The sequence below is a fragment of the Kutzneria buriramensis genome, assembly GCF_003387475.1.
Classification (GTDB): Bacteria; Actinomycetota; Actinomycetes; order Mycobacteriales; family Pseudonocardiaceae; genus Kutzneria; species Kutzneria buriramensis.
Map to the genome: position 1 here is coordinate 227,092 of NZ_QUNO01000004.1, position 112,947 is coordinate 340,038.

General features: G+C 70.4%; 110 protein-coding genes, 3 tRNA genes and 1 pseudogene (2 of these 114 cut by a window edge). 69 read left to right on the forward strand and 45 right to left on the reverse strand.

The window, feature by feature from the left end; all coding sequences use genetic code 11:
• On the forward strand, positions 1–407 hold the 3' portion of the coding sequence (locus BCF44_RS13060; RefSeq protein WP_116174505.1) for an Fpg/Nei family DNA glycosylase. The gene continues 457 nt to the left of window position 1, outside the view; the window shows 407 of its 864 coding nt (coding positions 458–864); the start codon falls outside the window, past its left edge; its stop codon occupies positions 405–407.
• A gap of 85 nt (positions 408–492) precedes the next feature.
• Here BCF44_RS13060 and BCF44_RS13065 read toward each other — a convergent pair whose 3' ends face one another.
• Genes BCF44_RS13065 through BCF44_RS13075 form a run of 3 tightly spaced genes read right to left on the reverse strand, consistent with a single transcriptional unit; the run spans position 493 to position 3,234 of the window.
• Positions 493–1,107 carry a LutC/YkgG family protein gene (locus BCF44_RS13065; RefSeq protein ID WP_116174506.1) on the reverse strand — a complete coding sequence of 205 codons (615 nt, stop codon included), beginning with the start codon at positions 1,105–1,107 and terminating at the stop codon, positions 493–495.
• Positions 1,100–2,521: a LutB/LldF family L-lactate oxidation iron-sulfur protein gene (locus BCF44_RS13070; RefSeq protein ID WP_116174507.1), complete on the reverse strand. Its 1,422-nt coding sequence runs from the start codon at positions 2,519–2,521 to the stop codon at positions 1,100–1,102. Before BCF44_RS13070 ends, BCF44_RS13065 begins: the two co-directional genes overlap by 8 nt.
• The gene (locus tag BCF44_RS13075) at positions 2,503–3,234 is read right to left on the reverse strand and encodes a (Fe-S)-binding protein (RefSeq protein ID WP_116174508.1); all 732 of its coding nucleotides are present in this window, start codon (positions 3,232–3,234) and stop codon (positions 2,503–2,505) included. The genes BCF44_RS13070 and BCF44_RS13075 overlap by 19 nt, the downstream gene beginning before the upstream one ends.
• 131 nt (positions 3,235–3,365) lie before the next feature.
• Here BCF44_RS13075 and BCF44_RS13080 point away from each other — a divergent pair, with 131 nt between their 5' ends.
• From BCF44_RS13080 to BCF44_RS13120, 9 genes are all read left to right on the forward strand, one after another.
• Positions 3,366–4,637 (forward strand): sensor histidine kinase, encoded by a 1,272-nt coding sequence (locus BCF44_RS13080; RefSeq protein WP_116174509.1) that lies wholly within the window; start codon positions 3,366–3,368, stop codon positions 4,635–4,637.
• A gap of 53 nt (positions 4,638–4,690) precedes the next feature.
• Positions 4,691–5,575, forward strand: coding sequence for a S49 family peptidase (locus BCF44_RS13085; RefSeq protein ID WP_116174510.1), 885 nt, complete (start codon positions 4,691–4,693; stop codon positions 5,573–5,575).
• Positions 5,576–5,714: 139 nt separating this feature from the next.
• Positions 5,715–6,569, forward strand: a complete 855-nt coding sequence (locus BCF44_RS13090) for a LytR/AlgR family response regulator transcription factor (protein WP_170217539.1) — start codon at positions 5,715–5,717, stop codon at positions 6,567–6,569.
• Positions 6,566–6,994, forward strand: a complete 429-nt coding sequence (locus BCF44_RS13095; RefSeq protein ID WP_116174512.1) for a DUF485 domain-containing protein — start codon at positions 6,566–6,568, stop codon at positions 6,992–6,994. Before BCF44_RS13090 ends, BCF44_RS13095 begins: the two co-directional genes overlap by 4 nt.
• 1 nt (position 6,995) lies before the next feature.
• Positions 6,996–8,819 carry a sodium/solute symporter gene (locus BCF44_RS13100; protein ID WP_116174513.1) on the forward strand — a complete coding sequence of 608 codons (1,824 nt, stop codon included), beginning with the start codon at positions 6,996–6,998 and terminating at the stop codon, positions 8,817–8,819.
• A 35-nt stretch (positions 8,820–8,854) separates the two neighbouring features.
• Positions 8,855–9,361: a SigE family RNA polymerase sigma factor gene (locus BCF44_RS13105; protein ID WP_116174514.1), complete on the forward strand. Its 507-nt coding sequence runs from the start codon at positions 8,855–8,857 to the stop codon at positions 9,359–9,361.
• 5 nt (positions 9,362–9,366) lie between these two features.
• On the forward strand, positions 9,367–10,266 hold the full coding sequence (locus tag BCF44_RS13110; protein WP_147328479.1) for a hypothetical protein: 900 nt from the start codon (positions 9,367–9,369) through the stop codon (positions 10,264–10,266).
• A gap of 48 nt (positions 10,267–10,314) precedes the next feature.
• Positions 10,315–10,647: a rhodanese-like domain-containing protein gene (locus BCF44_RS13115; protein ID WP_116174516.1), complete on the forward strand. Its 333-nt coding sequence runs from the start codon at positions 10,315–10,317 to the stop codon at positions 10,645–10,647.
• A gap of 2 nt (positions 10,648–10,649) precedes the next feature.
• Positions 10,650–11,543 (forward strand): DUF4328 domain-containing protein, encoded by an 894-nt coding sequence (locus tag BCF44_RS13120; protein WP_116174517.1) that lies wholly within the window; start codon positions 10,650–10,652, stop codon positions 11,541–11,543.
• On the opposite strand, the gene BCF44_RS13125 is transcribed toward BCF44_RS13120, so the two are convergent.
• On the reverse strand, positions 11,540–12,727 hold the full coding sequence (locus BCF44_RS13125) for a cytochrome P450 (protein ID WP_116174518.1): 1,188 nt from the start codon (positions 12,725–12,727) through the stop codon (positions 11,540–11,542). The two genes, BCF44_RS13120 and BCF44_RS13125, sit on opposite strands and share 4 nt — an antisense overlap.
• Positions 12,728–12,815: 88 nt before the next feature.
• Between BCF44_RS13125 and BCF44_RS13130 the strand changes: the two genes are divergently transcribed.
• From BCF44_RS13130 to BCF44_RS13150, 5 genes are all read left to right on the forward strand, one after another.
• Positions 12,816–13,667 (forward strand): glycerophosphodiester phosphodiesterase family protein, encoded by an 852-nt coding sequence (locus tag BCF44_RS13130; protein WP_379796468.1) that lies wholly within the window; start codon positions 12,816–12,818, stop codon positions 13,665–13,667.
• A gap of 27 nt (positions 13,668–13,694) precedes the next feature.
• Positions 13,695–14,651, forward strand: a complete 957-nt coding sequence (locus tag BCF44_RS13135) for a DUF5926 family protein (protein ID WP_116174519.1) — start codon at positions 13,695–13,697, stop codon at positions 14,649–14,651.
• Between the two features lie 73 nt (positions 14,652–14,724).
• The gene (locus BCF44_RS13140) at positions 14,725–15,078 is read left to right on the forward strand and encodes a DUF952 domain-containing protein (RefSeq protein WP_116174520.1); all 354 of its coding nucleotides are present in this window, start codon (positions 14,725–14,727) and stop codon (positions 15,076–15,078) included.
• A gap of 73 nt (positions 15,079–15,151) precedes the next feature.
• Positions 15,152–15,715, forward strand: a complete 564-nt coding sequence (locus BCF44_RS13145) for a SigE family RNA polymerase sigma factor (protein ID WP_116174521.1) — start codon at positions 15,152–15,154, stop codon at positions 15,713–15,715.
• Positions 15,716–15,718: 3 nt separating this feature from the next.
• Positions 15,719–16,546 (forward strand): hypothetical protein, encoded by an 828-nt coding sequence (locus BCF44_RS13150; protein ID WP_116174522.1) that lies wholly within the window; start codon positions 15,719–15,721, stop codon positions 16,544–16,546.
• 4 nt (positions 16,547–16,550) lie between these two features.
• On the opposite strand, the gene BCF44_RS13155 is transcribed toward BCF44_RS13150, so the two are convergent.
• The 3 genes from BCF44_RS13155 to BCF44_RS13165 form a co-directional block, all read right to left on the reverse strand.
• Positions 16,551–17,090 (reverse strand): ferritin, encoded by a 540-nt coding sequence (locus BCF44_RS13155; protein WP_116174523.1) that lies wholly within the window; start codon positions 17,088–17,090, stop codon positions 16,551–16,553.
• A gap of 226 nt (positions 17,091–17,316) precedes the next feature.
• A complete protein-coding gene (locus BCF44_RS13160; RefSeq protein ID WP_116174524.1) occupies positions 17,317–17,859 on the reverse strand; it encodes a hypothetical protein in 543 nt (180 codons plus the stop codon).
• A 195-nt stretch (positions 17,860–18,054) separates the two neighbouring features.
• Positions 18,055–18,306 (reverse strand): hypothetical protein, encoded by a 252-nt coding sequence (locus BCF44_RS13165; protein WP_147328480.1) that lies wholly within the window; start codon positions 18,304–18,306, stop codon positions 18,055–18,057.
• Positions 18,307–18,411: 105 nt separating this feature from the next.
• Here BCF44_RS13165 and BCF44_RS13170 point away from each other — a divergent pair, with 105 nt between their 5' ends.
• The 3 genes from BCF44_RS13170 (at position 18,412) to BCF44_RS13180 (ending at position 20,536) form a co-directional block, all read left to right on the forward strand.
• Positions 18,412–18,855, forward strand: a complete 444-nt coding sequence (locus BCF44_RS13170; protein ID WP_379796475.1) for a MarR family winged helix-turn-helix transcriptional regulator — start codon at positions 18,412–18,414, stop codon at positions 18,853–18,855.
• Entirely contained in the window at positions 18,852–19,658 is an 807-nt protein-coding gene (locus BCF44_RS13175; protein ID WP_116174526.1) for an ABC transporter ATP-binding protein, read from the forward strand. The genes BCF44_RS13170 and BCF44_RS13175 overlap by 4 nt, the downstream gene beginning before the upstream one ends.
• A 77-nt stretch (positions 19,659–19,735) precedes the next feature.
• Entirely contained in the window at positions 19,736–20,536 is an 801-nt protein-coding gene (locus BCF44_RS13180; RefSeq protein WP_116174527.1) for an ABC transporter permease, read from the forward strand.
• A 24-nt stretch (positions 20,537–20,560) separates the two neighbouring features.
• Here the strand turns inward: BCF44_RS13180 and BCF44_RS13185 are convergent, their stop codons facing one another.
• The 9 genes from BCF44_RS13185 to BCF44_RS13225 all read right to left on the reverse strand — a co-directional run bounded on the left by BCF44_RS13185 (position 20,561) and on the right by BCF44_RS13225 (position 31,803).
• On the reverse strand, positions 20,561–21,607 hold the full coding sequence (locus BCF44_RS13185) for an aldo/keto reductase (RefSeq protein ID WP_116174528.1): 1,047 nt from the start codon (positions 21,605–21,607) through the stop codon (positions 20,561–20,563).
• A 75-nt stretch (positions 21,608–21,682) separates the two neighbouring features.
• Positions 21,683–22,915, reverse strand: a complete 1,233-nt coding sequence (locus BCF44_RS13190) for an arginine deiminase (RefSeq protein ID WP_211353012.1) — start codon at positions 22,913–22,915, stop codon at positions 21,683–21,685.
• A gap of 132 nt (positions 22,916–23,047) precedes the next feature.
• Positions 23,048–23,866: a CPBP family intramembrane glutamic endopeptidase gene (locus BCF44_RS13195; RefSeq protein WP_116174529.1), complete on the reverse strand. Its 819-nt coding sequence runs from the start codon at positions 23,864–23,866 to the stop codon at positions 23,048–23,050.
• 18 nt (positions 23,867–23,884) lie between these two features.
• Positions 23,885–24,673 carry a DUF2470 domain-containing protein gene (locus tag BCF44_RS13200; protein WP_116174530.1) on the reverse strand — a complete coding sequence of 263 codons (789 nt, stop codon included), beginning with the start codon at positions 24,671–24,673 and terminating at the stop codon, positions 23,885–23,887.
• Between the two features lie 90 nt (positions 24,674–24,763).
• Positions 24,764–25,921, reverse strand: coding sequence for a vWA domain-containing protein (locus BCF44_RS13205; protein ID WP_116174531.1), 1,158 nt, complete (start codon positions 25,919–25,921; stop codon positions 24,764–24,766).
• The gene (locus BCF44_RS13210; protein WP_116174532.1) at positions 25,918–28,101 is read right to left on the reverse strand and encodes a DUF5682 family protein; all 2,184 of its coding nucleotides are present in this window, start codon (positions 28,099–28,101) and stop codon (positions 25,918–25,920) included. The genes BCF44_RS13205 and BCF44_RS13210 overlap by 4 nt, the downstream gene beginning before the upstream one ends.
• A complete protein-coding gene (locus BCF44_RS13215; RefSeq protein WP_211353013.1) occupies positions 28,101–29,198 on the reverse strand; it encodes an ATP-binding protein in 1,098 nt (365 codons plus the stop codon). Before BCF44_RS13215 ends, BCF44_RS13210 begins: the two co-directional genes overlap by 1 nt.
• Entirely contained in the window at positions 29,195–30,562 is a 1,368-nt protein-coding gene (locus tag BCF44_RS13220) for a DUF5691 domain-containing protein (protein WP_116174533.1), read from the reverse strand. Before BCF44_RS13220 ends, BCF44_RS13215 begins: the two co-directional genes overlap by 4 nt.
• Positions 30,563–30,564: 2 nt before the next feature.
• Positions 30,565–31,803 carry an SWIM zinc finger family protein gene (locus tag BCF44_RS13225; protein ID WP_116174534.1) on the reverse strand — a complete coding sequence of 413 codons (1,239 nt, stop codon included), beginning with the start codon at positions 31,801–31,803 and terminating at the stop codon, positions 30,565–30,567.
• 329 nt (positions 31,804–32,132) lie between these two features.
• Between BCF44_RS13225 and BCF44_RS13230 the strand changes: the two genes are divergently transcribed.
• From BCF44_RS13230 to BCF44_RS13240, 3 genes are read left to right on the forward strand one after another with little or no spacing between them, the layout of a single operon-like run.
• On the forward strand, positions 32,133–33,083 hold the full coding sequence (locus BCF44_RS13230) for a hypothetical protein (protein WP_147328482.1): 951 nt from the start codon (positions 32,133–32,135) through the stop codon (positions 33,081–33,083).
• 17 nt (positions 33,084–33,100) lie between these two features.
• On the forward strand, positions 33,101–34,156 hold the full coding sequence (locus BCF44_RS13235) for a hypothetical protein (RefSeq protein WP_116174536.1): 1,056 nt from the start codon (positions 33,101–33,103) through the stop codon (positions 34,154–34,156).
• The gene (locus BCF44_RS13240) at positions 34,153–35,169 is read left to right on the forward strand and encodes a hypothetical protein (protein WP_116174537.1); all 1,017 of its coding nucleotides are present in this window, start codon (positions 34,153–34,155) and stop codon (positions 35,167–35,169) included. The genes BCF44_RS13235 and BCF44_RS13240 overlap by 4 nt, the downstream gene beginning before the upstream one ends.
• Here BCF44_RS13240 and BCF44_RS13245 read toward each other — a convergent pair.
• A complete protein-coding gene (locus BCF44_RS13245; protein WP_116174538.1) occupies positions 35,166–36,338 on the reverse strand; it encodes a homogentisate 1,2-dioxygenase in 1,173 nt (390 codons plus the stop codon). The two genes, BCF44_RS13240 and BCF44_RS13245, sit on opposite strands and share 4 nt — an antisense overlap.
• Before the next feature lie 69 nt (positions 36,339–36,407).
• On the opposite strand from BCF44_RS13245, the gene BCF44_RS13250 reads away from it, so the two are divergent.
• From BCF44_RS13250 to BCF44_RS13260, 3 genes are read left to right on the forward strand one after another with little or no spacing between them, the layout of a single operon-like run.
• Positions 36,408–37,274, forward strand: coding sequence for a hypothetical protein (locus BCF44_RS13250; RefSeq protein WP_116174539.1), 867 nt, complete (start codon positions 36,408–36,410; stop codon positions 37,272–37,274).
• Positions 37,271–38,446: a fumarylacetoacetase gene (gene fahA / locus BCF44_RS13255; RefSeq protein ID WP_116174540.1), complete on the forward strand. Its 1,176-nt coding sequence runs from the start codon at positions 37,271–37,273 to the stop codon at positions 38,444–38,446. The genes BCF44_RS13250 and fahA overlap by 4 nt, the downstream gene beginning before the upstream one ends.
• Position 38,447: 1 nt before the next feature.
• The gene (locus tag BCF44_RS13260; RefSeq protein ID WP_116174541.1) at positions 38,448–39,089 is read left to right on the forward strand and encodes an IclR family transcriptional regulator; all 642 of its coding nucleotides are present in this window, start codon (positions 38,448–38,450) and stop codon (positions 39,087–39,089) included.
• A gap of 4 nt (positions 39,090–39,093) precedes the next feature.
• Here the strand turns inward: BCF44_RS13260 and BCF44_RS13265 are convergent, their stop codons facing one another.
• Positions 39,094–39,684, reverse strand: coding sequence for a TMEM165/GDT1 family protein (locus BCF44_RS13265; RefSeq protein WP_116174911.1), 591 nt, complete (start codon positions 39,682–39,684; stop codon positions 39,094–39,096).
• A 349-nt stretch (positions 39,685–40,033) separates the two neighbouring features.
• Between BCF44_RS13265 and BCF44_RS13270 the strand changes: the two genes are divergently transcribed.
• The 4 genes from BCF44_RS13270 to BCF44_RS13285 are packed head-to-tail and all read left to right on the forward strand — an operon-like array spanning position 40,034 to position 46,900.
• On the forward strand, positions 40,034–41,563 hold the full coding sequence (locus BCF44_RS13270; RefSeq protein WP_116174542.1) for a cytochrome ubiquinol oxidase subunit I: 1,530 nt from the start codon (positions 40,034–40,036) through the stop codon (positions 41,561–41,563).
• A 10-nt stretch (positions 41,564–41,573) separates the two neighbouring features.
• A complete protein-coding gene (gene cydB / locus BCF44_RS13275) occupies positions 41,574–42,581 on the forward strand; it encodes a cytochrome d ubiquinol oxidase subunit II (protein ID WP_116174543.1) in 1,008 nt (335 codons plus the stop codon).
• Positions 42,578–45,766: a thiol reductant ABC exporter subunit CydD gene (gene cydD / locus BCF44_RS13280; RefSeq protein ID WP_246014999.1), complete on the forward strand. Its 3,189-nt coding sequence runs from the start codon at positions 42,578–42,580 to the stop codon at positions 45,764–45,766. The genes cydB and cydD overlap by 4 nt, the downstream gene beginning before the upstream one ends.
• Before the next feature lie 15 nt (positions 45,767–45,781).
• Complete coding sequence (locus tag BCF44_RS13285) at positions 45,782–46,900, forward strand: GAF domain-containing sensor histidine kinase (protein WP_116174913.1); 1,119 nt, start codon at positions 45,782–45,784, stop codon at positions 46,898–46,900.
• On the opposite strand, the gene BCF44_RS13290 is transcribed toward BCF44_RS13285, so the two are convergent.
• Positions 46,897–47,529 (reverse strand): response regulator, encoded by a 633-nt coding sequence (locus BCF44_RS13290; protein WP_116174544.1) that lies wholly within the window; start codon positions 47,527–47,529, stop codon positions 46,897–46,899. The two genes, BCF44_RS13285 and BCF44_RS13290, sit on opposite strands and share 4 nt — an antisense overlap.
• A gap of 47 nt (positions 47,530–47,576) precedes the next feature.
• Here BCF44_RS13290 and BCF44_RS13295 point away from each other — a divergent pair, with 47 nt between their 5' ends.
• Positions 47,577–48,074: a GNAT family N-acetyltransferase gene (locus BCF44_RS13295; RefSeq protein ID WP_246015000.1), complete on the forward strand. Its 498-nt coding sequence runs from the start codon at positions 47,577–47,579 to the stop codon at positions 48,072–48,074.
• Here BCF44_RS13295 and BCF44_RS13300 read toward each other — a convergent pair whose 3' ends face one another.
• Positions 48,075–48,671, reverse strand: a complete 597-nt coding sequence (locus BCF44_RS13300; RefSeq protein ID WP_116174545.1) for a macro domain-containing protein — start codon at positions 48,669–48,671, stop codon at positions 48,075–48,077.
• Positions 48,672–48,784: 113 nt separating this feature from the next.
• Between BCF44_RS13300 and pheA the strand changes: the two genes are divergently transcribed.
• The gene (pheA, locus tag BCF44_RS13305) at positions 48,785–49,705 is read left to right on the forward strand and encodes a prephenate dehydratase (protein WP_116174546.1); all 921 of its coding nucleotides are present in this window, start codon (positions 48,785–48,787) and stop codon (positions 49,703–49,705) included.
• Positions 49,706–49,787: 82 nt separating this feature from the next.
• A pseudogene (locus BCF44_RS58945) lies at positions 49,788–50,189 on the forward strand (histidine phosphatase family protein); the annotation flags it as partial.
• A 212-nt stretch (positions 50,190–50,401) separates the two neighbouring features.
• On the opposite strand, the gene BCF44_RS13315 reads toward BCF44_RS58945, so the two are convergent.
• Positions 50,402–50,752 (reverse strand): metallopeptidase family protein, encoded by a 351-nt coding sequence (locus tag BCF44_RS13315; protein WP_116174547.1) that lies wholly within the window; start codon positions 50,750–50,752, stop codon positions 50,402–50,404.
• Positions 50,752–51,705, reverse strand: a complete 954-nt coding sequence (locus BCF44_RS13320) for a septum formation family protein (RefSeq protein ID WP_116174548.1) — start codon at positions 51,703–51,705, stop codon at positions 50,752–50,754. The genes BCF44_RS13315 and BCF44_RS13320 overlap by 1 nt, the downstream gene beginning before the upstream one ends.
• Positions 51,706–51,772: 67 nt before the next feature.
• On the opposite strand from BCF44_RS13320, the gene BCF44_RS13325 reads away from it, so the two are divergent.
• The 4 genes from BCF44_RS13325 to serS are packed head-to-tail and all read left to right on the forward strand — an operon-like array spanning position 51,773 to position 55,328.
• Complete coding sequence (locus tag BCF44_RS13325) at positions 51,773–52,411, forward strand: hypothetical protein (RefSeq protein WP_211353014.1); 639 nt, start codon at positions 51,773–51,775, stop codon at positions 52,409–52,411.
• A gap of 3 nt (positions 52,412–52,414) precedes the next feature.
• The gene (locus BCF44_RS13330) at positions 52,415–53,581 is read left to right on the forward strand and encodes a glutathionylspermidine synthase family protein (RefSeq protein WP_116174549.1); all 1,167 of its coding nucleotides are present in this window, start codon (positions 52,415–52,417) and stop codon (positions 53,579–53,581) included.
• Positions 53,582–53,594: 13 nt separating this feature from the next.
• Complete coding sequence (locus BCF44_RS13335; protein ID WP_116174550.1) at positions 53,595–54,020, forward strand: DUF350 domain-containing protein; 426 nt, start codon at positions 53,595–53,597, stop codon at positions 54,018–54,020.
• Between the two features lie 48 nt (positions 54,021–54,068).
• Positions 54,069–55,328: a serine--tRNA ligase gene (gene serS / locus BCF44_RS13340; RefSeq protein WP_116174551.1), complete on the forward strand. Its 1,260-nt coding sequence runs from the start codon at positions 54,069–54,071 to the stop codon at positions 55,326–55,328.
• Between the two features lie 186 nt (positions 55,329–55,514).
• Here the strand turns inward: serS and BCF44_RS13345 are convergent, their stop codons facing one another.
• Complete coding sequence (locus BCF44_RS13345) at positions 55,515–56,399, reverse strand: LLM class flavin-dependent oxidoreductase (protein WP_116174552.1); 885 nt, start codon at positions 56,397–56,399, stop codon at positions 55,515–55,517.
• A gap of 54 nt (positions 56,400–56,453) precedes the next feature.
• Between BCF44_RS13345 and BCF44_RS13350 the strand changes: the two genes are divergently transcribed.
• The 3 genes from BCF44_RS13350 to BCF44_RS13360 are packed head-to-tail and all read left to right on the forward strand — an operon-like array spanning position 56,454 to position 59,447.
• Positions 56,454–57,266: an HAD family hydrolase gene (locus tag BCF44_RS13350; protein WP_116174553.1), complete on the forward strand. Its 813-nt coding sequence runs from the start codon at positions 56,454–56,456 to the stop codon at positions 57,264–57,266.
• Positions 57,267–57,286: 20 nt separating this feature from the next.
• Complete coding sequence (lhgO, locus tag BCF44_RS13355; protein ID WP_116174554.1) at positions 57,287–58,486, forward strand: L-2-hydroxyglutarate oxidase; 1,200 nt, start codon at positions 57,287–57,289, stop codon at positions 58,484–58,486.
• 10 nt (positions 58,487–58,496) lie between these two features.
• The gene (locus tag BCF44_RS13360; protein ID WP_116174555.1) at positions 58,497–59,447 is read left to right on the forward strand and encodes an NAD-dependent epimerase/dehydratase family protein; all 951 of its coding nucleotides are present in this window, start codon (positions 58,497–58,499) and stop codon (positions 59,445–59,447) included.
• Here BCF44_RS13360 and BCF44_RS13365 read toward each other — a convergent pair.
• Positions 59,402–60,304, reverse strand: coding sequence for a glycosyltransferase (locus BCF44_RS13365; protein WP_147328483.1), 903 nt, complete (start codon positions 60,302–60,304; stop codon positions 59,402–59,404). The genes BCF44_RS13360 and BCF44_RS13365 overlap by 46 nt on opposite strands.
• Before the next feature lie 112 nt (positions 60,305–60,416).
• Here BCF44_RS13365 and BCF44_RS13370 point away from each other — a divergent pair, with 112 nt between their 5' ends.
• The 3 genes from BCF44_RS13370 to BCF44_RS13380 are packed head-to-tail and all read left to right on the forward strand — an operon-like array spanning position 60,417 to position 62,445.
• Positions 60,417–61,175, forward strand: coding sequence for a glycosyltransferase family 2 protein (locus BCF44_RS13370; RefSeq protein ID WP_246015001.1), 759 nt, complete (start codon positions 60,417–60,419; stop codon positions 61,173–61,175).
• Complete coding sequence (locus tag BCF44_RS13375; protein ID WP_116174558.1) at positions 61,172–61,534, forward strand: DUF2304 domain-containing protein; 363 nt, start codon at positions 61,172–61,174, stop codon at positions 61,532–61,534. Before BCF44_RS13370 ends, BCF44_RS13375 begins: the two co-directional genes overlap by 4 nt.
• Before the next feature lie 5 nt (positions 61,535–61,539).
• A complete protein-coding gene (locus BCF44_RS13380) occupies positions 61,540–62,445 on the forward strand; it encodes a glycosyltransferase family 2 protein (RefSeq protein WP_116174559.1) in 906 nt (301 codons plus the stop codon).
• Here the strand turns inward: BCF44_RS13380 and BCF44_RS13385 are convergent.
• Positions 62,442–62,867: a helix-turn-helix domain-containing protein gene (locus BCF44_RS13385; RefSeq protein ID WP_116174916.1), complete on the reverse strand. Its 426-nt coding sequence runs from the start codon at positions 62,865–62,867 to the stop codon at positions 62,442–62,444. The genes BCF44_RS13380 and BCF44_RS13385 overlap by 4 nt on opposite strands.
• A 265-nt stretch (positions 62,868–63,132) precedes the next feature.
• A complete protein-coding gene (locus tag BCF44_RS13390) occupies positions 63,133–65,124 on the reverse strand; it encodes a DUF6541 family protein (RefSeq protein WP_116174560.1) in 1,992 nt (663 codons plus the stop codon).
• Between the two features lie 137 nt (positions 65,125–65,261).
• On the opposite strand from BCF44_RS13390, the gene glf reads away from it, so the two are divergent.
• Together glf and BCF44_RS13400 are read left to right on the forward strand one after the other, a co-directional pair.
• Positions 65,262–66,449, forward strand: coding sequence for a UDP-galactopyranose mutase (gene glf, locus BCF44_RS13395; RefSeq protein WP_211353015.1), 1,188 nt, complete (start codon positions 65,262–65,264; stop codon positions 66,447–66,449).
• A gap of 7 nt (positions 66,450–66,456) precedes the next feature.
• A complete protein-coding gene (locus tag BCF44_RS13400; RefSeq protein WP_116174562.1) occupies positions 66,457–68,397 on the forward strand; it encodes a glycosyltransferase in 1,941 nt (646 codons plus the stop codon).
• A gap of 57 nt (positions 68,398–68,454) precedes the next feature.
• Here BCF44_RS13400 and BCF44_RS13405 read toward each other — a convergent pair whose 3' ends face one another.
• Positions 68,455–69,783: an MATE family efflux transporter gene (locus tag BCF44_RS13405; protein ID WP_116174563.1), complete on the reverse strand. Its 1,329-nt coding sequence runs from the start codon at positions 69,781–69,783 to the stop codon at positions 68,455–68,457.
• A gap of 65 nt (positions 69,784–69,848) precedes the next feature.
• On the opposite strand from BCF44_RS13405, the gene BCF44_RS13410 reads away from it, so the two are divergent.
• Both BCF44_RS13410 and BCF44_RS13415 read left to right on the forward strand, forming a co-directional pair.
• Positions 69,849–70,721: a glycosyltransferase family 2 protein gene (locus tag BCF44_RS13410; RefSeq protein WP_170217521.1), complete on the forward strand. Its 873-nt coding sequence runs from the start codon at positions 69,849–69,851 to the stop codon at positions 70,719–70,721.
• Positions 70,722–70,754: 33 nt separating this feature from the next.
• Positions 70,755–71,654 carry a glycosyltransferase family 2 protein gene (locus tag BCF44_RS13415; protein WP_116174565.1) on the forward strand — a complete coding sequence of 300 codons (900 nt, stop codon included), beginning with the start codon at positions 70,755–70,757 and terminating at the stop codon, positions 71,652–71,654.
• On the opposite strand, the gene BCF44_RS13420 is transcribed toward BCF44_RS13415, so the two are convergent.
• The 10 genes from BCF44_RS13420 to BCF44_RS13470 form a co-directional block, all read right to left on the reverse strand.
• Positions 71,651–74,671: an AfsR/SARP family transcriptional regulator gene (locus BCF44_RS13420; RefSeq protein ID WP_246015002.1), complete on the reverse strand. Its 3,021-nt coding sequence runs from the start codon at positions 74,669–74,671 to the stop codon at positions 71,651–71,653. The two genes, BCF44_RS13415 and BCF44_RS13420, sit on opposite strands and share 4 nt — an antisense overlap.
• Positions 74,672–74,909: 238 nt before the next feature.
• Positions 74,910–76,352 (reverse strand): CHAP domain-containing protein, encoded by a 1,443-nt coding sequence (locus tag BCF44_RS13425; protein ID WP_116174567.1) that lies wholly within the window; start codon positions 76,350–76,352, stop codon positions 74,910–74,912.
• A gap of 42 nt (positions 76,353–76,394) precedes the next feature.
• Entirely contained in the window at positions 76,395–77,915 is a 1,521-nt protein-coding gene (locus BCF44_RS55445; protein ID WP_170217522.1) for a SpoIID/LytB domain-containing protein, read from the reverse strand.
• 171 nt (positions 77,916–78,086) lie between these two features.
• Positions 78,087–78,497, reverse strand: a complete 411-nt coding sequence (locus BCF44_RS13440; RefSeq protein WP_116174568.1) for a hypothetical protein — start codon at positions 78,495–78,497, stop codon at positions 78,087–78,089.
• Between the two features lie 29 nt (positions 78,498–78,526).
• Positions 78,527–81,355 (reverse strand): alpha-L-rhamnosidase-related protein, encoded by a 2,829-nt coding sequence (locus tag BCF44_RS13445; protein ID WP_147328484.1) that lies wholly within the window; start codon positions 81,353–81,355, stop codon positions 78,527–78,529.
• A gap of 144 nt (positions 81,356–81,499) precedes the next feature.
• Positions 81,500–83,410 carry an alpha-L-rhamnosidase-related protein gene (locus BCF44_RS13450; protein ID WP_116174570.1) on the reverse strand — a complete coding sequence of 637 codons (1,911 nt, stop codon included), beginning with the start codon at positions 83,408–83,410 and terminating at the stop codon, positions 81,500–81,502.
• 157 nt (positions 83,411–83,567) lie between these two features.
• Positions 83,568–84,470: a galactofuranosyltransferase GlfT1 gene (gene glfT1 / locus BCF44_RS13455; protein WP_116174571.1), complete on the reverse strand. Its 903-nt coding sequence runs from the start codon at positions 84,468–84,470 to the stop codon at positions 83,568–83,570.
• Complete coding sequence (gene wzt / locus BCF44_RS13460) at positions 84,467–85,288, reverse strand: galactan export ABC transporter ATP-binding subunit Wzt/RfbE (RefSeq protein WP_116174917.1); 822 nt, start codon at positions 85,286–85,288, stop codon at positions 84,467–84,469. Before wzt ends, glfT1 begins: the two co-directional genes overlap by 4 nt.
• Before the next feature lie 17 nt (positions 85,289–85,305).
• The gene (wzm, locus tag BCF44_RS13465) at positions 85,306–86,211 is read right to left on the reverse strand and encodes a galactan export ABC transporter permease subunit Wzm/RfbD (protein ID WP_116174918.1); all 906 of its coding nucleotides are present in this window, start codon (positions 86,209–86,211) and stop codon (positions 85,306–85,308) included.
• Between the two features lie 80 nt (positions 86,212–86,291).
• A complete protein-coding gene (locus tag BCF44_RS13470; protein ID WP_116174572.1) occupies positions 86,292–86,849 on the reverse strand; it encodes a bacterial proteasome activator family protein in 558 nt (185 codons plus the stop codon).
• Between the two features lie 59 nt (positions 86,850–86,908).
• Between BCF44_RS13470 and BCF44_RS13475 the strand changes: the two genes are divergently transcribed.
• Positions 86,909–88,108: a cysteine desulfurase-like protein gene (locus BCF44_RS13475; protein WP_116174573.1), complete on the forward strand. Its 1,200-nt coding sequence runs from the start codon at positions 86,909–86,911 to the stop codon at positions 88,106–88,108.
• Complete coding sequence (locus BCF44_RS13480) at positions 88,101–88,730, forward strand: class I SAM-dependent methyltransferase (protein WP_116174574.1); 630 nt, start codon at positions 88,101–88,103, stop codon at positions 88,728–88,730. The genes BCF44_RS13475 and BCF44_RS13480 overlap by 8 nt, the downstream gene beginning before the upstream one ends.
• On the opposite strand, the gene BCF44_RS13485 is transcribed toward BCF44_RS13480, so the two are convergent.
• The gene (locus BCF44_RS13485) at positions 88,720–89,706 is read right to left on the reverse strand and encodes an NAD(P)H-quinone oxidoreductase (protein WP_116174575.1); all 987 of its coding nucleotides are present in this window, start codon (positions 89,704–89,706) and stop codon (positions 88,720–88,722) included. The two genes, BCF44_RS13480 and BCF44_RS13485, sit on opposite strands and share 11 nt — an antisense overlap.
• A gap of 54 nt (positions 89,707–89,760) precedes the next feature.
• Here BCF44_RS13485 and BCF44_RS13490 point away from each other — a divergent pair, with 54 nt between their 5' ends.
• Positions 89,761–90,399, forward strand: coding sequence for a GNAT family N-acetyltransferase (locus BCF44_RS13490; protein ID WP_116174576.1), 639 nt, complete (start codon positions 89,761–89,763; stop codon positions 90,397–90,399).
• A 146-nt stretch (positions 90,400–90,545) separates the two neighbouring features.
• Here BCF44_RS13490 and ypfJ read toward each other — a convergent pair whose 3' ends face one another.
• Together ypfJ and BCF44_RS13500 are read right to left on the reverse strand one after the other, a co-directional pair.
• On the reverse strand, positions 90,546–91,448 hold the full coding sequence (ypfJ, locus tag BCF44_RS13495; RefSeq protein ID WP_116174577.1) for a KPN_02809 family neutral zinc metallopeptidase: 903 nt from the start codon (positions 91,446–91,448) through the stop codon (positions 90,546–90,548).
• A gap of 466 nt (positions 91,449–91,914) precedes the next feature.
• A complete protein-coding gene (locus tag BCF44_RS13500; RefSeq protein ID WP_116174578.1) occupies positions 91,915–93,606 on the reverse strand; it encodes a bifunctional metallophosphatase/5'-nucleotidase in 1,692 nt (563 codons plus the stop codon).
• 121 nt (positions 93,607–93,727) lie between these two features.
• Between BCF44_RS13500 and BCF44_RS13505 the strand changes: the two genes are divergently transcribed.
• The 4 genes from BCF44_RS13505 (at position 93,728) to BCF44_RS13520 (ending at position 96,518) form a co-directional block, all read left to right on the forward strand.
• The gene (locus BCF44_RS13505; RefSeq protein WP_246015003.1) at positions 93,728–94,195 is read left to right on the forward strand and encodes a MarR family winged helix-turn-helix transcriptional regulator; all 468 of its coding nucleotides are present in this window, start codon (positions 93,728–93,730) and stop codon (positions 94,193–94,195) included.
• A gap of 21 nt (positions 94,196–94,216) precedes the next feature.
• A tRNA-Ser gene (locus BCF44_RS13510) sits at positions 94,217–94,301 on the forward strand.
• 295 nt (positions 94,302–94,596) lie between these two features.
• On the forward strand, positions 94,597–95,580 hold the full coding sequence (locus tag BCF44_RS13515) for a restriction endonuclease (RefSeq protein WP_147328485.1): 984 nt from the start codon (positions 94,597–94,599) through the stop codon (positions 95,578–95,580).
• A 65-nt stretch (positions 95,581–95,645) separates the two neighbouring features.
• Entirely contained in the window at positions 95,646–96,518 is an 873-nt protein-coding gene (locus BCF44_RS13520) for an AlbA family DNA-binding domain-containing protein (RefSeq protein ID WP_116174580.1), read from the forward strand.
• Positions 96,519–96,710: 192 nt separating this feature from the next.
• Here the strand turns inward: BCF44_RS13520 and BCF44_RS13525 are convergent, their stop codons facing one another.
• Positions 96,711–97,175 (reverse strand): tyrosine-type recombinase/integrase, encoded by a 465-nt coding sequence (locus BCF44_RS13525; RefSeq protein ID WP_246015004.1) that lies wholly within the window; start codon positions 97,173–97,175, stop codon positions 96,711–96,713.
• On the opposite strand from BCF44_RS13525, the gene BCF44_RS13530 reads away from it, so the two are divergent.
• Entirely contained in the window at positions 97,057–97,428 is a 372-nt protein-coding gene (locus tag BCF44_RS13530) for a formylglycine-generating enzyme family protein (RefSeq protein ID WP_246015006.1), read from the forward strand. The two genes, BCF44_RS13525 and BCF44_RS13530, sit on opposite strands and share 119 nt — an antisense overlap.
• Here BCF44_RS13530 and BCF44_RS13535 read toward each other — a convergent pair.
• Positions 97,425–97,763, reverse strand: a complete 339-nt coding sequence (locus BCF44_RS13535; RefSeq protein WP_116174581.1) for a hypothetical protein — start codon at positions 97,761–97,763, stop codon at positions 97,425–97,427. The genes BCF44_RS13530 and BCF44_RS13535 overlap by 4 nt on opposite strands.
• Positions 97,764–98,349: 586 nt before the next feature.
• Here BCF44_RS13535 and BCF44_RS13545 point away from each other — a divergent pair.
• From BCF44_RS13545 to BCF44_RS13560, 4 genes are all read left to right on the forward strand, one after another.
• Entirely contained in the window at positions 98,350–98,574 is a 225-nt protein-coding gene (locus BCF44_RS13545; protein ID WP_116174921.1) for a hypothetical protein, read from the forward strand.
• On the forward strand, positions 98,571–99,086 hold the full coding sequence (locus BCF44_RS13550) for a DUF6879 family protein (RefSeq protein ID WP_116174583.1): 516 nt from the start codon (positions 98,571–98,573) through the stop codon (positions 99,084–99,086). Before BCF44_RS13545 ends, BCF44_RS13550 begins: the two co-directional genes overlap by 4 nt.
• Positions 99,087–99,096: 10 nt before the next feature.
• Positions 99,097–99,954, forward strand: coding sequence for a helix-turn-helix domain-containing protein (locus BCF44_RS13555; protein ID WP_116174584.1), 858 nt, complete (start codon positions 99,097–99,099; stop codon positions 99,952–99,954).
• 72 nt (positions 99,955–100,026) lie between these two features.
• A complete protein-coding gene (locus tag BCF44_RS13560) occupies positions 100,027–100,362 on the forward strand; it encodes a hypothetical protein (RefSeq protein ID WP_116174585.1) in 336 nt (111 codons plus the stop codon).
• Positions 100,363–100,653: 291 nt separating this feature from the next.
• On the opposite strand, the gene BCF44_RS13565 is transcribed toward BCF44_RS13560, so the two are convergent.
• Positions 100,654–101,025: a hypothetical protein gene (locus BCF44_RS13565; protein ID WP_116174586.1), complete on the reverse strand. Its 372-nt coding sequence runs from the start codon at positions 101,023–101,025 to the stop codon at positions 100,654–100,656.
• A 332-nt stretch (positions 101,026–101,357) separates the two neighbouring features.
• On the opposite strand from BCF44_RS13565, the gene BCF44_RS13570 reads away from it, so the two are divergent.
• The 8 genes from BCF44_RS13570 to BCF44_RS13605 all read left to right on the forward strand — a co-directional run bounded on the left by BCF44_RS13570 (position 101,358) and on the right by BCF44_RS13605 (position 109,875).
• The gene (locus tag BCF44_RS13570; RefSeq protein ID WP_116174587.1) at positions 101,358–102,332 is read left to right on the forward strand and encodes an ArsR/SmtB family transcription factor; all 975 of its coding nucleotides are present in this window, start codon (positions 101,358–101,360) and stop codon (positions 102,330–102,332) included.
• A gap of 52 nt (positions 102,333–102,384) precedes the next feature.
• Entirely contained in the window at positions 102,385–102,603 is a 219-nt protein-coding gene (locus tag BCF44_RS13575) for a hypothetical protein (RefSeq protein WP_116174588.1), read from the forward strand.
• Between the two features lie 512 nt (positions 102,604–103,115).
• Positions 103,116–104,891, forward strand: a complete 1,776-nt coding sequence (locus tag BCF44_RS13580; protein WP_116174589.1) for an SdrD B-like domain-containing protein — start codon at positions 103,116–103,118, stop codon at positions 104,889–104,891.
• A gap of 169 nt (positions 104,892–105,060) precedes the next feature.
• A complete protein-coding gene (locus BCF44_RS13585; RefSeq protein WP_116174590.1) occupies positions 105,061–106,752 on the forward strand; it encodes an SdrD B-like domain-containing protein in 1,692 nt (563 codons plus the stop codon).
• Between the two features lie 68 nt (positions 106,753–106,820).
• On the forward strand, positions 106,821–107,903 hold the full coding sequence (locus tag BCF44_RS13590; protein WP_116174591.1) for a hypothetical protein: 1,083 nt from the start codon (positions 106,821–106,823) through the stop codon (positions 107,901–107,903).
• A 63-nt stretch (positions 107,904–107,966) separates the two neighbouring features.
• The gene (locus tag BCF44_RS13595; protein WP_116174592.1) at positions 107,967–108,527 is read left to right on the forward strand and encodes a hypothetical protein; all 561 of its coding nucleotides are present in this window, start codon (positions 107,967–107,969) and stop codon (positions 108,525–108,527) included.
• Positions 108,524–109,099 carry a class I SAM-dependent methyltransferase gene (locus BCF44_RS13600; protein ID WP_116174593.1) on the forward strand — a complete coding sequence of 192 codons (576 nt, stop codon included), beginning with the start codon at positions 108,524–108,526 and terminating at the stop codon, positions 109,097–109,099. The genes BCF44_RS13595 and BCF44_RS13600 overlap by 4 nt, the downstream gene beginning before the upstream one ends.
• 89 nt (positions 109,100–109,188) lie before the next feature.
• Positions 109,189–109,875: a dienelactone hydrolase family protein gene (locus BCF44_RS13605; protein WP_116174594.1), complete on the forward strand. Its 687-nt coding sequence runs from the start codon at positions 109,189–109,191 to the stop codon at positions 109,873–109,875.
• Here BCF44_RS13605 and BCF44_RS13610 read toward each other — a convergent pair whose 3' ends face one another.
• Positions 109,876–110,520 (reverse strand): CoA transferase subunit B, encoded by a 645-nt coding sequence (locus tag BCF44_RS13610; RefSeq protein ID WP_116174595.1) that lies wholly within the window; start codon positions 110,518–110,520, stop codon positions 109,876–109,878.
• Entirely contained in the window at positions 110,520–111,272 is a 753-nt protein-coding gene (locus BCF44_RS13615; protein ID WP_116174596.1) for a CoA transferase subunit A, read from the reverse strand. Before BCF44_RS13615 ends, BCF44_RS13610 begins: the two co-directional genes overlap by 1 nt.
• A 193-nt stretch (positions 111,273–111,465) precedes the next feature.
• On the opposite strand from BCF44_RS13615, the gene BCF44_RS13620 reads away from it, so the two are divergent.
• The 4 genes from BCF44_RS13620 to BCF44_RS13635 form a co-directional block, all read left to right on the forward strand.
• Positions 111,466–111,554: transfer RNA gene (locus BCF44_RS13620), tRNA-Ser, on the forward strand.
• A gap of 35 nt (positions 111,555–111,589) precedes the next feature.
• Positions 111,590–111,662 (forward strand) — tRNA-Arg (locus BCF44_RS13625).
• A 274-nt stretch (positions 111,663–111,936) separates the two neighbouring features.
• Entirely contained in the window at positions 111,937–112,833 is an 897-nt protein-coding gene (locus BCF44_RS13630) for a hypothetical protein (protein WP_116174597.1), read from the forward strand.
• A gap of 90 nt (positions 112,834–112,923) precedes the next feature.
• A protein-coding gene (locus BCF44_RS13635) for a chromosomal replication initiator protein DnaA (RefSeq protein ID WP_116174598.1) crosses the window boundary here: on the forward strand, positions 112,924–112,947 show its beginning. The gene runs 1,176 nt beyond the window's last position; the window shows 24 of its 1,200 coding nt (coding positions 1–24); it begins with the start codon at positions 112,924–112,926; its stop codon lies off the right edge, out of view.

Consider the following 112,947-nt stretch of genomic DNA (forward strand, 5'->3'; position numbering starts at 1 on the left):
CGCTGTTCAGGGGCCGCACCGAGCGGCTCAAGACCGCCCTGACCGACCAGACCCTGCTCGCCGGCGTCGGCAACGCCTACTCCGACGAGATCATGCACACCGCCCAGCTCTCGCCCTACGCGACCGCCGGCAAGCTCGACGACAACGCCCTGGACCGGCTGCACTCGGCGCTGCACAGCGTGCTCACCGACGCCGTGACCCGGTCGGTGGGCCAGGGCTCGGCCACGTTGAAGGGCGAGAAGCGCTCCGGCCTGCGGGTGCACGCCCGGACCGGGCTGCCCTGCCCGGTCTGTGGCGACACCGTCCGCGAGGTCTCCTTCGCGGACAAGTCGTTCCAGTACTGCCCGACCTGCCAGACCGGCGGCAAGCCGCTGGCCGACCGCCGGCTGTCGAGGCTACTCAAGTAACCACCCACCAGCCGCCATTTCCGCCACATGCGCTTCCTATGTGGCGCCAGATGACAAGTAGGAAGCGCATGTGGCACAAAGCTGGTCAGGTGGCGATGATCACGTGTAGCGTCCGGGGGCCGTGGACCCCCTCCACCCGGTCCAGCTCGATGTCGCTGGTGGCCGAGGGACCGCTGATGAACGTCAGCGGCCGGGTGGGCTCCAGCCGGGCCAACGCCTCCGGCACGATGCCGACGATCTGGTCGCTCCGCACCACGCACAGGTGGTAGTCCGGCACCAGCGTCAGCGCCCGCCGGCCCTGCGCGACACCGCCGTCGAGAACGATGGTGCCGGTCTCGGCGATCGCCACCGCGCAGCCCGTGAGGACGCCGTCGGCACCGTCCAACTGATCGATTGACAGCGTCGGCGAGTCGCTCAACCATTCCGCGCCGTCAACTTGCCACGACGCCGGCAGATCGACAGGTCCGACCATTCGCCGCGCACCACGCTCGGCCAGCAGCCGCGAAATCGTCGCCGGCACGTCGTCGACGGCGGCGCGATGCACCTCGGCCCGGTAGTCGGCGATCCGCTCCGCGGCCAGCTCCACCAGGTCGCCGAGCGGCCGGCTGGTGTCGTACGAACGGGGGATCTCGCGCGCTGCCGGACGGTCCGCCAAGGCGGCCCGGATCCGGCCCAGCACCACCGACCTCGCGTCAGCCACGGTTGCGCCTCCACCACATCCGGAACGACTCCGCCGGCGGCGCCGGCACATCCCGCGCGGACGTCCACTTCGAGCCCGGCCACGGCAGACTGCTGATCCGCCCGGACGGCGCGAGATGCCGCGCCAGCGAGCCGACCTTCTGCGCGTTCTCGTACCGGCGCGCGTCGGCGAAGATCCAGCTCAGCGCGGCCATGCCGACCGACTCCGGAGTCCGGCCCTTCGCCTCGACGGCCTCGGCCCGCAGGTGCACCAGCACCTCCGGGATGTTGATCCGCACCGGGCACACCTCGTAGCACGCCCCGCACAGCGACGACGCGTACGGCAGCGACGCCGCCTGCTTGTCGTGCATGTCGTTGACCAGCTGCGGCGACAGGATCGCGCCGATCGGCCCCGGGTACACCGACCCGTACGCCTGGCCGCCGGTCCGCTCGTACACCGGGCACACGTTCAGGCAGGCCGAGCACCGGATGCACCGCAGCGCCTGCCGCCCCACCTGGTCGGCCAGCGCGTCGGTGCGGCCGTTGTCCAGCAGCACCAGGTGGAACTGCTGCGGACCGTCGCCGGGCGTCACCCCCGTCCACACCGAGGTGTACGGGTTCATCCGCTCCGCGGTGGACGACCGGGGCAGCAGTTGGAGGAACACCTCGAGGTCCTGCCAGCTCGGCACCAGCTTCTCGATGCCCATCACGGTGATCAGCACTTCCGGCAGCGTCAGGCACATCCGCCCGTTGCCCTCGGACTCCACGACCACGATCGACCCGGTGTCGGCGACGCCGAAGTTGGCCCCGGACACCGCGACCCGGGCCGACAGGAACTTGCGCCGTAGGTGCCGCCGGGCCGCCTCGGCAAGGTCGCGCGGCTCGTCGGAGGCCGGCTTCTCGGCCATCTCCCGGCGGAAGATCTCCCTGATCTCCGCGCGGTTGCGGTGGATCGCCGGCACCAGGATGTGCGAGGGCCGGTCGTGTCCCAACTGGACGATCAGCTCGGCGAGGTCGGTCTCCACGGCGCGGATGCCGCCCGCCTCCAGCGCCTCGTTCAACCCGATCTCGGCGGTGGCCATGGACTTGACCTTGACGACCTCGTCGGTGCCGGCCTCCCTGGCCAGCCGCAGCACGATCTCGTTGGCCTCACGGGCATCCCGCGCCCAGTGCACGACGCCGCCGCGCGCGGTGACGGCCGCCTCGATGCGCTCCAGATAAGTGTCCAAATTGGACAGAACGTCGTCCTTGATCGCCTCGCCGGCCTGCCGCAGCTCCTCCCAGTCGGGCAGCTCGGCGACGGCCTTCGACCGCTTGTCGCGGATCGTGTGTGTCGCCTTGCGCAGATTGCGGCGCAGCTGGGTGTCGGCCAGCGCGGCCCGGGCGGCCTTGGGGAAGACCGGGCTGCCCAGCCAGGTCACGGGGTTGGTGCCCACGGCTCCTCCTCGGTGCTGGCCAGGATCTCCGCCAGGTGAACGGTTCGTACGCCGGTACGCAGTCGGGACAGGCCGCCGCCGATGTGCATCAGGCACGAGTTGTCGCCCGCGCACAGCACTTCGGCGCCGGTGTTGAGCACACAGCGCATCTTGTCGCCCAGCATGGCGGTGGACGTGTCCGCGTTCTTCACGGCGAACGTGCCGCCGAAGCCGCAGCACGACTCGGCCTCGGGCAGTTCGGCCAGGTCCAGCCCACGCACCGCGCGCAGCAGCCGCAGCGGCTTGTCGCCGACGCCCAACATCCGCAGCGAGTGGCAGGTGGGGTGATAGGTCACCCGATGTGGGAAGTACGCGCCGACATCCGTCACACCGAGCACATCGACGATGAACTCCGACAACTCGTAGGTGCGGGCGAAGGCATCCGATGTCCCGTGCAGCTCCGGGTGGATCTCCCGCACCATGCCGCCGCACGACCCGGACGGCGCCACGATCGCGTCGAATCCGGCGAAGACCTGTGCGTACTTCGCGGCCAACGGCCGGGCCTCGTCGCGGTAGCCGGTGTTGTAGTGCATCTGGCCGCAGCACGTCTGGTCCATCGGGAAGTGCACGTCACAGCCCAGTCGCTCCAGCAGGCGCACCACCGCGCGGGCCGTCGACGGGAAGAACGTGTCGGTCAGGCAGGTGGCGAACAGGCCTACGCGGGGGGCTGGCACGGATCCACCCTGACTCAAGATTCATCGGATGTCTACTCGATCGCAGCGGGTAGTGGACCGTTCACCGATACACCCGTCCGTCAGCCTGACGAGAGCTTGCCCATCGGCCCTGTTCGGCGGAGCATTGCGGGGTGGTCGAGCTCCTGACCGAGCAAACCGTGCTCGGCATCATCGCGACGCTCGCCGTGCTCGGGCTGTTCGTTCTGCTCTGCCGGGCGCGTCGGGTCAGCACGTCGGTCGACGAAGCCGTCGCCGACGCGCTGCACCGCATGTCCAAGGCCGCGCCGGACCTGCGGGACGGGTTGACCCCCGACGCCGCCGACAAGGCGTGCAAGAACCTGGTCGAGCTGCTCAAGTGCGTGGCGGTCGGGATGACCGACGAGCGCGGCGCGCTGCTGTCCTGGGACGGCGACGCCAACGAGCACTACGTCGACCTCCAGGACGCGATCGTCAAGGCGATCAGCGGCGAACGCAAGGAGTTCGTCGAGCACGACACGCTGGAGTGCACCGACAAGGGCAACTGCAAGATGCACCAGGCGATCATCGTGCCGCTGATCGTGGAGTCCCGGACCCGCGGCGCGCTGATCATCGTCGGCGGCGTGGGCCACAAGCGGCTGCTGCGGATGTCGCAGGAGGTCGCCCGCTTCGTCTGCACCGAGCTGGAGCTGGGCGAGCTCCAGGAGTCCCGGCAGAGGCTGGCGCAGGCCGAGGTCAAGGCGCTGCGGGCGCAGATCTCGCCGCACTTCGTCTACAACGCGCTCAACGCCATCGGCTCGCTGGTGCGGACCGACCCGGAGCACGCCCGTGAGCTGCTCCAGGAGTTCGCCGAGTTCACCCGCTACTCCTTCCGTGCGAACGGCCTGTTCACCACGCTGGCCGAGGAGCTGCGCAACATCGACCGGTACCTGACCATCCAGCGGGCCCGCTACAACGAGCGGCTGTCCGTGCGGCTGCGCATCTCGCCCGAGGTGCTCAACGTGGTCGTGCCGTTCCTGGTGCTCCAGCCGCTGGTGGAGAACGCCGTGCAGCACGGCCTGGCCAACAAGCCGGGCGGCGGCACCGTGACCATCATCGCCCAGGACAACGGCAGCGAGGCGCTGATCAGCGTCGAGGACGACGGCGTCGGCATGGACGCCGACCTGCTGCTCGACGACCTCAAGGACGCCCACAAGTCCGGCGCCCACGTCGGCATCGGCAACATCAACCACCGGATGCGCACGGTCTTCGGCGAGGACTACGCGCTGATGGTGGAGACCGCGCCGGACGCCGGCATGAAGGTCACCATGCGGGTGCCCAAGTTCAGCCCGGGCGTGCGGCCGGTGCTCGCGGTGGTGCCGGACGACGCCGCCGACGAGGGCCCCGGCCCGGACGAGCGCCGGGTCCGGCTGAGCCCGGTCCGCTGACGGCGGACGTGAACCCCCGTCCGCTGAACACCGTTCACGCGTAGGGTCGAGTCATGAGCGCCCCGGAGAGACTGGCCGACAAGCTGGCCGCCAAGCTGCCCCTGATCGGCGACCGGGTGGATCGGTCGCCGGTGGTCGCCGTGGTGCGGCTGCACGGCGTGATCACGCCGACTCCGCAGCCGCTGGGCCGGGGCGCGATCAACCTCAACGCCGTCGAGCCGGCGCTGGCCAAGGCCTTCGGCCACGAGCGGCTGCTCGGCGTGGCGCTGGCGATCAACTCCCCGGGCGGCTCGCCCACCCAGTCCGCGCTGGTCGGCGAGCGGATCCGGGAGCTGGCGGCCAAGAAGAACGTGCCCGTGCTGGCCTTCTGCGAGGACGTGGCGGCCTCCGGCGGCTACTGGCTGGCCTGCGCCGCCGACGAGATCTACGCGCACCGCACGTCCATGGTCGGCTCCATCGGCGTGATCACCGCCGGCTTCGGGCTCACCGGCCTGCTGGAGCGGTTCGGCGTGGAGCGCCGGGTCTACACCGCCGGCGAGCACAAGCACCGGCTCGACCCGTTCAGCCCGGTCAAGGACGAGGACGTGGCCTGGCTGAAGGGCCTCCAGGGCGAGCTGCACACGCAGTTCACCGATTGGGTGAAGGACCGCCGCGGCGACAAGCTCGTCGACGACCCCGACCTGTTCACCGGCGAGGTGTGGACCGGCGCCAAGGCCCTGGAGCTGGGCCTGGTCGACGGCCTCGGGTCGCTGCGGGAGATCGTCAACAAGAAGTTCCCCGGCGCCGAGATCGCCGTGGCCGAGCCGCGCAAGCCGCTGCTGGCCCGGCTGGGCATCGCCAGCGGTAGCAGCGCCCTGTTCGGCAGCGCCGGCGACAAGGTGCTGTCCGCGATCGACGCCGTCGAGCAGCGCGCCGCCTGGTCCCGCTTCGGGCTCTGAACCGCCACCCCGATCCGCCACGTACATCACCCGTACGTGGCACCGGTCGGTGCGCACGCCACGTCCGTGTGGTGGGGCCGGCTTCACCCCGATCGAACGGTGGTCGAAGATGGACACACCCACCGGTCGATCGGCAAGATTGCGCGGCACAGTGAGCATTCAGGACACCACGCCAGGTCTCCTCGTGTTGGCCGTCGATGACGAGGCGCACGGGCTGGACGAGCTGACCTACCTGCTCGACCAGAACCCGCAGGTCCGCAGGGTCATCGGGGCGTACGACGCGGCGGAGGCGCTACGCGTCATCCGCGGCAGCGACCCGGAGACCAAGCAGCGGCTGGACCGCGGGCTGTGCCCCGTCGACGCGGTGTTCGCCGACATCTCGATGCCGGGCCTGTCCGGCCTCGAGCTGGCCCAGGTCATCAACGCCTTCCGGGACAAGCCGCAGCTGGTGTTCGTCACCGGCCTGTCCGAGGAGGCCGTGACCGCCTTCGAGCTCGGCGCGCTGGACTACATCGTGAAGCCGCCGCAGCAGGCCCGGGTGGACATGGCCATCGACCGGGTGGCCAAGTTCCGGATGCTGTCCGCCGTGCCGGCGGCCCCGGTCGGCGGCGTGGTCGAGCAGCAGAACGACGACGAGGTGATCCCGGTCGAGCTGGCCGGCACCACCAAGCTGGTGCCCCGCTCCACCGTGCGCTACGTGGAGGCCCAGGGCGACTACGCCCGCCTGCACACCGCCGAGGGCAGCCACCTGGTCCGCATCCCGCTGGCCCAGCTGGAGGAGCGCTGGGCCGACGCCGGCTTCATCCGCATCCACCGGTCGTTCCTGGTGTCGCTGCCGCTGGTCACCGAGCTGAGAATGGGCTCGTCCGGGTACACGGTGGTGGTCGGCGCCGGCGCGGACGAGAAGGAGCTGCCGGTCAGCCGCCGGCACACCCGTGAGCTCAAGGACCGCCTCGTGCGCCAGCCCAAGCACGGCTGGGGCACCGGCACATGACGGGGGACCGGACGCCCGAGCAGCCCTCGACCGAGCTGGTGCCGGTCGAGTCGGCGGCGGTCCGCAAGCCGCAGCGGCGCAAGAAGGTCGTGCTGGCCGAGTCGAAGGGCTCGCGCACGGTCGCGCACACCATGGTGGAGCTCGAGGAGCAGACCAGCGTCGACGAGCACCTGGTGCGCAGCCTGGTGTGGGCGCAGTTCCGCACCTCGTTCTGGATGGCGGTGCTGCTGATCGTCACCATCGCCAGCCTGCCGATGCTGTTCTACCTGTTCCCGGGCTTCGGCGACCTGATGGTCTTCGGCATCCGGCTGCCCTGGGTGCTGCTCGGCGCGCTGCCGTATCCGCTGCTCTACGGCCTGGGCGTGTGGTACGTGCGGCGGGCCGAACGGCACGAGCGCGACTTCGTCAGCATGGTCGACCGCTGACATGGGGATCAATGTCTGGGCGTGCGTGAGCATCGCGTTCATCGTGCTCGGCACGTTCTACCTGGGCTACTACGGCTCGCGGACGGCCAACACCACCCGCGACTTCCTGGTCGCCCGCCGCCGGGTGTCGGCCCACCAGAACGCCGCCGCGATCGCCGGCGAGTTCCTGTCCGCGGCCTCGTTCATCGGCATCGCCGGGCTGGTGCTCAAGAACGGGCCGGACGAGCTCTGGTACGCGATCGGCTTCACCTCCGGCTACCTGGCCCTGCTGCTGTTCGTGGCGGCCCCGCTGCGCCGCTCCGGCGCGTACACGCTGCCCGACTTCGTGGAGGCCCGGCTCGGCTCGCGGGGACTGCGCGGCATCGCCGCCGTGATCACCGTGGCGATCGGCTACATCTACCTGATCCCGCAGCTCCAGGGCGCCGGTCTGACCCTGAACAGCGTGCTGCCGTGGGCGCCGGACTGGCTGGGCATCGTCGTCGTCACGATCGTCGTGGTGGTCAACGTGCTCAGCGGCGGCATGCGGGCCATCACCCTGGTTCAGGCGTTCCAGTACTGGGTGAAGCTGTTCGCGATCTGCGTGCCGGCGTTCGTGCTGTGCGTGGTGTTCGCCGGCAGCGGGGCGCCGGCCGGGTCGCAGAGCCTGTCCGCGGACGGGTCGCCGGTGTTCACCCAGGACACCACCGTGACGCTCGACCAGTCCGTGAAGCTGCGGGTCGAGCGCGCCATCTGGCTGCCCGAGGTGCACGGCGTGGTGAACGGCGTGCGAGTGGACGGCAAGGCCTACTGGGGCCCGAGCGAGCAGGAGGTCGCGGCCAAGACCTCGCTGTCGTTCACCGCCGGCACGCCGGTGCCGATGGTCGCCGGCGCGGTGCAGGACAACGCCGACTGGCTGCGGCCGCAGTCCGGCGGCCTGCCCGACCTGTTCAACACGTACTCGCTGATCTTCGCGACGTTCCTGGGCATCCTCGGCCTGCCGCACGTGCTGGCCCGCTTCTACACCAACCCCGACGGGCGGTCGGCCCGCCGCACCACCCTGCACGTGCTGCTGCTGCTCGGGACGTTCTACCTGTTCCCGGGTTTACTGGCCGCGCTGTCCCGCATCTACGAGCCGCAGCTGCTGGTCACCGGCAAGACCGACGCGGCGGTGCTGCTGCTGCCGTCCGCGATGATCCCCGGCGTCTTCGGCCAGGTGCTCGGCGCGATCATCGCCGCCGGCGCGTTCGCGGCGTTCATGTCGACGTCCTCGGGGCTGCTGGTCAGCCTGGCCGGCGTGGTGTCGACGGACGTCTCCCGCGGCCGGGTCCGCGACTTCCGCTGGTCAACGGTGTTCGTCGTGCTCGCGCCGCTGCTGGCCGCGCTGTTGCTGCGCAGCAGCGACGTCTCGCTCGGCGTCGGCATGGCGCTCGCGATGGCCGCCTCCACCTTCTGCCCGGTGCTGATGCTCGGCATCTGGTGGCGCGGCCTGACCTGGGTCGGCGCCGGCGTCGGCATGGTGCTCGGCGGCAGCATGGTCGCGGTGGCGCTGATCGGCAACATCGTCAGCGGCTACACCGGCAACTGGGCGCCGGCCGTGCTCCAGCAGCCCGCGCTGATCACGGTGCCGGTCGCGTTCCTCACGATGATCATCGTCAGCAAGGCGACGTCCCGGCGGCGGCCCGAGGACGTCAACCGGATCATGCTGCGGCTGCACGCCCCCGACCCGCTCGGCTTCACCCGCGACCGGGACGTGCTGCGCTTCGGCGAGGGCCAGACCGACGGCCGGCACCGGCGGCTGGCCATCCGCCCGCGGCTGCGGTCCCGCCGCTCGTCCTCGTCGGCCTGAGCAACCCGTCGGGGTGATGGGACGTCACCAGAGGTGTGGCAAACCGTGACGACGGCTTCGCCGACTTCTTCACCAGCCGGTTCGACGGCGCGCGGCGGATGGCGCACGCCCTGTGCGGCAACTGGCTGGAGGCCGAGGAGATCGCCCAGACCGCGTTCGTGAGCATGTACGCACGCTGGAACAAGGTGCGCATCGACAGCGCCGACGCGTACCTGCACACCGTGCTGACCAGGGCGTTCCTCGACACGCGGCGGCGCGGTCGCAAGCGCGAGCAGGTGATGGCCGAGCCGCCGGAGGTGGTCGTCGAACAGGACACCTCCAGCGTCGAGGACCGGCCGTCGCTGCTCAAGGCGCTCCAGGAGGTGCCGGCGCGGCAGCGGGCCGTGCTGGTGCTGCGGTTCATCGAGGACCTGTCCGTGGACGAGGTCGCCGACGCGCTCGGCTGCACCGCCGGCACGGTCAAGAGCCAGACCGCCCGTGGACTGGCCACGCTGCGCAAGGCGTACGGTGCCGTGACCGGCCTGCTGCAGGGGGCGAGGTGAACGCCGTGGACTCCCAGGACGAAGAGTTGCTCGCCCTGCTGCGGGCCGAGGTCGACGGCCAGGCGCCGCCTCCCGTGCACACCGCCCTGGACGACGTCGTGCGGAGGGGTCGGCGACGGCTGCGCACCCGTCGGCTCGGAGCCACCCTCGGCGTGGTCGCCGTCGTCGGCGGCGTGGGCATCGCCACCTCGATCCTGCGGCTCGGCATGCCCGGCGTCGGCCTGCCGGCCGGCCAGATCAACGCCGCCTCGTCGGTGAGCGGATCGCCGTCGCCGTCCACGATGTCGGGCTGGAGCGTCGCACCCGCCGAGCCCCAGACCTCCCACGCGGCCACCGACAACTGCTCGAAGGGCCCGGCCATGCCCGATCGGCCCGGCAACGCCAGCGTCAACGTGGACACCGTGGACAAGGTGCTGCTCGACGCGCTGCGCCAGGTCGCCCCGAAGGCCTCCGTGAAGATCACCAAGGCGACCGCGGCCGTCCGGCCCGTCGACCAACTCCTGGGCAGCACCTGGGCCGACGTGGTCGACGCCGGCGGCGCGGGCAGCGTGTACGTCGAGATGCACGCGTTCGGCGGCGCCCCCGTTCAGGCCGCCGACAACGAGAAGTTCGTCGACGGCGGCTGCACGCTGCCGCAGCGCCAGGTGCTCGCCGACGGCACTGTCCTCCAGCTCTACCCCGTCGCCAACTACACCCCCGCCCACCCCTCCCAGACACTCCGCGTCTACACGCCCGCGCACGTGCTGTACGTGATCATCGCGGAGGGTTTCGCCAGCACCGACTGGGTGAAGTCGCCCGACCAGCCCGACACGCTCAGCGTGCCCAAGGACGCCGGCCGGCACTCGCTGCCGCTGAACGAGCAGCAGCTCACCGCCCTCGCGACCCGCGTCGCCGGCATCGGGTGACCAGGGGCTCACGCCGGTCCCACGCCCGCGCGTGGCAGCATTCGGGGCATGATGCCGCAGGAGGTGCCGACCACCACGGTCGACCAGGTGCCCACCGACGCCGTGCTGCTCGACGTGCGTGAACACGACGAATGGGCGGCCGGGCACGCGCCGCAGGCGATCCACATCCCGCTGGGTGAGCTGGCCGAACGCGTCGGCGAGGTGCCCCAGGACCGCGATGTGTACGTGGTCTGCCGGGCCGGCGGCCGGTCCGCTCGGGCCACCATGTACCTCAACCAGAACGGTTGGGACGCCGTCAACGTCGCGGGCGGCATGCAGGTCTGGCACCAGCACGGGCTGTCGCTCGTCGCCGCCGAAGGCGTCGTCCCCGAGGTGATCTGACGATGACCGGGCGGTGGCAGTGGGTGGCGACCCCGCCGCCGCAGACCGGCACGTCCAAGGGCCTGTTCCGGCGGTCCCTGCCGTACACCGGGCCGCCGTCCTACCCGGTGCCGCCGCGCTGGGGATTCCCGCAGCTGAGCTGGCGCTGGCCGGTGGCGTTGGGCCGCAAGGCCAAGCCCCAGCCGCTGGACCAGCTGCGGATGCTGTCGCGGAATCTGACCGCCACCCTGTGGGTCACCACCGCCGCCCTGGCCGTCGCCGTCGGCGCCGAAGGTTGGCGGTACGTGCTGCTCATCCTCAGCCGCAACGGCGCCCTGTCCCGCAACATCGTCGCCTTCTCCGACGCCCTCGTCGTGACGGCCGGCGTCGTGTCCGGGCTCGCCGCCCTGGCGTCCATCGCCCTCGCGGTGCTCTGGGTGCTCCGCGCTCGCGACGTCGCCAGCGCGGTCTCCGGTCAGCGGCCGGCCCGCTCCGTCCGTGATGTGCTCATCGGCCTGCTGGTGCCCGGTCTCAACCTGGCCGTCGCCGGTTCCGTGCTCTCCGAGCTCGAACACGCCGCCGCCCGCAAGCCGGCCGGCGAGCGCCCGCGACCGTCGCGGCTGCTGACCGTGTGGTGGATCGCGTGGATCGCCAGCGAGCTGCTGTTCGCCGTCGCCTGGCTCGTGATGATCTTCGGCACGAGCGTCCAGTCGCTCGCCAACGGCGTCGAACTGCACCTGCTCGCCGACGCCGTCGCCGCCTTCGTGGCCGGCGCCGGGGCGATCTTCGTCGCGCGGATCACCCAGCTCCTGGAGCCGGTGGACCTGTCGACCGTGAGCCGCCTGCGGGTGGTCAAGGTCGTCGACGCCCCCGAGCCGCCGCTGCGCGCCAGCCGCCCGGCCGGCGCTCCCCGCTAGTTCACCCGCAGCGAGCTGAGTCCCCGGATCACGAACTCGGCCCGGCGCACCGGCTCGGCCGCCAGCCGGAGATCCGGCAGCTTGGCCGACAGCGCCTGCAGGGTGGCCGCGACCTCGATCCGGGCCAGCGGCGCGCCGACGCAGTAGTGGATGCCGGCGCCGAAACCCAGGTGCGGGTTGGGCGAGCGGCCGATGTCCAGCACGTCCGGCCGGTCGAACACCAGCGGGTCCCGGGCCGCCGCGCCGAGCAGGGCGGCGATCTTCTCGCCGGGGCGCAGGGTGACGCCGGCGATCTCGACCTCGGCGACGGCCGTCCGCTCGAACAGTTGGAGCGGCGAGTCGTAGCGGATCAGTTCCTCGACGGCGGTCGGCAGCAGGTCGGGGTCGTCGACGAGGCGCTGCCACTGGTCGCGGTGCCGCATCAGCGCCAGCACGCCGTTGCCGATCACGTTGACGGTCGCCTCGTGCCCGGCCATCAGCAGCAGCACGGCGGTAGCCACCAGCTCGTCCTCGGTGAGCTTGCCGCCGTCGGCGTCGGTCTCGGCGACCAGGTCGCTGACCAGGTCGTCGCCGGGTCTCCGGCGACGCAGCGCGATGAGGTCCCGCAGGTAGCCGACGAACTCGCCGGCGGCCTGCTCGGCCCGCCGCCGCTGCTCGTCGGGCAGTCCGAACTCGTACATCTTGACGATCGTGTTCGACCACGGCTGGAGCAGCCCGCGGTCCTCGGTCGGCACCCCGAGCAGCTCGGCGATCACCTCCACCGGCAGCGGCGCGGCGACCAGCTCCAGCAGGTCCGCGTCGCCGTCTGCGTCGATCCGCTCGACAACGTCGTCCACCAGCCGGACCGCCAGCTCGCCGACCCACGGCCGCAGCCGCTCCACGTGGCCGCGGCCGAAGGCGCCGGCCACCAGCCGGCGCAGCCGGGTGTGTGTCGGCGGCTCGTTCTCCAGCAGCGAGTTGCGGTGCAGCAGGTTGAACGCGGCGAACGCGTCGATCGGCTTGGCGTCCGACCAGATCCGGCCGAGGCCCCGGTGCCGGAGCACGGCGGCGGACGCGGCGTGCGAGAGCGTGATCGGCAGCCCGAAGTCGGCGTGCCGATGGAGCTCGCCCTCGGTCCGCATCGCGGCGAACACGGGGTACGGATCCGCGATGAACGCCGGGTCCTTCGGGTCGAACGTCGTCATGGTGACCGACGGTAATTCGCTCACCCATCCGTGGTCCAGCGTGGACCCCGTCACCCGTAGTTCACCCGATTGCCGCATGATGCCGTGCGTGAGACCCGAGATCGTCGCGCACCGGGGCGCCTCGCAGCACCGCGCGGAACACACCAGGGCCGCCTACGAGCTCGCCCTCCAGCAGGGCGCGGACGGCCTCGAGTGCGACATCCGCCTGACCAGGGACGGCCACCTCGTCTGCGTGCACGACCGCACGGTCGACCGCACCTCGTCGGGTCGCGGCGTGGTCAGCACGCTCACCCTGGCCAAGCTCAACGAGCTCGACTTCGGCGGCTGGCACCACGAGCTGCCCGACTCCGCCGACGACCTCGTGCACGAGCCGGTCGCGCAGCCGTCGGCCGAGGTCCACGACCGGGGACTGCTCACCCTGGAGGACCTGCTCGGCCTGCTCAAGGACAGCCCACCGCACGTGAAGCTGTTCATCGAGACCAAGCACCCCGTCCGCTACACCGGCCTGGTCGAGGCGAAACTCGTCGCCCAGCTCCGCCGGCACGGCCTGAGCGCGCCGGTGAGCAAGGAGGAGTCCCGAATCGTCGTGATGTCCTTCTCCCGGCTGGCGGTGCGCCGCGTCCGCGAGCACGCCCCCAAGCTGCCGACCGTGCTGCTGCTGGACCGCCTCCTGCCCGGCCTGCGCACCGGCGCGCTGCCGGACTGGGCCGACATCACCGGTCCCGGCGTACATCTGCTGCGTGAGGACCCGGACTACGTCTCGCGCAGCGCAGAACAGGGCCACGACACGTATTGCTGGACGGTCGACAAGCCCGAGGACATCGACCTGTGCCGGCGCGCGGGCGTCCGCTACCTCGCGACGAACGCCCCCGCGAACACCCGTCGCCACCTGGAGTCCGGACCGTCGGCTACGGTCGCCCAGACCCAGCCCGGTCAGTGACCCGGGCCCCACTGCGAGGAGGAAACCGTGTCCAGGCGGACGGCTGTCAAGCGCGGGGCGAGGACAACGGCCACGGCCGACGGGATCAACCCGCGGCAGGCGTGCCCGTGCGGCTCGGGCAAGCGGTACAAGGCGTGCCACGGCATCGCCGGCGGGCCGGCCGACGTCATGGTCGCGCGGCCGTTCGAGGGCCTGGCCGCCGAGCCGGAGCTGATCGCGCTGCGCGAGTTCGTGCCGTCGGCGACCGCGACCCTCACCCTCGCCGAGCCGCACGAGCGCACCGTCACCCTGGCCACCGTGCTGCCGATGGCCGCCGCGGCGCTGGTCCGCTCCGACGGCGCCGCGTTCATCGGGCTCCAGGTGCAGACCCGCTCCGGTGACCTCTCCCGCGACCTGGCCCGGGCGATCCGCTGGGTGCTGACCGCCGAGCCGGGCGACGCGCTGCCGGTCGTCGGCGTGGACGACGGGTCCGAGCCGGGCCGGCTCCAGGACGTGCTCAAGGCCGACGAGCCGCTCCAGCCGACGCTGCACGAGGACTTCGCCTGGTGGCTGCCGGAGGACACGCAGCCGACCGGCGACGTGGCGCTGTCCCTCGAGCGGGCCAACGCGGCGATCATGCCCAGCGCCCGGCTGACCGGCGACGGCCTCAACGCCGCGTACTGGGTGGACGCGGGCGACAAGGCCCACCTGCGGTGGGTGCGGCCGGAGCCGGAGGAGCAGCTGCTCAAGGCGATGGCCCGGCTGGCCGCCCGCGACGAGCTGCACCTCGGCGAGGGCTCGCGCTACGCCGGTTCGTTCCGGGCGCACGGCCTGCTGGTGCCGGTGTGGGACCTCGACCCGGAGATGCACGTGCGTGAGTGGGAGCCTGGTGCGGAGGCCCTCGGCGGCCGGCTCACCGAGGCGCTGGCTGTGGACAGCGAGCTCACCTCGGCCGAGCACCGGGCGCTCGACGGCCTGCGCGGTCGCCAGGTCACGCTGCGCTGAAACCCTTTGCCCACACGGACGGCCGGTTGTCCACAGCGGCGATCGGCTGTCCACAGGAGGATGTGGATAACTCGTGATCTTGCATATCTGCTCGCGGGACGAGTGGGACGCGGCCGAGGAGGAGGGCGCGCTGGTGCCCGCCTCACTGGACGAGGTCGGCTTCGTGCACTGCTCGGACTTCGGCACCCTCAGCATCCCGGCCAACGCGGTGTTCGCCGGCCGGCAGGACCTGGTGCTGCTGGTCATCGACCCGGCCGCGCTGGACGCCCCGGTGCGCTGGGAGGCCGGCGTGCCGCCGCACCCGTCGGGCATCTGGTTTCCGCACGTCTACGGTCCGGTCAACACCGGGGCCGTCGTCGCGGCGATGGAGTTCCTGCCGTCGGCCGAAGGTGGTTTCCAACTCCCCAAGGAGTTGGCCGAACTGTGACCTTCTAACTTCGCAACCGCCGCCCTTCCCACACGACCTCTCTACAGTTGGTCACAGGGGGAGGGGATGACCCATGGGTGCACCTGTTGGTGTGTTGGGGGCGGAGAGCAGCGGCTCGTGGGCGGTCGTGCCGGTGCGCCGGGAGGCCACGGCCACCCGCGTCACCGCGGACGGCGACTTCGCCGAGTTCGCCAGGACGGCCCTGCCGGGCCTGCTCAGATACGGGCACGCGCTGACCGGCAATCCGCACGACGCGGCCGACCTCGTGCAGTCGGTGCTGGAGAAGATCGGGTCGCGGTGGCGCGGCCGGCACGCGTTCTGCGACGAGCCGCTGGCCTACGTGCGCCGGTCGATGGCCAACGCGCACGTCAGCCAGTGGCGGCGGACCCGCCGCGAGAACCTGGTCGCCGACCTGCCCGACCACGCCGTCGAACAGTTCGACCGGCTGGACAACGAGCCGCTGTGGCAGGCTCTGCGGGGGTTGCCGCCGCGGCAACGCGCGGTCATCGTGTTGCGGTACTACGAGGGGTTGTCCGAGATCGAGATCGCCGAGACGCTCGGCGTCACCAAGGGGACGGTGAAGAGCCAGGCGAGCAAGGCGTTGACCACGCTGCGCTCGTGCCTTCGGGGGAGGTGACCGGTGGATCTCGACGACGAGCTGCGCAGGCTCTTCGCCGACGACCGCCTCGACGTCCCCGTGCGGCAGGAGGCCCACCGAGCCGTCGTCACCAGGGCCAAGCGGTTGCGCCGACGGCGCCGCAGTCGCGTAGTGCTCGGCGGCGGCATGCTGTCCGTCGCGACGATGCTGCTCGCCGGCACCGCGTTCGGCGTCGGCGGTGATGCGCCTGCCCGTCAGCCGATGGCCGCGCCGGAGACCCCCGCGCTGACGAGCTTCACGACGGAGCCGCCGCCGACCACGACCACGGTCGTGCCCACCTCGAGCGTCGCGCCGCCCGTCATGGCGACGTCAACGCCCGTGAGCACCACGACGACGACCGCAACCACGACGTCCACCTCGACGACGAAGCCGCGCCCGCCCGCCGCTCGGCTGGCGTTCGGGCCGACCGCCGTCGGCGGGCTGCGCCTCGGCATGGCGCGGGACGACGCCGTGGCGAGCGGTCTGATCCAGCCCAACCTCACGCCCGTCGACGCGGCCGGCTGCCAGGGCTACGACTGGTCCGGGCACGCCAACCCGCCGTCGCACTACTCGCTGCTGTTCTCCCCGAAGTACGGCCTGGTCCAGATCGGCGGGCGGGCCGATGCCGAGACGCCCGAGGGCGTCTACGACGGGGCGTCCGAGGCCGATGTCCGGGCGTTGTACCCGGACCAGGCCAAGCCGCACGTCGGCGGCCTCGAGTGGGTGACGCCCGTGCCCGGCAACCCCAACGCGCACTACTGGTTCGTCTTCGCCGACCACATGGTCGCCGACGTGCGGCTGGAGCTGGCCGTGCAGGACTGCTACCAGTAGCGCGTCAGAGCGCGCCGCCGGCCACCCGCGGCGCCGTCGGGTCCGTTTGGGTGCCGACGTCCTCGCGGCTGAGGAAGTCCTCGATGTGGAAGACGTTGGCGCCGGCACGGTCCACCGTGTGCAGCAGGGTCGACATCGAGGCGACCTCCTCGACCTGCTCCTTGAGGAACCACTGCATGAACTGCTCGCCCAGGTAGTCGCCCTCGTCGCGGGCCGCGCGGGCCAGGGTGGTGATCTCCTCGGTGACCGTGCGCTCCTGGTGGAGGGCCAGCTCGACCGGCTCGCGGACGTTCTCGAAGTCGTTGCGCACCTCACCGATGCCCGGGATGGCCACGCGGATGCCGTTGTCCAGCAGGTACTGGACGATCATCATGGCGTGATTGCGCTCCTCGAGCGACTGGCGGTAGAAGTGCGCGGCCAGGCGGGGGAGGTCCTGGTCGTCGAACCAGACGGCGATGGCCACGTACTGCTGGGCGGCCGTGAACTCGTTGCGGATCTGCGCCTTGAGCAGCTCGTGGAACTTCGAATTGGTGTTCGGGGACATGTCAAGCACGGTACCTCGAACGGCGCAGGACAAAACGGTCGCCGAGCCGGTTGTCCCCCGCCCTGGTGAGGCTCTGTGGACAACCTGGGGATAGTTGTGGACAACCTGGTGACAGCCGGTGGACAGCAATCGTGTCCAGATTGTGAAAACCCCGGTGAGCAGCGGCTTTGCGCGCTTTCACACCGGGGCTCACTGTGCAAGAAGGTTGTGCACGTCCTGTGGACAACTAGGCCGGCGCCGCCGCGCCCACCCGGTCGAACAGCGTCAGCCCGCCCAGCGGCCGGCCGGTCAACCGGTTCAGCTCCGGGTGCAGCCGGTCCACCAGCTCCGCCGGCAGCGCCAGCACGTCCGGCCGCACCGTGACGATCTTCGGATGGCCCAGCACCACGTCGTCCCACTCCACGTCCTGCGAGCCGCCGGAGCGGTCCACCACGAAGCCGACCGTGTTGGTCGCGTCCTCGTTGAACAGCTCGACGATGCCGGCCACCAGCTGGTGCTGCTCGACCGTGGACAGGCCGTCCAGGTCGAACTCCTGCGCCACCACGTCCTCGCCGACCCGGCGGAACCGGCAGTACAGGGCCGTCTCCTCGTCCAGCCAGTACTCCACGTCCACCGACGCGGAGTCCGCCAGCGCCAACCGGTCGAGCAGCCCCGCCCGCTGCGTCTCCGGATCGGACAGCGTCAGCCCCAGTGACTCGATCCTGGCGACGGTCCGGTCGGCCCGAGCAGCCGACCAGCCGTTCTCGTACCAGTGGATGAAACCGCTCACCCGATGGCTCCTCGTTCTCTCGGCTGCCGTGCCGCCATGTTTACCCCTTCACTCCACCGTGGGTTCACCGCGGGGCGGCGCAGAGCGGTCCGGATTGCTGAACCGACCACGTAGCCAGCGGCCCCAGGGCACGCTTGGAAGCGGACCCGGGTGACCCGCCGGACGACGGGAGCCCGGGATTCGCGCTGTTCGGGGTCACCGCGCTTGGCCACGTGCGCCACCCGCATGTCCGCGCTGATCAGCCGGCCGAGCACTCTCCTCCTTCGCAACCGTGGTGTCGGCCGTTACGACGATGGCTCCGCTGAACGGCATCTCGGCCATTGCTCGGACGATCTGCATCCGACGGTCGAAGCTCTCGTCGTGCTGATGCAGGTTGGTCCGGTCCGGCAGCAACAGCGAGCGCAAACACTTGCGCAGGAGCGGGTGGTCCGACTCCTCGGTCAACACCGCCGCCATGGCGTACACGCGGCGGCGGTTGGGCAGCCAACAGCCGCTCTCGTCGAGTGGAAACTCTTACTCAGATTAGCTCCTAATGAGAGGTACATTCGGTGGGTGATCGCTGACGAGCTGATGGCCACGGTGATGGGGCTGAAGCGGGTGGTGCGGCGGCGGCTCCAGGCGTCGCAGCCGGGGCCGAGGCTGCGCGGGGCGCAGACGGAGTTGCTGCGGGTGGTGCGGCTGAGCCCGGGGATCGGGGTGGCGGCGGCGGCGAAAGAACTGCATCTGGCCGGCAACACGGTGAGCACGCTGGTGAACCAGTTGATCGACAAGGAGTTGCTGCGCCGGGAGACGGACCCGAACGACCGGCGGGCGGCGAGGCTGCACCTGACGCCGAAGGCGGTGCGGCGGCAGGCGGCGTGGCGGGAGGAGCGCACGAAGCTGGTGGAAGGGGCGCTCCAAAGCCTGGACGAGGAGGAAGTGGCGGCTATCGAAAGAGCCCTGCCGGCGCTGCGCAAGCTGCTGGCGGAGCTGGGCGGGGAAGGGGCGAGCGCATGACGGAACTGGCGGTGAGCTGCACGGACGTCCGGCACGCCTTCGGCGACACGGTGGCGGTGGACGGCGTGGACCTGGACGTCCGCGCGGGCGAGGTGTTCGGGTTACTGGGGCCGAACGGCGCGGGCAAGACGACGACGATCCGGATGATCACGACGCTGCTGCCGTCGCCGCCGGGACGGATCACGGTGTTCGGCCGCGACGTGGCCAAGGGCACGATGGCGGTACGGCGGCTGATCGGCTATGTGCCGCAACAGCTTTCGGCGGACGCGACGCTGACCGGACGGGAGAACGTGGCGCTGTTCGCGCGGCTGTTCGACGTGCCGAGACGCGCACGGGCGTCCAAAGTGGACGAAGTCCTGGACGCGGTGGGGCTGCTGGATGTGGCGGACCGGCAGGCAGGCACGTACTCGGGCGGCATGATCCGCCGGCTGGAACTGGCGCAGGCCCTGGTCAGCGCCCCACGCCTGCTGGTGCTGGACGAGCCGACGATCGGCCTGGACCCGATCGCCCGCGCCGGCGTCTGGGAGCGGATCCAGCAGGTACGCGAGGAGACCGGCATGACGGTGCTGGTGACCACGCACTACATGGCCGAGGCGGACGAGTTCTGTGACCGGATCGCGTTGATGCACAAGGGAAAACTCACGGACATGGGGACGCCGGCCGAGCTGCGCGCGGCGTTGGGGCCGGACGCGACGCTGGACGACGTGTTCCGCGCGAGCACAGGCGGTGACCTGGAGGGCGACGCGGCGAAGGGGCTGCGCGAGGTTCGCGCGACTCGGCGCACGGCCCGGCGGCTGGGGTAGCGGAATCGGCCCACGACGAAGCCGGCGGGATGCGATCGGCTGGGCGGAGCGGACTTGGCCTGGTGAAGGGAGATGGGATGTCGGTGCCGACGATGGCGAAGAACGGACCGGCGCTGCCGATGGTGTTGCTCAACCGGGTGGGCACGATGTGCCTGGTCGAACTCCAGAAGCTGCGGCACGATCGGACGGAGCTGATCACCCGCGCGATCCAGCCGGCGTTGTGGCTGCTGATCTTCGGGGAGACCTTCACCCGGCTGCGGGCGATCCCGACGGGCAATCTGCCGTACCTGGACTACCTGGCGCCGGGGATTCTGGCGCAGTCGGCGCTGTTCGTGTCCATCTTCTACGGCATCCAGATCATCTGGGAGCGGGACGCCGGCGTGCTGTCGAAGCTGATGGTGACGCCGACGCCGCGCTCGGCGCTGATCGCCGGCAAGGCGTTCGCGGCGGGCATCCGGGCGATCGCGCAGGCGGTGGTGGTGCTGGTGCTGTCGGCGGTCCTGGGCGTCACGCTGACGGCGAATCCCCTGAAGCTGCTGGGAGTTATGGTCGTGGTGGTGCTGGGGTCGGCCTTCTTCTGCTGCCTGTCGATCACGATCGCGGGCATCGTGATGAGCCGCGAGCGCCTGATGGGCATCGGCCAGGCGATCACGATGCCGCTCTTCTTCGCCTCGAACGCGCTGTACCCGGTGGACCTGATGCCGGGCTGGCTCCAGGTGCTCAACCACGTCAACCCACTGAGCTACGAGGTGGATGCGCTGCGCGGCCTGCTGCTGGGCACGCCGGCGAGCCTGTGGCTGGACTTCGCGGTCCTGGTCGGCACGGCGGTGCTGGGCATCGCGGTGGCCTCGGCGCTCCTGCCCCGGCTCGCCCGCTGAGGACGAGCCGGGACAGCGCGGGAATCAGCGTCCCCAGCCGGGACCCCAGCCGCCCTCGATCTGGCGGCTGCGCTGGAGCAGCGCCATGCCGCCGTACGGGTAGTCGACCGGAACCTCGCTGGCGGTGTTCAGCCGCTCCATCTCCTTCTCGGTGAGCACGAGGTCGGCCGCGGCCATGTTGTCGGCGAACTGCTCCTGCGTGCGCGCGCCGATGATCACGGAGGTGACCTGCGTCCGGCCCTTCACCCAGGCCAGCGCCACCTGGGCGGCGCTGATCTCACGCTCGGTGGCGATCGTCCGCACGGTCTCGATCACGTCCCAGGTCCGCTGCGCGGCGGACCGCTGCACGAAGAAGGAGCTCGTGCCGGCGTTGCTGAGCCTGGTGTCGGCCGGCGCCTCGGCGTCCCGCTGATACTTGCCGGTCAGCATGCCGCCGGCCAGCGGCGACCACGGCAGCAGGCCGAGGCCGGTCGACTCGCACGCCGGCACGATCTCCCACTCGATCTCCCGGCTGAGCAGGTTGTACTGCGGCTGGAGCGTGACCGGTTTGACCAGGCCGCGCGCTTCGGCGAGGTCGACGGCCTTCTGCACCTGCCAGCCGAGGAAGTTGGACAGACCGTAATAGCGGATCTTGCCGGTCCGCACCGCGCCGTCGAGGAACTCCAGCGTCTCGGCCAGCGGCGTGATCGGGTCCCAGGCGTGCACCTGGTACAGGTCGATGGTCTCGATCCCGAGCCGGCGCAGGGACGCGGTGAGCGCCTGGTCCAGGTGCCGCCGCGACAGCCCGACCGCGTTCGGGTCGGTGGTGTCGGTCGGGAACCGGCCCTTGGTCGCGATCACGATCTTGTCGGTGACCTCGCCGGGTCGCGACGCCAGCCACTTGCCGACGATCGTCTCGGAGACGCCGCCGGAGTACACGTCCGCGGTGTCGATCAGCGTCCCACCCGCGGCCGCGAACGCGTCGAGCTGCGCGTGCGAGCCCTCCTCGTCGGTCTCGCGGCCGAAGGTCATGGTGCCGAGCGCGAGCGCGGACACCGAGCAGCCGCTGCCGCCGAGCTTTCGATACTCCACAATGGACTCCCAGGGCGTTTGAATGGCTTGCAATTCCATTCTGTCCCTGGAGTTACTCCATTTGCGGGGTATTTTCTACAGGGCCTCCCTCAGCACCGGGCAGGACATGCAGCGCGGGCCGCCGCGGCCGGAGCCCAGCTCGGAGCCGCTGATCCGGAGCACCTCGATGCCGGCGTCCTCCAGCCGCGCATTGGTTTCCACATTTCGTTCGTACGCGACGACAACGCCCGGAGCGACGGCGAGCGTGTTGTTTCCGTCGTCCCACTGCTCGCGTTCCGCGGTCACCGCGTCCAGGCCGGTGTCGATCACGCGCAGCCGCTCGATGCCCATCGCGGTCGCGGCCGCGTCGAGGAACGGCGACGGGCCGTCGACGGTCACGCCGCCGGCGCCGTCGGGCCGCAGCGTGAAGGCGGACAGCGAGTCGCGGATCGCCGGGTACATCACCACGGCATCCCGGTCGACCATGGTGCACACGGTGTCCAGGTGCATGGTGGCGCGCTCCTGCGCGATCGGCACGGCGAGCACGGTGTGCGCGAGGCCGTCCAGGAACACCGAGCGGGCGAAGGACTCCGCGCCGGCGGGCGTGGTGCGCTCGCCGACACCGATCGCCAGCACGCCCTGTGACAGCAGCAGGACGTCACCGCCCTCCAGCGGCGCCGAGTGCGCGCCGTAGGCGCGGGAGGTCTTGGCGAACCGCGGGTGGTACGCGTAGATCAGGTCGGTGATCGACGACTCGCGGCGGCGGGCCGGCATCACCAGCGACGACACGGCGACCCGGTCCGCGACCCAGGCCGAGGAGTCGCGGGTGAACAGCAGGTTGGGCAGCGGCGCGATGGCGAAGTCGTGCGGCTGGTGCATGTGCCGCACCAGCGACCCGCCCTCGGCGGCCGGCAGCTCCTCGAACGTCATGCCGGCCATCAGCACCGTGGCCAGTTCGGACGGCACGAGCGTGGACAGGTGCGAGCGCAGCGCATCGGCCAGGTCGATGCCGAGCTGGCGCTCGTCGACGGCGGCGTAGATGCCGGCGGCTCGGGCGCGCTGGTCCTCCAGCGAGGTCCGCAGCAGGGTGGACAGCAGCAGCACCTCGACGCCCCGCGAGCGCAGCGTCTCGGCGAACGCGTCGTGCTCCTCCTGGGCCCGGCCGACCCAGGGGATGCCGTCGAACAGCAGCTGGTCGTTGTTGCGCGGGGTCAGCCGCTTCAGTTCCAGGCCGGGGCGGTGCAGCAGCACCGTGCGCAGCGGCCCGACCTCGCTGTCGACCCTCGGCGCGGGCGAGAAGTCCGTGGCAGAACTGATGTCTGAGGTCACGGCCCCGAGGGTAACCACGCGACAGTGGATTTGTCGCCCCTCAACCGGGTGTGACGGCGATTTCAGAAACAGAATGACGGTCCGAACAACGATCCGTTAAATAAATCGAGCGGTCACGCGTCGATCTGTTGTTCAGAGTCCGGGGATGACGCTGTGCAGCAGCGCGTACCCGACGAAGGACACGATGTCGAGGATGGTGTGCGCGACCACCAGCGCCCACAGCCGGTTGAAGCGCTGCCAGACCCGGCCGAACACCAGCCCGAGCACGATGTTGCCGAGGAACCCGCCGAAGCCCTGGTAGAGGTGGTACGACCCGCGCAGCACGGCGGCGGTGACCAGCGAGGCGTTCTCGCCCCAGCCGAACCGGCGCAGCCGCGTGATCAGGTAGCCGACGACCAGCGACTCCTCGGCCCAGGCGTTGCCGAAGGCGGACAGGATCAGCACCGGCACCCGCCACCAGGTGTCGCCCAGCGCCGACGGCACCACGTTCAGGTTGATGCCGATGGCCCTGGTCAGGAAGTAGAAGCCGAGCCCGGGAATGCCGATCAGGGCGGCCAGCCCGCAGCCGGCGAGCAGGTCCCTGCCCGGGCGGGTGCGGTCCAGCCCGACCAGCCGCGGCCCGATGCCCGCCCGCCACAGCAGGTACGCGCCGAGTGCGCCCCACGCCAGCAGTTGCAGCACGCCGGCCAGCTGCGCGAGCAGGTCGAGCAGGCTCACGGTGGCCTGCTGGACGTTGAGCGCCACGCTCTGCTGGTTCAACGGCTTCGGCTGGAGCAGGGCGTTGAGCAACGAGATCAGGCTGCGCAGCCCGGACAGCCCCAGCGTCGCGCTGAAGACGATCAGCAGCTCCCAGGTGTAACCGCGCCGCTCTGCCGGATCCGTGATGGGATCGTCGATGACCCGCGCCGGCGCGATCCAGCCGCGCACGGTGCCTGATCCTTTTGGGCTCATGCGCGCGGACGCTACCGGTTACCCCTGCTGGACCTGCGTCAAGAACGGGCAGCCCATGAGGCGTCGCAGCTCGCCGGACAGCTCCTTGGCGTTGTGCACCGGACGTTCGAAGGCGATCCGGACGTCGTGGTCGCCCTCGACGGCCTCCACGCGCAGCCGCAGCCCCAGCCGGTCCAGCCCGAGCGGCCGGACGTGCCCGCCGCGCAGGTGCTCGGGCAGGTGCCGGCTGAGCAGCTCCACCACGTCGCGGTGGGACAGCTCCAGGTGCCGCAGCCACTGGTCCTCGTCCCGGTGGAACGGGTCGGGCTCGGCCTCGCCGAACTCGTTGGGCCGCACCGAGCTGGTGCCCTCGGCGTCGGCGATGACCATCGAGGCGGGCGTCAACCGCAGCACGGTGGCGCCGTGGCCGGCGTCCAGCAGCCGCGGATCCGGCTTGGCCTCGACCACCTCCAGCACCGCGGCGCGCGCCTCCTCGCCCTCCAGGGCCCGCAGCCAGCCGGTGATCCAGAGCAGCCCGCGCACCGGCTCCCGCAGCGGCACCGGCGCGGTGTCGGCGAGTTCGAGCATGCCGGTCAGCTCGCCGCGCGGGGCCTGACCGGCCAGCGCGACCAGCGGGTCGTTGTCGCGGAACAGCAGCGTGGCCACGCCGTCGCCGTGCACGTGGTGCAGCATCGGCACCGTGCGCGAGGCCGACGCGGACGCCTCGTCGGCGCCGGGCAGCACGGCGGCCCGGCCGCCGCGTGCGGCGATCGTCCGGGCCCGCTCCGCCGCGCTGGGCGCCGGCGGCCGGTACGTGGCCTGGCTCATCCGCTCACCTCCAAGTTAGGTCACCCTAACCTCCGGTCGCCGGTCTTGGGAAGTGCTCAATCGAGTGCACTCCGACCAGCGCCGACACCCTCACCGGCCCACCGCCATGCCGGCCTCCTCCGCCCAGGCTGCCACGTCGTCCCGCCGCAGCGCAGCGGCCAGCAGGTCGGGGAACCTGTCTGGAGTACAGGCAAACGCCGGAGCCCCCAGCTCCGAAAGGCGGGCGGCCAACTCGTGGTCGTACGCCGGCGCACCGCTGTCCGAAAGGGCGAGCAGCACCACGACGGTCACCCCGCTGGCCACCAGCTCGCGCACGCGGCGCAGCAACTCGCCGGCCACGCCGCCCTCGAACAGGTCGCTGATCAGCACCATCACCGAGTCGGCTGGCCGCTTGATCAACGACTGCCCGTAGGCCACCGCGCGGTTGATGTCGGTGCCGCCGCCCAACTGGGTGGAGAACAGGACGTCGACCGGGTCGTCCAGGGTCTCGGTCAGGTCCACGACCTCGGTGTCGAACACGACCAGCCGGGTGTCCACGGCCTTGATCGACGCCAGCACCGCGCCGAAGACCGCGGAGTACACCACCGACTCGGCCATCGAGCCGGACTGGTCGACCAGCAGCACCACGTCCCGCAGCGAGGCGGTGCGGGACCGCCGCTGCCGCCCGATCAGGTCGTCGACGACCACGGTCCGCTGCGAGGGCTGGTAGTTCTTCAGATTGGCGCGGATCGTGGTGGCCCAGTCCACATCGGACAGTCGGGGCCGGTGGGTGCGCCGCGACCGGTCGATCGCGCCGTGCACGGCGTTCAGCAGCCGGTCGGCCAGCTTGCGCTCCACGTCCTCGACGACCTTGCGCACCACCGCGCGGGCGGTCTCCCGAGTGCGGGCCGGGATCGCCCGGGACAGCGAGACGAGCGTGCCCACCAGCCGCACGTCCGGCTCGACGGTGGACAGCAGCTCCGGCTCCAGCAGCAGCTTGTTCAGGCCGAGGCGCTCGACGGCGTCGCGCTGCATGACCTGGACGACGGAGGTCGGGAAGTACGTGCGGACGTCGCCGAGCCAGCGGTGCAGCACCGGCGAGCTGCTGCCAAGGCCGGCGCTGCGCTTGCCGTCCGCGCCCTCGCCGCCGCCCCCGTAGAGCGCGGTCAACGCGCCGTCACGGCGCTCGTCGTCCTCGCCGAGGCCGCCCATCGCGCCCGCCGCGCCGCCGAGCAGCAGCCGCCAGCGCCGTTGCCGTTCGTCGGTCATGACGTCGCTCCGATCAGCTCGCGGACGTGGGCGGCCAGCCGCTCCGCCCGGTCCTCGTCCCAGTCACCGGTGGGGGCGGCGACGGCCCGGCTGTCGCCGGCCATCACGCGGTCGCCGAGGGTGCGGCGCTCGGCACTGCTGAACTCGCCGACGGCCCGCCGCAGCAGCGGCAGCGCGTCGGCGAAGGCCTCCGGGGACAGACCGGTCAGCCAGTTGTCGATCAGTGCGAACAGCCGGTCGTCCGCCGCCAACAGGGCCGCCGAGCCACGGAGGAAGCCAGCGACGAACGCCGTCGCGCCGGCGGTCGCGGACACCGCCCGGTGCAGCCGGGCCGCCACGGAATCGGTGTCCAGGTCGCCGGATTCCCACAGCAGCCGGGTCGCCCGTCCCGCCGGCAGGCCGTGCGCATCCGTCAGGGCGACCAGCCGGAGCAGGGCGTCCCGCCACACCGCGCGGTGGTCGTCGTCGGCGGCAAGGCCGGCGGCGTCCTGGGCGGCGTCGAGCGCGGCGACCAACTGGTCGGCGGTGTCGTCGTCCACGTTGCGGCAGGCCAACGGCAGCCCGACCGCGCCGCGCGCGAGCAGACCGTGCAGGGCGGAACGCAGCAGCTCGGGATCGGTGCCGCGGACCGAGCCGTAGCGAACGGTGCTGGCCAGCGACGGCAAGGCCTGCAACAACTCGGCGGCGTCGGTCGCGGCGGCGGCGCAGCGGTCGAGCGCCCGGCGCGCCGCGGCCACAGCGGTCGGTGACTCGCAGAAGACGGACTGCTCCAGCACCTCGCCGGCCTTCGCCACGCGGTCGGCGTCCTCGGCCCGTTGCCGAAGCACCTGCTCGGCGGCGGCCTCCACGGTGGTGCCGTGCCGCGCGGCGGCCGCGACGGCGACCGCCATGCTCGGGTCCCACCGCACCCGCCACGCCTCGGCGAACGTGCCGGTGCTGTTGGTGTGGTCGGTCTCGCCCCACGGGACATCCAGCACCCGCAGCCGGCGCAGCAGTTTCGAGCGTTGCCGGTCCATGTCCTTACGGAGATCGAGCCGCATCTGCTTTTCGATCGCCGAGGCCGGCAGCCGCAGGCGTCGCTGGAGGCGCTCCAGGTCGGCGGCGAGCGGCGACCGCGGCACGCCCGCGCCGACCATGCCCAGTTCCTCGCCGACCACCAGCTTGTCGTGCACGAGCCGCAGCGGCGTGTCGTCACCGCCGCACAGCACGGCCAGCGTTGCCTCGCTGACCTCCGCCAGCCCCGGCGACGGCCGTCCACGCATGGCCGCGAGGGCGTCGGCCAGCCGGACCGCCTCCACGGCGCTTGCCGTCGACGCCGGGAGGTCCTCCTCGCGGAGCACCGCGCAGGCGCGGGCGAACCACCGCGGCACGGCGTCGCCGGCGTCGGCCGTCTCCCACAGGTGCGCGTACCAGCCGGGGGAGGCGATGCCCGCCCCGTAGCCGGAGGCGTTGGCGAGCCGGCCGTGGCTCCACGGCACCCAGGTGCCGCTGATCTTCTTCTTGGGCAGGCCCTTCAGCAGCGCCGAATCGGCGGTGGCACTGGGCAGCTCCAGCAGCGCCGGCACGTGCCAGGCCCCGCAGACGACCATGATCGGGCCCTCGACCTCCTTGAGCCCCTTGCGCAGCGCCTGCCGCATCGCCGCCTCACGACGCAGCGTGCGCTGGCCGACGTGGTCGGCGAACTCCTCGCGCAGCGCGGTCATCGCCTCCGCGACCGCCTGCGCCAGCCCGATCGGGTCGGCCGCCGCGTGCTGCTCGACGACGTCCTCCCACCAGCGTTCGGGATCGTCGAAGCCGGCGGCCTCGGCCAGCAGCCCCAGCGGGTCGATCGCCACCCGGTCCGGCTCGTCCTCCTCGCCGAGGGTGGCCGCCGCGGCCAGGTCGAAGAACCGCAGCGGCACCTGGTGCTCGTCGGCCCAGCGCAGCGCCTGCCACTCCGGCGAGAAGCCGGCGAACGGCCAGAACGCGGCCGTCGCCGGATCGGTCTCGTCGTGCAGCAGCAGCGCCACCGGCGGGGTCAGGCCGCCGACGTGCGCGACCAGGCCGTCGGCCTCCGGCGGGCCCTCCACCAGCACCAGCGCCGGCTCGATCGCCGCCAGCGCGGCGGCGACCATGCGGGCCGACCCCGGCCCGTGGTGGCGGATGCCGAGCAGCGTGACGCGCTCGGGGAGCTTGGGCATCAGGCGTAACCGGCCAGGTCGTGGTCCTGGCAGGCGCGATACAGGTCGCGCCACTCGGGGCGCTCCTTCACCACGGCTTCCAGGTACTCCTGCCACGCGGCGGTGTCCGACACCCGGTCCTTGACCACCGCGCCGAGCAGGCCGGACGCCAGCTCGTCGGCGCCGAGCTTGCCGTCGCCGAAGTGCGCGGCCAGCGCCATGCCGCTGGTGATCACGGAGATCGCCTCGGCGGTGGACAGGCTGCCGCTGGGCTTCTTCAGCTGGGTACGTCCGTCCACGGTGGACCCGCCGCGCAGCTCGCGGAACACCCGCACCACGCGGCGCACCTCCTCCAGCGCCGGCGGCTCGGCCGGCAGCTGGAGCGCCCGTCCGAGCTGGGCGGCCCGGCTCGAGACGATCTCCACCTCGGCGTCCTCGGACGCCGGCGGCGGCAGCACGACGGTGTTGAACCGGCGGGCCAGCGCCGAGGACATCTGGTTCACGCCGCGGTCCCGGTCGTTCGCGGTGGCGATGATCGAGAAGCCGGGCACGGCCTGCACCTGGAAGTTCAGCTCCGGCACCGGCAGCGCCTTCTCCGACAGCACGGTGATCAGCGAGTCCTGCACCTCGGACGGCATCCGGGTGAGCTCCTCGACCCGGGCGATCGCGCCGGTCCGCATCGCCCGCAGCACCGGGCTCGGCACCAGCGCCGCCTCGCTCGGCCCCTCGGCGATCAGGCGGGCGTAGTTCCAGCCGTAGCGGACGGACTCCTCGCTGGTGCCGGCCGTGCCCTGCACGACCAGCGTGGAGTCGCCGCTGACGGCCGCCGCGAGGTGCTCGGACAGCCAGGACTTCGCGGTGCCTGGGACACCGACCAGCAGCAGCGCTCGGTCGGTGGCCAGCGTCGCCACCGCCACCTCGACGATCCGCCGGTCGCCGACGTACTTCGGGGTGATCTTCGTGCCGTCGGACAGCTCGCCGCCCAGCACGTAGCGGACGACGGCCTGCGGCGAGAGCCTCCACATCGGCGGCTTGGGGCGGTCGTCGACCGCCGCGAGCGCTTCCAACTCGGCGGCGTACTGCTGCTCCGCAGACGGCCGCAGCACTGATTCGGTCACTGATCGCCCCTTCGATCGAACGCGTCCCTCAGCTGGACGCGCAGGTGCAGCACGGCTTGTTCGTTGGTGTGTTCCGGCCAGCGCTCGGCGATCCGCGGCCACTGCTCGGTCAGCACGCCGACATCGCCCCTGGTCAGCAGCACGGGCGGCGGCCGGCCGGTCCGCCAGCCGGGCGTCACCGCGACGACGAAGCGGTTGAGCAGTGCCTCGGTGGTCGGCGCCGACCACGGCCCCGGCAGCTGCGAGCAGCCGTGGTCGAGCAGGTCGTACTTCCAGTCGTGGGACACCGCGACCAGCACCTCGGACGCCGATCGCGCCGGCAGCGAGTCGATCGCGTCCAGCAGCGCCATGCCGGTCAGCACCTCGGACGCCGCCAGCGCCCACGGCACCGGGTCGGCGGCCAGCGGCAGCGCGTCGGCGATGCCCTGGAGCAGCGGCTTCGCCCACGGGCTCGCCACCACCTGGTCCAGCTCCCAGAACTCCGGCGGCACCGACGCGGCCGCCGCCCGCAACCGGCCGGCGATGCCTGTCTCGGCGTTGCCGTCGTGCAACAGGTCCCGCTGCTCCGCGGCGTCCGGCTCCAGCTCGAACCGGCCGTCCGGGATCACGTCGGCGTCGCGCAGGCCGTCCCAGAGCCGCCGCTCCGCCCGTTGCGCCAGCGCCGTGCCGGGCAGCTTGCGCAGCAGCCGCAGCGCCAGGTCGTGCACGCCGGCCGCCCGGTCGTCCAGCGCGGCCTCCAGGATCGGCTCGTCCTCGATGGACAGGCCTACCTCCAGCGCGTTGACCAGCAGCTGCCGGTCGGCGGCACGGCGCTCCTCCGGGAACCGCTCGCCGATCAGGGCTCGCACCGCCGCCGGGTCCTGCCGCCGCCACAGCCGTAGGGCCGTCAGGCGCTTGCCCGCCGGCGCGTCCGGGTCGTACGGCTCCTGGTCGTTGACGCCGATCGCCCACGACCAGTCCTTGCTCAGCTGCGCCAGCCACTCGCCGCGCGCACCCAGCACGAGCCGGATCGCCGGGCGCAGCGTCGGCCGCGCCCCGCCCAGCGCCAGCAGCTGCGGCAACTGCGCGTACGCCGCGACCACGTGAGCCCGGCTGGCCGCCGCGCACCACTCCGTCAGCAACGCCTCGTCGTCCCAGCCGAGGACCTGCGCCAGCACGTTGCGTGCCGACTCGCCGGCCAGCTGCGCATTCTCCGGCGGCGCAAGGGGAATCGGCACCAGGCCGTCCGGCGTCATCGGCAGCCGCGCCCCGAACCGGGCCAACCCCAGCGACGCGCAGTCGGCCAGCAGCGTGTCCCGCTCGACGTTGGCGCGCCGGGTGCCGACCAGCAGTTGCTGCACGGTGTCCTGCCACCGTTGCTCCATGTTCACGAGACCACCTCCGGGAACGCCCCCGGCTCCGCGATCGCGCACAGTTGCAGCGAATTCCCGTCCCACAGCCCCATCGCGTCGAACGGGTCGCCGCCGGTGCGGGCCAACGCCTGCGCCAGCGACGCGCCCGCCCGCACCGGCAGGGCTCGCTCGGCGGCGTCGATCAGGTACAGCGACCGGTCGTCCCGCGCCGGCCTCGTCCCCTTGCAGCACAACGGAACCAGTCGCAGCCACGGGTCGTTGACCAGCAGTGACTCCGCCGCCGCCAGCGCCTGATCCCAGGTGTCGGGCAACGGGATCGGCCCCGCCGGCCCCGACCGCGTCACCTCGCCGACCGCCACCCGCCGCGGCAAACCGCCCGGGTAGGGGTGCATCACCGCCGCCAATTCCGCCCCGGGAGTCATTGCCGGCACGGGAATCGCTCCGCCGGCCGCGTGCCGCGCCGTGTACACCCACTGTTTGCGGGACCGCCCCCATGCCCACTGCCGGACGGTGCGGACCTTGCCGTCGTCACTGTCCAGCCGCAGCAGCACCACCCAGTCGTCCGCCCAGCTCTCGCCGGCCCGCACCTCCTGCTCGGTGGTGGTGAATCCCAGCCGAACCCTTGCCGCGTCGGAGAAATCCGTTCGGGTCAGCAGGTAGAGCCGTCCGATGTGGTCGGTCGCCTCCTCGTACCAGCGCGGTCGGTTCGCCCCCACCACCGACCGCAGCTCACCGATCGCCGACGCGATGCCGGGCGCCTGCGCGTCCACCATCCGCGCCATGATTCCCTGCCACCACAAAGGTTCCCGTGACGGCAGGGTGGCCAGGCCGCCGGCCGACAGGTCCGTCAGCCAGTCCGTGAGGCCCGCGATGCCCGCCCGCACCGACTCCTCGCGGCGCTTGCCCGGCTGCGCCGGCTTGCGCTCGGTGGTTGCGCGCGCGTGGCGGGCGTGCAGCCAGCTGCCGACCCAGTCCGGCTGGGGCTTCTCCTGAGTGGAACCGTTGGCGTGCAACAGTTGCAGCGCCACCGCGTGCTTGCACGGGAACTTCCGGGACGGGCAGGAGCACTTCGTCGCCCGGTCGCTGAGGTCGACGCAGACCTGGTACGGGCTCTTGCCGCTGCCCTGGCACAGCCCCCACAGCGCGGCGTCGTCATGGCCGAGTTCGGGCCATTTCGCCGGCACCGCCAGCTTGCTGGCCCCGGTCGCCACCTGGCGGTCCGGCGCCTGCGCCAGCACTGCTTCCACGTCCATGACACGACCATATGGGCACCCCCCGACAGTTTTGAATGGCGCCGCCTTCGGCAGCGCGGCTCGGCCCCTTCGGGGCCGGTGCCTTCCCTAGCCGGATTTCGATCGCCCGCGTTGGCTCCTGCCGTGGTCAGGTCGGGTGGCGGGCGATCGAAATCCGGCGACGGTCCAGGCACCGGCGGGGCCTCGCCCTTTCCGGCGCTGGGGGGTAGTTGCCGCGACACCTGGCGCTCCGCCATTCGCGCAGGTCACAGTCGGATGAAGCCCGTTTGCCCGATGAGTACCGCGCTGGTAGGAATCAGCCGTCATCCGAGGGGGGATTGGTGGAGAAGGTGACGTCTTCCGTCTGGCAGCCGCCGACGGGGCGTCCGGCGGGCCGGGATCCGGAGGTGCGCCGGAGCCTGTCGCAGCTGCGTGAGCACAGCGACCGGCTGGCGCGGACCTGGTCGGGGCTCGTCTTCCTCGCGGTCCTCTGCCTGTTCGCCGGCCTGTGGGCAAGCCTCCTGCTCGCGACGCTGGCCGTGGTGGTCACCGGCGTTCGGATGGCCGGGTTCTGGTTTCAGGTGGGACGACACCTCGGCGCGATGGAGCGGCTGCTCGCCGCAGAGCCGGCTCGATCGGTCGACGCCGAGTCCCTGGGCGGCCGCTTGCTCAAGATCGACGGGAAGGTGCTGCGCTTTCCCACCCGTATGCCCACGGGTCGGGTCTGGGTGGTTGGCCCGAACCGCGCCGGCGAGGCGGTCGTGTTCGTCGACGCGGTGATCACCCCGAACTTCGGTCAGGTGGTGTCCGCGACCCCGGAGCACCTGAGCGTCCGGCCCCAGCGTCAGTGGCGGCCGTGGCAGGCGGCACGGGCGGCGGGCAGGTCGGCGGCCCGTGCCCACGCCCGGCGGTGGCTCTTCACGATCGTGGTGACCATTTCGATCGGTGCCGAGCTGGCTCCGCAACCGCAGGTGCTGGGTTGGCTGTACGCGATCGCCGGCTCGGTGATCCTGGTGCTGGCCGGCCGGCAGTGGCTGCGGATCGTGCCCAGCCTGCACGCGTCGCGCCAGCTGCGGGAACCGCTCGTCGAGTACCCGGCACGGGTGATCACCGAGAAGTCGGTCGCCGTGACACTGCCGGACGGTTCCGAGCTGACGGGCGTGCTGCTCTGGTCCGTGCAGCTGCTGGCCAACGTCCGCGCCTCCGGACGGCTGTGGGTGGCGGGCGAACCCGCGACCGGCACGACGCTCGGCGTCGGGGTGCCGGAATACCCGATCGCGGGAGTTGTGCGTTTCAACTAGCAGGGGGGAGACAAGGGGTGGACGACACCCTGTTGTCGGTCGCCGCGTGGCGGCCGGCCGAGCAATGGCAGGCCGACGACGAGTCGGTCGAGCTGTGCATGAAGGTGTACATGACGCGGGGCCGCTATGTGCTGCTCACCGCGGGCGTGTTGGTGGCCTGGGCGGCGGTGCTGATCGCGCTGGGGGCCTCGACGGCCCTTGCCGTGGCGTTTCTGATCATCGCCGTGGCGATGGTCGGTCTGACCGGGTGGCGGTGGTTCGTCGTGGGCCGGTGGTTGCCGGCGGCCAAGGCGCTGCTGTCGGGTAGCCCGAGCCACCGGCTCCCGGCCGTGGTGGTGGCGCACAAGGACACCGGCACGGTGGTCGCTGTCGGCGATCGGTACCTGCGGGTGCGACTGCTCAGTTGGGGCATGCGGCAGGTCATCGCGCGCACCGGTGAGATCACGCTGGTCGGCCCGGACGTCAAAGGCAACGCCGTGGTGTTCGTGGACGGCCAGCCCGCCCCGCTGCCGGCGAGGGTCGTGGCGAAGCCGGCGCAGACAACCGTGGAGCCTGTCGTCCCGGTTTCCCGCAACGGCGCGCAGGACGCTGTGCCGATGTCGCATGCGAGGCAGCGTGCTCGCGCCCTGTTGATCCCGTTCGCCGCGCCGCTGCTGGTCATCGTCGCGCTGGTCTACGACGCGACTCAGCCGATTCCGCTGCTGACGGACGTGCGGATCGAGGCCCTTGCGATATACAGCTGGCCCATCGCGGCGTTCGGCGCCTTGGCCATGCTGGCCGGTCTGATCACGGTCTCTCCGCAACTGCGGCTGCCGAAACTGCTCGCGGCAGGGCAGTGGCAGGAGTACCAGGCGGTGGCGCTGAGCTGGCGCGGAGAGTCGCGGCGGCCGGTTGCGGATCTCACCGTGCAACTGACCCGTACGAACGGCGAGTTGCGCCGGATGGTCGTCAAGGCGGCTCCGGTGGAGCTGGTGGCACACGTTCATGCCACCGGCACGTTGTGGATCATCGACGCGGGCACCGCCGCCGGCGTCCCCGGCTATCCGATCGCGGCACCTGCGAGGTTCGTGTGAACGACATGTGGCGGCCGCCGCTGGACCGACCGCTCGGCAGCGACCCGGCAATTCAGCTGGTGGTCAACTTCTGGCGGCGGCGCCGGCAGGTGCCGCAGATCATCTTCTGCCTGGCGGTGGCGGTGCTGATGTTCGCGATCCACCGCGGCTTCAGCCTGCTCGGCGTCATGCTTCTGCTTGCCGCGGTGGTGATGGTGGTCGGCTTGGTCCAGGCCCACAGTCGCGTGAAGTGGTGGCTGCCGGCGGCCCAGTCGCTGCTGGACGGCCCGCCGCCGGTGCGGGTGCGCAGCGAGACGGTTGGCGGCGAGAAGACGTGGACGCAGCTGTCCGTCGACGGTGGACGGCTGTACGTACACCTGACGAACACCGAGGACCGCCTTCGGCAGCTGCTGGCTCGGCAGCGTGAGGTGTCGCTGGTGGGCCCGAACGCCGACGGCGTCGCGGCGGTGGTCGTGGACGGGTTTGCGGTGCCGCTGCCGGCGAGAGTCGTGCCCGCGCCGGCGTCACCGCGGCCGATCGCCGTCACGGACGGGGATCTGCCACGGGTGGGGGCGGCCAAAGCCGCGCGCGTGGTGTGGATATCGCTCGCGTTCGTCGGCCTTCTCGGCGGGAGTGCCATCTTCGACGTGCTGCTGACCGACGCCGGCTGGGTCGTGGCGACCCTCGGTTTCGTCGGGGCGCTGGTCCTGTTCGCGGTCGCGGCCCTCTTCCGGCGCGGCAACCAGCACCGCATGGTGAAGCTGCTGGGCAACGGCCCGTGGCAGGCCTACCCGGTGCAACTCCTGTCGTGGGCCGGCAATCCGGCCCCGATCGGGAAGCTGCGGCTGGCGCTGACCCTGCCGGACGGCAGCGTGCTGCCGGTCTGGGCCCGCTACGGCGAACCGTGGCTGATCGCCAACATCAGCGCCACGGGCTACCTCTGGGTGGCCGGCACACCCAGCTTCGGCGGTTCGGCCGTCGCCGGGCTGCCGGGCCTCCCCTTCGTCACGGCGGTGCAGTTCAAGGAGGGCTAGGGCCGCTGACGGCCCGACCAGGTCCAGGCGTACGCGGGGTCCTCGCACGCCTGGGCCGCCTCGCCGAGCTCCAGCGGCCGGAACGTGTCCACCATCACAGCGGTCTCGTCGAAGAACTCCGCCCCGAGCGACGCCTCCACCGCCCCGGGCTGCGGGCCGTGCGTGCAGCCGGCGGGGTGCAGCGACAGCGAGCCGATGCCGATGCCGGAGCCCTTGCGCGCCTCGTAGTTGCCGCCGACGTAGAACATCAGCTCGTCGGAGTCGACGTTGGCGTGGTTGTACGGCACGGGAATCGACAGCGGGTGGTAGTCCACCTTGCGCGGGCAGAACGAGCAGACCACGAAGTTGGGCCCCTCGAACGTCTGGTGCACGGGCGGCGGCTGGTGCAGCCGGCCGGTGATCGGCTCGAAGTCCCGGATGTTGAACGCCCACGGGTACAGGCAGCCGTCCCAGCCGACCACGTCGAACGGGTGGTTGGCGTAGGTGAAGCGGGTCACGCCGGCCCGGTGCCGGACCAGCACGTCCACGTCCTCGCCGTCGGCCAGCAGCGGCTCCGCCGGGCCGCGGACGTCCCGCTCGCAGTACGGGGAGTGCTCCAGGAACTGGCCCTTGGCCGACAGGTAGCGCTTGGGCGGGCCGATGTGGCCGGTGGCCTCCAGCACGAGGATGCGCATCGGCTCGCCGGAGTTCGGCACCACCCGATAGGTGCACGACGTGGGGATCACCACATAGTCGCCGTCGCCCACGGTCAGCGCCCCGTAGATCGTCTCCACGACCCCGGAGCCCGTCTGCACGTAGAGCAGTTCGTCGCCGGTGGCGTTGCGGTAGAGCGGGCTCGGCGTAGTCGCGGCGACGAAGACGATCACCACGTCGGAGTTGCCGAACAGCACCCGGCGGCCGGTCACCGCGTCGGCGTCCTCCCAGGTCAGGTCGGGTGTCTTGAAGTGCCTGGGCAGCAGCGGCAGGTTCGGCTTCGGCGCGTTGCGGTGGTCGTCGACCACCTGCGCGTCGACGATCGCGGTCGGCAGGTGCCGGTGGTAGAGCAGGGCCGAATCCGACGAGAAGCCCTCCACTCCCATGAGCTCCTCGGCGTACAGACCGCCCTCCGGCGTGCGGAACTGGGTGTGCCGCTTGCGGGGGATCTCGCCGACCTGACGGTAGTAAGGCATTGGGCTCTCCGGGTGTCCGATAGTCGGACATCTTTGTTCAGCTGCCGTGACACCGCTAGCGTGTCACCCGTGTCAAGCGCTGTAGAACTCCGTGCGCCCGGTCCACGAGGCACGCCGCCGCTGCTCGCGAGGCTCGTCGACGACGCGGCGCTGTTCCCGCCCGGCAACGCGACGATGGCCGACGCGGTCCGTGGACACCTCGACGGGCGGACCGGCGAATGGGCCGGTGTGCTGGGCCTTTTCCTGTGTCCGGCGTCTCGGCTGCCCGAGCTCATCACCGAGCTGATCAAGGCCAAGCCGGTCAAGCCGGTGGCCATCTCGCTGGTCATCGACACCGGCCTGGGCGGGGTGCCGAAGGCCGTCTCCATCGTGGAGTCCCGCAGCGAGCTGCTGGCGCTGCGGATGGTGGAGATGCCGGCCCCGTCCGACGTGGACAAGGTGTGGCTGGAACGGGTCTCGGAGTTCGTGCCCGAGGACGTGATCCGCGTGGTCGAGCCGCGCCGCGGCGGCGCGGAGTGGCTGGACGGCGTCGCCCGGGTCATCGAGCACGGCAGCTGGCCGAAGCTGCGCTGCGGCGGCCTGAGCCACGAGGCGTTCCCGAGCGTGGACCAGGTCGCGGACTTCCTGTCCGTGGTCTCCGGCGGGGGCGTGTCCTTCAAGGCGACGGCCGGCCTGCACAACGCGGTCCGGCACACCTCCGAGGAGACCGGCTTCACCCACCACGGCTTCCTCAACCTGCTGGTGGCCACCGCGCGCTCGCTGTCCGGCAAGGACGTGCGGGAGGCGCTGGCCGAGACCGACGGCGAGAAGCTCGCCGAGGAGGCCAAGGCGCTGTCCGATCCGGCCGCGCACGCGGTCCGCGGCGTGTTCGCGTCCTACGGCTCGTGCTCGCTCACGGATCCGGTGAACGACCTGGAGAAGCTGGGGATGCTGTGACCTGGATCGACGACCCGGAATTCACCGCGGACCACCCGTTCGGGCCGCAGACGCTGCCGTACGGCGTGATCGACGAGGGCGTCGCGGTCCGGGTCGGCGGCCAGGCGCTGCCGCTGCGGCCGATCGCCGGCTCCTTCGGCGACCGGCTCGCGGAGCTGGTGTCGGCGGACTCGCTTGACCCGCTGCTGGCCGCGGACCGGCCGGTGTGGAGCGAACTGCGGGCCCGGCTGATCGAGCTCGTGACGGCCACCAAGGCGCCGCAGGGGGCCGCTCTGGCCCCGCTGGCGTCGGCCCGGCTGCCCTTCGCCGTCGGCGACTACGTGGACTTCTACTCGTCCCGGCACCACGCGGAGAACGTCGGCAAGATCTTCCGCCCGGACGGGGCGGCGCTGCTGCCGAACTGGACGCACCTGCCGGTCGGCTACCACGGCCGCGCCGGCACCGTCGTGGTGTCGGGCACCGACGTGGTGCGGCCCAAGGGCCAGCGCAAGGGCGAGCAGGAGCCCGTGTACGGCCCGAGCGTGCGGCTGGACATCGAGGCCGAGGTCGGCTTCGTCTGCGGCGGGCCGGTCGCCGGCGAGGTGAGCACCTCCGCGGCTGCCGACCACGTCTTCGGCGTGGTGCTGGTCAACGACTGGTCGGCGCGGGACATCCAGGCGTGGGAGTACCAGCCGCTGGGCCCGTTCCTGGCCAAGTCCTTCGCCACTTCGGTGAGCGCCTGGATCACGCCGCTGGAGGCGCTGTCCCGGGCCCGGGTGGCGCCGCCGACGCCACCGCATGCGCTGCTGCCGTACCTGGTCGAGGACACGGACTGGGGCCTGGACCTGGCGCTTCGCGTGTCGTGGAACGACACCGTCGTCACCGAGCCGCCGTTCGCGACCATGTCTTGGACGTTCGCGCAGCAGTTGGCGCACATGACCGTGAACGGCGCGACCGTCCGGCCCGGCGACCTGTTCGCTTCAGGCACCGTGTCCGGGCCGGAGAAGTTCCAGCGCGGCAGCTTCCTGGAGCTGAGCTGGGGCGGCAAGGAGCCGGTGGAGCTCAAGGACGGCTCCTCGCGCACGTTCCTGGAGGACGGCGACACGATCGTCATCACCGCGACCGCGCCCGGCGAGGACGGCTCGGTGGTGGGTATCGCCGAGGTCGCCGGCACCGTGAGACCGGCGGCCTGACATGGTCGAGCCGGCCACCCGCGAGAGCTCGCTGACCCTGGAGCGGGGCCTTGCCCTGCTCCAGGCCGTCGCGGACTCGGACACGGGTGCGCCGAGCATCAGCGACCTGGCCACCGCCATCGGGGCGTCCCGGGCGGCGGTCTACCGGCTGCTGGTGCCGTTGCAGGCGCGTGGGCTCGTGCTGCGTGACGGCTCGAAGGTGCGGCTGGGCCTCGGCGTGCTGCAACTGGCCGCCAAGGTGGTGCCGCAGCTGCGTATCGCCGCCACGCCGCCGCTACGCGAGCTCGCGGAGGGCGTGGGGGCGACGGCGCACCTCACCGTCGCGGAGGGCCCTGAGGCGCAGGCGGTGGCCGTTGTGGAGCCCTCCTGGACGACGTATCACGTGGCGTACCGGGTGGGCACACGCCACCCGGTCAGTCGCGGCGCCGGCGGCAAGGCGATGTCGCTGCCGCCGGGTGGCCCGGAGTGGATCGACAGCACCGGTGAGCTCCAGCCCGGCGCGTACGGCGTGGCCGCGCCCGTACGGGGCGTTCCGGGGCTGCGGGCCAGCGTCGGCGTCATCTCCATGGAGCCGATGGATCAGACCGTCGTGGGACCGCTGGTGGTCGCGGCGGCTGCCGCCGTCGCCGAGGCGCTTCGCTGACGGCTCAGCCGGCGATGGTCTGGTAGAGCGCGAACAGGGCGAAGACCGCGAACACGAAGCCGGCGATGCGCTGGATGAGCTGCGGATGCACCCGAGCCCGGATCTTGCGTCCGATCAGGACGGCAACGCCGGCGACGGTGACCAGCGCGAGCCACGCGCCGAGGCCGACGGCGAACGGGTGGCCGTAGTGCGCGGTGAGGCCGGCGGTGGCGAGCTGGGAGGCGTCGCCCCACTCGGCGGCGAACAGCACGCCGAAGGACGTCAGCGCGGCCCGGCGGAACGAGACCTCGCCGGCGCCGGAGCGGGCGGCGTCCTGCTCGCTGTCCTCCTCGGCGCCGAAGCCCTCGCGCAGCAGCATGAACGCGCCGATGGCGAACAGCGCCGTGACGACCCCGGTGGTCACCCGTTCCGGTAGAAGAGTCAGCACGCTGCCGAACGACACCGCGATCACGCACTGCACCAGGAACGCGACGCACACGCCGGTGAAGACCGGCAGCGCACGGTAGCGCGTGGTGAGCACGAGCGTGGCGACGAGCGTCTTGTCCGGCAACTCCACCGCGAGCACGACGGCGAAGGCGGTCAGCAGCACCAGCAGTGTTGCGGCCACTGGGGTCAGTCCCTCCCACATGTGGCCCGGACGGGGGACGTGCGACCCCGACCGGGCGCGCGTATCACCCGGCCGGAGGTCTCGTTCGCCCGCGATCACGCGGGTGAGGCACCGGATTCCGATGGCGGAACCAGTATGTCGATGCGCTCGCCGGGCCGCCGCGATGAAGGCGGACCCCGGGAACTACTCCCCTCAGGCGTCTCACATTGTAGCGGGCGCATGAGTTCCGCGCCGCGACCTGAGTCACAGGGTCCCGGGTCGACCGGGACCAAGGTCCCGCCGGGACAGGACGCCGGGACCTGAGCGGGGACCCCTCCGCGGTGGCAGTGTCGTCAGCGTGGACGTACTAGATGTGGCCAGGTGGCAGTTCGGGATCACCACCGTCTACCACTTCCTGATGGTGCCGCTGACCATCGGGCTGTCCATTGTGGTCGCGGTCATGCAGACGGCCTGGGTGCGCACGGGGAAGGCGCACTACCTGGCGATGACCAAGTTCTGGGGCAAGCTGATGCTGGTCAACTTCGCCATGGGCGTCGTGACCGGCATCGTCCAGGAGTTCCAGTTCGGCATGACCTGGTCGGCGTACTCCCGCTTCGTCGGCGACGTGTTCGGCGCGCCGCTGGCGATGGAGGGCATCGTCGCCTTCATGGTCGAGTCGACCTTCCTGGGCCTGTGGATCTTCGGCTGGGAGCGGCTGCCCAAGCGGGTGCACCTGGCCTGCCTGTGGGCCGCGTCGCTGGCCTCGACCGCGTCGGCCTACTTCATCCTGTCGGCGAACTCGTGGATGCAGCACCCGGTCGGCATCGAGCTGGTGGACGGCAAGCCGCGACTGACCTCGATCTGGGCGCTGCTGACCAACAACACCGCCATCGCCGCCTTCACGCACACGGTCTCGGGCGGCTTCGCCGTCGCCGGCACGTTCCTGGTCGGCATCTCGGCCTGGCACTTGTGGAAGAAGCACAAGGCGTCCACCGAAGAACCGCTTGCGGGTTCGAGAATTGACACAGTGGACGATCCGGACCGCAAGGTGTGGTCGGCCTCGCTCAAGCTGGGCGCCTGGATCGGCATGGTCGCCTTCGCGGCGGTCGCGCTGACCGGCGACACCCAGGGCAAGCTGATGTTCCAGCAGCAGCCGATGAAGATGGCCGCCGCGGAAGCTTTGTGCCACACCGAGGCGCCGGCCAGCTTCTCGATCTTCGCGTACGGCGACGTGTCCCGGCCGGACTGCGAGAACGTCAAGAGCATCACCGTGCCGGCGCTGCTGTCCTTCCTGGCCCACAACGACTTCACCACCGAGGTCAAGGGCGTGCAGGACCTGACCGCGCTGTACGAGAAGAAGTACGGGCACAACTACCCGGTGGACCCGAGCCTGGGCGAGCTGTCGGGCAAGCCCGTCAACTACGTGCCCGACCTGCCCGTCACCTACTGGGGCTTCCGGTTCATGATCGGCTTCGGCGCCATCGCGGCCGGCGCGGCGCTGCTCGCGCTGTGGCTGACCCGGCGCGGCCGCATCCCACGGACCAGGTGGTTCCCGCGGCTGGCGCTGGCGTCGATCGCGACCCCGTTCCTGGCCAACAGCTTCGGCTGGATCTTCACCGAGATGGGCCGCCAGCCGTTCGTGGTCGTGCCCAACCCGACCGGCGTCGACGGCGTGTTCATGTACACCGCGCAGGCGGTGTCGCCGGGGGTGTCGGCCGGCCAGGTGCTGACCTCGCTGATTGCGCTCACCGCGGTGTACGGGGTGCTGGCCGTGGTGGAGGTGTTCCTGCTGGTCCGCTACGCCAAGGCGGGCGTGGCCGGCGTGATGCCGCCGACCGACGGCGACAAGAGGAAGCCCGACGACGACGTGCTCGCGTTCGCGTACTGAGGAGCCTGCCGTGGACCTGCCAACCCTGTGGTTCTGGGTGATCGCCGCGCTCTGGACGGGCTACTTCTTCCTGGAGGGCTTCGACTTCGGCGTCGGCATGCTGACCCGGCTGCTGGCCCGGGACAACACCGAGCGCCGGGTGCTGGTGAACACCATCGGCCCGGTCTGGGACGGCAACGAGGTGTGGGTGATCGTCGCCATCGGCGCCACCTTCGCCGCGTTCCCGCCCTGGTACGCCACCATGCTCTCGGCCGAGTACCTGCCGGTGCTGCTCATCCTGCTCGGTCTGATCGGGCGCGGGGTCGCGTTCGAGTACCGCGGCAAGGTGGACAGCGACCGCTGGCGGCGCGGCTGGGACGTGGTGATCACGCTCGGCTCGTGGATCCCGCCGCTGGGCTGGGGTCTGGTGATCACCGGCGTCGCGACCGGGCTGCCGATCGGCAAGAACGGCGTGCTGGAGGGCGGTTTCCTCGCCCTGTTCACGTGGCCGGCGGTGCTGGGCGCGCTGGCGCTGGCCGGCTTCAGCCTGGTGCACGGCGCGGTGTTCGTGGCGCTCAAGACCGACGGCGACATCCGCCGACGGGCCCGCGCGCTGGCGCTGCGGGTCGGGCCGTTCTGCCTGCTGCCGCTGGCCGCGCTCATGGTGGCGGTGCAGGTGCGGCAGGGCGGGCTGGTGACGATCGTGATCGCGGCGGTCGGGCTGCTGGCCGGGGCCGGCGCGCTGGTGCGGTTGGCCGCCGGGCGCGAAGGACAGGCCTTCGCGCTGCTGGGGGTGCTCATCGCGACCGCGACGGCGGCCCTGTTCGGCTCCGACTTCCCGAACATCATCTCGTCCACTGTGGACCCGACGTACTCGATCACGGTGGCCAACGCGGCGTCGAGCCCGTACACGCTGGGCGTGATCACGTGGGTGGCGGCGTTCGGCACTCCGGCGATCCTCGTCTACCAGGGCTGGACGTACTGGGTGTTCCGCAAGCGGATCAACGCCGCGCACATCCCGCCGGTGCACGTGCCGTGAGCCGGGGACCGCTGGGAGACCTACCGGCGCTGTCGCCGAGCGCGCGCCGTGCGCTGGGGGTGTGCGGCGCGCTCTCGGTGCTCAACGCCGTCGCCATCGTGGCGCAGGCGTGGGCGCTGTCGTCGGTGCTCGCGTCCGTGGTCACCGGGCACGGCGACCGGCCGTTCGCGTTGCTGGCCGGTGCGGTGGTGGCCCGATCGGTGCTGGTGTGGGCGCTGGACACCATGTCCGCGCGGGCCGCCGCCGGGGCCAAGGAGGAGCTGCGGGCGCGGGCGTTGGACCGGGCGCTCGCCCTCGGCCCGGAGTGGATCGCCACGCACGGGCCGGCCGAGCTGACTGTGTTGGCCACCAAGGGTTTGGACGCCCTGGACGCGTACTTCACCCGCTACCTACCGGCGCTGGTGACCGCCGCGGTGGTGCCATTGCTGGTGGGTGTGGCGATCCTGTTCCAGGACGTGCAGTCGGCGGTGCTGGTCGCCGTCACCGTGCCGCTGATCCCGGTGTTCGCCATCCTCATCGGCAAGTACACCGAGCAGCGCACGGCCAAGTCCGCCGACGCCACCGCGCGGCTGTCCGGGCACCTGCTGGAGCTGGTGCGGGCGCTGCCGGTGCTGACCGCGTTCGGTCGGGCGGAGGCGCAGGCCGAGGCGGTGCGGCGGGTCGGGGACCAGCACCGCAAGGCCACCGGGTCGACGCTGCGGGTGGCCTTCCTGTCGGCGTTCGCGCTGGAAACCATTGCCACGCTGTCGGTCGCGCTGGTCGCCGTGGACATCGGCCTGCGGCTGGTCGGCGGCACGCTCGGCCTCGCCACCGGGTTGCTGGTGCTCGTGCTGACGCCGGAGTGCTACCTGCCGCTGCGCGCCGCCGGCGCGGCCTTCCATGCCAGTGAGGACGGGCTGGAGGCGGTGCGCCGGGTCGCCGAGATCGACCACGTCGAACGGGGCGGCGGCGCGATCGCCGACGGCGAGATCAAGGTGGACCGGCTCTCGGTGGAGCGGCGCGGCGCGCTGGCACCCGACGGCGCCTCGTTCACCGTCCGATCAGGACACATCACGCGGCTGGATTCGCCCAGTGGGGCGGGGAAATCGACCACCTTGGCCGTGCTCCTGGGTTTCGTGCGGCCGACGCGAGGCCTGGTCACGGTCGGCGGTGTCGATCTGTCTACAGTGGATTTGTCGACTTGGCGACGGCAGGTGGCGTGGGTGCCGCAGCGGCCGGCGTTCAGCGCCGAGATCGTGGCGGACGAGCTGGCGCTGGTCGGCGGCGACCTGGTCGGCGTGACCGCCAGGGTCGGCGCGGCGCACCTGCTGGAGCGGCCGATCGTCGAGCTGTCCACGGGCGAGCGGCAGCGGGTGGCGATCGCCCGCGCCCTGCTGCGCGTCGAGCAGGGGGCGCGCTGGCTGCTGCTGGACGAGCCGACCGCACACCTGGACCCGGCGACCGCCGGCCTGGTCATGGCGGCGATCGAGGACGCCGCCGCGAACGGCGTGGGCGTGCTGCTAGCGACGCACCGCGTCGCCGCTGCCGAGGACGCCGCCACGGTGGCCGCGGTGGCGTCTCAGGCAGCGAAGGCGGACTTCGTGGCACCGCGCGCACGCATCGCCGACCTGCTGAACCGCCGGTCCATGATCGGCGTCCTGCTCGGTGTGCTGGCCGTGGGCAGTGGCATCGCGCTGACCGCCACCGCAGCCTGGCTGATCGCCCGCGCGTCCCAGCAACCGCCGGAGGCCGCACTCGCGGTGGCCGTGGTCGCGGTGCGGGCGTTCGGCCTGGGCAAGGGCGCGCTGCGGTACGTGGAGCGCCTGGTCACGCACGACGCCGCGTTCCGGCTCGGGGGCAGCCTGCGTGGACAGCTGTGGGACGCCCTGGTCCGCATCGGCCCGGCCCGTACGATCACGCTGCGCCGCACCGACGGCGTGCAGCGCCTGGTCGACGACACCGACACCGTGCGGGACCTGGTGCCGCGCGTGCTGGTGCCGCCGCTGGTCGGCCTGCTCGTGGTCATCGGCGCCGTCGCCCTGGAGACGGCCGTGCTGCCCGCCGCCGGCGTGGTGTTCGCGGCCGCGCTGCTGGTCGCCGGTGTCGGCGGGCCTGCGGTGGCGCTGCTGGTGGAGCGGCGGGCCACCACCGCGCTGGCCGCCGGCCGACGGGACGTCGCCGCGAAGGTGCTCACGCTGTTCGACGCCGCGCCCGATCTGATCGCCTTCGGCGCGGTCCGCCGCCGCCGGGCCGAACTCGCCGCCGTCGACGCCGAACTGGCCGCCACCGCCCGTCGGCAGGCGCTGGGCGCGGGTGCCGCGAACGCTGTCGTCATCGCCTCGATCGGCGTGGCGACCCTGATCTGTTCCTGGCTGGCCGCCTCGGCCGCCGGGCTCGACCCGGTGCTGGTGCCGCTGTTGGCACTGGTGCCGTTGGCCACGACCGAAGCGGTCGCGGCCATTCCCCCGGCGGCTCAGCAGTGGGGTGCCCTTAGGTCCGCCTTTCAGCGGGTCACTGAGCTGACCGGGAGTTGCGGGGAGGAGGGCTCGACTCGTCGGGAGAGCCCTTCACCCCGCAACACAATCTTGTTGACCGGCGTGGATGTCCGCTGGCCGGGCGCCGAACGGCCCGCGCTGCGCGGCGTCGACCTGGACGTGCCGGCCGGCAGCCACGTCGCCGTGATCGGGCCGTCCGGCGCGGGCAAGTCCACGCTCGTGGCGCTGCTGCTGGGTTTCCTGCCCCCCGAAAGCGGCGCGGCCGAGGTGCCGGCCGTTGTGTCGTGGTGCCCGCAGGAGCCGCAACTGGTGTCCACGACCGTGCGCGAAAACCTGCGGCTGGGCGATCCCGGGGCGTCGGACGAACGTCTGCGCGAAGCTCTTTGCGACGCCCAACTGCCCGCCTGGACCGACCGGCTGGACGTCGTCGTCGGCACCGGCGGGGCGGCGGTGTCCGGTGGCGAGGCGCAGCGGCTGGCGATGGCCCGTGCCCTGCTGCGGGCCGATCATGCCGACCTCGTGCTGCTGGACGAGCCCACCGCGCACCTGGACGAGCCGACCGCCCAGGCGCTGCTCCAGCGGCTGCGGAGCCGGCTCGCCGGCCGTACCGTCGTGCACGTCACCCACCGGCTCGACGAGGCGGCCGACGCCGACCTGGTGATCGAGGTGAGCGGCGGCACGATCCGGTCGCGCCAGCGAGAGGCGGTCTAGGCTCGAATGCGAATCATGGATCCCGCACTCGCCAGCCGAACCCTCCAGGTCGCCACCGAGATCACCAACGCCGCACTGTCCGGGGAGGACCCCGACGCCGTGCTGCCGCTGGTGGTCCGCGGTGCCGCCGCGCTGGCGGGCGCGCACCTGTGCCTGGTCGGCGTGCGTGGCGAGGACGACAAGCTGACCGTCGAGGCCGCTTACGGCGGCGTCGACCCCGTCGGCACCGTGCTTTCCTCCCGGTCCGTCGCCGCGCGGGTGGCACGGGGCGGCGAGCCGGTGATGGTCTCCGACTTCACCTCCGACCCGAGCACCGCGCCGTTCGTGCCGCCGATCCTGCGGCTGTACGGGCCGTTCGCGGTGGTTCCGTTCGGCACCAAGGAGCGGCGGCTCGGCGCGCTGGCCGTGTACCGGCGGCGCGGGCACGAGCCGTTCGGGCCGGCCACAGTGGACGTGCTCAACTCGTTCGCCGCGCAGGCCGGGCTGGCGCTCGTGCTGGCCGAGGGCGCGACCGCCCGCGAACGCGTCGCCGTCTACCAGGAGCGCGAGCGCATCGCCCGCGACCTGCACGACGTGATCATCCAGCGGCTCTACGGCGCCGGCGTGCAGCTGGACCTGCTCGGCCGGCAGCTGGGCAACAAGCTCTCGCCGACCGAGGGCAAGCGTTTGGCGGACGCCGTCGACCAGCTCGACCAGACCATCGCCGAGGTGCGGGCCACCGTCCGATCGCTGCGCAACGCCGACCCCCGCTACCCGACGCCCGCGCTGCTGGAGACCGCCCGCGCCGAGGTCGCGACCGCCGGCGAGCTGCTCGGTTTCGAGCCGTCGTTCGAGACCAACGGAGACTTCGCCGACGTGCCGCCGGCCGTCGCCGACCACGCTCGGGCCGCGCTGCGCGAGGCACTGTCCAACGTGGTCCGACACTCCGGCGCCAGCGCCGTCACGGTGTCGCTGTGCCGAGACCAGGCCGGCCTGCACCTCAAGGTCGTCGACAACGGCTGCGGCATCCCACCGGGCGTCACCCGGCGCGGCCTGTTGCACCTCGAGGAGCGCGCCGAAGCCGCCGGCGGCCGCTGCGTGGTGGAGTCCAGCGCCCGTACCGGCACGTCGGTGCTGTGGGAGGTACCCCTCTAGTCGCGGGACCGCTTGGCCACCCAGGCCGCCGCCTGCGTGCGGCGCTCCATGCCGAGCTTGGCCAGCACCGCCGTCACGTAGTTCTTGACGGTCTTCTCCGCCAGGAACAGGCGTTCCGCGATCTGCCGGTTGGTCAGACCGTCGCCGATCAGCGTCAGCACCTTGCGCTCCTGCTCGGTCAGCGGCGCCAGCTCGTCGGTCGGCTCCGGGCGGCGCATCCGCTCCAGCACGTGCGCCGTCGTCACGGGGTCGAGCAGCGAACGACCGGCCGCGACCTCCCGGACCGCCTGCACCAGGTCCTGGCCGCGGACCTGCTTGAGCAGGTAGCCGGAGGCGCCGGCGAGGATGGCGTTGACCAGCGCCTCCTCGTCGTCGAAGGCCGTGAGCACCAGGCAGCGGGGGCCGTCGGTGAGCGCCCGCAGGTCACGGCACAGCGTCACGCCGTCGCCGTCGGGCAGCCGCATGTCGACCACGGCGACGTCCGGTTTGTGGGCCTGGGCCAGCACGAGAGCCTCGCCCACGCCGCCGGCCTCCGCGACCACGTCGATGTCGGCCTCGCTGTCGAGGAGGTCCCGCAGGCCGCGCCGGACGATCTCGTGGTCGTCGACGAGCAACACGCTGACCGTCACCGATTAAAGGTAGCCCGTAGTCGAATTCGGTGTGCCACCGTTGACGGGTGGCCGAGAACACGCTGCGGATCAAGCCCGTCGTGAACACGGACCGGGCGGCGCTCGGCCGGTTCGTCGCCAGCCGGTGGGGTGCGGTCACCGCCGTGGCGCACGGCACCGTGTTCCGGCCCGCCGAACTCCCGGGCCTGGTCGCCGTCCGCGACGGGCGGCTCGCCGGCCTGCTCACCTACGACGTCGGCGGCGACGCCCTGGAGATCGTCACCATCGACGCGATCACGCCCAACGGCGGCGTCGGCTCGGCGCTGCTGACCGCGGTCGCCGACGAGGCCCGCCGGCGAGAGGTGCGCCGGCTGGTCGTCACCACCACCAACGACAACCTGGACGCGCTGCGCTTCTACCAGCGCCGGGACTTCCGGCTGGTCGCGGTGCGGCCGGGTGCGGCCGACGAGGCGCGGCGGCTCAAGCCGCAGATCCCCGAGATCGGGTGCTACGACATCCCGCTGCACGACGAGGTCGACCTGGTGCGGGAGCTGCCGGCCGGCTGATCAGCTGGCGGTCGTCAGCTCGCTGAAGACCTCGTCCCACGCCGCCGCCACCTGGCGGGCGCAGGTCTGCGGCTCCACCTCGCCGACCCCGGTGCCCAGGCCCGGCATCGCGATGGTGTGCACCGCGTCGCGCACCGGGACGCCGGTCTCCAGCCGGGCGTGCAGCCACAGCCGGAACACCGCTCGGGCGGCGAGATAGGGGTGCACAGTGTCCGCCGGCAGCTGCTCGCCGGGTTCACGCATAGTGGGAGCGCTGATCATCCATTCGGGCGCGGCTTCACCCGTTGGCACGATGATGGCTTCACCCACGGGAAGTTCGCCGCCGTGGTAGGCGAGCACCCCGCTGCGCACGTTCTGCTCCACGTCCGGGAAGGCCCGCGAGTAGAGCGCGTCGATGCCGCCCCGCATCCAGCCGAACGAGTTGGCCGGGCTGACCACGGCCTCGGCCTCGATGTCCAGCACGGAGCCGGGATGCACGCGGATGCCGGGACGGTTCTCGGCGACGGTCTGCCACGCCCGCGCCAGCGGCGCCTCGACGGCGCACAGCACGAGTTCGAGCGGCGGAGTGGCCAGGTCGCCCTCCGGGTCGGCGGTCACAGCCCAAGCATTGCAGGCGACCGACACGCCGCGTAACTGGGGAGGCCACCGTCCGAGTGGGTGATATATGCCTCAACGACGTCCGCTCGACGCCCCGTCGTAGGGTGTGGGGCGTGTCGCGCATCGGCTATTTCGGACCGCAGGGAACCTTCACCGAGCAGGCCGTGCGCCAGCTGGCCGATCCCGAGACGAACGAGTTCGTGCCGTTTGCCACCACCCCCGCCGTGGTCGCCGCCGTGCGCGCCGGCGAGGTGGACCGCGGCTGCGTGCCGGTGGAGAACTCCGTCGAGGGCGCCGTGCCCGCCACCATGGACGCGTTGGCGCTGGGCGAGCCCGTCGTGGCCGTCGCCGAACACGTGCTCCAGGTCGAGTTCAGCCTGCTCGTGCGGGAGGGCATGACGCTGGACGCCATCCGCACCGTCGCCAGCCATCCCCATGGGCTGGCGCAGGTCCGGGAGTGGCTGGAGACCAACCTGCCCAAGGCCACCGCGATCGCCACCAGCTCCACCGCGGCCGCCGCCAAGGAGGTGCTCGCCGGCCAGTTCGACGCCGCCGTCAGCGCGCCCGTGGCCGCGCTGCACTACCCGCTGACCGCGCTGGTCACCGGACTCGGCGACGTGAAGGACGCCAAGACCCGGTTCCTGCTGCTGGCCAAGCCCGGCGCCCTGCCCGCGCCCACCGGGGCCGACCGCACGTCGCTCGTCGCCGTCACCCCCAACGAGGTCGGCGCGCTGTCCAACGTGCTGCACGAGCTGGCGCTGCGGGAGATCAACCTGACCCGGCTGGAGGCCCGGCCCACCCGCGAGGTGTTCGGCACCTACCGGTTCTACCTGGACGTCGAGGGGCACATCGCCGAGCAGCGCATCGGCGACGCGCTGGCCGCCCTGCACCGGCGCTGCCTCGAGGTGCGGTTCCTCGGCTCGTATCCGCGGACCGACAGCGAACCGACCGTCGTGCGGACCCCCACCACCGACGCCGACTTCTCCGCCGCCGCCGAGTGGTTGGCCGCCGTGCGGCGCGGGGAGCTCGCGTGAGCGCGCTTGCGAGCGAACGATCGAACACAGAAGCGGCGCTCGCGCTGCCGACGAAGGAGGCGGCGTGAGCACCCTGCGGCTGGTGCTCGTCCGGCACGGCGAAACCCCGTCCAATGTCATCGGCTCCCTCGACTCCCGGCCGCCCGGGCCGTCCCTCACCGAGGTCGGTCGCCGCCAGGCCGCCGCCGTCGCCGAGTCCCTGGCCGCCCTGCCCGTCGTCGCCGTCTACGCCTCCGTCGCCGTACGGGCCCGGGAGACCGCCGCCCCCATCGCCGCCGCCCACGGCCTGCCCGTTCAGGTCGTCGACGGCATCCACGAGGCCTTCGTCGGCGACCTCGAGTGCCGTAACGACCCCGAGGCCCTCACCGCCTTCTTCGAGGTCTTCCACCGCTGGACCAAGTCCGGCGAGCTGTCGGTGCCCATGCCCGGCGGCGAGTCCGCCCAGCACGTTCTCGACCGCTTCCTCCCCGTCGTCGCCGACATCCGCTCCCGCCACAGCGACGGCGTCGTCGTCCTCGTCAGCCACGGCGCCGCCATCCGCATCAGCTCCTTCGCCCCTGTCCCCGAACGTCACCGCCGACTTCGTCGACCAGCATCGCCTGGAGAACACCGGCCGCGTCGTCCTGGAGGCCGACGGCGATTCCCCCACCGGCTGGCGCTGCCTCGACTGGGCCGGCCACCCGGTCGTCTGAGCGCTCAGCCCCAGCCGAGGTCGTGCAGAGTGTCGTCGTCGATGCCGAAGTGGTGGGCGATCTCGTGCACCACGGTCACCGCGACCTCGTCGACGACGTCGTCCTCGGTGTGGCAGATGTCCAGGATCGCCCGGCGGTAGATGAAGATCTGGTCGGGCAGGGCGAAGCCGTAGTGGCTGGTCCGCTCGGTGAGGGCGATGCCGTGGTACAGGCCGAGCAGGGTGGGGTCCTCGGCGTTGCGGTCCTCGACGAGGATCACGACGTTGTCCATGGCCTCGGCCAGCCGCGGCGGGATGAGGTCGAGCGCCTCGCCGACCAGCTCGTCGAAGCGCCGGTCGGTCATGGTGACGGCCATCAGCCGCTCGGCGGGGGAGCGGTGCTGGTGGACGTGGCGGCCACGCCGGTGCCGACCCCCTTGACGGAGTTGGTGACGGGGCTGAGCCCGCTGCCGTCGTCGAGCTTCTGACCGACCTTGCAGTTGACCTTGGTCGACCCGACGTTCCAGCTCTCCTGCTTGACGGTGTCCCAGGTCAGCCCCAGCTTGGCCTTGGTCAGGTCGAAGCCGTTGGTGTAGTCGCTGGCGGCCTTGCCGCAGCGGGTGGCCAGCGCGGTCTGCTGCTTGTCGTCGGCGGGGAAGCCGTCGGGGAACTGCGACTTCAGGTCGACGATGCCGACGATCTCGTACGAGTGGGCGACGCCGCACGACACCGGGTCGCCGACGGCCTTGTCCTTGATGCCCAGGCACGTCCCGACCGGGTAGATGTTGGACTGGTCGCCACCCTTGGCGCTGCCGGTGGTGGGCTGGAGCGCGCCGCCGGGACCGGCCGCCTGGAGACCGCAGCGGATGGTGCGGGCGCCGCTCGACCACTGCTGGGCGGTGGGGTTGAGCGCGTTGGCGGAGTACTTGCCGTCCGGATCGAGCTTGCCGCCCATGAACTTGGACACGACGGGCCCGCAGTTGTCCTGGGCGATCTTCTGCCACAGGGTCCCGTCCGGGAACGGCGCGCCGGCCGGGTACTTCGACGTGAGGTCGAGCGTCCCGGCGATCTCGAACAGGTGCTTGGCCGAGCAGTCCACCTTGCTGATGTTCGCGGTGCCCGCCGGCCAGGTCAGACAGCTCCCGTCCGGGGCGTCGAACGCCACGTTCGGGTCGTCGGACGCCGCCGTCGCGGACAGGCCGTGGATCGGCCAGGAGAACAGCGTGCTCGAGGTCAGCACGATCAGGGCGCCGACCACGGCGCCCACCATCAGCAGCCGGGTCTGGCCGGTCCGCCGTTTCGGATGAAACCACTCAGCGAGTTCAGGCATCACAACCATGATGCCCGTGCGGAGCGCCGGGCCGGGAGTAGGTACCGTTCACCACAGGAGGACGGCTATGGCGGACGAGATGGACCCCGACGAGGCTGACCAGCCGAAACAGGGTCGGATGCGGTTCCAGGACGGTTCGACCACGCCGCGTGAGCCCACGCTCGCGGAGCGCAGGGCGCGCGACCGGGCGGCCAAGGAGGAGCGCGAGCACGAGGAGGCCGAGGCGGCGGCCCTCGCCCGCAAGAAGAAGATCCGCAAGCGGGTGATGATCGGCGGCGGCGTCACGGTCGGCCTGGTGGGCATCGTGGCCGCCGGCTACGCCCTGGCCAGCCCCTCCCAGTCGGTGGTGGCGCGCTGCACCGACAGCAGCGGCGTGGTCGTCAACGACGACTACTGCAACACCAACTCGTCCTACTTCGCCGGCAACGGCGGCTACTACAACCCGGGAGGCGGGTTCTTCCTCTTCCCGGGCGGCCGCCAGTACCACTACTACTACGGCGGCTCGGGCAGCATCGGCCAGCGGGCGACCGGCGGCACGATCACCGCGCCCAGCGGCAGCACCACGGTGAAGACCACCAGCGGATCGACGATCTCGCGCGGCGGCTTCGGCGTGAAGAGCGGGAGCAGCGGCTCCTCCAGCCACAGCAGCGGCGGCGACAGCGGGTCGTCCAGCCACGGGAGTTCGGGCAAGAGCGGGGGCAGCTGAGCGGTGCGGCGGGAGACCTCACGGCCACGGCCGAACTGGCAGCAGCTCGTCGCGGAGCAGGGCCTGGTGTTCGGCTCGCCCTCGGCCGGCGCGAACGGCGCGCAGCGGCCCTACTGGGACGAGTCGGCGCACTACGTCTTCGAGATGGACGAGATCCTCTCGCTGGAGGCCGACGTCGAGCTGCTGCACTCGATGTGCCTGGACGCGGTGGACAACGTGGTGACCACCGAGCGGTACCGCGACTTCGCGCTGCCGGAGTGGCTGTGGCCGGCGATCGCCGAGTCGTGGAAGCGCCGCGACCCGCACGTGTACGGCCGCTTCGACCTGCGCTACGACGCCAGCGGCCCGGCCAAGCTGCTGGAGTACAACGCGGACACGCCCACCTCGCTGGTGGAGGCGTCGATCGTGCAGTGGAACTGGAAGACCGACCTGCACCCGGACGACGACCAGTGGAACTCGCTGCACGAGAAGCTGGTGGAACGCTGGGGCGAGATCCGCGACCTGCTGCCGGGCAACGAGCTGCACTTCACCTGGTCCGGCGGCGACACCACCGGCGAGGACCACGTCACCATCTCCTACCTCCAGGAGACGGCGGCCGCGGCCGGCCTGGACACCGTCGGGCTGGCGATCGAGGACATCGGCTGGGACCGGCTGCTCAAGCGGTTCGTCGACCTCGAGGAGGCGCCGATGAGCACGGTGGTGAAGCTCTACCCGTGGGAATGGGTGGTCGAGGAGGAGTTCGGCCACTTCGCGGTCGAGTCGCTGCCGGGCACGCTGTGGGTCGAGCCGCTGTGGAAGATGCTGCTGTCCAACAAGGCTCTGCTGGCCGTGCTGTGGGAGATGTACCCCGGCCACCCCAACCTGCTGCCGGCCTACCTGAACGACCCGGGCATGCTCACGGAGTACGTGCGCAAGCCGCTGCTGGGCCGCGAGGGCGCGAACGTGCAGATCGTCGCGCCGGGCTACGAGACGCAGACCGGCGGCGTGTACGGCCGCGAGGGCCACGTCTACCAACTGTTCGATCCGCTGCCCGAGTTCGACGGCTACCGGCCGGTGCTGGGCGCCTGGATCGTCAACGACTCGGCGGCCGGCATGGGGATCCGGGAAAGTGTCGGACTTGTGACCGACGACGGGGCCGCTTTCGTGCCGCACCGCATCGTCGAGTCGTGAATACTGCCTGGCCATGACGCTCGCTTCGCTCGGACAGGGCATCGGGGCCATCGCCCTGTACGCGGTCATCGGCCTGGTGCTGATGCTCGCCGGCTTCTACGTGATCGACTGGACCACGCCGGGCAAGCTGTCCCAGCTGGTCCGCGACGGCCGGCCGAACGCGGCCGTGGTGACCTCGTCGGGCCTGTTCAGCCTGGCCTTCATCATCGTGATCGCGATCTACAACTCGCCGGCCAAGCTGTCCGACGGGCTGATCACGGCGCTGGTGTTCGGCCTGGCCGGCATCATCGCCCAGGTGGTGGTGATGCGGATCTTCGAGTTCGCCATGCGGATGGACATCGGCGCGATGCTGGCGGCCGAGAAGTTCACGCCGGCCAGCGCCGTGGTGGCCGCCGCGAACGTCGCGCTGGGCCTGGTGGTGGCGGTCTCGGTCAGCTGAGCGGATATCCGCGGGAGCCGGAAAAGTCGAAGCGGTAGATTTCTCCGGGTGATTGACCTCAGGACACTGCGAGAGAACCCGGAAGCGGTCCGCGCGTCGCAGCGCGCGCGGGGCGAGGACCCGTCGCTGGTGGACGCGTTGCTGTCCGCCGACGAGCGGCGCCGCTCCGCGGTGTCCCGGGCCGACGCGTTGCGCGGCGAGCAGAAGGCGCTGGGCAAGCAGGTCGGCAAGGCGCAGGGCGACGAGCGGGCGGCGCTGCTGGCCAAGGGCAAGGAGCTGGCCGCCGAGGTGAAGGCGGCCGAGGCCGAGCAGTCCGAGGCCGACGCGGCGCTGGTCGACGCGCAGAAGCGGATCCAGAACATCGTCGAGCCGGGCGTGCCCGAGGGCGGCGAGGACGACTACGTGGTGCTCAAGCACGTGGGCACGACGCCGGAGTTCGACTTCGAGCCGCGCGACCACGTGGAGATCATGGAGTCGCTCGGCGCGCTGGACATGGAGCGCGGCGCGAAGGTCTCCGGCTCGCGCTTCTACTTCCTCACCGGCATCGGCGCGCAGCTCCAGGTCGGCCTGCTCAGCATGGCCGTGCAGCAGGCGGTGGCCGCCGGCTTCACGCCGATGATCACGCCGTCGCTGGTCCGCCCGGAGATCATGGAGGGCACCGGCTTCCTCGGCGCGCACGCCAGCGAGGTCTACCGGCTGCGCGACGACGACCTGTTCCTGGTCGGCACCTCGGAGGTGCCGCTGGCCGGCTACCACGCCGACGAGATCCTGGACCTGTCGGCCGGGCCGCGCCGCTACGCCGGCTGGTCGTCCTGCTACCGGCGGGAGGCCGGCTCGTACGGCAAGGACACCCGCGGCATCATCCGCGTGCACCAGTTCGACAAGGTCGAGATGTTCTCCTACTGCCCGCCGGAGCTGGCCGCCGAGGAGCACCAGCGGCTGCTCGCGTGGGAGGAGGAGATGCTGGCCAAGGTCGAGCTGCCCTACCGGGTGATCGACACCGCCAGCGGCGACCTGGGCGCGTCGGCGGCCCGCAAGTTCGACTGCGAGGCGTGGGTGCCGACCCAGCGGGCCTACCGCGAGGTGACGTCCACCTCGAACTGCACCACCTTCCAGGCGCGGCGGCTGAACATCCGCTACCGGGACGCGGACGGCAAGCCGCAGACGGTGGCCACGCTCAACGGCACGCTGGCGACGACCCGGTGGATCGTCGCGATCATGGAGAACCACCAGCAGGCCGACGGCTCGGTGCGGGTGCCCGAGGCGTTGCGTCCGTACGTCGGCGGCGTCGAGGTGCTCAAGCCGTAGCCGACGGCGAAAACACGTGCGGCCCGCACCCGGTCCCCGAGATCGAGTGCGGGCCGCACGTGGTTATCCAGCCTCTGCGTCGCCGATCGCCCCGAACGAGGCGCCGCGGAGGTCCCGGAACCCCTCGCCCAGGCCTGCACCTCCTACGACGCGGCGCGGCCCGGGACAGTTCCGTTTGTCACCCGATCAGGTGACAAGTTTGGGGAGGACCTCGGCGGCGACCTCCTCCAGGACGGCCTCCGCGCCGGCGTAGACGCCGTCGTGACGGGGCCACGGCGCCACCACGTCGGTGAAGCCCAGTTCGGCCGCCCGGCCGAGGGTGTCCTCGTACAGGCCGCGGCTGGACAGCACGAAGGTCGGGCAGGCATCGGCCTGGAGGTATCGATCCAGTTTGCCGAGCCGCCGGTCGGTGGCCGCGATGGCGTCGTCCATCCGCTCGGACGCCTCGGCGACGCCGCGCCACCAGGTCTCCACGTCGTCGCGCTTGTCGCCGCCGGTGGTGACCCAGCCGTTGCCGAAACGGGCGGCCAGCCGCATCGTGCGGGGCCCGTTCGCGGCCACCACGAACGGCACCCGCGGCGACTGCACGCAGCCCGGTGCGGACCGCGCCTCCACCGCCTCGTACCACTCGCCGGCCCACGTGGTCAGCGGCGTCGTCAGCTGCCGGTCCAGCAGTTCCACGAACTCCTCGAACCGCCCGGCCCGCTGCCCCGGGGTCAACGGCTCCCGGCCGAGCACCTCGTTGTCGTAGCCGGCCAGCCCGCCCGCTCCTACGCCGAGCGTGAACCGGCCGTCCGACACGTCGTCAAGGGTGGTCAGCTCTCGCGCGAACGACACCGGGTGCCGGAAGTTGGGCGAGGCCACCATCATGCCGAGCCGGATCCGCGAGGTCACCATCGCGGCAGCGGTGAGCGTCGGCACGGCGCCGAACCATGGCCCGTCCACCAGCGACCGCCAGCCGAGGTGGTCGTAGGTCCAGGCATGGTCGAACCCGTACTCCTCGGCCGTCCGCCACTTGGGCTCGGCCACCCACCAGCGGTGTTCGGGGAGGATCACAATGCCAACGCGCACCTTTCGGACAGTAGCGGGAGGCATGTTTCCGCGCAGGCAGTGCACGATGGTGGGGTGCAGAAGCCCCGACTTGTCGCCTCCGACGTGGACGGCACCCTGCTCACGCCGGCCGAGGACGTGAGCCCTCGCACGGCCGCGGTGATTGCCCGCGTGTTGGCCGCCGAGGTGCCGTTCGTGCTGGTCACCGGCCGTCCCCCGCGCTGGGTCCCCCGGGTGGCCGAGCTCGCCGGGGTGGCCGGCTACGCCGTCTGCGCCAACGGCGCGGTGCTCTACGACATCGGCGCCGATCATGTGATCGGAAAACACGAACTCGACGCGATCCGGCTCCAGGAGCTTGCACGTGCATTGCTGGCGGCCGTCCCCGGCTGCCGGATCGCCACCGAGCGGGTGGGCGCGACCGCCATGGACGGCGCGAGCGAGCAGTTCCTCGCCGAGCCCGGCTACACCCACCCCTGGCCCAACCCGGACTCGGCGGCCGCGCCCCGCGGCGTGGTGCTGGGCAAGTCGGCGATCAAGATGCTGGTCCGGCACCCGGAGATGACCAGCGGGCAGCTGGCCGAGGCGGCCACCGCGGTGTTCGGCGACGAGGTCTGCGTCACGTACTCCAGCAACAACGGGCTGATCGAGGTCTCCGCCGCCGGCGTGACCAAGGCCACCGGCCTGGCCGAGGTCGCCGACCGGCTCGGGGTCGAGGCGGCCGACGTGGTGGCCTTCGGCGACATGCCCAACGACGTGCCGATGCTGTCGTGGGCCGGGCACGGGGTGGCGATGGCCAATGCGCACCCGCAGGCGATCGAGGTGGCCGACGAGGTGACGGGGCCCAACTCCGAGGACGGCCTGGCACTGGTCCTCGAACGCTGGTTCTGAGTACGGCATGATGTCCGCCGATGGTCGCGAACACGGATGTTGTTGTCGTCGGCGGTGGCATCGTCGGGCTGGCCACCGCGCATGAGCTCGTCGTGCGGCGCGGGCACAAGGTCGTGCTCCTGGAGAAGGAAGCGACCTGGGCGGCCCACCAGACCGGCCACAACAGCGGCGTGATCCACGCCGGCCTGTACTACAAGCCGGGCAGCCTGAAGGCCCGGATGTGCGTGGCGGGCAACCAGTCCATGGTCGACTTCGCCCGCAAGAACGGGATCCCGCACGAGGTCAACGGCAAGCTCGTCGTCGCGGTCACCGGCGAGGAGATCGGGCCGCTGAACGTGCTGGCCGAGCGGGCCGCGGCCAACGGCGTGCCGGCCCGGACCGTGACGGCGGCGCAGGCCCGGGAGTACGAGCCGGAGGTGCAGTGCGTCGCGGCGCTGCGCGTGGAGAGCACCGGCATCATCGACTACAAGGCCGTCTGCCAGGTGCTCGCCGACCAGCTGGTGGACCACGGCGCCGAGCTGTGGAGCGCGAGCCCGGCGCTGGCGATCCGGGAGAACTCGTCGGCGATCGAGGTGGCCACGCCGCACGGCGTGGTGCGGGCCAAGGTGCTGGTCAACTGCGCCGGCCTGCACGCCGACCGGGTGGCGAGGCTGGCCGGCCGCCGGCCACAGGCGCGCATCGTGCCGTTCCGCGGCGAGTACTACGAGCTGCGGCCGGAGGCCCGTTCGCTGGTCAACGGCCTGATCTACCCGGTGCCGGACCCGGCCTTCCCGTTCCTGGGCGTGCACCTCACACGCATGATCGACGGCAGCGTGCATGCCGGCCCGAACGCTGTGCTGGCGCTGCGTCGCGAGGGCTACCGCTGGCGTGACTTCTCCGCCACGGACCTCGCCGACACGCTGTCCTTCCCGGGCACCTGGCGGCTGGCCCGCAAGTACGCGGCCACCGGCGTCCGCGAGGTGGCGCGGTCGTTGTCCCGCCGGCGGTTCGCGGACAGCCTGGCCCGGCTGGTGCCGAGCGTCACCGCCGACGACCTGGTTCCGGCGGCGGCGGGAGTGCGGGCGCAGGCGATGCTGCCGGACGGTTCGCTGGTCGACGACTTCCTGTTCGAGCTGGCCGCCCGCCAGGTGCACGTGCTCAACGCGCCGTCACCGGCTGCGACGAGCTCGCTGGAGATCGGGCGACACGTGGCCGACAAGGTCTCTGACCAGCTTCTCTAAGCTGCTCGCCATGCGTGTCATGGTGACCGGCGGCGCCGGCTTCGTCGGGTCGCACCTCGTGGACCGCCTGGTGCGCGACGGTCACCGGGTGCTGGTCCTCGACGACCTGCGCCGCGGCCGCCGGGAGAACCTCGCGCACACGGCCGCTGAGCTGGTCGAGTTGGACGTGACGAGTCCTCGGGTGCACGAGGTGGTCGCGGGCCACGAACCCGAGGTGGTCTTCCATCTGGCCGCGCAGATCGACGTCCGGCGCAGCGTCTGCGAGCCGCTGTTCGACGCCGACCAGAACGTGCTCGGCACGCTCAACGTCGCCGAGGCGGCCCGGCGGTACGGTGCGCGCAAGATCGTCTTCGCCTCGTCCGGCGGGGCCATCTACGGCATGCCCGACCGGCTGCCGGTGGCCGAGACCGCGGCGATCGACCCGCGCTCCCCGTACGCGGCGGCCAAGGTGTCGGCGGAGGTCTACCTCAACACCTACCGCCGCTTACACGGCCTGGACTGCACGCACCTCGCGCTGGCCAACGTGTACGGGCCGCGGCAGCACCCGTTCGGCGAGGCCGGTGTGGTGGCGGTGTTCGCCGACCGGCTGCTGGCCGGGCGGCCGACCCGGGTCTTCGGCGACGGCGGCAACACCCGTGACTACGTCTACGTCGACGACGTGGTGGCGGCGTTCGTCACCGCGGCCGGTCCGGTCGGCGGCGGCCGCCGCTACAACATCGGCACCGGCGTGCAGACCTCGGACCTAGAGCTGCACACACTGGTCGCCAAGGCCGTCGGCAGCGAGGCCGAGCCGGACTTCGCGCCGGCCCGGCTCGGCGACCTGCGGGCGTCGGCGCTGGACGCGGCGGCGGCCCGGCGCGACCTGGGCTGGCGGCCGACGGTCGAGCTGGATGACGGCGTGCAGCGGACCGTGGACTACTTCCGGTCAGCGGCCAGCACGGTGCCGCCCGCCGGGATGTAGGCGGCGTCGGTGCGGCCGCGGACGCCGTCCACGAGGCCACGCCAGATCGCGTGCAGCCGCTTGCCGCGCGGCTTCTCGTAGATCGCGGTCAGCAGCAGCCACCGGATCATGATCAGGATCGACGCCAGGCACCACGTCGGCGTGCGGGTGATGTTCTCCCGCACCAGCACCACGCCGTTGCGGAACACCCAGTACAGCCGCCAGGTGGGGTGATGGCTGGCCCGCACGTGCCCGATCAGGAACTTGTGCTCCACGACGTTGCCGAGCGAATGCGGCAGCTTGACCCGCTTGTCCTGGAGGATCCGCGCGCCGGTGCGCCGCAGCCGCAGACAGAAGTCCTGGTCCACGCAGTCGACGAAGAAGTCGGTGCGGAAGCCGCCGAGCCGGTCGAGCAGCTCGCGCCGCACCAGCATGCCGGAGGTGATCACCGCGTCCCGGTCGGCGACGTCCGGCCGCAGCACGGTGCGGGGGTCGATGAACGAGCCCCGGATCTCGTCCCACGGAGCCGGCGCGACCGCGCCGACCTGCGGATTGTCCAGATGCGCGGCGAGCTGGCGGACCAGCTGCTCGGGGAGCACCGAGTCCTGGTCGAGCAGCAGCACGGCGTCGGCGTCCGGACCGAGCTCGCGCAGGCCCAGGTTGAGCGCGCCGGCCAGCCCGAGGTTGCTCTCCGGGCGCAGCACCCGGACCCGGTCGGGCAGGTCGTCGGCGAGCACCGCGCCGCCGCCGGGGGTGTTGTCGATCACGATGACCTCGGTGCACGCCGTCAGTGCCGCCTCGATCACCGCGAGTAGCCGCTCGTCGGGGTGGTACGCGGTCGCGACGGCGGTGATTTTGTCCGGAACGGCGCTGCTCATCTGCTGGCTCACCACATCGATCGAGAGGTCCTGACGGCCGACGGGGCCAGTGTAGGGACGCGGCACGCTGCCGCCGGCAGAGCCCGTCCGGCCTGCCGCTATCCTCGCCCCCGTGTCGAGTGAACACGTGGACCGCGTGCTGATCGTGGTACCGGCCTGGAACGAAGAGGAGGCCGTCGGCGACACGGTGCGCGAGATCTTCGCCGCGCTGCCCGACGTCGACGTCCTCGTGGTCGACGACGGGTCGACCGACCGCACCGCCCGGGTCGCGCGCGCGGCCGGGGCCATGGTCCTCGAACTCCCCATCAACCTCGGTGTCGGCGGCGCGATGCGGGCGGGCTTCCGCTACGCCGTCCGGCACGACTACGACGCCGCCGTGCAGGTCGACGCCGACGGGCAGCACAACCCCGTCGAGGTCAAGGACCTGCTCGCGGAGCTCGGCCACGCCGACCTGGTGATCGGCGTCCGGTTCTCCGGCAAGGGCGCCTACCATGTCGCCGGCCCGCGCAAGTGGGCCATGAAGGTGCTGGCCGTGGTGCTGTCGCGGGTCACCAAGACCAAGCTCACCGACACCACGTCCGGCTTCAAGGCGACCGGCCGCAAGACGCTGCCGCTGTTCGCCGAGAACTACCCCACCGAGTACCTCGGCGACACCATCGAGGCGCTGGTCATCGCCGCCCGCGGCGGCTGCAAGATCGTCCAGGTGCCGGTGAACATGCGGGTGCGCCGGGCGGGCACCCCCAGCCACAGCCCGCTGAAGTCCTCGATCTACCTGTTCCGCGCCGGCTTCGCCCTGGTGCTGGCCCTGATCCGGCGCTGGGACATCAAGTCGAACGCGGACACCCCGCTGCCCACCGAGGTGAAGGCATGAGCGTCGCAACCCAGATCCTCGGCATCGTCGCCAGCCTCGTGCTGGTGGCGGGCATCATCGAGATGCTGCGCCGCCGCCAGTTCACCGAGAAGTACGCGGTGATGTGGCTGGTCGTCGCTGTCATCGTGCTGGTGCTGGCGATCTGGCCGCACTCGCTGGTCGACCTGGCCAACCTGATCGGCATCGCGATCCCGACCAACCTGCTGTTCTTCGTGGCGATCGTGTTCACCGTCGGCGTCTCGGTGCACCAGTCCTGGGAGCTGTCCCGCCTGGAGAGCGAGACCCGCAAGCTCGCCGAGGACCTCGCCATTCTCCGGCTGGAGATCGAGGAGAAGCTGAAGGACAAGGCGGACAACTGACGGCCATGTCCACCGTCGACATCATGATGCCGTACTACGGCGACGTGGCCCTGATGCAGGACGCGGTCCGTAGCGTGCTGGCACAGGACGATCCGGAGTGGCGGCTGACCGTCGTCGACGACGGCCGGGCCGAGGGCGTGCCGGAGTGGTTCGCCGGCCTCGGCGACGAGCGGGTGCGCTACTTCCGCAACGAGCGCAACCTCGGGGTCACCGGCAATTTCAACCGGTGTCTTGAGCTCGTCGAGCACGAGCTGGTCGTGATGTTCGGGTCGGACGACCTGATGCTGCCCAACTACGTGCGCACCGTGCGGGCCGTGCACCGCACCTACCCCGACGTCGGCATGATCCAGCCCGGCGTCGAGGTGATCGACGGCGACGGCCGGCCGGTGCGCACGCTGGCCGACGAGACCAAGCGCCGGCTGTACGCGCCCCGGGTCGCCGGCCGCCGGCAGATGCGCGGCGAGGAGCTCGCCGTCAGCGTGCTGCGCGGCAACTGGATGTACTTCCCGTCGGTGTGCTGGAAGGCCAAGGCCATCACCGCCATCGGCTTCCGCACCGACCTCGCCATCATCCAGGACCTCGCGCTGGTGCTGGACCTGATGGAGCGCGGCGAGAGCCTGGTCGTGGACGACACGCTGTGCTTCCGCTACCGGCGGCACACCGCCAGCGCGTCCGGCTGGACGGCGCTGGAGGGCTCGCGGTTCGTGGAGGCGCGCAACTTCTTCGTGGAGGCGGCGGAGCGCATGCAGCGGCAGGGTTGGCCGCGTGCCGCCCGCGCCGCCCGCGCGCACCTGTCGTCGCGGCTGCACGCCCTGACCGTGCTGCCGACCGCGGTCTGGCAGCGCAACGGCGACGGCGTGCGCACGCTGATGCGGCACGCCTTCGGTCCCAGCCGGCACATCCCCGACTAGGGGGCCTCGCCCTCGGGGTGCTCCAGCAGCCAGATCTGGTCCAGCATCGCCGTCACGGTGTCGCGGCTGCCGGGGGAGAGCCGGGCGGCGCGCAGCGCTATGTCGGTGACGCCGGCCTTCTTCATCGCCGCCAGCAGCTCCAGGTCCTGCTCGACGCGCGCGGCCTCGTTGTCGTCCAGGAAGTAGGCGACGGGCACCCCGAAGAAGGTGGCCAGCGCCGTGAGGTGCTGGATGGTCGGGTTGGTCCGGCGGCCGGTCCGCAGCTGCCAGATGTAGGTGTGCGAGATCGCCACGCCCTGCTGCTCGCGGATCGCCTCCGCGACCGCGGCGTGGCTGTACTCGCCCTGCCCGCTCGGATGCACCGTGTGGAACAGCGTGTCCAGCTTCTCCGCGATCGAGCGGGCGCCGTTGTCGTCGGTCACCACTCACCCGTTTTCGTGTCCGTGCCGAGGTCCGCCGGCATCAGTGTAAACCTCTGCTTATAGCCGTTGGTTGATCTTGAAACTGAGGTTGACCGCAGCGCGACGAGTCGATAGCTTGTCGTGGTCGGCGTAAACGTGAGCTTACGTGAGTCGACAGGTTGTCAACGAAGGCTGCGGCCTGGGGGGAACGCGTCCCGCCGGCCCCGACGGGCGGTACGTGCCGGGACCGCGGGCGCGTTGTCGACAGCCGGCGCCGGTCAGCCGCTCAGCGGGTGGCCGGCGCCGGGATCACACCGCAGCCGGTGATCTTGTACAGCTTCAGCTCGCCGCTGGAGTCGACCAGCTCGAAGCCCGGCCGCGAGCCCGGGTCGACGATGCCCGGGTAGTCCTTGATCTGCGCGTCCCACGGCCAGAAGTTGAAGTCGCCGATCAGCATGTAGCTCACCCCGAGCGAGCGGGCGTCGGTGCACACGGCCGGATCCTGGCCCAGCTGGATCAGGTGCTTGGCCAGGTACTTCTGCTCCGGGCTCAGCGTCAGCTGGAGGTGCGGGTAGAGCGGCTTGCGGTTGATCAGCGCCCAGATCAGCGAGCTGCCGTCCCACGGGTTGCTGGCGACGACCGCGTTCTCCGGGATCTCGTTCTTGATCTTGTTGTAGAACGCCCGCTCGTCGCTGTCGACCAGGTTCCCGGTGTTGGAGGTGTCCTGGCCGGTGTAGTTCAGCGCGACCGTCCGCACGTGGTCGCCGACGTACAGGCCCTTGCCCAGGATCGCCAGCACGACCGTGAGAACCAGGGTCAGCGCCAGCGTCGAGGCGCCCAACCGGCCCAGCCGCTCGGTCGCGGTCAGCCGCTCGCGGGCCAGGTCGGCCAGCCGCACCAGCGAGAGCACCGCCAGCGGCACGGCGATCACCGGCAGCATCGCGGCCAGCCGGTACGAGTCGTTGTACCAGTAGCCGGTGATCCGCATGGTGATCGGCGTGTTCACCGCGGCCGTCAGCACGAACAGCAGCACGCTCACCGCGAACGAGCCGACCAGCCAGCGCTGCTCCCGCACCCGCCACACCAGGAACAGGCCCACGATCGCCACCGCGGACACCGCCCACAGCGACGGCCGGTCGTTGGTCGCGCCGAGCAGCGCCTCGCCCAGCGCCTTCGCGGTCGTCTCGAACGGCTTCCAGTAGAAGCTGCGCACCGGCGCGAAGATCGGCGTGGTCGCGGCCCACAGGAAGGCGCCGAAGAACACCACCAGCGCGACCACGACGCCGATCACGCCGCGGGACGTGCGGCCCTCGCGGCGCATCCGCAGCGCCCAGCGGCCGATGCCGATGAACACCGGCACCACGGCCAGCGCGACCAGGCTGAACAGCGAGTTCGGGTGGGCGAAGCCGCCGGCCAGCACCACCACCGGGACCAGCACCCAGGCGTGCGCGCGGCTCAGCGCGTCGTCCTTGGCCAGGCCGGCGATCGACAGCACCACGGCCAGGCCGGCGGGCAGCAGGGCCAGGCCCAGGGTGTTCGGCCACAGCACGCCGAAGCTGATCAGGCCCCACGGGAACGCGGTGAAGGCGGTGCTGAGCACGCCGGTGATCGCCATCGCCGGGACGGAGCGGCCGGCGACCTGGCGGACCAGCAGCAGGCAGCCCAGCGGCCAGCCGACCGCGACGATCACCCCGGTGGCCACGTTGGTGGCGACCGGGATCGACGAGCCGCTGCTGAGCAGCGTCAGCGAGGCGAAGTCGTGCCAGGCGCCGGGGTAGAAGCCGACCGGGATGCCCGGCGTGCCGATGCTGGCCAGCGTCAGCGGCGAGGCGTTGCCGCTGTCGAGGATGTAGGCCAGCGCGTTGTAGTGGAAGACGGCGTCGAAGGTCTGCGACAGGTTCTCCGGGCTGCCCATGCCCAGCACGATGGTCAGCGCGCCCAGCGCGATCGCCGGCAGCATGCCGATCAGGCCGGCGGCGGTGACCGGCCGCGGGTCGGCCGGGCGGACGACGGCGAACCGCCGGCGCAGCAGCAGCGCGACGAGCCCGGCCACGACGACCACGAGCAGTGACGCGATCAGCACCAGCGGCACCGACCAGTGGATGCCCAGCTTGCCGGCGACCGTCGCGGTGACCGAGATCACGGCCACGCTCAGGGTGGGTGCCAGCGCCCAGGCGGCGATACCGCGGATGCCAATGGCATAGCCCCCGAGCAGGCCGGGCAGGATGAGCCAGCCCACGGCCGCCAGGGCGACAGGTATCGTGTCGAGCCAGTTCATCGGTCCTCGCAAGCCCGGTCGCGTGCTGGGTCGCACGCAGTGTATGAGTCACCCGAAAACCGCCTGACCACGGACCCCGCGGCGGGTAGAATTCGGCCGGTGCGGTCACCCGATGTGAGTTGGGTACCCTGGCGGCCGTGAGCTTCTCGGGCTATGACCTGATTGTCGTCGGTTCTGGATTCTTCGGCCTGACCGTGGCCGAGCGCGCCGCCACGCAGCTGAACAAGCGCGTGCTGGTCCTCGACCGCCGTCACCACATCGGTGGCAACGCCTACTCCGAGGCCGAGCCGGAGACAGGCATCGAGGTGCACCGCTACGGAGCGCACCTGTTCCACACCTCGAACAAGCGGGTCTGGGACTACGTGACGCAGTTCACGGAGTTCACCAATTATCAGCACCGGGTGTTCGCCCGCGCCAAGGGCCAGGTCTACTCGTTCCCGATGAACCTGGGTCTGATCAACCAGTTCTTCGGCAAGTCGCACACGCCCGACGAGGCGCGCGAGCTGATCGCCAAGCAGGCCGCCGAATTCGACACCGCCGACGCCTCGAACCTCGAGGAGAAGGCGATCTCGCTGATCGGCCGGCCGCTCTACGAGACGTTCATCAAGGGCTACACGATCAAGCAGTGGCAGACCGAGCCCACCGAGCTCTCGCCGGCCATCATCACCCGGCTGCCGGTCCGCTACACCTTCAACAACCGGTACTTCAACGACCTCTACGAGGGTCTGCCGGTCGACGGCTACACCGCGTGGCTGGAGAAGATGGCCGACCACCCGAACATCGAGGTGCGGCTGAACACCGACTACTTCGACGTGCGCGACCAGATCCCCGAGAAGACGCTGACCGTCTTCACCGGGCCGCTGGACAAGTACTTCGACTACCAGGCGGGCGAGCTGGGCTGGCGCACGCTGGACTTCGAGACCGAGGTCCTGCCGGTCGGCGACTTCCAGGGCACGTCCGTGATGAACTACAACGACGCCGACGTGCCGTACACCCGGATCCACGAGTTCCGGCATTTCCACCCGGAGCGGGACTACCCGACCGACAAGACGGTCATCGTCCGGGAGTACTCGCGGTTCGCGGAGAGCGGCGACGAGCCGTACTACCCGATCGACAGCGAGGACAACCGGGCCAAGCTGCTCCAGTACCGCGAGCTGGCCAAGGCCGAGGCGGCCGAGAAGAACATCCTGTTCGGCGGCCGGCTGGGCACGTACAAGTACCTGGACATGCACATGGCGATCGGTTCGGCGCTGAGCATGTTCGACAACAAGATCACCCCGTACTTCGTCGAGGGCCGTACCCCCAACGGCTCGTTGGAGGACTGACGCCAAGATGGCGAGCAAGACTGCCGACCGAAGCACCCAGGCCGCGCCCGCCGGCGCACGGGACACCGCCGGGGTGCCGAACCACTCGCTGCTACAGCGGGTGATCGCGCCGCGCGCCGGCGACCCGCTCGACGTCCGGGCGCTGTACCTGGACGAGGACGCGTCCAACGAGCAGCGGACCCGTCCGCTCTCCCGGACCTCGCTGAGCATCCCGGAGCGGGCTGGCGTCTCGTTCGCCTCCTACTTCAACGCCTTCCCGGCCAGCTACTGGCGGCGCTGGACCACGGTCAACACCGTCGAGCTGCGGCTGACCGTGAGCGGGCCGTGCCGCGTGGACATCTACCGGTCCAAGGCGGACGGCCTCCAGGTGCACGACAGCGGCCGGGTGCTGGACCAGGGCGGCCCGGTGGTGTTCGAGCTGGACCTGACGCCGTTCGAGGACGGCGGCTGGTACTGGTTCGACGTCACCACCGAGGACGAACCGGTGACGGTGTCCGACGGCGGCTGGTACGCCACCACCCCGGCGCCGCGCGAGGTGCGCTCGGTGGCCATCGCCATCACCACCTTCAACCGCCCCGACGACTGCGTCGGCGCGCTGCAGGCGATCGGCGAGGACCCGGCGGTGCTGTCCTCGGTCGGCAACGTGTTCGTGGCCGACCAGGGCAACAAGAAGATCCGCGACGCCAAGGGCTTCGACGTCGCGCAGACCCGGCTGGGCGACCGGCTGCGCATCGTCGACCAGGGCAACATGGGCGGCTCGGGCGGCTTCGCCCGGGGCATGTACGAGGCGGTCACCACGACCGACTGCGACCACGTGATGCTCATGGACGACGACATCGTCATCGAGCCGGACGCGATCCTGCGAGCGATGGCGTTCGCCCGCTACGCGGAGCGGCCGATGCTGGTCGGCGGCCAGATGCTCAACTTGCAGGCGCGCTCGCACCTGCACTCGATGGGCGAGGTCATCGACCGCTACGTGTTCTCGTGGCGGGCCGCGCCCAACTCGGCGTACAACCACGACTTCGACGAGGAGCCGCTGCGCGACGAGGAGTCGGCGAAGCTGCACCGCCGCATCGACGTCGACTACAACGGCTGGTGGATGTGCCTCATCCCGCGCAGCGTGATCGACGAGATCGGGCTGCCGCTGCCGCTGTTCATCAAGTGGGACGACGCCGAGTACGGCCTGCGGGCCAGCGCCGCCGGCTACCCGACGGTCAGCCTGCCGGGCGTGGCCATCTGGCACATGCCGTGGACGGACAAGGACGACGTCACCGACTGGCAGGCGTACTTCCACCTGCGCAACCGGTTGGTGGTCGCGGCGATGTACGGCCCGGCCCGGCCCGAGGGCATGTTCAAGCACACCATGAAGATGGCGCTCAAGCACCTGCTGTCGCTGGAGTACTCCACGGTGGCGCTGCACGACCGGGCCATCCAGGACTTCATGGCCGGCCCGTCGCGGCTGTTCGACCTGCTGCCCAACGCGCTGCCGGAGATCCGTGAGCTGCGCTCGCAGTTCCCGGACGGGCAGGTGCTGCCGTCGGCCAAGCAGTTCCCGCTGCCCACGATGGACCCGCTGGTGGCCGAGCACTTCCTCAATCCGCCGACCAACCCGGTGACCATCGGCAAGACGCTGGCCAGCGGCCTGGTGCACAACCTGCTGCCGGTCAAGCACGAGCACCACGAGCGGCCGCAGCTGAACATTCCGGCCCAGGACGCCCGCTGGTTCCTGCTGGCCCGGCTGGACGGCGCCACGGTGTCCACTTCGGACGGTCGGGGTGTGTCCTACCGCAAGCGCGACCCGAAGATGTTCTGGTCGATGCTGCGCCGGTCCGTGCAGAACCACGCGATGCTCGCGCGGGAATTCCCGCGGCTGGCCGTGGAGTACCGCCGGGCCAAGGCGGAACTGACGTCCATCGAGTCCTGGCGCAAGGTCTTCGAGGGCCGCTAGCCGACGCGAAACGGGGCCGTCTCCCAGTGGGAGGCGGCCCCGTTCTGTTTGCTGGTGTCAGGCCATCACGTGCTGCTGATCGGCGGTGGGCCGAGTGGCCTTGGCCAGCGCCACAGCCATCACGAGCACCAGCGCGATCGGACCGGCCGAGGTCGACAGCACGACGCCCAGCACCGGGTCCACCGGCACGACGAAGGCCAGCGCCATCGCGGCAGTCCCGACCAGGTAGGCGACCAGGACGGTGCGGTGCCGACCGAGCGCGATCAGCGCGGGCTGGGTGACATTGGCGGTCATCAGGAACAGCGTGCCGACGCCGAGACCGGCGAGCGTGGCCCCGGACAGGTTGCTCACGCCGGGCACGTAGATCGACAGCAGCCACGGGCCGAGAGTGCCGAGGAAAGTGACACCCAGCAGGCCGAGCGCCACGCAGGCGACGGAGGTGCGCAGGGTCTGCCGGCGCACACCGGCCTTGTCGCCCCGGCCGACGGCAGCGGTGAGTTGCGGCAGCAGCATCGTCTGGAGCGGTACGAAGGCGAACATGGGCAGCCGGGTCAGGCCGATCGCGGCTCCGACGGCGGTGGCGAGCAACGGCATGGTCGCTTGCAGCTTGGCGCCGCCGATCACCGGCGGCAGGTTGACCACGGCCTGGTTGGTCAGGCTGGCCAGCACCAGCAGCACCAGGCCGATGGAGACGCCGAACCAGACCTTGCCGGCGCCGGCAACGTCGCGGGCGGGCGGGGTCGACATCAGCTGTCCCCAGCTCTGGCTGGTGCCGGTGCGCAGGATGAGCACGCCGACCAGCGCCGCGAACACCTGCGCCAGCACGAACACCAGGCCGTAGGCCCACGGCTGGTGCACACCGAGGAACAGAAGCAGCAGCAACGGAATGATCCGGACCAGGCCCTCGGTGGCCTGGGTGGCCGCGTAGCCGCCGAAGCGCTGGCTGCCGGCAAGCACGCCACGAACCGTGGACGCGCAGGCGGTGGCGAACAGAGCGATGATCAGCTCGGCGAGCAGCTCCCAATGGCCGCCCAGCACCGGGCCGACCAGGAACGGCGAGACGATCAGCATCACCACGGTGGTGAGCGCGAACAGTCGCATCGACTGACGGGCCATGGCGTGCACGATCGGCGTCACCGCCCGTCCAGCGGCGCGTTCCTGGCTGACCGCGCGTGAACCCTCCTGCTCGACGCCCGAGAACACGCCCAAAGCGACGGTGTTGACCAGGTAGTACAGGCCGTTGATCAGGGCGGACAGGCCGATCTGGTCGAACGGTTTGATGGCGCGGGTCGTCACCGCCGTGAACACCAGCCCGGCCAGCACGACCAGGGCGAGTCCGCCGCCGATCAGGGGCATCGGGCCACGTAGCAAGGTCTTCAGGTTCATGGGTCCGGTTCGCCAGAGGGTTGGTGTGGACAGGCCGGCTTTCGCCGAAGGCTATCCTGCCCGATGTGAAAGCGACGGCCGTCGTCACGGCGTACCACCCCGATGACCGGCTGGCCGCGGTGGTGGAGTCGGCGCTGAAGAGCTGCGAGACGGTCATCGTCTCCGACAACACGCCCCCCGGGTCCACCTCGGCCGCGGCCGGGCTGTCCGACCCGCGCGTGACCGTCCTGACCAACGGCAGCAACCGCGGCCTGGCCGGCGCCTTGAACGCCGCCGTGGCGCAGTTGCCGGCCGACACCGACACCGTGCTGTTCCTGGACCAGGACTCGGTGCTGCCGGCCGAGCTGGTGCCGTCGCTGGCCGTGCACCTGGAGGCGGACAGCCGCATCGGCGTCGTCGCGCCGACGCCGTGGGACGCCGAGCACGGCGGCTCGTACGAGAAGGCCGCCGCGACCGGCCCGACGCTGGCCGACCGGGACGGCGTGATGACCTCCGGCATGCTGGTCCGCCGCGCCTGCCTGGACGCCGTCGGCCCGTTCCGCGAGGACTTCTTCGTGGACTGGGTCGACTTCGACTTCTGCATGCGGGCCCGCGCCAAGGGCTACCGCGTCGTGCAGGACACCACCGTGCGGCTGCCGCACTCGCTGGGCGACCGCCGCGAGCACCGGCTCGGCCCGTGGACGGTGCACGTGCTGCACTACCCGGTGTGGCGGCACTACTGGGTCGCCCGCAACAGCACGGTGCTGGCCCGCGAGCAGCGCAACGCGTGGTCGCTGTCGGCGGCGCTGTACCTGGCCCGCTGGACGTTCAACACCGCCGTCTTCGAACCGCGCCGGCGCACGCACGTGCCCGCGCTGCTGCGCGGCTTCGCCGACGGCCTCACCGGCCGGTTCAGCGCGAAGTACCTGCCGGCCGGGGCCCAGTACTCCGCGCGCTGAGCCGCGCCCGATCCGAGGGAGCCCGTACCCGCGATGGCCGAACCCGTCATCACCGCCGTCGTCACCGCCTACCACCCGGATCAGCGGCTGGCCGCGGTGCTCGACGCCGCCCTGGTGACCTGCGCGGACGTGCTCGTCGTCGACAACACGCCCAAGGGCGAGGAGTCGCTGACCGACACCTTCACCGACGCCCGCGTGCGGGTGCTGCGGTCGGGCCGCAACGGCGGGCTGGCCGGCGCGCTCAACGACGCGGTGCGCGAGCTGCCGGCCGCCACCGACGCGGCGCTGCTGCTGGACCAGGACTCGACGCTGCCCGACGGCATGGTCGCCGCGCTGGCCGCGCACCTGGCCGACCCGAGCATCGGCGCGGTCGCCCCGACGCCGGTCGACATCGCCGACGGCCGCAGCTACGAGCGGTTCGCGCCGACGGGCAGTGGGCTGGCCGACCGGGACACGGTGATCACCTCCGGCATGCTGGTCCGGCGCTCGGCGCTGACCGCGGTCGGCGGCTTCCGGGACGAGTTCTTCGTCGACTGGGTGGACAACGACTTCTGCCTTCGGTTGCGGCGCAAGGGCATTCGCATCGTGCAGGACCTGAACACGGTGCTGCCGCACTCGATCGGCGACCGCCGCGAGCACAAGGTCGGGCCGTTCACCTTCCGGGTGCTGCGGTACGCGCCGTGGCGGCACTACTGGATCACCCGCAACGGTGTCGTGATGATCAAGGAACACGTCGGCGCGAACCCGAAGTGGGCGCTGATGGCGTTGCTCTACATCGGACGGCAGGCGGTCACCACCGCGCTGTTCGAGCCGAAGCGGTCGGCCACGCTGCCGGCGATCCTGCGCGGCATCCGCGACGGGCTCACCAATCGCACGACGCTGGCGTACCTGCCGAAGGGCGCCGACTACCGCGAGCCGGCGCGCAGCCGCTAGCGCGTCACGCCGCCGGCCACGCTCGGCCGCGGCTCCATGGCCTCGTGGCTGCCGTGCCGCTCGAAGGTTTCCCTTGCGGTGGCCCACATCGCGTCCGCCTGGTCGACACGGCCGGTCAAGGCCAGCACCGTCGACAGGTCACGCATGGTGCGCGCCTGCCACAGCGGCAGCGCCAACGCCGTCCACCACTGCAACGACCGCTGGAGGTGCTGCTCGGCGTCGTCGAGCCGGCCGGCGGCCAGATCGAGCTCGCCCAGGGTGCGCAGCACCAGCGCCTGGCCGAAGCCGTCCTGGAGCTGGCTGCACGTCTCCAGGCCGTCCAGCAGCGCCGCGTGTTCCTCGTCGCCACGGCCCTGACGGATGCGGACCTTCGCCAGCGCCTGCACGGTGTACACGAGCATGTGCGGGTCGCCCAGCTCCACCATCAGGCGCAGCGCCGAGCCGCAGTACGTGGCCGCGGCGGTCAGATCGCCCAGTCCGCGGTGGGCGATGCCGATGGCTCTGAGCGCCAGCGCCTCGCCGAAGCGGTTGTCGCACTCCTGGTAGTGCACCAGGGCGCGCTCGTACTCGCGGATGCCGGCGGCGAAGTCGCCCTGCTCGACGTGGATCATGGCGATGCCGTGCGCCACCCGGCCGTGGACCTGCGGCGGGTGCGCCGGCGTCAACGCCGACAGCACCGCCCGCATGGACCGCATCGCGTCCGTGAGCTCGCCCCGCTCCCGCTGCACGGTGGCCAGGTCGAGGTTGGTCATGGTGATCGCGTCGGCGTCCCCGAGCCGGTCGTAGATCTCCAGCGCCCGCCCGTAGTAGTCGCCGGCCTCGTCCAGCCGGTCCTGCTCCTGACGCAGCCGGCCCAGGCCGACGTACAGCGAGGCCTTGCTGGCCTCGTCGCCGGCCAGGTCGGCGGCGCGCAGCGCGGCCGAGTGCGTCTGCCACCACTGGTCGAACTGGTTGCGCGCGGTGAACACCGAGGCCGACAGCGCCGCGGCCAGACTGGTCGACGCCGTCACCAGGCCCAGCTCGCTGGCCCGCTCGACCAGCGTCACGAACACCGAGCGCTCGGCGTCGAACCAGCCGACGGGGTCGGCGGCGAGCCGGGCCAGCGTGCCCGAATCCATGGCGTTGTCGCGCGCGAGCAGGCGTGCCGACCAGCCGCGGGGCATGTGCGAGGTGGCCTCGTCGACCATGGCGACGGCGCACTGGACGACCCGCTCCAGGCTCGCCAGCGCCTCCGCCGGTGACTCCTCGGCCTCGGCCCGCTCGGTGGCGAACGCCCTGGTCAGGTCGTGCAGCTGGTAGCGGGGCGAGCCGGTCGCGTCGACCAGAGCGGTGTCCAGCAGGTAGCTGTCGGCGAGCCGCTCCAGGATCCGGTCCGCGGCCGGCACGTCCACGTCGAGCAGCGGGGCGACGAACCAGGAGGCGAACTCCATCGTGCCCAGCCAGCCCAGCATGCGCAGCGTGTGCCGGCCGGCGTCGGTGAGGCCCTCGTAACTGAGCAAAAGGCTGCCGCGGACCTCCATGTCGCCCACGGACAGCTCGTCGAGCAGTTGGTGGCGCTCCCGCAGCCGCGTCGCCATCAGCCGCAGCGGCCACTGCGGTCGCGCCGCCAGCCGGGCACCGCTGATGCGCACCGCCAGCGGCAGGTGGCCGCACAGTCGGACGATGTCCGCCGCCGCGTCGGGTTCCCGGGCGACGCGGTCCGTGCCGACCAGTGTCTCCAGCAGCGCCGTCGCCTCGGCCTCGGCGAACACCGCCAGGTCCACGTGCGTCGCCCCGGCCAGCGCCGGCAGCCGCCGCCGGCTCGTCACGACCACCGCGCATCCCGGGCCGCCCGGCAGCAGGTCGCGCACGTGCCGCTCGTCGGCGGCGTCGTCCAGCACGATCAACACGCGCCGGTCGGCGAGGATCGTGCGGAACTGGTTCGCCCTTTCCTCCAGGCCGTCCGGGATGGCCGGCGCCGGCACGCCCAGCGCGCGGAGGAAGCGCGCCAGCACCTCGGCCGGTTCGGCCGAGGTCGCGTGCACGCCACGCAGGTTCACGTACAGCTGGCCGTCCGGGAAGCTGTCCCGCACCTCGTGCGCCACGTGCACGGCCAGGGCACTCTTGCCCGCGCCGGGCGTCGCGGCGATCACACAGACCGTCGTGACGCTCGCTGGCGTGGTCAACCGATTGCGCAGCAGCTCGAACTCCGCCTCGCGGCCGGTGAAGTCGGCGACGTCCGGCGGCAGCTGCTGCGGGGCCGCTTTCGGCTCGGCGGCCGGTGGTTCGGGTTTCGGTTCCTCGACGGTCGGGCGCTGCACCTCGCCGCGCAGGATCTGCGTGTGCACGGCCCGGAACTCGGGGCTGGGCTCCACGCCGAGCTCGTCGATCAGCAGCCGGCGGGCGGTCTCGTAGCTGTCCAACGCCTCGGCCTGCCGGCCGGCTTGGTAGAGCGCGAGCATCAGCTGCCAGCGCGGGCGTTCGCGCAGCGGGTGGGCGTCGACCGCCGCGGCCAGCTCAGCGATCAGCTGCGGGCCGTGGCCCAGCTTGAGCTCCGCCTCCACGCGGTTCTCGGTCGCGCTCAGGCGCAGCTGCTCCATGCGATCGCGCTCGCGCTCGGCCCACGCCCCGTCGACACCGCCCAGTGCCGTGCCGCGCCACAGACCCAGCGCCGCCCCCAGCAGCGCGCTGGCCTCGGCATGCCGCTCCGCCGCGGCCGCGTCCCGCGCGGCGGCGACGGCCACCAGGAACTCGTTCAGGTCGACCTCTTCCGGCGGGAGCGCCAGCTCGTAGCCGGACGGGCGTCTCAGGATGACGCCGTCGCCGAGGACCTTGCGCAGCGTCGAGACGTAGGAGTGCACGCTGGCCCGGGCGCTGTCCGGCGGATTGTCGCCCCACAGCACGTCGACGAGGGTTTCGGTGCCCACCACATGACCGGCGTTCACCGCCAGCACGGCCAGCAGCGACCGTGGCTTGCGCCCGCTGATCTCGACGACACCGCCGTCCGAATGGGCGCACACCGAACCCAGGAGCCGCACGCGCAAACCTGATCCCCCCTCAAGGCTCGGTACCCAACCCTGTGGGGCGTCCGACCCGTTGTCAATGAACGGCTGTCCACGAAAATCCCGGGCCGTGGACCAGCACGTCACCAGGACGCGCACAGCCCGGCAACCGTTGCGTGGCAACAGGTCGCCGGGCCGGACAAGAGGGACGAAAGGGCGCCGCCCGGCGGGTCTGGGGGGACCCGCCGGGCGGCTGTGGGGAGTGGACAGGTGGTCAGGCGAGGGTGTCCAGGTGCATGTCGCCGTTCGGCATGCCGGCGATGGAGATCGCCACCACGCCGCCGCCGTTGTCGGCGACCTTGGCGCCCTGCCAGGAGCCGTCGGCGGCGTACCGGATGTTGTCGTAGACGGTGCCCTCGACCAGGGTCTCCAGGTGCAGGTCGCCGTTCGGCATCGCGGTGATCGCCATCTCGTTCACGATCGCGCCGTTGTCGGACTCCTTCGCGCCCTGCCAGCCGCTGGTGGCCGCGTAGCGGATGTTGTCGTAGACGTGACCGTTGGACAGCGTCTCCACGTGCAGGTCACCGTTGGGCATGGCAGCCGCGGACACCGCCGAGACGGTCGCGCCGTTGTCGGCCTCCTGCGCGCCCTGCCAGTGGCCGTCGCTGGCGAACCGGATGTTGTCGTACACGTGGCCGCCGGACACGGTCTCCAGGTGCAGGTCGCCGTTGGGCATGCCGGCGATGGAGAGGGCGGAGACGGTCGCGCCGTTGTCGGCGATCCGGGCGCCCTGCCAGCCGCCGGTGGCCGCGTAGCGGATGTTGTCGTAGACGTGGCCGCCGGTCAGGGTCTCCAGGTGCAGGTCGCCGTTGGGCATCGCGGCCACCGCGATGGCGTCCACGTGCCCTCCGTTGTCCGCGACCTGCGCGCCCTGCCAGTGGCCGTCGCTGGCGAACCGGATGTTGTCGTAGACGATGCCGCCGGCCAGCGTCTCGACGTGCAGGTCGCCGTTGGGCATGGCGGCCGACGCGACGGCCTGGATGCCGTTGCCGGGGTCGGCGACCTTCGGCTGCTGCCAGCCGCCGGTGGCCGCGTAGCGGATGTTGTCGTAGACCTTGCCGGTGGGCGCGGGGGCCGTCGAACCGCCGGTCACGCCCCGCGGGCTGACGTAGCCGGAGATGTTCATGCCCATCTTGGAGCTGTAGCCGATCGCCCCGGAGTAGTTGGAGTCCTGCACGACGGTCGAGGTCGCCGCCCAGTTGCCTTCGACACCGTTCTCGTCGCCGCCGATCGTGGTGATGTTGCCGCCGCTGACCCCGGTGACGATCGCGACGTGGTCGGCGTAGCCGTTGCCGCTGTAGTTGAACAGCACCGCGTCGCCGACGTGCGGGGTGTCGTGCATCGCGCCGTAGATCGCGAAGCTGCCGGCGCCGGCGGTCAGACCGGTCACGTTGGCCCCGGCCTGAGCCCATACCCACTTGGCGAAGTCGGAGCACCAGAACTCGGGACTGCCACCGGAGCCTGTGCAGCTGCTGCCGTATCCGACGCCACCGGCGGTGTTCGTCGAGCAGGCCTTCTTGCCGAGGTTGGCGGCGGCGATCGAGGCGATGTCGGCCGGGGTGCCGGCACTCGCGGCGGTGGCGGTGAGCAGGCCGGCGGCCGGGACCAGCACGGCGAGGGAGGCGAGGACGGACAGGGCACGGGTCTTCTTGGACATGACTTTTCCTTTCGAGGCTTCAGGATTTGTGGGAGGTGGCGCTCAGACGAGGGTGTCGAGGTGCATGTCCCCGTTGGGCATGCCGGTGATCGAGATGCCCTGCACGTGCCCGCCGTTGTCGGCGACCTGGGCCTGCTGCCAGTGGCCGTCGGTGGCGTAGCGGATGTTGTCGTAGACGACGCCGTTGACCAGCGTCTCGAGGTGCATGTCGCCGTTGGGCATGGCGGCGATGGAGATGGCCTGGACGGCGGCGCCGTTGTCGGCGACCTTCGGCTGCTGCCAGCCGCCGGTGGCCGCGTAGCGGATGTTGTCGTAGACGTGCCCGCCGGTCAGCGTCTCGAGGTGCAGGTCCCCGTTGGGCATCGCGGCGACCGCGATGGCGTCCACGTGGCCGCCGTTGTCGGCGACCTGGGGCTGCTGCCAGGCGCCGGTGGCGGCGTAGCGGATGTTGTCGTAGACGACGCCGTTGACCAGGGTGTCGAGGTGCAGGTCGCCGTTGGGCATGCCCGCGATGGCGATGGCCTGCACGTGGCCGCCGTTGTCGGCGACCTGAGCGCCCTGCCAGTGGCCGTCGGTGGCGAAGCGGATGTTGTCGTAGACCACGCCGCCGGTCAGGGTCTCCAGGTGCAGGTCGCCGTTCGGCATGGCCGCGGCCGCGATGGCTTGCACGTGCCCGCCGTTGTCGGCCTCGCGGGCGCCCTGCCAGTGGCCGTCGCTGGCGAACCTGATGTTGTCGTAGACGATGCCGGCGCTCAGCGTCAGCAGGTGCATGTCGCCGTTGGGCATGCCCACCGCGACCGACGAGTTGACCGCGCCGCCGTTGTCGGCGACCTTCGGCTGCTGCCAGCCGCCGGTGGCGGCGTAGCGGATGTTGTCGTAGACGTCGCCCACCAGCGTCGACGTGGGCTGGGAGAGGGTGATCCCCGAGTAGTAGGTGTTCAGGATCTGGGCGTAGTTCTCGCCGGCCTGGGCGCAGCTCTGCGAGCCCCACTGGCTGGCCTTGGTGCCGTCGGCGCCCGCGCCGCAGGCCTCGCCGGTGTTGCCGGTCAGCGTGGCGCGGTACTGGGCCTCCATCACGGCGCCGCCGCGGCGCAGCACGATACCCCAGGTGTCGTCGACCGCCGCGTCCGTCGACGGCTGGTGGCTGCCGGCCTTGTACACCTGCGAGTTGGTGTTGTCGTAGACGTCGAAGCACTGGCCGTTGGCGGAGCGGTCGCCGGAGTGGTTGGCCCAGTACCAGGCGTAGCTCTTCGCGGCGATCGCGCCGGCCCGCAGGGCCTGCGGGTTCCAGCCGGCGATCCACTCGTTGGGCAGCACGTCCTTGACGTAGGTCTTGAAGTCGACGGTGGAGACCTGCCCGGAGCTGAGCAGCACGCGGATCGTCGACGGCGGGTTCTGGTCGTCGTAGTGGCCGCCGCAGCCGGTGCTCGCGAACGGCGTCACTGCGTTGTTCATGGTGTCCGGAATGACCGTCGCCGCCGGCGCTGCCATTGCCGCCGGCGCTGCGAGCGCCCCGGCGAGCGCGAAGGCGATGCCCGTTGCGCCTAAGATTCCTGACCTCATTTCGGCTTCCCTTTCCTCGTTCCCCTGGTGACAGGGAGAACGTTATGGGCCGCCTCTATGGGAAACCTTGAGGTGATCTCGACGTCGATCTCCAGGAGACCTCGAGGTTGCCTTTGTCGAGCATGAAAAATGGCCCCTCGCCTGGGCGAGGGGCCATTTCGGGTGCCGGTGTCAGCAGGCGTTCTGGTTGCTGAGGTTCTGCCTTGACCAGCGCTTCAGCGACGCGACGCTGACGCTGCTGCGGCGCTCCGCCCGCAGTCGGCGCCAGATGGACTCGTAACTGTGGCCGCTGCGCCGCATTTCCCGGATCAGCGCGCCGTGATTGTCGAGATCGTGCCACGTGGTGCGCAGTAGCGGATTCTCGATCTCCGGATAGTGCCGGCAGACCAGCTCGCGCCACTCGGTCGACGTCACCTCGCCGATGCCGGGTCGAATGCCGGCGTCCGTCGCGCACTGGACGTACTTGCGTACGGTTTTGCGGTCCACGCCGGCCGTCGCGGCGATTTCGGTGACTGTGTGGCCGTTGTGCCAGCCGCGCAGCATCTCAACGATCTGTGTGGTGGTGAACGTCCGTCGACCCATGATTCTTCGCACCTCGGTGATTCGTGTCGTCATGACGTCAGGAAGCAGGCCTTGGCCGTGCCGTGGAGCGGGTCGGTTCCGAACGCCTGCACCGTGCACGGCGTCGGCCCGCTGAACGTTCGGTACACATAGGACCCGGCGGCCCCGAAGGCCACGGTTCGCTGGCCGGCGACGGCGCAGCTGTCGTGCTCCGCCGCGCACTGCCGGGCGAACCCGGGCGGCGGGCCTGACCAGGTGTAACAAGCCTTCGCCACGCCGTACGCGGGATCCACGCCGACGGTGCCGGTGGTGCAGGGTGTCGCACCGTTGGTGCTGCCGGCCCAGTAGTCGCCGGCGGCCCCGAACGCCATCGGCCGCACGCCGCTGACCGCACAGGATCCGTTCTCGTCGGCGCACTTCGCCCAGTCGCCGGGCGGGGCACCGGGGGAGGCGTAACAGGCCTTTGCCTTGCCGGGCAACGGGTCCGAGTCGAACGCCGCCGCGGTGCAGGCGATGTTCCCGGTGGCGAGCCGGAAGTGGAACGCCCCGTCCGCCCCGTACGCGACCTCGTGGGTGCCGGTGAGCGTGCAGGTTCCGCCGGACGGGGCGCAGGTCGCGTACCCGGCCGGGCCGCCGGCGGGTGCCAGGTAGCACGTCTTCACCAGCCCGAAGGCGGGGTCGGCGCCGTGGAAGGCGTTGGCATCACAGGTGATCGGCCCGTCGGCGGTTCGATACACATAGCTGCCCGCGCCGAAGGCCACCACCTGGTCGGAGGTCGTCGGTGTGCAGGTCCCGCCCTCGGCGGCGCAGGGCGCGTAGCCCGGCGGCAGCTGGTTCGGCAGCACGGAGGTCGCGAACGTGGTGGGCGACGCGATGCCGGTGGCGGTCACCTCGTAGCTGCCCGCCGGCAGACCGGTCAGGTAGATGTACTCGCCGTCGGTCGATCCGTTGGCGGCGACTGAATGTCCGCCGGACCACGCCGTCGCCCCGTTCACCGTGACGGTGACGGACCTCGAACCGTAGGTGGGGATCCCGAGCCGAACCGTGCTACCGCTCGGGCTGGTCAGCTTCTCGGTCAGCGTGCCGTCGGCGAAGTCCCAGCTGCCGGTCGCTTTGCCCTGCGGCAGCGTGAGATCACCCTCCACATGGGACAAGTTGCCCGGGTGCGGCGCGAAGTCGAAGCCGGTCGCGCTCGTCGGAGCCAGGCCCAGCACGGAGAACGTCAGCGCCGAGGTCGGTCCGGTGGACCAGCCGTGCGCGGCGCTCACGAAGGAGTTGTTGTAGTAGAAGGATCCGTCGTAGTTGAAGCTCTCCCAGAACGTGCTGTCCGTGCCGGCCGGCGAGTCGAGCATGTAGCCCCACTCGCGGCGCATCAGGTCCAGCGCGTTCACGTCGTCGCCGGCGGCGAGATGCGCGCTGACCTCCATCGAACCCGGGAAGGTGCCGATCAGCCCCGGGTACTCGGGCGTCACCGCGCCAAGGCTGTTCCACCGGCCGGCCAGCGCCCGCGTGATCCGGACGTTCTTGTCGCGCGTGTCGGTGAGCCCGAACCAGATCGCGAGCGAGTTGCCGTCCTGCGGGTAGAGCGTGCCGCCCGGCGAGTCCCGGTACAGGCCCACGGTCGGGTTCCACAACGTGGCGTTGGCTGCCGACTTGATGCCGGACGCCAGCCGTCCCCAGGCGTTCGCGTCGGCGGCGTCGCCTACGGCCGTGGCCAGTTCGACGCCGAGGTTCAGCGCCTGGAACAGGATGGCGTTGGCCTCGACCACCTCGCCGGCGCGGCCCACGGGACCCCAGTCCGGCCACAGGTTCGACGGCACGTCCAGCAGCCCGTTGCCGTCGATCTGGCCGGTGATGAACCGCATCGCCGCCGCGTACTTCGGCCAGATTCCGGCGAGCCACGCCCGATCGCCGGTGTAGCGGTAGTAGTAGCCGGTGCCGACCAGAGCCCACAGGTGATACGTGTCCGAGCCGAACTCGTTGAAGGTCGGCCCCGCGTAGGGAAGTTCGCCGGTGGTCTTCTCCAGCGCGTAGAGCGCGTCCAGCGAGTTGCGGGCGGACGCCGTGTCGTCGGTCGTGGCGAACTCGGTCGGCAGCGAGACGCCCAGGTCGCCGGCCCAGACCGAGCGGTCCCGCTTCGCGCCGTCGGTCAGATAGCTGGCGGCCGGGCCCAGCACGCCGGAGTTGTCCCAGCCGCTGGTGGCCGACTTCAGCCGCGACTGGTCCGGCCCGATGGTGTCCAGCTGCACGGTGTACGCGCCGGCGTACCAGATCCGGTTGAGCAGATCGTCGTTGGAATAGAAGTGATTCGCGTAGTCGTGCGGGTCCGCCTTGCCCGGCGCGGCGGTGAACTCCAGCGACACGCCGGTCAGGTCGACCCAGCCGTCGGTGGCCAGGAACAGTGTCAGGTAACGGAAACCGCCCCGCAGCTTGGCCGCGGGCACGGTGTACGTGCCGGCCCCGGCGACGTCGGCGAAGATCGCCCCGTCGTCACCGCCGAGCTGCCGGCTCGAATCGCTGTCCTCGCCGACGTAGCGCGAGGACTCCGAGAAGGCCAGCCCCAGCCGCTGCGAGGCGTCGCTCGCGCCGCCGAAGGTCAGCGTCACCAGCCCGCCGACGTCCTTGCCGAAGTCCAGCGTGATCAGCGAGTCCCGGCCGGCGATCCGCGTCGGCCGGCCGGACAACACGTTCGTCGGCGAGCCGACGCCGGCGCTCGCCTGGTACACCGCCACCGGCGCGAGCGTGCGCGAGGTCGGCGAGTAGTTGTACCGGTCCCAGACGTGCGACGGGGTTTGCGCCGACGCCCACGGCGTCAGCGGCCCCGTCGCCGCGACCAGACCCAGCACTGCGGCGCCCACCCGTAGGGCGACAGATGTCATCGGTGCCCTCCACAGATCGACTGACGGGAAGGGCGGGAGGAGCGCTCCGGCTCTCCCCTCTTGGACCGGAACGACTCGTTCGCCGCGAATCGGACGCTATTCGCGGGGCGTTCGAAAATCCTTGAGGAAACCTTGGGGTCGACCTCAAGGGGTCGAGGTGGTGTGCGTGCCGGCGGAAAACTGCTGGTAGGAGCCGTTCGACGAGGGGAGGTAGACCTTCGCGGCGCCGCCGGGCGGCACGGTCACCGTCAGGGTGAAGGCCTCGCCCCGCCTGACCCAGGACACGGTGACGTCGCCGAGCCGGCCCTCGGCGTGGGTGAGGTCGCCGGGATGCGGCCGCACGATCACCTGGCCGTCGACGACCGGGTCCGGCGCGAGGCCCAGCACGTACTCGGTCAGCGCGGCGGTCGGGCCGGTGGCCCAACCGTGGGCGTTGCTCATGTAGCTGCCGCCGCCGGCGTAGCCGAAGCTGCCGTCGGCCAGGTAGCCCTCCCAGAACGTGCTGTTCGTGCTGGTCGGGTTGGTGAGCATGTAGCCCCACTGGCGACGGATCAGGTTCAGCGCGCCGACGTCGTCACCGGCGACGAAATGCGCGTGCACCTCCATCGAGCCGGGGAAGGTGGCGATGTTCGAACCCCACTCCGGGGTCGTCGCCCCGTACGGGCCCCAGCGCGCCGTCAGCTGCCGCACGACCGTTTCCGGCTCGGCCGCCAGCCCGAACCAGACGGCGAGGGAGTTGCCGTCCTGCGGGTACAGGCCGCTGCCGGGGTTGTCCCGGTAGAGGCCGGCCGAGGCGTCCCACAGCCGTTCGTTCACGGCGGCGGCCAGGCTCGTGGCGGTCGCGTTCCACCGACGGGCGTCGGTGTCGTGGCCCAGCACCGTCGCGAGCCGCGCGCTGGCCTGGAGCACCCGGTACAGCAGGGCGTTGGCGGCGATGTTCTCGCCGCCCTGGTCGCCGCGCGCCCAGTCGTCGGTGGCGGTGACCGACATCAGCCCGGACGTGCCGATCTTGGCGGTGCTGTAGGCGAGCGCCTTCCTGTAGGCGGACCAGTGCTGTGCGAGCCACCGCCGGTCGCCGGTGGCGGCGAAGTAGCCGGCGAACACGGTCAGCGCCCACAGGTGGTACGTGTCCGAGTGCAGCGGCCAGGCGGCGCTGTCGTTGCCGGGGCAGATCGGCGCGCCGGCCATCGGCAACTCGCCGTTGGCCGACTGCTGCGAGAAGAGCGCCTCCAGCGAGTTGCGGGTGGACACGGTGTCGCCGGTCGACGCGTACGCGGTGGCGGAGGCGATGCCCAGGTCACCGGCCCACACCGCGCGGTCCCGCTTCGCGCCGTCGACCAGGATGGTGTCGCCGGGGCCGATCAGCGCGTCGTTCTCCCAACTCGACGGCGGCGGTGGCCACTCCCGGCCCGAACTCGGCGAGATCGTGTCCATCTGCACCGTGTACGCGCCCGCGTACCAGATCCGGTTGAGCAGATCGTCGTTCGAGTAGAAGTAGTTCCGGTACGCCCGCGGATTCGCCATCGTCGGCGCAGCCGTGAATTGCAGCGTGAGCGAGTCGAAGGAAACCCAGCCGTCGGTGTTCAGCACGACGGTGAGATAGCGGAATCCGCCGCGGATCTTGTCCGCCGGCATCGTGTAGGTCGTGCCGGGAGTCGCCGACGCGGTCAGGATGCCGTCGGGCTGGTTGCCGCCGGCGCCGCCGTTGGAGAAGTCGCTGCCCCTACTGGACACGAACGTCGTCGATTCGCTGAACGCGAGTCCGATCTGCTGCGCCGCGTCGCTGGCGCCGGTGAACCGCAGCGTGACCAGGCCGCCGACCTCGCGTCCGAAGTCGAACACCACCGCCGACTGCGCGCCGGTGAGCGTGGTGACGCCGCCGCTGGCGTCCGCTTCCCCGTAGACCCGCAGGACACCGGTCGGCGTGAGCGTTCTCGACGCCGGGGACAGGTTGTAGCGTTCCCAGGGATTACCGGTCGCGGCGTTCGCGGTTGTCGTCGTGAGAAGAAACGTGGCGACAACGCCGACGCCGACCCACAGCGTCGCGGACCTCATCGACCGAAGTTAGCGCAGGTCGAGGGTTCCTCGCGTGCGCCGCACGGGGCGGTGTCACGAAAGGGAAAGGCTTCGATCCGTGTCCGTCGCGGCGGCCGGAACGACCGGTCGTCGGCCGTTCCGGCCCGCGATTAGGCCATTCCGGAACGCGAATCGCTCACTTGCGGTAAAAACGCTCGTGCCGGCCCTGGAGCACCAGCTTCAGCCACTGCGCGAACAGCTTCGGGTCCTTGCGCACGGTCAGGAAGTACAGCCCGAACCGGGCCACCTCCAGCAGGCCGAGCTTGCGCAGGCCCGGCTGAGACAGCAGATAACCGCGGTTGCGGTACGTGTAGTAGCGCTTGACGTCGTTCTCCGGGTCCTGCGCGTGGAACCGGCCGCCCAGCATCGGCTTGAACTCGCCGCTGCCGTTGGGGTGCAGGTACTGGGTGCGCAGGCTGGTGCCGAACGGCAGGCCGCTGCGGACCAGGCGGCGGTGGATCTCGACCTCGTCGCCGCGGAAGAACAGCCGGTAGTCCGGCACGCCCACCACGTCCAGCGCCTCCGCGCGGAACAGGGCGCCGTTGAACAGCGAGGCGATGCCGGGCAGGAAGTCCTCGCCCAGCTCGTTGGCGCCGCGCTTCCAGGTCAGGCCCCGGCGCAGCGGGAAGGCCAGCTTCTCCGGGTCCTCGATGTCGGCGACCACCGGCGAGATCGCGGCCAGCCGGCGCTTGGTCGCCTCCTCGAAGAGGATCTGCAACACGTTCTCGTCGGCCGGGCGGCCGTCGTCGTCGGCCAGCCACACCCAGTCCGCGCCCAGCGCCAGCGCGTGCAGCATGCCCAGCGCGAAGCCGCCGGCGCCGCCGAGGTTGCGGTGCGAGGTCAGGTAGGTCGTCGGGATCCCGCAGGACTCCACCACGTCCTTGGCCGGGTGCAGGGGATCGTTGTCCACGACGACCAGGTGGTCGACCGGCTTGGTCTGGGCGGCCATCACCTTCAGCGAGGTGGCCAGCAGCTCCCGCCGGTTGTGCGTGACGATCACCGCCACGACCGCGCCCTTGGCCAGGCGCCGGGTGCTCATGCGCTGTCCCCGTTCGGCAGCACCGGATCGCCGGTCAGGCCGAGCCGCTCCAGCTGCTCCTGCGACATGTGCTCGAACGGGTCGCGGCCCTTGTACGCCGTGAGCACCTCGCGCAGACCGCCCCGCATCTTCATCTGGCCATGGTCCATCCAGATGGCGGAGTTGCACAGCTCCATCAGGAACTCGTCGGAGTGCGAGGCGAACACCAGCAGGCCGGACCGCTTGACCAGGTCGTTGAGCCGGGTCCGGGCCTTCTCCATGAACGCCGCGTCGACCGCGCCGATGCCCTCGTCCAGTATCAGGATCTCCGGGTCGATCGAGGTCACCACGCCCAGCGCCAGCCGGACCCGCATGCCGGTGGAGTAGGTGCGGATCGGCATCGACAGATAGTTGCCCAGCTCGGAGAAGTCCGCGATGTCGTCCATCCGCTTGTCCATCTGCTTGCGGGTCATGCCCAGGAACAAGCCGCGGATGATGATGTTCTCGTAGCCCGAGAGCTCCGGGTCCATGCCGACGCCCAGGTCGAACACCGGCGCGACCCGGCCGTTGATCTGCGCGGAGCCCCGCGTCGGCTCGTAGATGCCGGCGAGCATGCGCAGCAGCGTGGACTTGCCGGCGCCGTTGTGGCCGACCAGGCCGACCCGGTCGCCGTGCTTGAGCGACAGGTTGATGTCGCGCAGCGCCTCGATGATCGGCACCCGGTTCTCGGTGCCGATCCGGCCGCCGGCCTTGCCGAGGACCGCCTTCTTCAACGACCGCGTCTTGGCGTCGAAGATGGGGAAGTCGACCGAGGCGTTCCAGACTTCGATGCTGACCATGTTCGGGAAGGCCTCACTCACACCCAGTAGGAAACGCGGGCACGGTAGTTCTTCATGATGACCAGGGCAAGGCCCCAGCCGACGACGGCCATGCCGACGCAGACGATCCAGCTCAGGGCGTCCACCGACTGACCGATCAGCGGGGCGCGCATCACCTGGATCAGGTGGTAGAGCGGGTTCCAGTTCAACACCGACTGGGCCAGGTCCTTCTGCTTGGTCAGGGTGTCCGTCGTCCACACGATCGGCGTCGCGTAGAAGAGCAGCTGGATGATGGCGTTGATGACCTGCGGGATGTCCCGGTAGCGGGTGCTGATGATGCCCAGCAGCATCGCCACCCAGCCGCCGTTGACCGCCACCAGCAGGAAGCCGGGCACGACCAGGAAGAACGTCCAGCCCAGGCCGGGCTGATGGGTACCGCTGCCGTCCGCGGACATCGTGTACTCGTGCGAGATGCTGGTGAAGAAGACCGCCGCCACCAGCACGTAGACGATGAGGTTGTGCGCCAGCAGCAGGGTCTGGCGCCAGACCGTGCGCAGCACGTACACCGAGAGCGGCGCGGGCAGGTGCTTGATCAGGCCCTCGTTGGTGATGAAGGTCTGCAATCCCTCGGTCAGGCAGCCGCTCAGGAAGTTCCAGACGATGAAGCCGACCGTCACGAACGGCAGGAACGTCGGCACGTCCACGTTCAGGATCAGGGCGTACAGCAGGCCCGTGCCCAGCGCGGTGACGCCCATGCCGATGGTGATCCACAGCGGTCCCAGCACCGAGCGGCGGTAGCGCTGCTTGATGTCCTGCCAGCCGAGGTGGGCCCACAGCTGCCGGTTGGCGAAACCGACGCGGAGATCCGCGAAGGCGCGTGACCAGCTGCGGGTGGAGGGCGCCAGCGGCTCCACGGGGCGGTCGATGGTGCTTGAGGGATGCACGAGGAACGAGGGTACCGGCGTCATTCCGTGGTGTTGCGCCTGGGCGGTTGCACCTCGAGAACGACGCCGGACCATTCCGACTAAAGGTATTGGCCGCTGCCCCGGACCTGCTGCTGGTCGGCGTCCCCGCCGCCGAGGCCCGGCGGCAGCGCGCGCCCGCGCATCTGCTCCAGCTGCACCCGGGCCGCCATCTGCTGCGCGAACAGGGCGGTCTGGATGCCGTGGAACAGGCCCTCCAGCCAGCCCACCAGCTGGGCCTGGGCGATGCGCAGCTCGGCGTCGGACGGCGTCGAGTCGTCCGTGAACGGCAGCGACAGCCGCTCCAGCTCGTCCCGCAACTCCGGCGCCAGGCCGTCCTCCAGCTCCGTGATGGAGGCCTTGTGGATCTCCCGCAACCGATTCCGGGAGGCGTCGTCCAGCGGGGCCGCCCGCACCTCCTCGAGCAGCTGCTTGATCATCGTGCCGATCCGCATCACCTTGGCGGGCTGCTCCACCAGGCCGCTCACGTCCTGGCCGCCGGCCTCCGCCTCGTCGGCAGACGGCACCCGCGCGGAGCCGAGCTGAGCTCCGTCCGGGCCCACCACCACGATGTGCTGCGGGCCGGTGCCGTTGGAGTCGCTGTCGTTGGGCGCTGTCATACCTCCATCCTGGCACCCGGGAGTGCCGCTTCGCTGCGCGCTCGCCTACGGTGTGTGCCATGGCGTTCGACGTCGCTCGGGTCCGTGGGCTGTTCCCCGCTCTCGGCGACGGCTGGGTGCACCTCGACTCGCCGGCGGGCATGCAGGTGCCCGAGCAGGTCGCGACCGCCGTTTCCACCGCGCTGCGGGCCCCGGTCTCCGGACCGGGCGGCATCTTCCCGGCGTCGCAGCGGGCGGAGGCGATCGTGGACGCGGCCCGGCGGGCCGTCGCGGACCTGGTCGGGGCCGAGCCGGCGGGCGTGGTGCTGGGCACCAGCTCGGCCGTGCTGCTGCAACGGCTGGCCGACGCGCTCGGCGACGGCTGGCTGCTCGGTGACGAGGTCGTGGTGTCCCGGTTGGACCATCCGGCCAACGTGTCGCCCTGGCAGCGGGCCGCGCAGCGCTCCGGCGGCACGGTCCGCTGGGCGGAGATCGACATCGAGACCTGCGAGCTGCCCGCGTGGCAGTACGACGAGCTGGTCTCCGCGCGGACGAAGGTCGTGGCCATCACGGCGGCGTCCGGCGCGGTCGGCACCCGGCCCGACCTGGGCAAGATCGCCGAGACCGCGCACAACGCCGGCGCGCTGGTCGTGGTGGACGCCTCCTCGGCCGCCCCGTTCATGCCGCTGGACATCGTCGCCATGGGCGCGGACGTCGTCGTCGTGTCGGCCAACGCCTGGGGCGGGCCGCCGGTAGGCGCGCTGGTGTTCCGCGACGCCAAGCTGCTGGACCGGCTGCCGTCGGTCGCGCTGGAGGCCGGCGCCCGCGGTCCGGAACGCCTGGAGCTGGGGCCGCACCCGTATCCGCTGCTGGCCGGGCTGGTCGCCTCGGTGGACTACCTCGCCGCGCTGGACGACGCCGCCGTCGGGCCGCGCCGGGAGCGGCTGATGAGCTCGCTCGGGTCCGTGAAGTCCTACCAGGCCGGGCTGCTCGCGCACCTGATCAACGAACTGCGCTGGTCCCGCAACGCGATGGTGATCGGCGACGCCATGCGCCGCGTGCCGTCGCTGGCCTTCACCGTGGCCGGCGTGAAGGCCGTCGAGGCGGTGGAGCACCTGGCCGAACGCGGCGTGTGCGCCTTCGCCGACCCCGGCCAGAACGGTGTGTTCTCCGTTCTCGGCGTCGGCGAGATCGGGGGTGCGGTGCGCATCGGGTTGGCGCACTACACCAACCAGATGGAGGTCGACCAGCTGATCCGCGCGCTGGCCGACCTTGGATGACCGCGCGCTGGCCGACGTCGCGGCCTGGATCCGGCTGACGCCGCTGCTCACCGAGTACCTGCCGCACACCGCCCGTGACCTGCGGCCGTCCGGTCTGACCGTGCTGCTCGACGAGGTGCTGCTCGGCGCCCGCAGCGTGCTGGTCGAGTGCGGCTGCGGCACCACCTCCGTGCTCATCGCGCGGCTGCTGCACCGTCGCGGCTTCGGGCACCTGCTGTCGCTCGAACACGACGAACGGCAGGCCGCCTTCGTCGCGAGTCAGCTGCGGCGCGAGGGTCTCGGGCATGTGGCTCGCGTCGTGCACGTGCCCCTGACGCAGCATCCCGCCGCCATCGGCAAGGCCGGCTGGTACGCGCCCGAGGTCGTGCACGACGAGGTGTCGGAGTACGTGGACCGGTTCGGGCTCGTCGACCTGCTGCTGGTCGACGGCCCGTCCGGCGACGATCTCATCCGCTATCCGGCGATGCCGGTGTTCCACGGCGTGCTGGCGCCCGGCGCCGCCGTGCTGCTCGACGACGTCGGGCGCCCCGGCGAGCTGACCGTCATGGACCGGTGGCGGCGGGAGTTCGCGCTGCGCTTCCGTACCCAGGACTCGATCGGCTACGCCCTGCTCACGCCGTGAGCACCACCTTGCCGAACACGTCCGACGCCTCCAGCGCCCGGTGCGCCTCCGCGGCCTGCGCCATCGGCAGCGTCCGGCCGATGATCGGCTGGACCCTGCCGGTCTCGACCAGTGGCCAGAGCCGTTCGCGGACGTCCGCGATGATGTCGGCCTTGCCACCCTTGCCGCTGACCGGGCGGGCCCGCAGGCCGGCCGAGTAGACGCCGCCGCGCTTGGCCAGCAGCGCGCCGATGTTCAGCTCCGCCTTCACACCGCCCTGGAACCCGATGATCACCACGCGGCCGTCCATCGCCAACACGTCGATGTTGCGGGCCAGGTAGGACGCGCCCATGTTGTCCAGCACCACGTCCGCGCCGTGGCCGTCGGTCGCCTCGCGGACCTCCTTCACGAAGTCCTGGCTCTTGTAGTTGACGGTGATGTCCGCGCCCAGCTCCCGGCACTTGTCCAGGCGTTCCTGCGAGCCGGCCGTGACCGCCACGGTGGCGCCCAGCGCCTTGCCGATCTGGATCGCACACGTGCCGATGCCGCCCGCGCCGCCGTGCACCAGCAGCACGTCACCGCCGGTCAGGCCAGCCGTCTGCACCACGGTCGACCACACCGTGCACACGACCTCCGGCAGGCCGGCGGCTTCGATGAGGTTGACGCCCTTCGGCAACGGCAGCAGCTGTCCCGCCGGCACCGCCACCTTCTCCGCGTAGCCGCCGCCCGCCAGCAGCGCGCACACCTGGTCGCCGACGTTCCAGCCGGTCACGCCGTCGCCGAGCGCGGCGACCGTGCCCGAGCACTCCAGCCCCAGGATCTCCGACGCGCCGGGCGGCGGCGGGTAGAACCCCTGGCGCTGCAACAGATCCGCCCGGTTCACCGCCGTCGCGGCGACATCCACCAGCACCTCGCCCGGGCCCGGTGCGGGATCCGGCGCCTCCGCCCATTCGAGCACCTCCGGGCCACCCGGCTGCCTGATCGTGATCGCGTGCATGGGTTCGACCGTAATCCGCTGGCCGGGCCGACGCCTCGCGGGCACCATTCCGTCATGGAGCCTTGGCCACTGCGGAACCTGGTGCTGCGCACCCAGCGACTCGAACTCCGCCCGGACGACGACTTCGGCCTGTACCAGCTCATCGAGGTCGCCCGGGCCGGTGTGCACCCGCCCGAGTACATGCCGTTCTCCGTGCCGTGGACCGACGTGCCCGACGAGCGGCTGGGCCTGGAGAACCTCCGGTACTACTGGTCGGAGCGGGCGCGGCTGCGTCCGGACGACTGGCACCTGCACTTCCTGGTTCGCTTGGACGGCAAGGTGATCGGCGAGCAGGGCATGATGGCCAGCAACTTCGCCGTCACCCGCGAGGTCAGCACCGGCTCCTGGCTCGGGCGGGAGTTCCAGGGCCACGGCTACGGCACCGAGATGCGCGCCGCCGTCCTGGCCTTCGCCTTCGACCACCTCGGCGCCGTGCAGGCCCGGACCTCCGCCTACGTCGACAACGCCGCCTCGCTGGCAGTAAGCCGTTCCCTCGGCTACGTCGACGACGGCACCCTGCGGGGCAGCCGACGCGGCGAACCAGCGGTGCAGTTGCGCATGCTCCTCACCGCCGACCGCTTCGCCGCCCATCGCCCCCACTGGAAACTCGCGGTGGACGGCGCCGACTCCTGCTTGCCCCTGCTGATCGCCTGACCCACGCGCCAAGTCGCAACCAGCACCACGACAGCCCCCACCCTGTCCCGGGGGGCGACCCCGAGGCCAGCCTATCGGTCCGGGGTGCCCGCGATGGGCGGCGAAGATCCAGATGTGGACAACTCGGGCCCTGTGGACAACCGGTGTCAGCCCAGGTTGCTGGTGTTGAAGGTGTCGCAGGAGGTCGGGTTGCCGCTCTGGTAGCCGGCGGTGAACCACTTCTGCCGCTGCGCCGACGTGCCGTGCGTGAACGAGTTCGGGTCGACCTGACCGCTGCCCAGCTTCGACTGGATGAAGTCGTCGCCGATGCGGGAGGCGGTGTCCAGGGCGTTGGTGATGTCCTGCTGGGACACGTTGGTGATCAGCGGCTTGCCGTTGGTGCCGGGCGTGGACGTGGCGTGGTTGGCCCACACGCCGGCGTAGCAGTCGGCCTGGAGCTCCAGCCGTACCGACCCGGACGTCGCGCCGCTGCCCTTGCCGATGTTCTTCGACGTGCCGAGCAGGTTCTGCACGTGGTGGCCGTACTCGTGCGCGAGCACGTAGCCCTCGACGAAGGGCCCGCCGGTGGCGCCGAACTTGGTCTGAAGCTCCTTGAAGAAGCTCAGGTCGATGTACACGTGCTGGTCGGCCGGGCAGTAGAAGGGGCCCATGCCGGTGGTGCCGGTGCCGCAGCCGGTCTGCTGCCGGTTGGTGAAGAAGATCGTGGTGGCCTTGCGGTAGGTCTTGCCGGACCGGGAGAACTGGTCCTGCCAGTAGGCCTGGATCGAGTTGACCAGCGCCACGTCCCGGCAGTCCTGGCTGGCGTTGGCCTGCGCGCCGGTCTTGCACTGGTTGATCGTGGAGTTGTTCGGCTGCCCGGACAGCTGGCTGGGCGAGCCACCGCCGATGAAGTGGCTGAACACCAGGTAGAGCACGAGCCCGACGATGCCGAGACCGCCGCCGCCCAGCGCGAGCCCGCCGAGCGGGAAACCGCCACCGCCGCCGCCCCCGGACCCCCGGTAGTCCTCGACCTGCGAGGTGTCCAGGTCCGCGTCGTCGTTGAACTGCACGGTTCCTCCCGATCCCGATCGACGACGTCCACCATAGGCGGCCCCCGGACATGCCTGGGTGCGGTGCCCCCGAAGGCCACCGCACCCAGGTATTTCCCATAAACGTGACGGTCGCGGTCGTCGCGAGGCTGGCGTGGAGCCTCACCAGGTGCGCCCTGAAACGCATCCGATGTGGGGCTCAACAGCGTCGACGTGCGCGAACAGATGCCTGCGCGCACCCGAGACCTAGCTGGTGCTGCTCACAGTCGCGACCGGACAGGCACCGACCGATCCGGCCGCGGGGGTGCAGCCGACGCGCCGACCGTCACAGCGAAGCTCTTCCGCCATGGCACCACCTGGTCCCTTCCCGGCGATTCGCGAAACCAGTTCCCGCTCGTCCATCCGTGTTACGAGCTTCCCTCTACGTGACCTTGATCACAACCCCTTGTGGGTACCTGAATCGGTTGATTCGGCTGGTCACGTACCGTCAGGAGGTCCGGGTGATGCGATCCAGGGCCGGCGGGGCCAGGTTCTGGTGCGCCGTCAGGTATGCCGTCAGCGCGTCCAGGTCGATCGCGCCGCCGACGATGCCGGTGCCGGACTTCAACACCGTGAAGCCGTCGCCGCCGCCGGTGAGGAAGTTGTTCGCGGTCACCTTGTAGCTGCCGTCGGGGGTCACCGGCTGGCCGTCCACCGTGATCGCACTGATCCGCGAGCCGATCGGCGCCGACGCCGACCACGTGTAGTGCAGGCTCGACGAGATCTGGAGCATCTTCTGCTGCACCGAGCCGTCCGGCTGCGGCTGCCACTGCTGCTCCAGCACTGCCTTCAGCTGCGCGCCGGTCAACGTCTCGGTCTGGAGGATGTTCGCGAACGGCTGCACCGCGAACGCGTTCGCGTACGTCACCGTGCCGTCCGGCACACCCGCCGTCGAGGACTTGAAGTTCAGGTCCGCCCGGATGCCGCCCGGATTCATCAGCGCCACCTGCGCGCCCACCGACTTCGTCGAGTCCAGCTGGGCATCGCCGATCACGTCACCCAGCGGCGACTCGCCCGACGCCTGCTCCGCCGCCACCACGTCCGAAGTGATCGTGCCCACCGCCTTGTTCGCGATCGGCGCCGCCTCCGACACCGCCTTGGACACCAGCGCCTGCACCGTCGGGTCCGGCGTCACGTCCCGCGTGACGACCTCGTTGTGCGCCACCGTCTTGCTCCGGATCGCGTCCTTGGTCCGCGGGTCGATCTTCAGGTCGACCACCGACAGCAGCCGACCGAACGAGGCGCCCTGGATCAGCGGCCGCGGGTTGCCGGCCGGGTCCGTCACCGTGCAGTTGTACTGCTGGTGGCTGTGGCCCGAGAAGATCACGTCGACCTTCGGCGAGGCCGCCTTGGCGATCGCCAGCGCCGGCCCCGGCGCCGTCTTGCAGTCGTTCGGGCCGCCACCCTCGGTGTTGTCGCCCTGGTGCAGCAGCACCACGATCGTCTTCACGCCCAGCCGGTCCAGCAGGTCGGCGGAGGAGTTGATCGCCTGCACCTCGTCGCCGAACTTCAGGCCCTTGATCGCGTCCGCCGAGGTCACGCTGGGCAGGTCGTGCAGCGGCACGCCGATCACACCCACCGGCACGCCGCCGCTGAAGTCCACCGTGAACGGCAGCGCGGCCGGCAGGCCGTTGTCGAACGTCATGTTCGCCGCCAGATACGGCCACTTCGCGCCCGAGAACGTCTTCTCGAACTGGCAGCCGTCCGAGGCGCAGCCGCCGAACTGCTTGCGCAGCAGCTCCTGGTAGCCCTTGTCCAGCTCGTGATTGCCGATCGCCGACGCGTTCACGCCGATGTCGTTCATGAAGTCGATCGTCGGCTCGTCGTGGAACAGGGCCGACGCGAGCGGGGAGGCCCCGACATTGTCACCGGCCGAGAACAGCAGGGTGTTCTTCGTCCGCAGCTGCTTGACATGGGTCGCCATGTACGCGGCGCCGCCCGCCATCACCGTCGTGCCGTCCGACAACACCACGCGGCCGCCCGAGCCGGCCGGCGGCTCCAGGTTGCCGTGGAAGTCGTTGAAACCGATCAGACGCACGTCGATCGGGGCCGGCGAAGCCTGCGCCGGCGCCCCTGCCAGCGCCAGCGCCGCGGCGGCGGTGACCGCCAGTGCGCCGAGCCGTCTAGCCAAAACGATCATGTCGATCCCTCCGAAACGCGCCCGACTCCCCGAGCGGGCATCCGGCGCAGGAGTGTGCCCCGTGACCCGGCGCGACGCCAGGGTCGAGGTCTGAGCGGGACGTGACGGTTAGCCTTGACAGGTGAGCGAACCCAAGTGGCTCGACGAAGGCGAGATGGCCGCCTGGCGGGCCTACCGCGTCTCCAGCATCCTGCTGGAAGGCCAACTCCACCGTGAGCTCGTCGACGCCCACGACATCACCCTCGCCGACTACGAGGTGCTCGTCCGGCTCGCCGAACGCCCCGACCACCGCATGCGCATGAGCGTGCTCGCCGGCGAGGTCGCCTCCTCCAAGAGCCGCGTCTCCCACCAGATCGCCCGCATGCAGCGCGCCGGCCTCGTCGAACGCGACAACTGCTCCAGCGACGGCCGCGGCGTCTACGCCGTCCTCACCGAGACCGGCATGGCCAAGCTCCGCGAAGCCGCCCCCACCCACCTCGACGGCGTCCGCAAACACATGATCGACCTCACCACCGAGGCCCAGCAGGCCACGCTCGCCAAGGTCTTCGAACGCGTCGGCGCCATGCTGGCCGCGACCACCGACGACTGACCGGCTACCCTCACACCCCAGGGAAGCGTGGCAGAGCGGCCGAATGCATCCGCCTTGAAAGCGGAAGACGGGCAACCGTCCGGGGGTTCAAATCCCTCCGCTTCCGCAGGGCCTGACCAGTGCAAACACGGTCGGTGCCGGACGATCCGGTGCCGACCGCGTTTGTGGTCCGTCTCAGTTGACGGTCGAGGGACCTCTGCCCCAGTGGCATCCTGACGGGCCGCGTCTGATGTTCGCCTCTGGCGCTGGGACGTGTCGCCCCCGCGTTGCAGCGCTGTCCGAGCAAGAACCTTCTGAGGCCCTTGCTGCTGTGTGTCGCGCAGTTGTGCGCGCCACGTCCTGGCTTAGAATTGGCGCAGGTGATCGTCGTTTCTGCACTTTAGAACACAAGTTGGTGGAAAGTGAAGCCTTGGCAACGATTTGAGCGCCTCGCCGAGAAAATCATGCAAGATCTTGCGCCGAATGCCAAAATACATTGGAATGATCATATCCTTGGAAAGGATAGTGGGATTCGGCGCCAGATCGATGTTGCTGTTAGGTGGATGGATGGCCCGGACGAACGTCTGCTAATAGTCGATGCAAAGAATTGGTCTAAGCCGGCGGATGTGGGCGCGGTTGAGAAATTTGCCTCGATGGTAAAGGATGTACGAGCAAGCTCGGGCGTGCTGGTTTGCAATGCTGGGTTCGCTAAGACCATTCACGACTATGCGCGGAAGCTCGGTGTCAGCTTATGGAATCTGCATGACGCTGAATCTCGTGACTGGTCACGCGACCTGACGATTCCTCTCGTCTGGTTGGATCTCGAACCCACCGTAAAGTGTTCTGTGCTCGGTTGGTTCGACGCTGGAGATGGAATCATCCCAGATGGAGAATTTCCTTTCGTGCTGTCGTTTGACGACGGGTCATCGGATGAGTTTGGATCCACTTTCGTTAAGGTGGACCCTGTGCAAACTTTTGTGCGGGCGTGGAATGGCCGAGAAGTTCCTCGGTCAACCGGGCAGGTTCACCGAATTAGCCTCGACCGATCTGTTAGGGCGCTAGTTCGCGATCGCTCTGATGTTTTAAGATGGCGTCCATTGAAAGAATTTGGCATGAGCTACACCGTCGACTGTAAGTCCTGGCTTGGGCAGTTCAGTCCCGATAAGTGTCGAGGCCTTATTGACCATCTTGACGACCAGGCTTTCGTGGCGACCTATCTCCCTGTGGGTCAGATCCCTGTGATTCGCGACGAATCGTGGCAGCCGGTAGATGATCCCGACCGTGTAGCGGTATCAATTCGGGGAACTTTCGTTACGACCGAGTCGATTAAATTCCTTGTGAACACTGGAGCGAAGATTCACGACTTGAACTTTACGTTGTTAAAAAGAGAGCCTTATGGCGATTAGCTTCACCAGTCAAATTTTGGGTGGCGGACTTGAGGAAGCGTGTGTGAAAGATGGAGAAGGATTGAATGTCAGTTCCGGAGACGCTCGACGGCTGGACAGTTGAGGTGGTCGAAGAACTCGTGCAGATCGGGCAGGTTGAAAGCTATCGACACGACTTCAAGGGAATGTTGCCAAGCCCTGACGAGCTGACGAAGCTTTGCTGCGCCTTTGTGAATACCGAAGGCGGATTTGTGGTCGTTGGGGTGCATCAGCAGAAGGGTGGTCAGTTCGACCCTCGGGGCATTCCGCCTTCAACGGAGATTGCTTCAGAGTTTGGGCAGAAGCTCAAGGCGGTGCCGACCATCCCATTTGAGGTGCCTCTGCCTATTTTGTTGCCGAACTCGTCTAACCTGATCTACGTCTTCCATGTGCCACGGAGTCTTGAGCGTCCGCACCTGCCACTGCTGGCCGACAAGCGCATTTTCTGGAAGCGAACAAATACGGGCAATGAGCAGATGAGTCTAGAGGAGATTCGTGCCCAGTTTAGGAACTATGAGGAGATGCGCGATAAGCTGAAGTTGTTGTTTATTGAGTTGGTTCAGAATCGTGAGGTCTTGCAGGAGGTTGCGCACGTAGATCTAGGTACGTACTCGTTGCAGACGCTCGATAATGACGTCCTTGATCGTCTGTTGGTAGATGTATACTCGCTTATTCAGGATGATGTTGAGTTGACGCGGGCGCTCCTGTTGATTCGACAACAGATCAGAGCGGCTAACTCGAAGACGCAGATCTTCTTCCGTCAGCTTTCTATTCCTTCGGTTAGCTATGACAATTTGATTGTTAATCACCTGAAGTTCATGCAGGCGGTTGAGGCGGTTCTGCTTCCGGCTATCGAGCAGGCAGTGTACATCCTTAAGGAGCGGTATGGGCTGCGTGACCCGTTCGCTGAGGCGGAGTAACGCGTCTCCTGGATGTATCTACGCCGTGTTGGATGGCGTCACTCCGTCTTCTGTGGTGATGCATCCAACGTGTCAGCAAGATCAAGGATTCTTTTCGCCTGCGGACTATGCTTCAACAACACCTCGCCAGGCCCGCCTAGGTCGGACGGGGGTGTCTCTCGATCATCGAGAGACACCCCATTGCGTCTCGTCTCAGGCGGGCTTCCAGAGGAAGCCGTTCACCCTGCTCGCGACGTCATCGCGCATTGCCGCAGTCACGTGCTGGTAGCGCGCGGCCATCTTCGAGTTGGACCAGCCCATGAACTCCATGGCGGTCCGTTCTGGCACGCCGAGCAGCAGCAGAACCGTCGCTGCGGTGTGCCGGGCGTCGTGCAACCGGGCGTCGCGGACGCCAGCCTCAGCCAGCAGTGCCTTCCATTCGTAGGCGTCGGTTCGCGGGTCCACTGGCTTGCCGTTCGGCTGGGTGAACATCCAATCGCCGCCTTGCCACAGGTTGCCGGCGATCTCTTGTTCCTTATCCTGTACCTCCTTGTGTGCCTTGAGCAGGTCAAAGAGTTGGTCGGGCAGGCGGAGGCCGCGTCGACCAGCAGCCGACTTCACATCGACCTCGACGACTCCCGCAAAGTGCAACGTCAGGGAGAACGGGATCGGTAGCACCACACCCGGGGACCGCTACCAAAGCGGCATCAGCCCGTATGGCGCATATGACATGTGTGGCAACGTGTGGGAGTGGTGTTCGTCGGAGACTACGCCGGGCAGACATGAACTCAAGGGTGGCGCATGGACAAGTCCCTTTAGCAGGGCCACGCCGTCGTCGTTCAATGATGCAGCCGAAACCATGTGCGACGACGACACCGGTTTTCGCTGCGTCACGCCAGCCGAAGCACTGGAAAAGCTGTTGGGCCTCTAGATCGGCGCGACTGGCGACCCAAGGTCGATCGCCACCAACGGAGCGCCGGGCTGCCCCGGGCGCGGCACCAACGCAATCGCCGTGAGCACCTCGACCACCGTGCCCTCCTGCATCCAGGTCGCCGGCCCGTCGATCATCGACCGAACCGCGTGTGCGTCATCCGGTGCGAAGATCCACAACACATCCATCCACGACGGCGCGACCTGCCTGTATCCACACAGACCGACCTCGGCCAGGTCGCCTACACCTTCGCCGCGTTGCCACGCCCATCCGTCCAGGTGACGAAGGTCGGTCAGTTCCGGCCACAACATGATGGCCAACTCCAGCGGCGTCACGACGTCGCCCCGAGATCCGGGCCGGTGGACACAGCGGCCGGGGAGCCCACCGTGTCCACCGGAGCCTGGAACCGGCCGTCCCGAGCGAGAGCGCGCGGGCCCGGGACGGCCGAAGTGTTCGGATGTAAGAGCCGGCCCAACCACGACGTGCGGCGGTGCCGGTGGGGGTCGAGGCGCTGTTCCAGGCCACTAAGCGACGCACGGGCCGCGAGGAACGCGGTACAGCGGGCGCAGCGCGGACCGGGAGGGGTCTCCATTGGCGCGAGCAAGATCGTCACGCCGCACACCGTTTCCGGCTCAGGACGGTTGTCGTGGAACTGCTCGTCGGTCACCGCGTGGTCGACACGATCACTGCTGGTCAGCCACGTAGTGAAGAGGGTCCCGGCGCGCGACTGCTCGGACATCGACGGGCCTCCAAGTTGGGGGAACAGGGGCCACCAGACTGCCAGCTAGCTCGAATACTGACTAGAATATTCGGAATATCCTCTCGTCAATTCATCCCATTGGGTGTGTGTCCGTCGCCGCGCACTCCGGTTCCATGGACGGACCAGGGCCGACCGGCCCGGACACGAACGGAGCGACCGTCATGGACCAGAACCTCGGTGAGCTGGAGTTCCTCGGCACAAGCAGCACCAACGGCGAGTGCCCGCGCGTGTTCCGCACCGCAGGTGGCGACTACGTAGTGCAGGGCTACCGCATCACCGACCAGGCCGCGCTGACCCAACTCGCCGAGACCTACGGCGGCCTGCCCGACCGCGAAACGGCCGTGGTGATCCCGGCGAGCCTGCTCCAGTTCTTCCCCCGCTCGTGACCCCTCGGGAACTCCTGGCCCAGCAGTTCCAGACGTTCACCCGCTCGGCGTGGCGGCTGGAGACCCGCGACAGCTACACCGTGCCGGCCGAACAGGCGTCGCTGACCACCTTCCTTGCAACCGGTGAACTGGACCTGACCTACAGCCAACCCTGGTTCGAATCGGTCCGAGCAGCGACGGCGGCCGGGCGGAGCTACGGGCGCGTCCGCGTCTACCCGGAGCCCTTGACCGACTACCTCACGTTCGAGTTCGCCGTGGCCCCGTTCAACATCGAGGCTGGCGAGGACATCCGAGTCATGACCCGCTCCACGGCGACGACTCTGGGACTGCCCGACTACGACTACTGGCTGTTCGACAACGAGCGCGTGGCGATCATGCACTTCGACGACGCGACCGGCCTCGTCGCCGTGGATGTCCTCACCGAGCCGGATACGGTGTCGCAGCACCGCGCGTGGCGTGACCTCGCGTGGACGCACGCAGACAAGTTCGAGACGTACAGCATGAGTCCATGACGGGGAGCGCGTGACCGGGTTCGAAGATCGGCGGCAGGACTTCGGCCGTACCCTGCGACGCCTCCGCGAAGCCACCGACATGACCGGCGTCGAATGGGCCGCCGCCCTCGGCGACGGCTGGTCACAGTCGAAGGTCTCGAAGCTCGAACTCGGCACGCAGACGGCCACCGAGGACGACGTCCGCGCCTGGTGCGCGCTGGCGGCAACACCGGACTCGGTGGCCGCCGACCTGATGAACCAGGCCCGTGAACTCCAATCCGCACACGTGGTGTGGCGCCGCCGGCTCCGGCACGGTCACCGCGACCGGCAAGCGGAAAGCCTTGCCACCGACGACGAGGCGACCAGCATCCGCGTTGTCGAGTTCGGCGTGGTGCCCGGTTTGGTGCAGGTCTTCGAGTACGCCCGCGAGGTGTTCATCCGGCACGCCGAACTACTCGCAGTCGCGCGGGACGCCGACGAGTCGGCCCGGCTGCGCGTCGCCCGGCAACAGGTGCTCTACCAGCCCGGCAAGCGCATCGAGATCCTGGTAGCCGAGGCCGCGCTACGAAACCCGATCGCCGCGCCGTCGGTGATGGTGGCGCAGATCGACCGGCTGATCACCGTGACCGGCCTGCCGTCGGTGCGGTTCGGTGTGATCCCGCTTGGCGTCCAGATGCCCTACGTGCCGGTCAACGGCTACACGATCAAGTCGACCGCCGACGGGGAGACGGTGTTCGTGGAGCAGTACACCGACGAGCACCGGATCACCGACCCGGCCGAGGTCGGCGTCTACCACAAGATCACGGACAGCCTGTGGCCGATCGCCGTCACCGGGGCGGATGCACGGGACTTGCTGATGCGAGTAGCCGAGCAGTACCGAACTCTCTGAGATCGGCCGACGGCCAATTCCGCGGTTCCCATAACCGCAGGTCAGGGACCAGTCGGTGTTACGGTGCCGGTCATGACGGTGGAGCGTCCCGGGTGGCGGGAGTTGGCGGCCCGGCTGGTCGCGGACGCCTCCCGTATCGACAGCATGGCGCGGACGGCCGACGTGCCCGATCCGGCCGAGGCCGCCGAGGTTGCCGGGGCAGTCGCTGCGCTAACCACGGAGCTACGGCGGCTGTCGATAGGTGTCGGCCGCGCGTACGGCGGCCGGCTGCCTGACGCGGTGCTGGCCGGCTACCGCGACGCGGTGAAGCACCTCGCCGACGCTGAGCCGGGCCTCGCTCTCGCTGCCGGTGAGCTGCGCCGGACCGTGCTGGACCCGTGGGGCGGCTCGTCGCCAACTCGAACGTGACCTCGATGCCTTGTCCTGCAACGCGTAGGCTGGTCCTGAGCCCGTCACCCCTCCCTCCTGGTGACGAGCTCCTTCATGTCGACGTTGCGACGCCCTGCCTACGCCGGGACGAACTGGCCGATGACAATACGGAATTCGACCAGATTCGGGCCAGAAGCAGGAAGACTACCCCGGAGTGCACGCAATGCGTCTCACGTTAAATCCCATCAACCATTGCGACAGAACACAAAAGGGCGCGGCGGCATTCTCGGCCGCCGCGCCGGTTGACACGCCTAGCGGATAAAGGCGCCGTTAACCGTAGATGTAGACCGCGTTGACGGTCACGCCCGTATCCGACAGGTGAAGCGACTGGTTCGGCTTGATATTATAAGGGTTGGGGTCGCCGACGACGTAGATGTAGGCGAAGTTCCAGCCCGAAGTCACATCCTGGACGTTGGGAATCCATGTGCGCGCCCGAGCCCACCCCGTCCCGTCGTCCGCGAAGCACGTGTTGGCGCCGGTGTGCTCCCACAACTCGACCCCGCGTGACCAGTTGGGGCGTGCCGGGCAGTCGGTGACGTAGGTAGCCGCACTGGCGGGCGCCGCCATTGCGATCCCCCCACCGATGACAGCGGCGGCGGCCAGTGCCGCCGTCGCTATACGCTTTGCCTTGCCGTTTGCCATGCTAATCTTTGCTCCTTGTCTCGTACAGCTGGCGAAACCTATGTCGAGCGGAGGTGCGGGAGGAGCTCCCGTGTGATGGCTCGACCGTGCCCCGATGGGTCGCAACGGCAATCACACGACTGAACGCGATTCACCTTTTGTCAATCCAGTGAAATCCAAAGCTGCAACATGACCCGCTCGACGATGTTCACCATGTCTGACGGGTCCACGCGATGCGAGCGTTTCGGACCTGACCGAACAGTCTTGACACGGCCGGCCCCTGCCGACGGCGGCAACGCCACGATCCCCGACGACTAGACTTCGGGTGCATCGTCAGGCTTGGGGGGGCAGCCATGCTACGAGTGCATCTGCACGCTGAGGACCTCGCGCGCGTCCGCTTCGCCACCGCGCCGGCGCCGGTCCTGGAAACGGCGATGATCCTGCTGGAGCTCCGGAACCGACCGCAATCGGCCACCCGCGGCCACCACGACTGGCGGCCGCGGGCACGCTCAGCCTTGTCGTCCAGCGCTCGGCCGCTCGTGCAGCTCGTGCCGTCCCAGCACCATGCGCTCTACCTCGACGTCCTGACCACCGACGCGGAACAGGCATTCCAGCTCGTCCGTGATACCGCCACGTCGGTGCACGCCGAGAACCTGACTCGCATCGCGCAGATAGGTGTCATCCCCATCCCCACCTGGCTGCGCCGCTACGCCGACGGCGACACCGGCGTCCTGGACGCCCTCGACGACGCGTTGCGCGCCTTCCATACCACGTGCCTCGCTCAGCTATGGCCCACGGTGACCGCCCGGTTCCACGACGACATCACCCACCGCATGACCACCCTCGGCGCGCACGGCCTCGCCGCCATGATCAGCACGCTCAGCCCCGACCTCTGCCTGACCGGCACGACAATCACCGCGCGCTACCCGTGGGACCGCGACGTCCACCTCCACGGCCACGGGCTGATCCTGATGCCTTCCGCGTTCTGGACCGGCCATCCACGCATCACCTGGGACCCTCAGGACCCGTCACAACACGTGCTCATCTATCCCGCCCGCACCAACTATCGCACCACGACCGGACCGATCATGGAAAAGGGCGATGCGCTGGCCGGGCTGGTCGGTGCGACCCGTGCCGCCGTCCTCCGCGCCCTCGCCCAGCCCAGCACCACCAGCGGCCTCGCCGGCCACGTCGGCATCAGCGTCTCCTCGGCCTCCGAACACACCACCGCCCTACGCAACGCCGGCCTGGTCACCAGCCACCGCCTCGGCCAAGCCGTCCACCACCACCTCACTCACCTGGGAATCTCCGTGCTGATGCAGCACTGATCCTGGCCCAGCAGCGCTTCCCGCGCTGTGCGGGCTAGAGAGGGCAACGAGGATGACCGACAACCACTGGAGCACGCGCGCGGCGCTGGAGCTGGACGTCGCGGCAGCCTTCGTGTACGTGGAGAAGCCGGAGCGGGCTGTGCGGCAGGGTGGTCGGAGGTTGGCGTTCTCCAGCGAAGTGTGGTGGGAGCCGCCGGACGGCGTCGGGTACCGGCGGTCGGTCTACTCGCCGGAGTCGCTCCCCGGTGATGACTTCGTGCCGGCGGGGTAGTTCGCTGAGTCGTCTCAGTCGTCGTCTCATTCGTCGACGGCCGGACCAGTTCGCGGGCTTCACCGGGTTGCCCTGACCAGCGGTGACGGCTCCAGGCGTACTCCGCCGTACGGCCATGCGTAGAACTTGAAAGCGGAAGACGGGCAACCGTCCGGGGGTTCAAATCCCTCCGCTTCCGCTCGTGGGTGACGTGTGCTCGCGGACCTTAGGTCCGCTGCGCCGGGGTCGCTCCAGGTGTTGTGTGGGACTCGCGCCACACACCCCCAGGCAGGGAGGGCTTCGCCCCCTGCACCCCTTCGGGCTCGCCTCGCATCGCCCTCGGGGGCTCGGCTTCGTGTCGAGGGGTGCGTTGTGTGTCGTTGCCATCAGGTGTGTAACGGGGGGTACGAGTGGGAGCGATGGGGGGCGGTAGACCCGGTGTATGGCCTATCGCAGCGGGTGACGTGGACCAGGGGAGGGGTTCCAACTTGTCGCATACCCTTGCTCGCCGGATTGCGGCTGGATCCGGCGCGTTGGCGATCGCGTTCACGACGGTTCTCGCGGGGATGGCCGCGGCGGACGAGACACCGACCGGCACGACGGTGACGTCGCCGTCGGAGACGACGACGGTGACGTCCACGGCGGGCGCGCCGACGACGGTCACGTCGACCTCGACGTCCAGCGTGCCGCCGTCGAGTACGACCAGTTCGAGCACGACCACGTCGTCATCGACCACGACTACGACCACGCCGCCGACGAACCCGCCGTCGCAGTTCGGGTTGACGGCGGCGTTCGACAAGGCCACGTACAACTCCGGCGACGACGTCAGCGGCAAGATCACGATCACCAACACCGACGACGTCGCCCATACGGTGCACATGAGCCCGTTCGGCGAGAACGTCGACCTGGCCTTCCCGAACTGGCCGGCCATATGGCCCGGCATGGCCGGTGTGAACCTCGACCCCGGCAGCTCCGTCGTCCTCACCGTCACCGGCACGATCACGGACGCGCACAAGTCGATCACGCTGTGGGCGAACCTGATCGTCGACTCGAAGAGCGCCGTGCAGACGGCATCCGGAACGGCGTCGGTCGTGCCGACCACGGGCAGCATCGACGGCACCATGTACTTCGACGCCAACGGCAACGGCCAGTACGATCCGGGCGAGGGGCTCCCGGACGTGCAGGTCACGATCACCGGGGGAGCGCCGAGCCAGACGCTGCCGGCGCAGAAGACCGACAAGGACGGGCATTTCGCCTTCACGGACATCCCGTCCGGCTCCTACACACCTAGCTTCAGCGGTCTCGGTGGTCTCGTGACGCCGTGGACGCCGTGGCAGGTCAAGGACCAGAGCGTGCGCGTCACCGAAGAGGCACGGCACAAGGTGTCCGACACCCTGGCCGCATCGGTGAAGCTGAACGCGGACAGCTACGCCGTCGGCGACACCGCGCAGATCACGGTGACCCTGACCAACAGTGGCGACCACGACCTCGCGGGGATCACCGCGTGGTGCGACCGCAGCGGTGACTCGCACGACTTGGGCTGGAACATGGCCGGCTGGGGCGACCTGCGCGACGGCCATGGTGTCACGGTGCCAGCCCACGAGACAGTGACCGTCGGCGCGACGGAGGCGGTCCCGGCCGACGCCGGGGTCTACGGCTCCACCGGAGTCGGCTGCGACTTCGGCCAGTTCGACGCGCAGTACCAGGACGGGACCGCCCGCTCCAACTTCGCCACCGCGCAGGTACCGGGTGCGGTGGCCTCGGTCGAGGGCGCGCTGGTCTACGACAAGGACAACGACGGGCACACCGTCGGTGTCCCCGGCGTCACGCTCAACCTGACCGACCACGCCTCGCAGAAGGTCGTCGCCCACACGATCACCGATGCCGACGGTGGGTACGCGTTCAGCGGTCTGCCGGCCGGCAGCTACGACATCGCGCTGGTCGGCGCCTGGAGGCTGACGGACAGCGAGTCGCCCACACGGTCGTTCCGCGCGGGTGACAACCCGGGACAGGACATCAGCGTCGAGCCGGTGACCACGTCCAGCTCGACGACGGACTCGTCAACGACCAGCCCTTCGCCGACCGACTCGTCGACGACGAGCCTGCCGCCGACGAGTCCTTCGATGACGAACGCGCCGACCACCGACACCTCGACAGCTGAGCTCCCGGTCACGCCGGTGGACCAGGCTTCGCCGGCGCTGGCGTACACGGGGGTCGCGGATGCGGCCTCGCTGACCATGGCGGCGATCGGTGCGCTGGTCTGTGGCGTCAGCCTGGTGCTGATGTCACGGCGTCGCCACGCCCACTGACCGGTTCGGACGGCCGCTCGGAGCTGCGTCGAAAGGTGGCATTTCGGGCGGCTTTCCGACCTGTGAAGTCGATGTTGTAACGGGCCGCGGCGGTTCAGGCGATCCTCGCGGTAGACCCGGTGTGCGTCTCTGATGACGCCGGGTGACTGAACCAGGGGAGGGGTTCTTCATGGTGCATGGTTTGCTGCGCCGGATGGCGGTCGGGTCCGGTGCGTTGACTCTCGTGTTCAGCACTGCGTTGGCGGGTGCGGCGGCGGCGGATGAGAGTCCGCCGACCTCGTCGGTCGTGACGCCGGCGCCCAGCGCCTCGACGTCAGCGACTCCCGCGCCGAGCTCGACCGCAGCGACGCCGAGTAAGCCGGCGGCGAAGGCGCAGGACGAACAGCCGGCGCCGAAGATCGACGTGACGGCGAAGTTCGACAAGAACGCGTTCGACTTCGGCAAGGACGTGACGGGGTCGTTCACGGTCACCAACAACGGAACGGCCGTCGCGAAGGGCGTGACCATGTTCGCGTCGGGGAACAACGTCAAGTTGACGTTCTCCGGGGCGCCGGTCAACAGCGGGCCGTTGGGGACCGGGGTGGACATCGATCCGGGGCAGTCGGTGGTGGTCACCGCCGCGGGGACGATCCAGGACAGCAAGATCCAGACGATCTGGATGTCCGTGCAGGTGTGGGCGGATCCGACCAAGCCCGCCCTGACGGCGAACGCCTACGCCTACGTTATCTCCGGCCGGGGCGGCGTGGACGGGGCGCTGTACTTCGACGCCAACGGCAACGGCCAGTACGACCAGGGCGAGGGGCTGGCCGGAGTGAAGATCAAGATCTCCGGTGGGGCGCCGTACCAGGACGTGCCGCCGCAGACGACGGACCGCGACGGGCACTTCGCCTTCACCGACGTCCCGTTCGGCTCCTACTACGCCCAGTACGACGGGCTCGGCGACCTGGTGGCGGGCACGGCGGACTGGACGGTGAGCGACCAGGCGAAGACCCTGCTGGTGGAGGCCCGGCACAAGATCGCCGACTCGCTGAAGGCGTCGGTGGGGCTGGACGCGACCACGTATGCGCCCGGTGACACCGCGAAGATCACGGTGACCCTGACCAACAGCGGCGACCACGCCCTGAGCGGCATCACCGAGGTCTGCAACGGCGTCGGCAATCCGAACGAGCTCAACGGCTACGGCGACGGCTGGGGCACTCTCCCACAGGGCAAGGCCGGCGTCACGGTGCCCGCGCACTCGACGCTGACGGTCGATGCCACGGAGAAGGTGCCGGCCGAGGCCCACGACTGGGGCTTCACCGGCCTGGAATGCGCCTTCGGCCAGAGCGACTTCGACAGCGTCTTCACGAACTTCGCGATCGCGAGCGTCCCGGGAGCGGTGGTCCCGACCGCTGTGCTCAGCCTGGGCTACGACAAGAACAACGACGGCCACCCCCTCCCCGTCACCGGCGTCAAGGTCTACCTGACGGACGACGTGACCAAGAAGATCGTCGCCTCCGCGGTCACCGATTCCGCCGGCAACGCCACCTTCGCCTCGCTGCCCGCCGGCCTCTACGAAATCGGTCTCGTCGGACCGTGGCAGGTGGCCGGCGACAAGGGCCAGGGCACGACGTGGCCGACGATCCGGGCGCTGCACGGCCCGACGGCTGTCGCCGTGGAACCCGGACCGGATCAGCCGGACCCGACGGCCACCACGCCGACGACCGAGGTCCCGGTGTCGCCGGTCGCGGAGGCCTCGCCGACACCGGAGCTGGCGTACACGGGCGTCGCCGACGTGGCGACGCTGACCGTTGTGGCGCTCGGCGCTCTGTTGGCCGGCATCGGCCTGATGGTGCTGTCCCGGCGTCGCCGGACGTACTGAACAACGAGCACGGAAGACGCCGGCCTGCTAATCCGCAGGTCGGCGACCTGCGCCTGGGGAGGGGTTCTGTGGGGTATTCCCTGCTGCGCCGGATCGCGGTCGGATCCGGCGCGTTGACGGTCGCGTTGACCACGGCGTTCGGCGGCGTGGCCGCTGCGGTGCCGCAGAGCGTTCCGTCTTTCGATCTGACGGTGGCGTTGGGCCAGTCGACGTACAACTCGGGCGATGACGTCACCGGGTCGATCACGATCACCAACACCGGCTCGACCGACGCGGACGGCCTGAGTCTGGTCATCTCGAACACCAACCTCCAGCCCGAGCCACAGGACTGGATGAACCAGTGGTACGGCGGCAGGGCCTCTCTCGCCCACGGAGCCTCCGTCGTGCTCCCGTTCAGGGAAACGATCCTGGACGGAGGCAAACCGATCGCGGTCGAAGCCGAAGTGCAGGGCTTCAACTTCGCCAAGGACAGCAACATCGCCACGGCGGCGGTCATCGCGACGAGGGGCAGCGTCGACGGCGTGCTCTACCTCGACGCCAACGGCAACGGCCAGTACGACGCGGGTGAGGGGCTCGCCGGCATCGACGTCTCGGTCAGCGGTGGCGCGCCCTGGCACAGCGAGCCGGCGGTGAAAACCAACCAGGACGGGCACTTCGCCTTCACCGACATCCCCTCGGGTGCCTACTCACCCGCCGTCGACGCCGGCCTGGTGCTCCCCTACACGACCTGGCACGTGAAGGACCAGACGCTGCCGATCACCCTGGAGGCTCGGCACAAGGTGTCGGACGCGCTTACGGCCGTGGTCGCACTGGACTCCGACACCTACGCGGCCGACGACACCACGCACACCACGGTGACCCTGACCAACAACGGCGACCACGATCTGCCCGGCATCACCGCGAAGTGCGACCTCAGCGGCGAGCCGAACACCCTGGGGCAGAACATGACCGGCTGGGGCGACCTCCAGGCCGGCCAAGGCGTCACGGTGCCCGCGCACGCAACGCTGACCCGGCAGGTGTCGGAGCCGGTGCCGGCCGGCGCGCTCTCTTACGGGCACATCTACCTCGGCTGCCTCTTCGGCCAGTTCGGCGCGGGCTACGAGGACGGCGCCGCCGTCTCGAACACGGTCTCCGCGCGCGTGACGGCGTAACCCAGGGCAACGCCAGGGTCCGACCCTGATGCTTCGAGCCTGCGCCCGGCGCAGGCTCGAAGCATGCTCAAGGTACGGAACGCCGCCTTCGTCGCCGCGCCGCTGCTGCTCGGCGGCTACGGCGTGGTGCGGCTGCTCACCGATCACGGGCCCGGTGTCGGATGGACGGTCGGGCACCTGCTGTTCCTGGCCGGTCTCGTGCTGTTCGTGCCGGTGCTGCTCACCCTTGGCGACCGGCCCGGAGCGGCGCCGGTGATCGCCGCCATCGGTCTGCTCGGCGTGGCCGCCTCGATGGCCCAGGTAGTGATCGACATCGTTGCCGGCCTGGTGGCGAGCGACCGCGCCGGGATGAACGCGATCTACCACCAGGTGCAGTCCGTGCCGGGCCTGCTGCCCGGCATCTACACGATCGGCCCCGCGCTGTTCTACGTGTGCCTGACAGCCCTGGCCATCCTCAACTGGCGCGAGCTGGGCTGGTGGAGCCCGATGCTGCTGGTCGTCGGCACGGTGCTGACGCTGGTCAGCCTCGACCTCATTCCGGTCACGGCAGTTTGCTTCCTGTTCGCGCTCGGTCCGTACGGTGTGCGCCGCACCGACCGTCGACTGACTGGGGCCGCGCCGTGAGTGACGCCAAGCTCTTCTTCCAGGAGTTCATCCGATCGCCGCTGACCACGGCCTCGGCGATCCCCAGCTCGCGGGCGCTGTCCGAGCAGATGGTCGCGCCCATCCCGGAGCAGGGCGAGCCGGTGGTCGTCGAGCTCGGGCCGGGCACCGGCGCCTTCACCGAGGTGATCCAGCGCCGACTGGACGGCCGCGGCCGGCACCTGGCCGTCGAGCTGAACCCGCGGCTGGCCGACGTGCTGGCGAAGCGCTTTCCCGACGTCGAGGTCATCGTCGCCGACGCGGAGAAACTGCCGGAACTGTTGGCGGAACGGGGAGTCTTCGCCGAGGTGGTGATCAGCGGGCTGCCGTGGGCGGCATATCGAGGAAGCCTCACCGAGGCCGTCGCGGCCGCGATGCACCCGGCCGGCGTCTTCACCCAGTTCACCTACACCTGGACCCGCTGGGCCGGGCCGTCCCGGCGGCAGCTCGCCGGTTTTCGGCGCTGCTTCGAGGAAGTCGTGCTCACCAGGACCATTTGGAACAATGTCCCGCCCGCGCTGGTGCACGTGATGCGCCGGCCGCGGCAGGTTTGACATCGAATCACAACGGGTAGGCAACGCTAGCCGCGTCTGGGGGCCGGTCGCGTTGACTGGAGTTCACCCCAGCGTGATTGGGTGGTGAGATGACGGAAACCAGGACCGAGAACCTGCCGTTGACCGACGGACGCGAGCTGCGCGTGACAGCCGCGGAACCGGAGGGTGCAGCGCGGGGCGGTCTGGTGCTGCTGCACGAGGCCCGCGGGGTCACCGACACGGTCCGGCTGCTCGCCGGATCGCTGGCGGCCGAGGGCTGGCTCGTGGTGGCGCCGCACCTCTACCCGGATGCAGACGAGCTGGCCGCGCAGGACGTGGCCGGCCAGCTCTCGCAGCTGCCGGTCGAGTCCGTGCTCGCGGACATCGACGTGGCCTGCGTGTGGCTCGCCGACCGGGGCATCACCCCGGACCGGACCGGTGTCATCGGCTTCGACCTGGGCGGCGCCGCCGCCCTGATCGTGGCGACCAAGCGCGCCATCGGCGCGGCGGTCAGCGTCTCCGGCAGCGGCATCGTGGCGCCGCTGTCGGACGGCATCCCCTCGCTCGTCGAGGTCGCGCACGAACTGAGCTGCCCCTGGCTGGGCATCTACGGCGAGCAGGACGAAGACGTCACCGGTGAGGAGGTCGCCAAGCTGCGGGACGCCGCCGCGTCGGCGCCCGTCGCCACCGACGTGGTGCTGCTCGCGCAGGCCAACCACCGCTTCGACACCGACCCGAAGGCCAGTGCCGAAGCGTGGCAGCGCACCCTCAACTGGTTCGACTCACACCTGAGGTGATCAGGCGACGCCGGCGGCCACCGAGATCTCCGGCTCGGTGGCCGACCGGACGTCGTCCACCGACACGCCCGGCGCCAGCTCCACCAGCTCCAGACCGGTCGGTGTGACGTCCAGCACGGCCAGGTCCGTGATGATCCGCTGCACCACACCGCGGCCGGTGAACGGCAGCGAGCACTCCTTGAGGATCTTCGGCGAGCCGTCCTTGGCGGTGTGCTCCATGATCACGATCACCCGGCGCGCGCCGTGCACCAGGTCCATCGCGCCGCCCATGCCCTTGATCAGCTTGCCCGGGATGGCCCAGTTGGACAGGTCGCCCGACGCCGACACCTGCATGGCCCCCAGGATCGCGGTGTCGATGTGGCCGCCGCGGATCATGCCGAACGACAGCGCCGAGTCGAAGAACGCCGCCCCCGGCAGCGTGGTCACCGTCTCCTTGCCCGCGTTGATCAGATCCGGGTCGACCTCGTCGTCCGTCGGGTAGGGACCGGTGCCCAGGATGCCGTTCTCGCTGTGCAGCACCACCGTGACGCCCTCGGGCAGGTAGTTCGGCACCAGCGTGGGCAGGCCGATGCCCAGGTTCACGTACTGGCCGTCCTCGAGCTCCCGCGCGGCCCGGGCGGCGATCTCCTGCCTGCTCCACCCCATCACTGGGCCTCCCTCACGGTCCGGCGCTCGATCCGCTTCTCGTTGTCCGTCACCAGCACCACGCGGTGCACGAAGATGCCCGGCAGGTGCACGTGCTCCGGATCCAGCTCGCCCGGCTCCACCAGCTCCTCCACCTCGGCCACCGTCACCCGGCCCGCCATCGCGCACAGCGGGTTGAAGTTCATCGCCGACTTGTCGAACACCAGGTTCCCGTGCCGGTCGCCCTTCGCCGCCCGCACCAGTGCGAAGTCCGTGGTGATGGCCTCCTCCAGCACGTACTCGCGGCCGCCGAACGCGCGGGTCTCCTTCGGCGGCGACGCCACCGCCACCCCGCCGTCCGCGGCGTACCGCCACGGCAGGCCGCCCTCCGCAATCTGCGTGCCGCCGCCCGCCGGCGTGTAGAACGCCGGGATGCCGCAGCCGCCCGCGCGCAGCCGCTCCGCCAGCGTGCCCTGCGGAACCAGCTCCACCTCCAGCTCGCCCGACAGGTACTGGCGGGCGAATTCCTTGTTCTCGCCCACGTACGAGGAGGTCATCCGCGAGATCCGCCGGTCGTGGAGCAGGACGCCCAGGCCCCAGTCGTCCACGCCGCAGTTGTTCGACACGACCCGCAGGTCGTCGACCCCGAGATCGTGCACCGCCCTGATCAGATCGCTGGGAATCCCGCACAACCCGAAACCACCCACGGCGAGGGTCGCCCCCGCGGGCAGATCACCGACGGCGTCAGCCGCTGACGGCCGAACCTTGTCCATTCTTCACTCCCCGGCCACGACGATGTGGACCCGTTCACGCTAGTGACCGGGCGGCGGAGGGTCCACCTCCGACCGGGGGTGGCCCCCGACACACCCGACAGGGCGAACCCGCAGGTCACACCCCCTCTGACCCCCTGTTTTGGAGCCTACGCGGGGAGTGTGTAGTCTTATCGACGGTAGCCGAGGGCTCCGGGGAGGCTTCGCCTAGTCTGGTCTATGGCGCCGCACTGCTAATGCGGTTTGGGTTCACCCCCATCCCGGGTTCAAATCCCGGAGCCTCCGCAACATCCTGCTACGGTAGGATGACAACTGAACACGCGCCCGTAGCTCAACGGATAGAGCATCTGACTACGGATCAGAAGGTTAGGGGTTCGAATCCCTTCGGGCGCACGCGCGAGAGTGGGAGAGCCTTGTTCACGAAGTGAACAAGGCTCTCGCTTTGTGTTTTGTGGGGCTCTCGCCCCACACCCCAAGGCAGGAGGGGCTTCGCCCCCCTGCACCCCCCTTCGGGCTCGCTTCGCATCGCCCTCGGGGGCTCGGCTTCGCCTTTGCCTTGTGTTGGGTGTGTGGTTCGGTGGGGTCGACACCTGGGGGCAGGGTGGGGTGGGCTGGACGGGTGTCGCACGATGGTGGCTACAGAACCTGGTGGCGGAGGTGCGGCGGGATGAGCTGGCAGAAGGATCTGCGGTCGCTGGACGCCGAGTTGGCCGAGAAGCGGATCACGCCGGCGGAGTACCGGAGTCGGCGGGATGATCTGCTGGCGTCGGTGTCGGGGGGTATGCCGCCGACCAGTCCGGGGCTGCCGTTTCCGCAGCACGTCGAGCCCTCGGTCAACGGGGCGGAGATGTGGACGGCGGTTACGCCGATGCCGACCGGGAGCCCGCAGGAGTACGGGCCGCCGCCTGAGTTGTTCAACACACGGATGACGAGGCGCACCAATCGCAAGCACGCGGTGACGGTGACGGTCGTGGTGGTCTTGTTAGTGGTGGGGCTGGGGGTGGGGTGGTGGTTCGGGTTCCGGGTGCCGACGACCACGTCCGCCGGCGGGCAGCCGGCGGCGTCGGGTGGTGCGGCCGTCACGGCGGTGCAGCTGAGTGATCTGCCGCCGTTGCCGGGCAAGGCGGACGCCAACAACGGGGACTACACGGTCGACCAGGCGGCGGCGAAGGGGCTGATCGAGGCTCGGGCGAGGACACTGCTCGCTGGGGACCAGGCGGGCAAGGTCGTCTTCAGTGGGTCGACGATGGGTGACCTGACCTACGTCGTATACGTGATCAACACGGACACGGCCGAGCAGGCGGCCAAGATCGCGGCCGACCTGGTGGCCTATCAGAAGGCGAACGCGCTGACGCCGACCGACAAGCCGGGGCTGCCTCCGTCGGTGAGCACGCTGCAGCTGATGACGGCCAACCTCGCCCAGTGCGTGGCGATCTACCCGTCGACGCACGCGGTGGTCATCGCATCGGCCAGCCAGCGGACCGGGCAACTGTCCGAGGCCACCATCACCGCGGGCATCCGGGACGTGATGGCAGTGGTCATGGCCCGGGTGCCGCTGAGCTGAGAGATAACAACCTGGTACTTCCCTGAGGCCGCCGCGGCGGCTTGGGCAGAATGGGGCCACCGACGAGGTCGACTATCCGGAGGTTTGGGGATGTCCTGGCAAGAGGAGCTGCAA

What these genes read in the sequence shown, in the direction of transcription:
- BCF44_RS13085 (WP_116174510.1), top strand. Translation starts at nt 4,691, where the DNA reads ATGAGCGCCCCGGAGAGACTGGCCGACAAGCTGGCCGCCAAGCTGCCC.
- BCF44_RS13095 (WP_116174512.1), top strand. Translation starts at nt 6,566, where the DNA reads ATGACGGGGGACCGGACGCCCGAGCAGCCCTCGACCGAGCTGGTGCCG.
- BCF44_RS13100 (WP_116174513.1), top strand. Translation starts at nt 6,996, where the DNA reads ATGGGGATCAATGTCTGGGCGTGCGTGAGCATCGCGTTCATCGTGCTC.
- BCF44_RS13115 (WP_116174516.1), top strand. Translation starts at nt 10,315, where the DNA reads ATGATGCCGCAGGAGGTGCCGACCACCACGGTCGACCAGGTGCCCACC.
- BCF44_RS13120 (WP_116174517.1), top strand. Translation starts at nt 10,650, where the DNA reads ATGACCGGGCGGTGGCAGTGGGTGGCGACCCCGCCGCCGCAGACCGGC.
- BCF44_RS13125 (WP_116174518.1), bottom strand. Translation starts at nt 12,727, where the DNA reads ATGACGACGTTCGACCCGAAGGACCCGGCGTTCATCGCGGATCCGTAC.
- BCF44_RS13145 (WP_116174521.1), top strand. Translation starts at nt 15,152, where the DNA reads ATGGGTGCACCTGTTGGTGTGTTGGGGGCGGAGAGCAGCGGCTCGTGG.
- BCF44_RS13155 (WP_116174523.1), bottom strand. Translation starts at nt 17,090, where the DNA reads ATGTCCCCGAACACCAATTCGAAGTTCCACGAGCTGCTCAAGGCGCAG.
- BCF44_RS13175 (WP_116174526.1), top strand. Translation starts at nt 18,852, where the DNA reads ATGACGGAACTGGCGGTGAGCTGCACGGACGTCCGGCACGCCTTCGGC.
- BCF44_RS13180 (WP_116174527.1), top strand. Translation starts at nt 19,736, where the DNA reads ATGTCGGTGCCGACGATGGCGAAGAACGGACCGGCGCTGCCGATGGTG.
- BCF44_RS13195 (WP_116174529.1), bottom strand. Translation starts at nt 23,866, where the DNA reads ATGAGCCCAAAAGGATCAGGCACCGTGCGCGGCTGGATCGCGCCGGCG.
- BCF44_RS13200 (WP_116174530.1), bottom strand. Translation starts at nt 24,673, where the DNA reads ATGAGCCAGGCCACGTACCGGCCGCCGGCGCCCAGCGCGGCGGAGCGG.
- BCF44_RS13205 (WP_116174531.1), bottom strand. Translation starts at nt 25,921, where the DNA reads ATGACCGACGAACGGCAACGGCGCTGGCGGCTGCTGCTCGGCGGCGCG.
- BCF44_RS13210 (WP_116174532.1), bottom strand. Translation starts at nt 28,101, where the DNA reads ATGCCCAAGCTCCCCGAGCGCGTCACGCTGCTCGGCATCCGCCACCAC.
- BCF44_RS13220 (WP_116174533.1), bottom strand. Translation starts at nt 30,562, where the DNA reads ATGGAGCAACGGTGGCAGGACACCGTGCAGCAACTGCTGGTCGGCACC.
- BCF44_RS13225 (WP_116174534.1), bottom strand. Translation starts at nt 31,803, where the DNA reads ATGGACGTGGAAGCAGTGCTGGCGCAGGCGCCGGACCGCCAGGTGGCG.
- BCF44_RS13245 (WP_116174538.1), bottom strand. Translation starts at nt 36,338, where the DNA reads ATGCCTTACTACCGTCAGGTCGGCGAGATCCCCCGCAAGCGGCACACC.
- BCF44_RS13260 (WP_116174541.1), top strand. Translation starts at nt 38,448, where the DNA reads ATGGTCGAGCCGGCCACCCGCGAGAGCTCGCTGACCCTGGAGCGGGGC.
- BCF44_RS13285 (WP_116174913.1), top strand. Translation starts at nt 45,782, where the DNA reads ATGGATCCCGCACTCGCCAGCCGAACCCTCCAGGTCGCCACCGAGATC.
- BCF44_RS13315 (WP_116174547.1), bottom strand. Translation starts at nt 50,752, where the DNA reads ATGGCCGTCACCATGACCGACCGGCGCTTCGACGAGCTGGTCGGCGAG.
- BCF44_RS13320 (WP_116174548.1), bottom strand. Translation starts at nt 51,705, where the DNA reads ATGCCTGAACTCGCTGAGTGGTTTCATCCGAAACGGCGGACCGGCCAG.
- BCF44_RS13325 (WP_211353014.1), top strand. Translation starts at nt 51,773, where the DNA reads ATGGCGGACGAGATGGACCCCGACGAGGCTGACCAGCCGAAACAGGGT.
- BCF44_RS13335 (WP_116174550.1), top strand. Translation starts at nt 53,595, where the DNA reads ATGACGCTCGCTTCGCTCGGACAGGGCATCGGGGCCATCGCCCTGTAC.
- lhgO (WP_116174554.1), top strand. Translation starts at nt 57,287, where the DNA reads ATGGTCGCGAACACGGATGTTGTTGTCGTCGGCGGTGGCATCGTCGGG.
- BCF44_RS13360 (WP_116174555.1), top strand. Translation starts at nt 58,497, where the DNA reads ATGCGTGTCATGGTGACCGGCGGCGCCGGCTTCGTCGGGTCGCACCTC.
- BCF44_RS13365 (WP_147328483.1), bottom strand. Translation starts at nt 60,304, where the DNA reads ATGAGCAGCGCCGTTCCGGACAAAATCACCGCCGTCGCGACCGCGTAC.
- BCF44_RS13375 (WP_116174558.1), top strand. Translation starts at nt 61,172, where the DNA reads ATGAGCGTCGCAACCCAGATCCTCGGCATCGTCGCCAGCCTCGTGCTG.
- BCF44_RS13380 (WP_116174559.1), top strand. Translation starts at nt 61,540, where the DNA reads ATGTCCACCGTCGACATCATGATGCCGTACTACGGCGACGTGGCCCTG.
- BCF44_RS13390 (WP_116174560.1), bottom strand. Translation starts at nt 65,124, where the DNA reads ATGAACTGGCTCGACACGATACCTGTCGCCCTGGCGGCCGTGGGCTGG.
- BCF44_RS13400 (WP_116174562.1), top strand. Translation starts at nt 66,457, where the DNA reads ATGGCGAGCAAGACTGCCGACCGAAGCACCCAGGCCGCGCCCGCCGGC.
- BCF44_RS13405 (WP_116174563.1), bottom strand. Translation starts at nt 69,783, where the DNA reads ATGAACCTGAAGACCTTGCTACGTGGCCCGATGCCCCTGATCGGCGGC.
- BCF44_RS13415 (WP_116174565.1), top strand. Translation starts at nt 70,755, where the DNA reads ATGGCCGAACCCGTCATCACCGCCGTCGTCACCGCCTACCACCCGGAT.
- BCF44_RS13425 (WP_116174567.1), bottom strand. Translation starts at nt 76,352, where the DNA reads ATGTCCAAGAAGACCCGTGCCCTGTCCGTCCTCGCCTCCCTCGCCGTG.
- BCF44_RS55445 (WP_170217522.1), bottom strand. Translation starts at nt 77,915, where the DNA reads ATGAGGTCAGGAATCTTAGGCGCAACGGGCATCGCCTTCGCGCTCGCC.
- BCF44_RS13440 (WP_116174568.1), bottom strand. Translation starts at nt 78,497, where the DNA reads ATGGGTCGACGGACGTTCACCACCACACAGATCGTTGAGATGCTGCGC.
- BCF44_RS13445 (WP_147328484.1), bottom strand. Translation starts at nt 81,355, where the DNA reads ATGACATCTGTCGCCCTACGGGTGGGCGCCGCAGTGCTGGGTCTGGTC.
- BCF44_RS13450 (WP_116174570.1), bottom strand. Translation starts at nt 83,410, where the DNA reads ATGAGGTCCGCGACGCTGTGGGTCGGCGTCGGCGTTGTCGCCACGTTT.
- glfT1 (WP_116174571.1), bottom strand. Translation starts at nt 84,470, where the DNA reads ATGAGCACCCGGCGCCTGGCCAAGGGCGCGGTCGTGGCGGTGATCGTC.
- wzt (WP_116174917.1), bottom strand. Translation starts at nt 85,288, where the DNA reads ATGGTCAGCATCGAAGTCTGGAACGCCTCGGTCGACTTCCCCATCTTC.
- BCF44_RS13470 (WP_116174572.1), bottom strand. Translation starts at nt 86,849, where the DNA reads ATGACAGCGCCCAACGACAGCGACTCCAACGGCACCGGCCCGCAGCAC.
- BCF44_RS13475 (WP_116174573.1), top strand. Translation starts at nt 86,909, where the DNA reads ATGGCGTTCGACGTCGCTCGGGTCCGTGGGCTGTTCCCCGCTCTCGGC.
- BCF44_RS13485 (WP_116174575.1), bottom strand. Translation starts at nt 89,706, where the DNA reads ATGCACGCGATCACGATCAGGCAGCCGGGTGGCCCGGAGGTGCTCGAA.
- BCF44_RS13490 (WP_116174576.1), top strand. Translation starts at nt 89,761, where the DNA reads ATGGAGCCTTGGCCACTGCGGAACCTGGTGCTGCGCACCCAGCGACTC.
- BCF44_RS13500 (WP_116174578.1), bottom strand. Translation starts at nt 93,606, where the DNA reads ATGATCGTTTTGGCTAGACGGCTCGGCGCACTGGCGGTCACCGCCGCC.
- BCF44_RS13520 (WP_116174580.1), top strand. Translation starts at nt 95,646, where the DNA reads ATGTCAGTTCCGGAGACGCTCGACGGCTGGACAGTTGAGGTGGTCGAA.
- BCF44_RS13545 (WP_116174921.1), top strand. Translation starts at nt 98,350, where the DNA reads ATGGACCAGAACCTCGGTGAGCTGGAGTTCCTCGGCACAAGCAGCACC.
- BCF44_RS13560 (WP_116174585.1), top strand. Translation starts at nt 100,027, where the DNA reads ATGACGGTGGAGCGTCCCGGGTGGCGGGAGTTGGCGGCCCGGCTGGTC.
- BCF44_RS13565 (WP_116174586.1), bottom strand. Translation starts at nt 101,025, where the DNA reads ATGGCAAACGGCAAGGCAAAGCGTATAGCGACGGCGGCACTGGCCGCC.
- BCF44_RS13570 (WP_116174587.1), top strand. Translation starts at nt 101,358, where the DNA reads ATGCTACGAGTGCATCTGCACGCTGAGGACCTCGCGCGCGTCCGCTTC.
- BCF44_RS13575 (WP_116174588.1), top strand. Translation starts at nt 102,385, where the DNA reads ATGACCGACAACCACTGGAGCACGCGCGCGGCGCTGGAGCTGGACGTC.
- BCF44_RS13585 (WP_116174590.1), top strand. Translation starts at nt 105,061, where the DNA reads ATGGTGCATGGTTTGCTGCGCCGGATGGCGGTCGGGTCCGGTGCGTTG.
- BCF44_RS13595 (WP_116174592.1), top strand. Translation starts at nt 107,967, where the DNA reads ATGCTCAAGGTACGGAACGCCGCCTTCGTCGCCGCGCCGCTGCTGCTC.
- BCF44_RS13605 (WP_116174594.1), top strand. Translation starts at nt 109,189, where the DNA reads ATGACGGAAACCAGGACCGAGAACCTGCCGTTGACCGACGGACGCGAG.
- BCF44_RS13610 (WP_116174595.1), bottom strand. Translation starts at nt 110,520, where the DNA reads ATGGGGTGGAGCAGGCAGGAGATCGCCGCCCGGGCCGCGCGGGAGCTC.
- BCF44_RS13615 (WP_116174596.1), bottom strand. Translation starts at nt 111,272, where the DNA reads ATGGACAAGGTTCGGCCGTCAGCGGCTGACGCCGTCGGTGATCTGCCC.
- BCF44_RS13630 (WP_116174597.1), top strand. Translation starts at nt 111,937, where the DNA reads ATGAGCTGGCAGAAGGATCTGCGGTCGCTGGACGCCGAGTTGGCCGAG.